The 112353-nt window shown below is 68.6% G+C and carries 106 protein-coding genes and 1 tRNA gene (1 of these 107 only partly in view); 47 read left to right on the plus strand and 60 right to left on the minus strand.

The genetic code is table 11. The features are described from left to right. The first annotated feature begins 70 nt into the window (after window positions 1-70). From ACQPYY_RS00005 to ACQPYY_RS00020, 4 genes are all read left to right on the plus strand, one after another. The gene (locus tag ACQPYY_RS00005) at window positions 71-178 is read left to right on the plus strand and encodes a DLW-39 family protein (protein ID WP_433592342.1); all 108 of its coding nucleotides are present in this window, start codon (window positions 71-73) and stop codon (window positions 176-178) included. Between the two features lie 71 nt (window positions 179-249). Beyond that, a complete protein-coding gene (locus ACQPYY_RS00010; RefSeq protein ID WP_379103003.1) occupies window positions 250-1275 on the plus strand; it encodes an adenylate/guanylate cyclase domain-containing protein in 1026 nt (341 codons plus the stop codon). A gap of 387 nt (window positions 1276-1662) precedes the next feature. After that, the gene (locus ACQPYY_RS00015; protein WP_433592343.1) at window positions 1663-2652 is read left to right on the plus strand and encodes an ATP-binding cassette domain-containing protein; all 990 of its coding nucleotides are present in this window, start codon (window positions 1663-1665) and stop codon (window positions 2650-2652) included. After that, entirely contained in the window at window positions 2649-3491 is an 843-nt protein-coding gene (locus tag ACQPYY_RS00020; protein WP_433592344.1) for an ABC transporter permease, read from the plus strand. Before ACQPYY_RS00015 ends, ACQPYY_RS00020 begins: the two co-directional genes overlap by 4 nt. 25 nt (window positions 3492-3516) lie before the next feature. Here ACQPYY_RS00020 and ACQPYY_RS00025 read toward each other — a convergent pair whose 3' ends face one another. Genes ACQPYY_RS00025 through ACQPYY_RS00035 form a run of 3 tightly spaced genes read right to left on the minus strand, consistent with a single transcriptional unit; the run spans window position 3517 to window position 5873 of the window. Then, window positions 3517-3696 (minus strand): hypothetical protein, encoded by a 180-nt coding sequence (locus tag ACQPYY_RS00025; RefSeq protein ID WP_357274929.1) that lies wholly within the window; start codon window positions 3694-3696, stop codon window positions 3517-3519. Between the two features lie 54 nt (window positions 3697-3750). Then, entirely contained in the window at window positions 3751-5589 is a 1839-nt protein-coding gene (glmS, locus tag ACQPYY_RS00030) for a glutamine--fructose-6-phosphate transaminase (isomerizing) (RefSeq protein ID WP_379103013.1), read from the minus strand. A gap of 14 nt (window positions 5590-5603) precedes the next feature. After that, window positions 5604-5873, minus strand: coding sequence for a hypothetical protein (locus tag ACQPYY_RS00035; RefSeq protein ID WP_246598244.1), 270 nt, complete (start codon window positions 5871-5873; stop codon window positions 5604-5606). Between the two features lie 141 nt (window positions 5874-6014). Here ACQPYY_RS00035 and ACQPYY_RS00040 point away from each other — a divergent pair, with 141 nt between their 5' ends. Together ACQPYY_RS00040 and ACQPYY_RS00045 are read left to right on the plus strand one after the other, a co-directional pair. Further along, entirely contained in the window at window positions 6015-6542 is a 528-nt protein-coding gene (locus ACQPYY_RS00040) for a peptidylprolyl isomerase (RefSeq protein WP_433592345.1), read from the plus strand. 38 nt (window positions 6543-6580) lie between these two features. After that, window positions 6581-7450 carry a rhomboid family intramembrane serine protease gene (locus ACQPYY_RS00045; protein ID WP_433592346.1) on the plus strand — a complete coding sequence of 290 codons (870 nt, stop codon included), beginning with the start codon at window positions 6581-6583 and terminating at the stop codon, window positions 7448-7450. Here the strand turns inward: ACQPYY_RS00045 and ACQPYY_RS00050 are convergent. Continuing rightward, entirely contained in the window at window positions 7447-7890 is a 444-nt protein-coding gene (locus tag ACQPYY_RS00050) for a PH domain-containing protein (protein WP_379103022.1), read from the minus strand. The two genes, ACQPYY_RS00045 and ACQPYY_RS00050, sit on opposite strands and share 4 nt — an antisense overlap. A 107-nt stretch (window positions 7891-7997) precedes the next feature. After that, the gene (gene crgA, locus ACQPYY_RS00055) at window positions 7998-8264 is read right to left on the minus strand and encodes a cell division protein CrgA (protein ID WP_357088463.1); all 267 of its coding nucleotides are present in this window, start codon (window positions 8262-8264) and stop codon (window positions 7998-8000) included. A 223-nt stretch (window positions 8265-8487) separates the two neighbouring features. Between crgA and ACQPYY_RS00060 the strand changes: the two genes are divergently transcribed. The 3 genes from ACQPYY_RS00060 to ACQPYY_RS00070 all read left to right on the plus strand — a co-directional run bounded on the left by ACQPYY_RS00060 (window position 8488) and on the right by ACQPYY_RS00070 (window position 10369). Further along, window positions 8488-9126, plus strand: coding sequence for an aminodeoxychorismate/anthranilate synthase component II (locus tag ACQPYY_RS00060; RefSeq protein WP_433592347.1), 639 nt, complete (start codon window positions 8488-8490; stop codon window positions 9124-9126). 108 nt (window positions 9127-9234) lie between these two features. Next, window positions 9235-9918, plus strand: a complete 684-nt coding sequence (locus ACQPYY_RS00065) for a RibD family protein (RefSeq protein WP_379103027.1) — start codon at window positions 9235-9237, stop codon at window positions 9916-9918. Beyond that, window positions 9908-10369: a dCMP deaminase gene (locus ACQPYY_RS00070; RefSeq protein WP_379103029.1), complete on the plus strand. Its 462-nt coding sequence runs from the start codon at window positions 9908-9910 to the stop codon at window positions 10367-10369. Before ACQPYY_RS00065 ends, ACQPYY_RS00070 begins: the two co-directional genes overlap by 11 nt. Window positions 10370-10454: 85 nt before the next feature. Here ACQPYY_RS00070 and pknB read toward each other — a convergent pair whose 3' ends face one another. The 7 genes from pknB to ACQPYY_RS00105 all read right to left on the minus strand — a co-directional run bounded on the left by pknB (window position 10455) and on the right by ACQPYY_RS00105 (window position 20631). Continuing rightward, window positions 10455-12359 carry a Stk1 family PASTA domain-containing Ser/Thr kinase gene (gene pknB / locus ACQPYY_RS00075; RefSeq protein ID WP_433592348.1) on the minus strand — a complete coding sequence of 635 codons (1905 nt, stop codon included), beginning with the start codon at window positions 12357-12359 and terminating at the stop codon, window positions 10455-10457. Beyond that, the gene (locus tag ACQPYY_RS00080) at window positions 12356-13966 is read right to left on the minus strand and encodes a protein kinase domain-containing protein (protein WP_379103033.1); all 1611 of its coding nucleotides are present in this window, start codon (window positions 13964-13966) and stop codon (window positions 12356-12358) included. The genes pknB and ACQPYY_RS00080 overlap by 4 nt, the downstream gene beginning before the upstream one ends. 127 nt (window positions 13967-14093) lie before the next feature. After that, entirely contained in the window at window positions 14094-15587 is a 1494-nt protein-coding gene (locus tag ACQPYY_RS00085; RefSeq protein WP_433592349.1) for a peptidoglycan D,D-transpeptidase FtsI family protein, read from the minus strand. Continuing rightward, window positions 15584-17050: an FtsW/RodA/SpoVE family cell cycle protein gene (locus tag ACQPYY_RS00090; RefSeq protein WP_357274952.1), complete on the minus strand. Its 1467-nt coding sequence runs from the start codon at window positions 17048-17050 to the stop codon at window positions 15584-15586. Before ACQPYY_RS00090 ends, ACQPYY_RS00085 begins: the two co-directional genes overlap by 4 nt. Then, entirely contained in the window at window positions 17050-18564 is a 1515-nt protein-coding gene (locus ACQPYY_RS00095; protein WP_379103038.1) for a protein phosphatase 2C domain-containing protein, read from the minus strand. Before ACQPYY_RS00095 ends, ACQPYY_RS00090 begins: the two co-directional genes overlap by 1 nt. Further along, window positions 18561-19028, minus strand: coding sequence for an FHA domain-containing protein FhaB/FipA (locus tag ACQPYY_RS00100; protein WP_213558686.1), 468 nt, complete (start codon window positions 19026-19028; stop codon window positions 18561-18563). The genes ACQPYY_RS00095 and ACQPYY_RS00100 overlap by 4 nt, the downstream gene beginning before the upstream one ends. A gap of 208 nt (window positions 19029-19236) precedes the next feature. Further along, window positions 19237-20631, minus strand: coding sequence for a DUF3662 and FHA domain-containing protein (locus ACQPYY_RS00105; protein WP_379103041.1), 1395 nt, complete (start codon window positions 20629-20631; stop codon window positions 19237-19239). 260 nt (window positions 20632-20891) lie between these two features. Here ACQPYY_RS00105 and ACQPYY_RS00110 point away from each other — a divergent pair. Beyond that, window positions 20892-20977: transfer RNA gene (locus ACQPYY_RS00110), tRNA-Leu, on the plus strand. Window positions 20978-21663: 686 nt separating this feature from the next. On the opposite strand, the gene ACQPYY_RS00115 is transcribed toward ACQPYY_RS00110, so the two are convergent. After that, window positions 21664-22725, minus strand: a complete 1062-nt coding sequence (locus tag ACQPYY_RS00115; RefSeq protein ID WP_433592350.1) for a stage II sporulation protein M — start codon at window positions 22723-22725, stop codon at window positions 21664-21666. A 42-nt stretch (window positions 22726-22767) separates the two neighbouring features. On the opposite strand from ACQPYY_RS00115, the gene ACQPYY_RS00120 reads away from it, so the two are divergent. After that, window positions 22768-23574, plus strand: coding sequence for an RDD family protein (locus tag ACQPYY_RS00120; protein WP_433592351.1), 807 nt, complete (start codon window positions 22768-22770; stop codon window positions 23572-23574). Here ACQPYY_RS00120 and ACQPYY_RS00125 read toward each other — a convergent pair. From ACQPYY_RS00125 to ACQPYY_RS00145, 5 genes are read right to left on the minus strand one after another with little or no spacing between them, the layout of a single operon-like run. Beyond that, entirely contained in the window at window positions 23552-24871 is a 1320-nt protein-coding gene (locus tag ACQPYY_RS00125; RefSeq protein ID WP_433592352.1) for a DUF58 domain-containing protein, read from the minus strand. The two genes, ACQPYY_RS00120 and ACQPYY_RS00125, sit on opposite strands and share 23 nt — an antisense overlap. 3 nt (window positions 24872-24874) lie before the next feature. Then, window positions 24875-25900, minus strand: coding sequence for an AAA family ATPase (locus ACQPYY_RS00130; protein WP_433592353.1), 1026 nt, complete (start codon window positions 25898-25900; stop codon window positions 24875-24877). After that, entirely contained in the window at window positions 25897-26943 is a 1047-nt protein-coding gene (locus ACQPYY_RS00135; RefSeq protein ID WP_433592354.1) for a DUF4129 domain-containing protein, read from the minus strand. The genes ACQPYY_RS00130 and ACQPYY_RS00135 overlap by 4 nt, the downstream gene beginning before the upstream one ends. After that, on the minus strand, window positions 26940-27815 hold the full coding sequence (locus ACQPYY_RS00140) for a hypothetical protein (RefSeq protein ID WP_433592355.1): 876 nt from the start codon (window positions 27813-27815) through the stop codon (window positions 26940-26942). The genes ACQPYY_RS00135 and ACQPYY_RS00140 overlap by 4 nt, the downstream gene beginning before the upstream one ends. Window positions 27816-27825: 10 nt before the next feature. Then, window positions 27826-28392 (minus strand): TetR/AcrR family transcriptional regulator, encoded by a 567-nt coding sequence (locus ACQPYY_RS00145; protein ID WP_379103054.1) that lies wholly within the window; start codon window positions 28390-28392, stop codon window positions 27826-27828. Between the two features lie 77 nt (window positions 28393-28469). Between ACQPYY_RS00145 and ACQPYY_RS00150 the strand changes: the two genes are divergently transcribed. Continuing rightward, a complete protein-coding gene (locus ACQPYY_RS00150; RefSeq protein ID WP_433592356.1) occupies window positions 28470-30041 on the plus strand; it encodes an MFS transporter in 1572 nt (523 codons plus the stop codon). A gap of 73 nt (window positions 30042-30114) precedes the next feature. On the opposite strand, the gene ACQPYY_RS00155 is transcribed toward ACQPYY_RS00150, so the two are convergent. Continuing rightward, window positions 30115-31974 carry a DUF4407 domain-containing protein gene (locus tag ACQPYY_RS00155; protein ID WP_433592357.1) on the minus strand — a complete coding sequence of 620 codons (1860 nt, stop codon included), beginning with the start codon at window positions 31972-31974 and terminating at the stop codon, window positions 30115-30117. Between the two features lie 884 nt (window positions 31975-32858). On the opposite strand from ACQPYY_RS00155, the gene gltB reads away from it, so the two are divergent. The 5 genes from gltB (at window position 32859) to ACQPYY_RS00180 (ending at window position 42255) form a co-directional block, all read left to right on the plus strand. Continuing rightward, window positions 32859-37508 carry a glutamate synthase large subunit gene (gene gltB, locus ACQPYY_RS00160; protein ID WP_433592358.1) on the plus strand — a complete coding sequence of 1550 codons (4650 nt, stop codon included), beginning with the start codon at window positions 32859-32861 and terminating at the stop codon, window positions 37506-37508. A gap of 71 nt (window positions 37509-37579) precedes the next feature. Continuing rightward, window positions 37580-39049, plus strand: a complete 1470-nt coding sequence (locus tag ACQPYY_RS00165; protein WP_433592359.1) for a glutamate synthase subunit beta — start codon at window positions 37580-37582, stop codon at window positions 39047-39049. 318 nt (window positions 39050-39367) lie between these two features. After that, window positions 39368-40027, plus strand: coding sequence for a hypothetical protein (locus ACQPYY_RS00170; RefSeq protein ID WP_357274979.1), 660 nt, complete (start codon window positions 39368-39370; stop codon window positions 40025-40027). A gap of 42 nt (window positions 40028-40069) precedes the next feature. After that, window positions 40070-41089, plus strand: a complete 1020-nt coding sequence (locus ACQPYY_RS00175) for an alpha/beta hydrolase (RefSeq protein ID WP_357274981.1) — start codon at window positions 40070-40072, stop codon at window positions 41087-41089. Window positions 41090-41409: 320 nt separating this feature from the next. Continuing rightward, on the plus strand, window positions 41410-42255 hold the full coding sequence (locus tag ACQPYY_RS00180) for a cutinase family protein (RefSeq protein WP_379103755.1): 846 nt from the start codon (window positions 41410-41412) through the stop codon (window positions 42253-42255). A 94-nt stretch (window positions 42256-42349) separates the two neighbouring features. Here ACQPYY_RS00180 and ACQPYY_RS00185 read toward each other — a convergent pair whose 3' ends face one another. From ACQPYY_RS00185 to lysX, 4 genes are all read right to left on the minus strand, one after another. Next, entirely contained in the window at window positions 42350-42673 is a 324-nt protein-coding gene (locus tag ACQPYY_RS00185) for a hypothetical protein (protein ID WP_433592360.1), read from the minus strand. Between the two features lie 124 nt (window positions 42674-42797). Further along, window positions 42798-43415 (minus strand): histidine phosphatase family protein, encoded by a 618-nt coding sequence (locus ACQPYY_RS00190; protein WP_433592361.1) that lies wholly within the window; start codon window positions 43413-43415, stop codon window positions 42798-42800. Window positions 43416-43466: 51 nt separating this feature from the next. Next, window positions 43467-43664 carry a hypothetical protein gene (locus tag ACQPYY_RS00195; protein WP_357274987.1) on the minus strand — a complete coding sequence of 66 codons (198 nt, stop codon included), beginning with the start codon at window positions 43662-43664 and terminating at the stop codon, window positions 43467-43469. Window positions 43665-43784: 120 nt separating this feature from the next. Continuing rightward, window positions 43785-47150: a bifunctional lysylphosphatidylglycerol synthetase/lysine--tRNA ligase LysX gene (gene lysX / locus ACQPYY_RS00200; protein ID WP_433592362.1), complete on the minus strand. Its 3366-nt coding sequence runs from the start codon at window positions 47148-47150 to the stop codon at window positions 43785-43787. Between the two features lie 193 nt (window positions 47151-47343). Between lysX and ACQPYY_RS00205 the strand changes: the two genes are divergently transcribed. Then, the gene (locus tag ACQPYY_RS00205; RefSeq protein ID WP_357088410.1) at window positions 47344-47565 is read left to right on the plus strand and encodes an RNA-binding S4 domain-containing protein; all 222 of its coding nucleotides are present in this window, start codon (window positions 47344-47346) and stop codon (window positions 47563-47565) included. A 66-nt stretch (window positions 47566-47631) separates the two neighbouring features. On the opposite strand, the gene rraA is transcribed toward ACQPYY_RS00205, so the two are convergent. Both rraA and ACQPYY_RS00215 read right to left on the minus strand, forming a co-directional pair. Continuing rightward, on the minus strand, window positions 47632-48123 hold the full coding sequence (rraA, locus tag ACQPYY_RS00210; RefSeq protein ID WP_433592363.1) for a ribonuclease E activity regulator RraA: 492 nt from the start codon (window positions 48121-48123) through the stop codon (window positions 47632-47634). A gap of 5 nt (window positions 48124-48128) precedes the next feature. Continuing rightward, window positions 48129-48635 carry a nitroreductase/quinone reductase family protein gene (locus tag ACQPYY_RS00215; protein WP_433592364.1) on the minus strand — a complete coding sequence of 169 codons (507 nt, stop codon included), beginning with the start codon at window positions 48633-48635 and terminating at the stop codon, window positions 48129-48131. A 176-nt stretch (window positions 48636-48811) separates the two neighbouring features. Here ACQPYY_RS00215 and ACQPYY_RS00220 point away from each other — a divergent pair, with 176 nt between their 5' ends. Further along, window positions 48812-51016, plus strand: a complete 2205-nt coding sequence (locus ACQPYY_RS00220) for a serine/threonine-protein kinase (RefSeq protein ID WP_433592365.1) — start codon at window positions 48812-48814, stop codon at window positions 51014-51016. On the opposite strand, the gene ACQPYY_RS00225 is transcribed toward ACQPYY_RS00220, so the two are convergent. The 8 genes from ACQPYY_RS00225 to ACQPYY_RS00260 all read right to left on the minus strand — a co-directional run bounded on the left by ACQPYY_RS00225 (window position 51009) and on the right by ACQPYY_RS00260 (window position 55895). Then, window positions 51009-51461, minus strand: a complete 453-nt coding sequence (locus tag ACQPYY_RS00225) for a DUF1707 and DUF4190 domain-containing protein (RefSeq protein WP_379103076.1) — start codon at window positions 51459-51461, stop codon at window positions 51009-51011. The two genes, ACQPYY_RS00220 and ACQPYY_RS00225, sit on opposite strands and share 8 nt — an antisense overlap. Window positions 51462-51556: 95 nt before the next feature. After that, the gene (locus tag ACQPYY_RS00230) at window positions 51557-51937 is read right to left on the minus strand and encodes a DUF5313 family protein (protein WP_357275002.1); all 381 of its coding nucleotides are present in this window, start codon (window positions 51935-51937) and stop codon (window positions 51557-51559) included. 75 nt (window positions 51938-52012) lie between these two features. Further along, window positions 52013-52495 carry an SRPBCC family protein gene (locus ACQPYY_RS00235; RefSeq protein WP_433592366.1) on the minus strand — a complete coding sequence of 161 codons (483 nt, stop codon included), beginning with the start codon at window positions 52493-52495 and terminating at the stop codon, window positions 52013-52015. Window positions 52496-52553: 58 nt separating this feature from the next. Then, window positions 52554-53522 carry a copper resistance D family protein gene (locus ACQPYY_RS00240; RefSeq protein ID WP_433592367.1) on the minus strand — a complete coding sequence of 323 codons (969 nt, stop codon included), beginning with the start codon at window positions 53520-53522 and terminating at the stop codon, window positions 52554-52556. Then, window positions 53519-54049, minus strand: coding sequence for a copper resistance CopC family protein (locus ACQPYY_RS00245; protein WP_379103082.1), 531 nt, complete (start codon window positions 54047-54049; stop codon window positions 53519-53521). The genes ACQPYY_RS00240 and ACQPYY_RS00245 overlap by 4 nt, the downstream gene beginning before the upstream one ends. Beyond that, window positions 54046-54699: a YcnI family copper-binding membrane protein gene (locus ACQPYY_RS00250; protein ID WP_379103084.1), complete on the minus strand. Its 654-nt coding sequence runs from the start codon at window positions 54697-54699 to the stop codon at window positions 54046-54048. Before ACQPYY_RS00250 ends, ACQPYY_RS00245 begins: the two co-directional genes overlap by 4 nt. A gap of 49 nt (window positions 54700-54748) precedes the next feature. Beyond that, complete coding sequence (locus tag ACQPYY_RS00255) at window positions 54749-55249, minus strand: hypothetical protein (RefSeq protein WP_379103086.1); 501 nt, start codon at window positions 55247-55249, stop codon at window positions 54749-54751. A gap of 7 nt (window positions 55250-55256) precedes the next feature. Beyond that, window positions 55257-55895 (minus strand): DUF6474 family protein, encoded by a 639-nt coding sequence (locus ACQPYY_RS00260; RefSeq protein WP_433592368.1) that lies wholly within the window; start codon window positions 55893-55895, stop codon window positions 55257-55259. A gap of 177 nt (window positions 55896-56072) precedes the next feature. Here ACQPYY_RS00260 and ACQPYY_RS00265 point away from each other — a divergent pair, with 177 nt between their 5' ends. The 3 genes from ACQPYY_RS00265 (at window position 56073) to ACQPYY_RS00275 (ending at window position 60192) form a co-directional block, all read left to right on the plus strand. Next, the gene (locus ACQPYY_RS00265) at window positions 56073-57722 is read left to right on the plus strand and encodes a TM0106 family RecB-like putative nuclease (RefSeq protein WP_433592370.1); all 1650 of its coding nucleotides are present in this window, start codon (window positions 56073-56075) and stop codon (window positions 57720-57722) included. Further along, the gene (htpG, locus tag ACQPYY_RS00270; protein WP_433592371.1) at window positions 57719-59674 is read left to right on the plus strand and encodes a molecular chaperone HtpG; all 1956 of its coding nucleotides are present in this window, start codon (window positions 57719-57721) and stop codon (window positions 59672-59674) included. Before ACQPYY_RS00265 ends, htpG begins: the two co-directional genes overlap by 4 nt. A 317-nt stretch (window positions 59675-59991) precedes the next feature. Beyond that, window positions 59992-60192 (plus strand): cold-shock protein, encoded by a 201-nt coding sequence (locus tag ACQPYY_RS00275; RefSeq protein ID WP_033085228.1) that lies wholly within the window; start codon window positions 59992-59994, stop codon window positions 60190-60192. A gap of 207 nt (window positions 60193-60399) precedes the next feature. Here ACQPYY_RS00275 and ACQPYY_RS00280 read toward each other — a convergent pair whose 3' ends face one another. After that, window positions 60400-61167, minus strand: a complete 768-nt coding sequence (locus ACQPYY_RS00280) for an SDR family NAD(P)-dependent oxidoreductase (protein ID WP_357275020.1) — start codon at window positions 61165-61167, stop codon at window positions 60400-60402. A gap of 244 nt (window positions 61168-61411) precedes the next feature. Between ACQPYY_RS00280 and ACQPYY_RS00285 the strand changes: the two genes are divergently transcribed. Both ACQPYY_RS00285 and ACQPYY_RS00290 read left to right on the plus strand, forming a co-directional pair. Next, window positions 61412-62320, plus strand: coding sequence for an SDR family NAD(P)-dependent oxidoreductase (locus ACQPYY_RS00285; RefSeq protein ID WP_379103095.1), 909 nt, complete (start codon window positions 61412-61414; stop codon window positions 62318-62320). A gap of 28 nt (window positions 62321-62348) precedes the next feature. After that, window positions 62349-62993: a TetR/AcrR family transcriptional regulator gene (locus ACQPYY_RS00290; protein WP_379103097.1), complete on the plus strand. Its 645-nt coding sequence runs from the start codon at window positions 62349-62351 to the stop codon at window positions 62991-62993. On the opposite strand, the gene ACQPYY_RS00295 is transcribed toward ACQPYY_RS00290, so the two are convergent. From ACQPYY_RS00295 to ACQPYY_RS00305, 3 genes are all read right to left on the minus strand, one after another. Further along, the gene (locus ACQPYY_RS00295) at window positions 62934-63677 is read right to left on the minus strand and encodes a TMEM165/GDT1 family protein (RefSeq protein WP_433592372.1); all 744 of its coding nucleotides are present in this window, start codon (window positions 63675-63677) and stop codon (window positions 62934-62936) included. The genes ACQPYY_RS00290 and ACQPYY_RS00295 overlap by 60 nt on opposite strands. Window positions 63678-63968: 291 nt before the next feature. Continuing rightward, window positions 63969-64490, minus strand: a complete 522-nt coding sequence (locus ACQPYY_RS00300) for a peptidase (RefSeq protein ID WP_357088368.1) — start codon at window positions 64488-64490, stop codon at window positions 63969-63971. 179 nt (window positions 64491-64669) lie between these two features. After that, on the minus strand, window positions 64670-65293 hold the full coding sequence (locus tag ACQPYY_RS00305) for a superoxide dismutase (RefSeq protein WP_357088365.1): 624 nt from the start codon (window positions 65291-65293) through the stop codon (window positions 64670-64672). Window positions 65294-65443: 150 nt separating this feature from the next. Between ACQPYY_RS00305 and msrA the strand changes: the two genes are divergently transcribed. Then, complete coding sequence (gene msrA / locus ACQPYY_RS00310) at window positions 65444-66109, plus strand: peptide-methionine (S)-S-oxide reductase MsrA (RefSeq protein ID WP_433592373.1); 666 nt, start codon at window positions 65444-65446, stop codon at window positions 66107-66109. On the opposite strand, the gene ACQPYY_RS00315 is transcribed toward msrA, so the two are convergent. Next, window positions 66106-66717 (minus strand): hypothetical protein, encoded by a 612-nt coding sequence (locus ACQPYY_RS00315; RefSeq protein ID WP_433592374.1) that lies wholly within the window; start codon window positions 66715-66717, stop codon window positions 66106-66108. The two genes, msrA and ACQPYY_RS00315, sit on opposite strands and share 4 nt — an antisense overlap. 310 nt (window positions 66718-67027) lie before the next feature. Here ACQPYY_RS00315 and ACQPYY_RS00320 point away from each other — a divergent pair, with 310 nt between their 5' ends. The 4 genes from ACQPYY_RS00320 (at window position 67028) to ACQPYY_RS00335 (ending at window position 70376) form a co-directional block, all read left to right on the plus strand. Next, window positions 67028-67399, plus strand: coding sequence for a rhodanese-like domain-containing protein (locus tag ACQPYY_RS00320; protein WP_379103107.1), 372 nt, complete (start codon window positions 67028-67030; stop codon window positions 67397-67399). An 18-nt stretch (window positions 67400-67417) separates the two neighbouring features. Further along, complete coding sequence (locus ACQPYY_RS00325) at window positions 67418-68509, plus strand: DUF4328 domain-containing protein (protein ID WP_433592375.1); 1092 nt, start codon at window positions 67418-67420, stop codon at window positions 68507-68509. Then, window positions 68506-69273 (plus strand): glycerophosphodiester phosphodiesterase, encoded by a 768-nt coding sequence (locus tag ACQPYY_RS00330; RefSeq protein ID WP_379103111.1) that lies wholly within the window; start codon window positions 68506-68508, stop codon window positions 69271-69273. Before ACQPYY_RS00325 ends, ACQPYY_RS00330 begins: the two co-directional genes overlap by 4 nt. Before the next feature lie 188 nt (window positions 69274-69461). Next, window positions 69462-70376: a DUF5926 family protein gene (locus ACQPYY_RS00335; protein ID WP_433592376.1), complete on the plus strand. Its 915-nt coding sequence runs from the start codon at window positions 69462-69464 to the stop codon at window positions 70374-70376. Window positions 70377-70505: 129 nt separating this feature from the next. On the opposite strand, the gene ACQPYY_RS00340 is transcribed toward ACQPYY_RS00335, so the two are convergent. The 4 genes from ACQPYY_RS00340 to ACQPYY_RS00355 all read right to left on the minus strand — a co-directional run bounded on the left by ACQPYY_RS00340 (window position 70506) and on the right by ACQPYY_RS00355 (window position 74259). Continuing rightward, window positions 70506-71054, minus strand: a complete 549-nt coding sequence (locus ACQPYY_RS00340; RefSeq protein ID WP_379103116.1) for a ferritin — start codon at window positions 71052-71054, stop codon at window positions 70506-70508. Between the two features lie 91 nt (window positions 71055-71145). Further along, the gene (locus ACQPYY_RS00345; RefSeq protein ID WP_433592377.1) at window positions 71146-72618 is read right to left on the minus strand and encodes an LCP family protein; all 1473 of its coding nucleotides are present in this window, start codon (window positions 72616-72618) and stop codon (window positions 71146-71148) included. A gap of 51 nt (window positions 72619-72669) precedes the next feature. Further along, the gene (locus tag ACQPYY_RS00350) at window positions 72670-73464 is read right to left on the minus strand and encodes a CPBP family intramembrane glutamic endopeptidase (RefSeq protein ID WP_379103120.1); all 795 of its coding nucleotides are present in this window, start codon (window positions 73462-73464) and stop codon (window positions 72670-72672) included. Window positions 73465-73488: 24 nt separating this feature from the next. Continuing rightward, on the minus strand, window positions 73489-74259 hold the full coding sequence (locus ACQPYY_RS00355) for a DUF2470 domain-containing protein (RefSeq protein ID WP_379103123.1): 771 nt from the start codon (window positions 74257-74259) through the stop codon (window positions 73489-73491). A gap of 150 nt (window positions 74260-74409) precedes the next feature. Between ACQPYY_RS00355 and ACQPYY_RS00360 the strand changes: the two genes are divergently transcribed. The 3 genes from ACQPYY_RS00360 to ACQPYY_RS00370 all read left to right on the plus strand — a co-directional run bounded on the left by ACQPYY_RS00360 (window position 74410) and on the right by ACQPYY_RS00370 (window position 76550). Further along, window positions 74410-74829: a hypothetical protein gene (locus ACQPYY_RS00360; RefSeq protein ID WP_433592378.1), complete on the plus strand. Its 420-nt coding sequence runs from the start codon at window positions 74410-74412 to the stop codon at window positions 74827-74829. Between the two features lie 144 nt (window positions 74830-74973). Beyond that, on the plus strand, window positions 74974-75891 hold the full coding sequence (gene pheA, locus ACQPYY_RS00365) for a prephenate dehydratase (RefSeq protein ID WP_433592379.1): 918 nt from the start codon (window positions 74974-74976) through the stop codon (window positions 75889-75891). After that, window positions 75888-76550, plus strand: a complete 663-nt coding sequence (locus tag ACQPYY_RS00370) for a histidine phosphatase family protein (RefSeq protein ID WP_379103129.1) — start codon at window positions 75888-75890, stop codon at window positions 76548-76550. The genes pheA and ACQPYY_RS00370 overlap by 4 nt, the downstream gene beginning before the upstream one ends. On the opposite strand, the gene ACQPYY_RS00375 is transcribed toward ACQPYY_RS00370, so the two are convergent. From ACQPYY_RS00375 to ACQPYY_RS00400, 6 genes are all read right to left on the minus strand, one after another. Beyond that, on the minus strand, window positions 76547-77380 hold the full coding sequence (locus ACQPYY_RS00375) for an ESX secretion-associated protein EspG (protein WP_433592380.1): 834 nt from the start codon (window positions 77378-77380) through the stop codon (window positions 76547-76549). The genes ACQPYY_RS00370 and ACQPYY_RS00375 overlap by 4 nt on opposite strands. Continuing rightward, on the minus strand, window positions 77377-78552 hold the full coding sequence (locus tag ACQPYY_RS00380) for a PPE domain-containing protein (protein WP_433592381.1): 1176 nt from the start codon (window positions 78550-78552) through the stop codon (window positions 77377-77379). The genes ACQPYY_RS00375 and ACQPYY_RS00380 overlap by 4 nt, the downstream gene beginning before the upstream one ends. Continuing rightward, window positions 78549-78878, minus strand: a complete 330-nt coding sequence (locus tag ACQPYY_RS00385) for a PE family protein (RefSeq protein WP_433592382.1) — start codon at window positions 78876-78878, stop codon at window positions 78549-78551. Before ACQPYY_RS00385 ends, ACQPYY_RS00380 begins: the two co-directional genes overlap by 4 nt. Window positions 78879-78953: 75 nt before the next feature. After that, complete coding sequence (locus tag ACQPYY_RS00390; RefSeq protein ID WP_379103137.1) at window positions 78954-79307, minus strand: metallopeptidase family protein; 354 nt, start codon at window positions 79305-79307, stop codon at window positions 78954-78956. A 20-nt stretch (window positions 79308-79327) separates the two neighbouring features. Then, window positions 79328-80488 carry a septum formation family protein gene (locus ACQPYY_RS00395; protein WP_433592383.1) on the minus strand — a complete coding sequence of 387 codons (1161 nt, stop codon included), beginning with the start codon at window positions 80486-80488 and terminating at the stop codon, window positions 79328-79330. Window positions 80489-80582: 94 nt separating this feature from the next. Beyond that, window positions 80583-82172, minus strand: a complete 1590-nt coding sequence (locus ACQPYY_RS00400) for a GMC family oxidoreductase (RefSeq protein ID WP_433592384.1) — start codon at window positions 82170-82172, stop codon at window positions 80583-80585. Window positions 82173-82326: 154 nt separating this feature from the next. On the opposite strand from ACQPYY_RS00400, the gene serS reads away from it, so the two are divergent. From serS to ACQPYY_RS00420, 4 genes are all read left to right on the plus strand, one after another. After that, complete coding sequence (gene serS, locus ACQPYY_RS00405) at window positions 82327-83586, plus strand: serine--tRNA ligase (RefSeq protein WP_379103143.1); 1260 nt, start codon at window positions 82327-82329, stop codon at window positions 83584-83586. Between the two features lie 150 nt (window positions 83587-83736). Then, complete coding sequence (locus ACQPYY_RS00410) at window positions 83737-85530, plus strand: putative bifunctional diguanylate cyclase/phosphodiesterase (RefSeq protein ID WP_433592385.1); 1794 nt, start codon at window positions 83737-83739, stop codon at window positions 85528-85530. 103 nt (window positions 85531-85633) lie between these two features. Beyond that, complete coding sequence (locus tag ACQPYY_RS00415; RefSeq protein WP_433594802.1) at window positions 85634-86914, plus strand: MFS transporter; 1281 nt, start codon at window positions 85634-85636, stop codon at window positions 86912-86914. A 120-nt stretch (window positions 86915-87034) separates the two neighbouring features. Then, window positions 87035-87292, plus strand: a complete 258-nt coding sequence (locus ACQPYY_RS00420) for a hypothetical protein (RefSeq protein ID WP_379103148.1) — start codon at window positions 87035-87037, stop codon at window positions 87290-87292. A gap of 203 nt (window positions 87293-87495) precedes the next feature. Here ACQPYY_RS00420 and ACQPYY_RS00425 read toward each other — a convergent pair whose 3' ends face one another. Both ACQPYY_RS00425 and ACQPYY_RS00430 read right to left on the minus strand, forming a co-directional pair. Next, a complete protein-coding gene (locus ACQPYY_RS00425) occupies window positions 87496-87702 on the minus strand; it encodes a DUF397 domain-containing protein (RefSeq protein ID WP_433592386.1) in 207 nt (68 codons plus the stop codon). Continuing rightward, window positions 87692-88588: a helix-turn-helix domain-containing protein gene (locus ACQPYY_RS00430; protein WP_433592387.1), complete on the minus strand. Its 897-nt coding sequence runs from the start codon at window positions 88586-88588 to the stop codon at window positions 87692-87694. Before ACQPYY_RS00430 ends, ACQPYY_RS00425 begins: the two co-directional genes overlap by 11 nt. Window positions 88589-89175: 587 nt before the next feature. Here ACQPYY_RS00430 and ACQPYY_RS00435 point away from each other — a divergent pair. Then, window positions 89176-89391, plus strand: a complete 216-nt coding sequence (locus ACQPYY_RS00435; RefSeq protein ID WP_433592388.1) for a hypothetical protein — start codon at window positions 89176-89178, stop codon at window positions 89389-89391. 15 nt (window positions 89392-89406) lie between these two features. Next, entirely contained in the window at window positions 89407-90363 is a 957-nt protein-coding gene (locus ACQPYY_RS00440) for a DMT family transporter (protein WP_433592389.1), read from the plus strand. A gap of 75 nt (window positions 90364-90438) precedes the next feature. Here the strand turns inward: ACQPYY_RS00440 and ACQPYY_RS00445 are convergent, their stop codons facing one another. Continuing rightward, the gene (locus tag ACQPYY_RS00445; protein WP_433594803.1) at window positions 90439-91983 is read right to left on the minus strand and encodes a Rieske 2Fe-2S domain-containing protein; all 1545 of its coding nucleotides are present in this window, start codon (window positions 91981-91983) and stop codon (window positions 90439-90441) included. A 221-nt stretch (window positions 91984-92204) separates the two neighbouring features. Between ACQPYY_RS00445 and ACQPYY_RS00450 the strand changes: the two genes are divergently transcribed. Further along, complete coding sequence (locus tag ACQPYY_RS00450) at window positions 92205-92957, plus strand: lysophospholipid acyltransferase family protein (RefSeq protein WP_379103158.1); 753 nt, start codon at window positions 92205-92207, stop codon at window positions 92955-92957. Here the strand turns inward: ACQPYY_RS00450 and ACQPYY_RS00455 are convergent. The 5 genes from ACQPYY_RS00455 to ACQPYY_RS00475 are packed head-to-tail and all read right to left on the minus strand — an operon-like array spanning window position 92954 to window position 99132. Next, window positions 92954-93562 carry a hypothetical protein gene (locus tag ACQPYY_RS00455; RefSeq protein WP_433592390.1) on the minus strand — a complete coding sequence of 203 codons (609 nt, stop codon included), beginning with the start codon at window positions 93560-93562 and terminating at the stop codon, window positions 92954-92956. The genes ACQPYY_RS00450 and ACQPYY_RS00455 overlap by 4 nt on opposite strands. 38 nt (window positions 93563-93600) lie before the next feature. Then, window positions 93601-95289, minus strand: coding sequence for an ABC transporter family substrate-binding protein (locus tag ACQPYY_RS00460; RefSeq protein ID WP_433592391.1), 1689 nt, complete (start codon window positions 95287-95289; stop codon window positions 93601-93603). 44 nt (window positions 95290-95333) lie between these two features. Next, window positions 95334-97211, minus strand: a complete 1878-nt coding sequence (locus ACQPYY_RS00465; protein WP_433592392.1) for an ABC transporter ATP-binding protein — start codon at window positions 97209-97211, stop codon at window positions 95334-95336. Next, the gene (locus tag ACQPYY_RS00470) at window positions 97208-98155 is read right to left on the minus strand and encodes an ABC transporter permease (RefSeq protein ID WP_433592393.1); all 948 of its coding nucleotides are present in this window, start codon (window positions 98153-98155) and stop codon (window positions 97208-97210) included. Before ACQPYY_RS00470 ends, ACQPYY_RS00465 begins: the two co-directional genes overlap by 4 nt. Next, window positions 98155-99132 (minus strand): ABC transporter permease, encoded by a 978-nt coding sequence (locus ACQPYY_RS00475; RefSeq protein ID WP_357275098.1) that lies wholly within the window; start codon window positions 99130-99132, stop codon window positions 98155-98157. The genes ACQPYY_RS00470 and ACQPYY_RS00475 overlap by 1 nt, the downstream gene beginning before the upstream one ends. Window positions 99133-99356: 224 nt before the next feature. Between ACQPYY_RS00475 and ACQPYY_RS00480 the strand changes: the two genes are divergently transcribed. After that, window positions 99357-100157 (plus strand): HAD family hydrolase, encoded by an 801-nt coding sequence (locus ACQPYY_RS00480; RefSeq protein ID WP_379103767.1) that lies wholly within the window; start codon window positions 99357-99359, stop codon window positions 100155-100157. A 1-nt stretch (window position 100158) separates the two neighbouring features. Here ACQPYY_RS00480 and ACQPYY_RS00485 read toward each other — a convergent pair whose 3' ends face one another. Further along, complete coding sequence (locus tag ACQPYY_RS00485; RefSeq protein WP_433592394.1) at window positions 100159-102156, minus strand: N-acetylmuramoyl-L-alanine amidase; 1998 nt, start codon at window positions 102154-102156, stop codon at window positions 100159-100161. 319 nt (window positions 102157-102475) lie between these two features. On the opposite strand from ACQPYY_RS00485, the gene ACQPYY_RS00490 reads away from it, so the two are divergent. Further along, entirely contained in the window at window positions 102476-103876 is a 1401-nt protein-coding gene (locus tag ACQPYY_RS00490) for a SpoIID/LytB domain-containing protein (protein WP_433592395.1), read from the plus strand. Between the two features lie 52 nt (window positions 103877-103928). Here the strand turns inward: ACQPYY_RS00490 and ACQPYY_RS00495 are convergent, their stop codons facing one another. Beyond that, window positions 103929-104429, minus strand: a complete 501-nt coding sequence (locus tag ACQPYY_RS00495; RefSeq protein WP_433592396.1) for a MarR family winged helix-turn-helix transcriptional regulator — start codon at window positions 104427-104429, stop codon at window positions 103929-103931. 110 nt (window positions 104430-104539) lie between these two features. Between ACQPYY_RS00495 and ACQPYY_RS00500 the strand changes: the two genes are divergently transcribed. Together ACQPYY_RS00500 and ACQPYY_RS00505 are read left to right on the plus strand one after the other, a co-directional pair. Beyond that, complete coding sequence (locus ACQPYY_RS00500; protein ID WP_433592397.1) at window positions 104540-105469, plus strand: EamA family transporter; 930 nt, start codon at window positions 104540-104542, stop codon at window positions 105467-105469. Window positions 105470-105499: 30 nt separating this feature from the next. Next, entirely contained in the window at window positions 105500-106138 is a 639-nt protein-coding gene (locus tag ACQPYY_RS00505) for an NAD(P)-dependent oxidoreductase (RefSeq protein WP_433592398.1), read from the plus strand. A 91-nt stretch (window positions 106139-106229) separates the two neighbouring features. Here the strand turns inward: ACQPYY_RS00505 and ACQPYY_RS00510 are convergent, their stop codons facing one another. Then, window positions 106230-106961 (minus strand): S1 family peptidase, encoded by a 732-nt coding sequence (locus ACQPYY_RS00510; protein ID WP_357088207.1) that lies wholly within the window; start codon window positions 106959-106961, stop codon window positions 106230-106232. A 269-nt stretch (window positions 106962-107230) separates the two neighbouring features. On the opposite strand from ACQPYY_RS00510, the gene ACQPYY_RS00515 reads away from it, so the two are divergent. After that, the gene (locus ACQPYY_RS00515) at window positions 107231-107683 is read left to right on the plus strand and encodes a DUF4189 domain-containing protein (protein WP_379103176.1); all 453 of its coding nucleotides are present in this window, start codon (window positions 107231-107233) and stop codon (window positions 107681-107683) included. 113 nt (window positions 107684-107796) lie between these two features. Further along, the gene (locus ACQPYY_RS00520) at window positions 107797-108552 is read left to right on the plus strand and encodes a MerR family transcriptional regulator (RefSeq protein ID WP_433592399.1); all 756 of its coding nucleotides are present in this window, start codon (window positions 107797-107799) and stop codon (window positions 108550-108552) included. A 117-nt stretch (window positions 108553-108669) separates the two neighbouring features. Here ACQPYY_RS00520 and ACQPYY_RS00525 read toward each other — a convergent pair whose 3' ends face one another. Then, window positions 108670-109893: a hypothetical protein gene (locus ACQPYY_RS00525; protein ID WP_433592400.1), complete on the minus strand. Its 1224-nt coding sequence runs from the start codon at window positions 109891-109893 to the stop codon at window positions 108670-108672. Between the two features lie 334 nt (window positions 109894-110227). Here ACQPYY_RS00525 and glf point away from each other — a divergent pair, with 334 nt between their 5' ends. Together glf and ACQPYY_RS00535 are read left to right on the plus strand one after the other, a co-directional pair. Next, window positions 110228-111424: a UDP-galactopyranose mutase gene (glf, locus tag ACQPYY_RS00530; RefSeq protein WP_433592401.1), complete on the plus strand. Its 1197-nt coding sequence runs from the start codon at window positions 110228-110230 to the stop codon at window positions 111422-111424. Then, window positions 111424-112353, plus strand: the start of a protein-coding gene (locus ACQPYY_RS00535; protein WP_433592402.1) for a glycosyltransferase. Its footprint extends 1026 nt past the window's final position; only the first 930 of its 1956 coding nucleotides appear in the window; it begins with the start codon at window positions 111424-111426; its stop codon lies off the right edge, out of view. The genes glf and ACQPYY_RS00535 overlap by 1 nt, the downstream gene beginning before the upstream one ends.

A 112353-nucleotide genomic window follows, 5' to 3' on the forward strand; every position in this document is an offset into this window, starting at 1 on the left:
TAGGCTCCACTCCCACAAGCCGCAGACCGCTTCGGTCTGCGGCTTCTGTCGTTGCAGTACTGTGGGATTCATGAAAATCGTGCTCACCATTGTGATCGCCGCCGCCGTCCTTTTCGGGATCAGCAAACTGCGTCAGCGCAATGACGCCGACCTGTGGCATGAGGTCACCACGCGCTGACCGCCTCGAATTTGGCTGTGACACGGAACAAGCGGCGGTTTTCCATCCGATTCACGCCGTAAGGTCGAGAGATGGCGTCCACTGAGATCTCCGAGCTGGTGCAGTCCGTGGTCGAGCCATATCTGTTGAGCGGCCCGCGCCGGTACAACCGGCATCAGGTCGCGGATCTGACCGGGTTGCCCAACAATGTCACCCGCCGCCTGTGGGTGGCGTTGGGCTTCCCGGCCGATCCGGACGACGAGGCCGTGGAATACAGCGACTCCGATATCGAGGCCGCCCAGACCTTCGCCAAGCTGCACGTGCTGGCCACCGCCGACACGCACCGCCAGACCACGGCCGCGCGCACGCTGGGACGGTCCATGGCGCGGCTGGCGGAGTGGCAGGTCGATCTGGTGACCGAGGAGATCCTGGACCGGATCACCACCATCACGCGCGAGCAGCCGGACATCGATCCGAAGGAAGCGGCGCGCATCGCCACCGACGAGGTGGTCACCGAATTCGAGACCTTGCAGCGCTACGCCTTCCGCAGGCACCTGGACGCCGCGCTGGCGCGGTCGCTGGACGGGGGAGCGGCGGCGGGGGACACGGTTCGCGTGCTGGCCGTCGGATTCGCCGACATGGTCGGTTACACCCGCCTGACCCGCCACCTGGAGGCCGATGAGCTGTCGGCGCTGCTGGAGGCCTTCGAGACGGCCACCAGCAACGCCATCGTCGCCAATGGCGGCTGGGTGATCAAGAACGTGGGCGACGAGGTCATGTTCGCGGCGGCGACGGCCACCGACGGGGCGCGGATCGCGCTCGCGGTGCAGGAGGCCGCCATCGCCTCGCACGGCGTCACCCAGGAGCTGCGGGTGGGTCTGGCCTACGGGGAGGTGTTGCAGCGCTTCGGCGACCTCTACGGGTCGACGGTGAACACGGCGGCGCGGCTCACCGGTGTGGCCCGGCCGGGCACGGTGCTGGTGGACGACGGCGCGGCCGCGGCCATCGAGGCGGATCTGGATTTCACGCTGCGGCATCTGGCCACGGTGCGGGTGAAGGGCATCAATCGGCTGTACGGGCATGTGCTGCGCCGCAATGAGATTCGACCGCTGGTCTGAGTGATCCCCGTCGAGGACGTGCTCCGGGAATGGGGGCGGGCCTCGGCGAAGGGGGGGAGTTAGCCGAGGCCCGCGTAAGGTCGGCCCGGGGGGGAGGGGCCGACGGGAACGATCCTACGCGACGAATTCGGATTGTGTGGCTATCGGGGCATCGCGTTCAAAGATTTTTTCGAGGAAAAAGCGCGGTTGTCGGCGGCGGGCTCGGCATCGTGACCGAAATGGGTCCTTCGCCGAATTACGTTCGAGTAGTTGACGACTCGCGATCCCGGACGCCGTCCGCGCCGACACTGGTGAAACTGGGATGACTCACTCTGCCTATCCGGGCATACTGGCCAGACGCCGACGATCGTGTTCGACCGCATCCGTGCAGTTCGGAACAGGAGAATCATGCCCGACGCCATAGTCGCCGAGGGGCTGGTCAAGAGGTACGGCCATCTGGTCGCCCTCGACGGCCTCGACCTCTCGGTCCCCGAAGGCACCGTGACCGCCCTGCTCGGCCCCAACGGCGCCGGCAAGACCACCACCGTGCGCGTGCTCACCACGCTGCTCCTCCCCGACGCGGGCCACGCCGTCGTCGCCGGGGTGGACGTCCTGAAGGACCCGCAGCTGCTGCGCTCCCGCATCGGCGCCTCCGGCCAGTACGCCGCGGTCGACGAATACCTCACCGGCTTCGAGAATCTCGAGATGGTGGGCCGTCTGTACCACATGGGGGTGCGGCGCAGTAAGGAGCGAGCGCGCGAGCTGCTGGACCGGTTCCGCCTCGCCGACGCCGCCGACCGTCCGGTCAAGGGCTACTCCGGCGGTATGCGCCGCCGCCTGGACCTGGCGGGCGCGCTGGTCGCGAATCCGCCCGTACTGTTCCTGGACGAACCCACCACCGGCCTGGATCCCCGTGCGCGCCTGGATCTCTGGGACGTCATCGAGGAACTGGTGGCGGGCGGCACCACGCTGCTGCTGACCACCCAGTACATGGAGGAGGCCGACCGGCTGGCCGACTCCATCGCCGTCATCGACCACGGCCGGGTGATCGCGGAGGGCACCTCCGACGAGCTCAAGGCGATGGTGGGCGGCGACCGGATCGAGCTGGTCGTCGATCACGCCGACAATCTCGCGGTGGCGCAGCAGGCGCTGGAAGGCTTGGCGCACGGCGAGATTCGGCTCGAGCCCGGGCTGCGGCGGATCATCGTGCCGGTCGAGGACGGCTCGCAGGCACTGGTCGACGCGATCGGGCAGCTGACCAAGTATGGGGTGAAGATCCACGACGTGGGGTTGCGCCGGCCCTCGCTCGACGATGTGTTCCTGTCCTTGACCGGACATCAGGCCGAGGAACTGATCAACGGCAATCGATCCGCCGAGGAGAAGGAGGGGGCCCGATGAGCGCCGCGCTCGCCGTCGCCGGAAAGCCTTCGCTCGCACAGCGACTGGCCATGGTGGTGACCGACAGCATCACCATCACCAAACGCAATGTGATCAAGATCCGCCGGGTGCCGGACGTGCTGATCTTCTCGACGCTGTCGCCGATCATGTTCGTGTTGCTGTTCGCCTACGTCTTCGGCTCGTCGATCCAGTTGCCGGGCACGTCCTATCGCGAGTTCCTGATCGCGGGCATCTTCGCCCAGACCGTGGTGTTCGGTGCGACGTTCACCGGTCTGAGCCTGGCCGAGGACATGCAGAAGGGCATCATCGACCGCTTCCGGTCACTGCCCATGGCCCCGTCGGCGGTGCTGATCGGCCGTACGCTCTCCGACGTGGTCATCAATGTGGTGAGCCTGGTGGTGATGTCGCTGACCGGTCTGCTGGTGGGCTGGCGGATTCGCGGCTCGTTCCTCGACGCGGTGCTGGCGTACGTGCTCTTGCTGCTGTTCGCGTACGCGGTGTCGTGGATCATGGCGGTGGTCGGTCTGCTGGTGCGCGCGCCGGAGGTCTACAACAACGCCAGCTTCATGGTGATCTTCCCGCTCACGTTCATCGCCAACACCTTCGTGCCGGCCGCGAACCTGCCGACGGTATTGCGCGTTGTGGCGGAATGGAATCCGGTGTCGGCGGTGACGCAGGCGACGCGCGATCTGTTCGGCAACACCTCGCCGATGGGGCCGAGCGCGGATGTCTGGCCCATGCGGCACCCGGTCGCGACGACCCTGATGTGGGTCGTCGTGATCCTGGCGGTCTTCGTGCCGCTCGCCCTGAAGCAGTACAAGCGCTCGGTGAGTCGCTGAGTAACTCGGCGACTCACCGCGGGCTTCAGTGGTTCACGAGGTCCGGCGAGGGCGCCGAACCGTTGCGCGAGTAGCCCAGGCGCGGCGGTTCGGCGGCCGGTGCCTCCGGTTGCGGACGCTTGTTCACGAAGAACGCGACGACACCTCCCGCGATAGCCACGAGGGCGGCCACGATGACCTTGTTACGAACGCTCCCCAGCTCCATCCGACCATGCTGGCACAGCAAGACAATTCGTGCACGGACGGGGCCGCCGATCGGTTACTCGACGGTAACGCTCTTGGCCAGGTTGCGCGGCTTGTCCACGTCCCGGCCCAGCGCCATGGCCGTGTGATAGGCGAGCAACTGCAACGGAATCGTGAGGATGATCGGGTCGAGTTCCGGGCACACCGCCGGAACCCGGATCACCGAATCCGCCAGCCCGTCCGGCAGATCGGTGTTGGTGACCGCGATGACCGGGCCGCCGCGCGCCTTGATCTGCTCGATGGTGGTGATGTTCTTCGCCAGCAGCTCGTCGCCGGGCACCAGCACGATGGACGGCATCTCCGGGTCGATCAGCGCCAGCGGCCCGTGCTTGAGTTCGGAACCCTGGTACGCCTCGGCGTGGATGTAGGAGATCTCCTTCAGCTTCTGCGCGCCCTCGCGCGCCACCGGCCAGGCACGCACCCGGCCGATGAAGAACATGCTGCGCGCCTTGGCGAATCGGGACGCGATATCGGCGACCGTCTCCTCCTCGGCCAGCACGGCGTCGATGGCGTCGGGCAGCGCGCGCAGCCCGGACACGATGCGCTCGCCCGCCGCGGCCGACAGGTCCCGCACCCGGCCCAGCAGCAGGCCCAGCATGGCGAAGGACACGGTCATATTGGTGAGCGCCTTGGTCGACGCCACCGAGACCTCCGGGCCCGCGTGCAGGAAGACGCCCGCACCGCACTCGCGCGCGATGGCGCTGCCGACCACGTTCACCGCGCCGATGACGCGGCCGCCCTTGCGCTGCAATTCCTGAACGGCGGCAAGGGTATCCAGGGTCTCGCCGGACTGGCTGATCGCCACGTACAGCGCGTCCGGGTCCACCACCGGATTGCGGTAGCGGAACTCCGAGGCGGGCTCGGCGACGGCCGGGATCCGGGCCAGCTCCTCGACCAGCTGCGCGCCCAGCTGGCCCGCGTAATAGGCGGAGCCGCAGCCCAGGAACACCACCTTGCTGATCCCGCGCAGCTCGCGCGCGTCCATATTCAGGCCGCCCAGGTGGGCGGTGGCGAAGCGCTCGTCGAGGCGGCCGCGCAGCGCCCGGCGGACGGCGTCGGGCTGTTCGGCCATCTCCTTGCGCATGAAGTCGGGATACCCTCCCAGCGCGTAGTCCTCGGCCGCCATATCGATGGTGGTGGGGATCTTGTCGGTGCGGCGGGCCTCGAGACCCAGTGTGCTGGTGCGGAATTCGTCGGCGCGCACGGTGGCCAGCTCGCCGTCGTCGAGGAACACCACGCGCTGGGTGTGGTGCACCAGGGCGGCCACGTCGGAGGCCACGAACATCTCGCCGTCGCCGACGCCGAGCACGATGGGGGAGCCGTTGCGGGCCACCACCAGTTCGTCGGGGCGGCGGGCGTCGAGCACCAGCAGGCCGTAGGTGCCCTCGACCCGGCGCATGGCGGTGCGGACCGCGTCCTCCAGGGTCTCGGACGCCTCCAGGGCGGCGGCGACCAGGTGCGCGATGGCCTCGGTATCGGTGTCGGAGACGAATTCCACGCCCTCGGCGGTCAGCGCGGCGCGCAGCACCTCGGCGTTCTCGACGATGCCGTTGTGCACGACCGCGATCCGGCCGGAGACGTCGGTGTGCGGGTGCGCGTTGGCGTCGGAGGGTTCGCCGTGGGTAGCCCAGCGGGTGTGGGCGATGCCCACATTGCCGCGCAGCCGGGCGGCTTCGGCATCGGCCTTGTTGCGCAGGTCCTGGACCCGGCCCTGGGTCTTGGTGACCCGCAGGCGGCCTCGGTGCGGCACGGCCAGACCCGCGGAGTCGTAACCCCGGTACTCGAGCCGGTGCAGGCCCTCCAGCAGGACCGGGACGGCTTCACGATGACCGATGTAACCGACGATTCCACACATTGCGGGACGGACTCCTACCCGTAGACGATGCGACGCAGCTGCCGTTCGGTGAAGTCGGGGGCGGCGACCCGGCGCTGCGCGAGCTCGGCCGCCAGGCGCTGCCAGATTTCGGCATTGCGGACCTGACGGCTCTGCAATTCGGCATGTCTGCGGCGCACGAACTGCTCGGCGGTCTCGTCGAAGTATCCGACGACATCGGCGACCACGCGGGCCGCGACGGCGGGCGGCAGGCCGGTGGAGGCCGCCACATGGCGGACCAGATCGACCGGATCCCCGTCATTCACTCGACCGAACATGCCATGCCGGGACCGTTTCCGCCACTTCTGTGCCCGAATCCGGGCAGGGAATCACATCTCGCGGTGGATTCGGGGGCTTCGTGTGTGCCGCTTCGGCCCGGCCGCGCGCCCTGCACCTATCCTGGCGGCGTGACCTCACCGAATCAGACCGCAGTGGCGACGTTGCACACGAACCACGGCGACATCAAGATCTCGCTCTTCGGTAACCACGCCCCCGCCACCGTCCGCAATTTCGTCGGCCTGGCCGACGGCTCCAAGGCGTACAGCACCAAGAACGCCGCGGGCACCGACTCCGGGCCGTTCTACGACGGCTCGATCTTCCACCGGGTGATCGACGGATTCATGATCCAGGGCGGGGATCCCACCGGCACCGGCCGCGGCGGCCCCGGCTACGAGTTCAAGGACGAGTTCCATCCGGAACTCCGTTTCGACCGCGGCTACCTGCTCGCGATGGCCAATGCCGGACCCGGCACCAACGGCTCCCAGTTCTTCATCACCGTGGGCGCGCAGCCGCACCTGAACCGCCGCCACACCATCTTCGGCGAGGTCCGGGACCCCGATTCCCGCAAGGTGGTCGACGCCATCGCCACCATCTCCACCGACCGCGGCGACCGCCCCAAGGACGACGTGGTGATCAACAGCATCACCATCGCCTGAGAAACGGCCCGCGCCACGGCCTTCGAAGAGGACTTCCCATGCAGCCCCAGCCGCCCGCCCCGGCCTGCTACCGCCACCCCGACCGGCCCACCGGTCTGGCCTGCACCCGGTGCGGGCGTCCGGCCTGCCCCGAATGCCTGACCGCGGCCGCGGTCGGGCAGCACTGCGTGGAGTGCGTCCAGCAGGGCCGCGACGATGTCCGGCCGGTCCGCAACGCGGCCGGAACGACGCTGTCGCGGATCTCGCAGCCGTACGTCACCTACACGCTGATCGCCGTCAATGTGATCGTCTTCGCGGCCACCGCGCTGCAGGCGCACAGCCTGATGGACAACCAGCGTTCCCGGCTGTTCTACGACTGGGTGCTGGTGCCGGGCTTCGTCGGCTACGACGGCGGCTGGGCGCGGGTGCTCGGCTCGGGCTTCCTGCACTACGGGCCGATCCACCTGCTGGCCAATATGTTCGCGCTCTACGTGCTGGGTCCGTACTGCGAGGTGGCATTGGGCCGGGCCCGCTTCGTGGCGGTCTACTTCACGTCCCTGCTGGGCGGTTCGGCCGCGGTCACGGCGCTGTCGGGTCCCCTGACCCCCACCGCGGGCGCCTCGGGCGCGATCTTCGGGATCTTCGGCACGGTCGCGGTGATCATGCTGCGCATCCGCCAGAACCTCACCCAGATCGCGGTGCTGCTGGGGATCAACCTGGTGATCACCTTCTCGGTGCCCGGCATCTCGGTGTGGGGGCACCTGGGCGGGCTGCTCGCGGGCACGCTCGCCACCACCGGAATCCTGTATCTGCCGCGCTGGATCGGGATCGGGGACGCCCGTAAGGCGCTCACCGTCGGCTGGGTGGCGGTCGCGGCGGTGGCGCTGGCCGCCGTGCTGGTCACCGTGCTGGCCGCGCCCACCCTCTAACGCGACAGATGCGCGCGCAGCACCTCGAGGACATCCTCGGGGCGCGTGCCCAGATCCCAGCGGCCGAAGATCAGCAGCCGTTCCTCACCGGAGTTGTCCACATCCATCTCCAGCATGGGCATACGACGGCCCAGTCGCCGGTAGTGCACAACCCGGACCCGCAGGATCTGCTCGGGTGTGTACCGCTGCGGCCCGGTCAGACCGCGCACCACGATATGCACAGGGTTGCCGGGTTCGACCGCGAGCCGCGGCCGCTGCCGCACGCCCAGGGCGGTCAGACCGAGCAGTCCCACCGCGGCCACGCCGATGAGCAGGCGGCCGGGGCCGTCCGTAGACACGATCGCGGCGACGGCCAGCACCAAGCCGCCGATGCCGCAGGCCACGAGGGCGGCCGGGGGTGTGGACCAGGACAGTTGGGAATCGGGGCCGGTGGCGGTCACTGTCCCCACTCTTTCCTCGAGTTGTCCACAGGCTCATCCACAGGTGTGCATGAATGACAATGGTGTAAGCCACATTCCCGGGGGAGCGGGCCACCCGTGCGGGGCATTCAGCGCCAGCGCATGGTCATGATCAGACCGACCACCATCAGGCCGAATCCGATCAGGAAGTTCCACGCGCCCAGGTCGCTCATCCAGTGGATCTGCTCGTTGGCCAGGTAGTAGACGAGCAGCCACACCAGACCGGCGAGCATGAAGCCCAGCATGATGGAGACGTACCAGACCGGCGACGGACCAGCCGTCTTCACCCGCACCGGGGTGCGGCTGGCCGGGTTGATCGTGTAATCGGTCTTCTTCCGGACCTTAGACTTCGGCATGACGTCCTCTGCTCCGCCTCTCCGTGACTTCAGCGCACGGCTGAGTGCCGTCGACATTCTCGCATGCGGCCCGGCGGTTGGGTGCCGACGCGATTCTGGGGGTACCCCAGGAGTTACCCCGACCGTGACGAAACCAGTTGTTACGTCCGCATACGCTCGCGGTGGTACCTCCATACTAGGTATTGCTCGCGACGGGCGAGTCACCAGCCACTACTCTCGAATCATGCGTGTACTGGTCGTCGACAACTACGACAGCTTCGTGTTCAACCTGGTTCAGTATCTCGGACAGCTGGGTGTGGACGCCGAGGTCTGGCGCAATGACGACCCGCAGCTCGCGGATGTGGACAAGGTTGTGCAGGACTTCGACGGCGTGCTGATCAGCCCCGGGCCCGGCACCCCCGACCGCGCCGGCGCCTCCATCCCGCTGGTGCACGCCGCCGCGAAGCACGCCACCCCGCTGCTCGGCGTGTGCCTGGGACACCAGGCCATCGGAGAAGCCTTCGGCGCCACCGTGACCCGCGCCCCCGAACTGCTGCACGGCAAGACCAGCAGCGTCTTCCACATCGGCGCCGGCGTGCTGGCCGGGCTCCCGGATCCGTTCACCGCCACCCGCTACCACTCCCTGACCGTCCTCGAGGAGACCATGCCGCCGGAGCTGGAGGTGCTGGGCCGCACCGAATCCGGCATCGTCATGGCCCTGCGGCATCGCGATCTGCCCATCCACGGTGTGCAGTTCCACCCCGAATCCGTGCTCACCCAGGGCGGGCACCGCATGCTCGCCAACTGGCTGGGCGTGTGCGGCGAGCGGCCGGCGGAGGGGCTGGTGCAGACCTTGGAGGCGGAGGTCGCGGCCCTGGCATGAGCGGTCAGGGGCCGGAGGAGCCACTCCTCCTCTCAGCGCTTGCCTGCGTAACCACGCAGGCTCCGCGCTCATGCCCTATGGAGACAGCGTCATGATGGGCGGCGCGGCGTGAGGCCGCGGGTCCTGCTGTCGGTGGCCGTCAGCATCGACGGCTACATCGACGACGCGAGCCCGGACCGCCTGTTGTTGTCCAACGCCGCCGATTTCGATCGGGTCGACGCGCTGCGCGCCGAATCCGACGCCATCCTGATCGGTGCGGAGACCCTGCGCCGCGACAACCCCCGGCTGCTCGTGAACAGTTCGGACCGCCGCCTGCAGCGGGTCGCCGCGGGCAAGCCCGATTATCCGGCGCGGGTGATCGTCTCCGCGCGCGGCGAACTCGACCCGGAGCTGCGGTTCTGGCACAGCGGCGGCGAAAGACTGGTCTACACCACCGATTCCGGGGCCGCCCGCCTCGGCGACCGGCTCGCGGGACTGGCCGAGGTGGTATCCCTGGGCGCGGCGATCGATTTCGCGGCTCTGCTCGATGACCTGGGGAAACGTGGTGTCGAGAGCCTGATGGTCGAGGGCGGCGGGTCCATCCATACCGCCTTCCTGTCGGCCGGATTGGTCGACGAGATCTGGATGGCCGTGGCGCCCTTGGTGGTCGGCGATCCGGCCGCCCCGCGCTTCCTGGGACCCGCGGCCTTCCCGGGCGGGCCCCAGCACCGCATGCAGCTGGCCGATGTGGCCCGGATCGGGGATATCGCCCTGCTGCACTACCTGCCGAAGGAGGATTCCGATGTCGGATGAGGCACGGCTGGATCGCGGCTGGATGCGGCACGCCATCGGTCTGGCGCGGTTGTGCCCGCACAGCGACACCGCCTTCGCGGTGGGTGCGGTGATCGTGGGCCCGGACGGGGTGGAGATCGAGCACGGGTGGTCGCGGGAGACCGACGACAAGGTGCACGCCGAGGAGTCGGCGCTGAACAAGCTGGCCTCGGACGATCCGCGGCTGCGGCACGCCACCCTCTACAGCACCCTCGAGCCCTGTTCGCAGCGCGCGAGTCAGGATCGGCTGCCCTGCACGGATCGGATTCTGCGGGCCGGGATCCGGCGTGTGGTGATCGCCTGGCGGGAGCCCGGCACCTTCGTGGACAACTGCGTCGGGGTGGAGCGGCTGCGCGAGCACGGCGTCGAGGTGGTCGAACTGCCCGATCTGGCCGACGAGGCCATGTCGATGAACCGGCATCTGCGGCTGTAGGTTTCGCCCGCGCAAGGTTTCACATGAAACAAAACAGGGGTTCGCGGACGATCCGCGAACCCCTGTTCTCACCATGGAATCCGAATCACGGCGGGCCGAGCGACAGCACTCCGGTCGTGATGGTCACCGTCTGGGACTTGCCCAGCGACGAGCCCGAGGTCGGCTGCTGGGCCAGGATGCGCCCGACCTCGCCCGCGTTCAGCGTGCTCATGGTGTTCTGGCTGACCTGCCCGTTCCAGCCGCTCTTGCGCAGCATGTCCACGGCCTGCGCCGGAGTGAGGCCGCGCAGGTCGGGCATGGTGATCTGATCGCCGCTCGACACCTGCACGGTCACCGTGGAGCCCTTGTCGGCCTGGGTGCCCGCGGACGGGTTGGTGGCGATGACCGTGCCCTTGGGCTGGTTGTTCGGCACTTCCTGGACCACGACCTTGAACAGCGCGGTGTCGCCCAGCGTGGACTGCGCGACCTCGATCGACTGCCCGACCACATTGGGGACGACCACCTTGTCCGGACCCGAACCGAGGGTGATGGTGACCTGTCCGTCGGAGTCGACCTTCTGGCCCGCGTCCGGGGTCGACGAGACGACCTTGTCCTTGTCGTCGGCGCTGGAAGCCTCCCGTTTCACGTCGGGATTCATCCGCAGCCCTTGCGAATTCAGGGTCTGCTCGGCCTGTTGCCGGGTGAGGCCGGCCAGCTTCGGCACCGTCACCTGCTGCGGTCCCGCGGACACCTGCAGGGTGATGGTGCTGCCCTTGCCGACCCGGGATCCGCCCAGCGGCTGGGTGGCGATGACATTGTTCAATGCCACCTTCGGGTCGTTCTTCTGCTGGATGGCGACCGTGAAACCGGCCTTCTCCAGATCCCGTTGCGCCAGTTGGTAGTTCTGGTTGGCGACGTCGGGCACGGTGACCTGATCGGCCCGCGACCCGGGGCCGACCAGCATCCACAGCAGGATCCCGACCACCGCGACCGCGGCCACCCCGAGGATGCCGATCAGCGCGGTGCGCCGGCGCGGATTGGCCTCGACGATCTCCTGTTCGGTGGTGTCGTCGCGGCGTTCGACGGTGCGGTAGCTGCGCGGCGGCGGCAGGTCGTCGTCGAGGAAACCGGTGCGGTCCTCGTCGGTCATGACCATGGGGGCGGTAGGCTTCTGCCCGCCCAGCACCCGGATCAGGTCGGCGCGCATCTCGGCCGCGGTCTGATACCGGTTGGCCGGGTTCTTGCTCATCGCCTTGAGGATCACCGAGTCGAGCTCGCGCGGCACCCCGGGATGCACCTGCGACGGCAGCCGCGGATCCTCCCGGACGTGCTGGTAGGCGACCGCGACCGGGGAATCGCCGGTGAAAGGCGGTTCGCCGGTGAGGATCTCGTAGAGCACGCAGCCCACCGAGTACACGTCCGACCGCGCGTCGACCTGCTCGCCGCGGGCCTGCTCGGGGGAGAGGTACTGGGCGGTGCCGATGACGGCGGCCGTCTGGGTCATGGGGTTGGAGCTGTCGGCGATGGCGCGGGCGATGCCGAAGTCCATCACCTTCACCGCGCCGGCCCGGTTGATCATGATGTTGGCGGGCTTCATGTCCCGGTGCACGATGCCGTTGCGGTGCGAGAAGTCCAGCGCCGCGCACACGTCGGCGATGACCTCCATGGCGCGCCGCGGCGGCAGCGGTCCCTTGCCGCGCACGATGTCGCGCAGGGTGTCACCGTCGACGTACTCCATCACGATGTAGGGCAGCGGCCCGCCGTCGATCTCGGCCTCGCCGGTGTCGTACACCGCGACGATGGCCGGATGGTTGAGGGCGGCCGCGTTCTGCGCCTCACGCTTGAAGCGCAGGTAGAACGTGGGGTCGCGGGCCAGGTCGGCGCGCAGCACCTTGATCGCCACATCCCGGCCCAGCCGCAGATCCCGGGCCTTGTGGACCTCGGACATGCCACCGAACCCGATGATCTCGCCCAGCTCGTAGCGGGAGGAGAGGTTCTTCGGGGTCGTCATGGCAATCCTTGCTGCGCGACTGAGGATGAATTGGGGTCCTGTGCGTACACCGGACTGCGGTTACTGCCGGGACTCACCGCTCCGCCGGAATTCACGCCGCCGCCGGAATTCGCGCCGGGAGTCACTGGCAATGATGGTAGGTCGCCCCCGCCCTGGCCCGGCCACGGCCACCGGTCGGGCTTGGTGGTCGTGGGTTTCGCCGGGGTGGTGGTGACCGGCGGGGTGGTCTTGGGCGGCGTCGTCGTGGTGACCGGCGGCGGGGTGGTGGTCGGCTCGACCGTGGTGGTCGGCGGCGGCTCGACCGTGGTCACCGGGGGTGGCGGCGGCACCGGCCGTTCCCGGGTGGTGGTGGTCGGCGGGACGGTGGTGGTCGGGGTGATCACCGGCGGCGCGATCACCGCGCTGGTGCGGGCGGGCGGCGTGGAGTCGTGCGAGGAGCTGCTCATCAGGATGATGGCGGCGGCCGCGCCGAGGATCAGCGCGCCCACACCCAGTCCGGCGACGACCTTCTGGCCATTGGTGAATCGACCCGAGCCGCCGTCCTCCACACCGGGGACCGTCATGGGTCCGACCGGGGTGCGGGGTCCGGACATGACGGTGGTCTGGGCGGCGGGCGGTTCCATGGGCCCGCGCATCGGCTGCTGCGTCGGCGGGGCGTAGCGGGCGGTGGCCTGGTCGGCCCGCGCGCCCGGGATGATCATGGTCGGTCCGGGCGGCAGCACCCGGGTGGCGCCGGTCATGGCCGCGGACGGCAGGCCGCCGGGCGGCGTGGGCCGGCGACCCGAACGCACCGCGGACACCGCGTCGGCGAACTCGCCGCCATTGGCATAGCGCTGGCCCGGCTCCTTGGCCATGGTGATCTCGATGAGCTCCCGCACGTTCGGCGGCAGGTCGGCGGGCAGCGGCGGCGGGGCCTCCCGCACATGCTTCATGGCGACGGTCAGCGCGCCGTCGCCGGTGAACGGCCGCGCGCCCGCGAGCGCCTCGTAGCCGACCACGCCCAGCGAGTACACGTCCGAGGCGGCGGTGGCGTCCTCACCGGTGGCCTGCTCCGGCGCGATGTACTGGGCGGTGCCCATCACCATGCCGGTCTTGGTGACCGGGGAGGCGTCGACGGCCTTGGCGATGCCGAAGTCGGTGATCTTCACCTGACCGGTCGGCGTCACGAGGATGTTGCCGGGCTTCACGTCCCGGTGCACGACACCCGCGAGGTGCGCCACCTGCAGCGCGCGCCCGGTCTGCTCGAGCATGTCGAGGCCCTGGGCCACCGAGAGCCGGTTCAGCCGGGACAGCACCGCGTTGAGCGGCTCGCCCTGCACGAATTCCATGACCAGATAGGCGATCTCGCCGCCGGACGGATCCTGCGTCTCGCCGTAGTCGTAAATGCTCGCGATGCCCGGGTGATTCAGCTGCGCGGTGGTCCGCGCCTCGGTACGGAAGCGCTGCCGGAAGGTGGGGTCGGTGGAGAACTCCGCCTTCAGCACCTTCACCGCGACCCGGCGGTCCAGCCGGGTGTCCAGCGCTTCCCAGACCTGGCCCATGCCGCCGGTGGCGATCAGCCGCTGCAGCCGGTACCGGTCCGCGATCATCGCACCGTTGTTCAGCATTCGTGACCCTGTCTGCTCCCATGCAGCATGAGTGAGGGCCCTGCGTGGTTACGCGGGCAAGCGCTGAGAGGAGGAGTGGCTCCTCCGGGCCATGACTCACTCATGCTGTCTTGCACTCTCATGTCTCTCAGCCCCCCAGCCCGGTGTCCAGCACGGCCCGCGCGATCGGTGCTGCCACCGAGCCGCCGGTCGCGGCCAGGGCCCGGTCGCCGCCGTTCTCGACGATTACCGCGATGGCGATCTTCGGGTTCTGTGCCGGTGCGAACGCCATGTACCAGGCGTGCGGCGGGGTGTTGCGCGGATCCGAGCCGTGCTCGGCCGTTCCGGTCTTCGACGCGATCTGATACGGGCGCGGCTGCGTCCCTCCCTGCGTGTTCTTCTCCGACTCGATCATCAGATTGGTGATCTGGGTGGCCACCTGGGGGGTGACCGCCTGGCCCACCGAGGTCGGTTTGGTGGTGCTCAGCGTGCTGAGGTCCGGCGCCTGCAACTGGTCGACCAGGTAGGGCTTCATCCGCACGCCGCCGTTGGCGATGGTGGCCGCGATGACCGCGTTGTCCAAGGGGGTCAGGGCCACATCGCGCTGTCCGATGCTGCTCTGGCCCAGCGCCGCGTTGTCGGGAATGTCGCCCACGGTGCTGTCGGTCCACGGGATCGGGATGCTGTTGTGCAGATCCTTGCCGATCCCGAACGCGCTCGCCTCGTCCTTGAGTTTCGCCGTCCCCACCTTGATACCGAGTTCCACGAAAGCCGTGTTACACGAGTACTTGAAAGCCTCTGTCAGCGAAGCGGTTTGGCTGTCGCCGGGACCGCAGTGGCTGCCGTTGTAGTTCTCCAGCGTGGTCTGGGTGCCGGGCAGGGTGATCCGCGGCGCGGCGGTGAACTGGTCCTCCGGTTTCGCGATGCCGTTGGACAACGCGGCCGCGGTGACCACCACCTTGAACGTCGAACCCGGCGGGTAGGTGGTGGACACGGCGCGATTGATCAGCGGCTTGCCGGTGTCCTTGTCCAGTTGCTTGTAGGTGTCCTCGACCCGGCCGGCGTCGTGCCCGGCGAGGGTGTTCGGATCGTAGGACGGGGTGGACACCATGGTCAGGATGCGCCCGGTGCTCGGCTCGATCGCCACCACCGAACCGGTCAGCTTCTTCGAGGTCAGCTGCTCGTAGGCGACCTTCTGCATGAGCGGGTTGATCGTTGTCACCACGTTGCCGCCGCGCGGATCCCGGCCCGAGATGAGGTCTATGAGCCGCCGCCCGAACAGCTGGTTGTCCGAACCGTTGAGCACCGAGTCCTCGGTGTGCTCGAGTCCGTTGTTGCCGTTCTGGAGCGAGTAGAAGCCGGTCACCGGCGCGTAGGCCATCGGATCGGTCGGGTAGGTGCGCAGGTACTTGTAGCGGTCGTCGGTGGCCACCGAACTCGCGAGCACCGTTCCGGCCGCGGAGATCTGGCCGCGCTGGCGGGCGTACTCGTCGAGCAGCACGCGATCGTTGCGCGGGTCGTTGCGCAGGCTGTCGGCCTTGCCGATCGGGCCGATCTGGACCTGCACGTAGGTGGCGTTGATCAGCAGCGCGACGATCATCGCCATCACCGCCAGCGCCACCCGGCGCAGAGGCGTGTTCACCCGGCACCCCCCTCGACCTTGCGCAGCATCTGCGTCGACGCGTCCGCGATCGGCTCGGCCCGCTTGCGGGCGGGCGCCGGGCGGCGGGCCGCGTCGGAAATCTTGATCAGCACTCCCAGCAGGACGTAGTTCGCCAGCAGCGACGAACCGCCGTACGACATGAACGGGGTGGTCAACCCGGTCAGCGGAATCAACTTGGTGACTCCGCCGACCACGACGAACACTTGAATGGCAATGGTGAAGGCCAGCCCCGACGCGAGCAACTTGCCGAAGCTGTCGCGGATGGCCAGCGCGGTGCGGATGCCGCGCACCGACAGGATGCAGAACAGCACGAGGATCACCGCCAGGCCGATCAGGCCGAGCTCCTCGCCGATGGCGGCGATGATGAAGTCGGTCTTCGCGAACGGCACCTTCGACGGATTCCCGCTGCCCAGACCGGTTCCCGCGAGACCGCCGGTGGCCAGGCCGAACAGCGACTGCGAGATCTGGTAGCCGGTGCTGGAGTAGTCGTCGAACGGGTGCAGCCAGGTCGAGACCCGGACCCGCACATGCCCGAACGCGTTGTAGGCGAATACGAATCCGACGGTCAGCAGCACGAGCCCGACCGCGACCCAGCCCACTCGCTCGGTCGCGACGTAGAGCATGCACAGCACGGTCGCGAAGATCAGCAGCGAGGTGCCCAGATCCTTCTCGACCACCAGCACGCCCACCGAGACCACCCACACCAGCAGGATCGGTCCCATGTCGCGCATGCGCGGCAACTCCATACCGAACACGTGCTTGCCCGCGCCGGTGAACAGGTCGCGCTTGGACACCAGCACTCCGGCGAAGAACACGATCAGCGCGATCTTGGCGAACTCACCGGGCTGAACGCTGAAGCCGGGCAGCCGGATCCAGATCTTCGCGCCGTTCACCATGGAGTACCGGTCCGGCAGCAGCGCGGGCAGCGCGAGCGCGACCAGCCCGAGCAGGCCGACCGTGTAGGAGTAGCGGGCCAGGCTGCGGTAGTCGCGCAGCGCGATCAACAACCCCATGAAGACCACCATCCCCAACCCCGTCCACAGCACCTGCTGGTTGGCGTCGGGGGAGGGGATGGGCAGGTTGGCGAAGGCGGCGTCCTGGGCCTGCGCTAGGTCCACTCGGTGAATCACCACCAGGCCCAACCCGTTCAGCAGTGCCGCGATCGGTAGTAGCAGCGGATCCGCGAACGCCGCGAACCGCCGCACCGCCAGATGCGCGACGCCGAACAGGGCCAGGTACGCGGCACCGAGTTTGGCGATCTCCCAGGTGATCGCCTGCTCCTGACTGGCCTCCACCAACACCAGGGACACGGTGGTGATGAGGGCCGCCAGCCCCAACAGCAGCAACTCGACATTGCGCCGGGTGGCGGGCGGCGGCGCAGGAGCGAATCCGCCGGGTGGACTGGGGAAGGCCCCAGTGAACGGCGGTGCCGGTGCGGACATCAGTCCGCCGTCCTGCAGTTCTGCCCCGGGTTCTGCGGTGCCGTGGTGGTGGGAACGGTGGTGGCCGGCGGGCTCGGCTGCTCGGACTTGTGCTCCAGCGGGTGGTTCTCGCCGGTCCGTTCGCCGCCGCTGAGGCCGCCGGGGACGGCGGTCGGTGCGGCGGGTGTGGGGGTGACCGAGGCGCCCGGCTGGTTCGGGTCGGCGGGCGGGGCCGGAGTCGTGGTCGGGGTGCTCGGGGCCTGCGCCTTGGTGTCGCAGGGCGGCAGCAGCTCGGTCGACACCAGCATGCGGATCTGCTTGATGGCGTCGTCGCGCGAGCCCGGCGGCAGACCCTTGTCGACCGAATCCCGGCCGCTGGGGCGCAGCGCCTCACGGGTCAGCGAGACACAACCGGCGGCGAACTTGTCGCCGGGAGCTGCCAGCGTCAATTCACCGGCGCGGGTGACACATCCGACCTGATCCACATCGCGGATCGAGTAGCCCAGCACCGAACCGGGCAGGCCGCGCAGCACGACCACCTTCTCGCCGTCCACGCCGACGTAGTAGTTGCTGCGAATCATGTTGTAGCCCACGGTGAGACCCGCGCCGACGGCCACCAGCAGGGCCAGCGACAGCGCCAGCCAGCGCAGCTTGTGGCTCTTCTTGGGCGGCTCGGGTTCGGGCTGCGCCACGGCGCGGCGCGGGGTGGCCCGCGGCGGGCGCATGGCGGCGGCCCGGCCGGCGGCGGTGTTCGGCGGGGGAGTGTCCTCGTCCTCGCCGGACGCCGCGCCCGCCACGATGGGGTGGCTCTGGCCGTAGTCCAGATCGATGACGTCGGCGACCACCACGGTCACGTTGTCGGGACCGCCACTGCGCAAGGCCAATTCGATGAGCCGGTCGGCCGCCTCGTCGGTGGTGCCCTCGCGCAGGGTGTTGGCGATGGTCTCGTCGCTGACCACGTCGGACAGGCCGTCCGAGCACAGCAGGTAGCGGTCTCCGGCACGGGCCTCGCGCACCACCAGGGTGGGGTCGATCTCGTTGCCGGTGAGCGCCCGCATGATCAGCGAGCGCTGGGGATGAGTGTGGGCCTGCTCCGGGGTGATTCGTCCCTCGTCCACCAGCGACTGCACGAAGGTGTCGTCGCGGGTGATCTGGGCCAGTTCACCGCCTCGGAGCAGATAGGCGCGGGAGTCGCCGATGTGGGCGAGGCCGAGTTTGCGGCCGGCGAACAGGATGGCGGTGAGCGTGGTGCCCATGCCGTCGAGTTCCGGCTCCTCCTCGACCTGGTCGGCGATGGACGCATTGCCTTCGTGCACGGCACGATTCAGCTTGCCGAGCAGATCGTCGCCGGGCTCGTCGTCGTCCAGATGCGCCAGGGCGGCGATCATCAGTTGCGAGGCGACCTCACCGGCGGCGTGGCCGCCCATGCCGTCCGCCAGCGCGAGCAGTCGCGCACCGGCGTAGACGGAGTCCTCGTTATTGGCTCGGACGAGACCACGGTCGCTGCGCGCTGCGTAGCGGAGAACAAGTGTCACGATCGCAGCTCGATCACTGTCTTGCCGACACGGACAGGGGTGCCGAGTGGGACTCGGACCGGAGTGGTGACCTTCGACCGGTCGAGGTAGGTCCCGTTGGTGGAACCGAGATCCTCGACGTACCAATCCTCACCGCGCGGAGACAGTCGCGCGTGGCGGGTGGAGGCGTAGTCGTCGGTGAGGACCAGTGTGGAGTCGTCCGCGCGCCCGATCAGCACCGGCTGCTGGCCGAGTGAGATGCGAGTGCCGGCGAGAGAACCCTGAGTCACCACGAGATATTTGGCGCCCTTCTGGCCCCGGCGAAAAGATGGGAGCACCGCGGAACCGCCTGCGGCCCGAGGCGCGACCCGAAGGCCGGAAGCCGCGTAGATATCGCTGCGCAGGGTCCGGAGCACCGCCCACACGAACAGCCACAACAGCAGCAGGAACCCCGCACGGGTCAATTGCAGGATCAGTCCCTGCACGGTGCTCCACCTCCTGTTCGACCGTGTCGTAGGTACGGGGCAGTTACGGAGGTATGGCTCCGTGACCCCCAACCGGTGTGTTGCGTGTCAGCGCGGCCAGAGTCCGCCGCGCGTAATGGCAGCATCATAGGGCCGTCGACCGGTTGCGATCACGATACGACCGAGGAATTCCTAGTCATATCGTGACCTGCACCGCGAGCTTACGGGATCAGACGATCCGGATCAGGATCTCGGAATGCCCGGCGCGGATGACATCCCCGTCGGCCAGCTGCCAATCCTGGACGGGAGACCCGTTGACCAGCGTGCCATTGGTCGAACCGAGGTCCGAGAGCATCGCGGTCTGGCCGTCCCAGCGAACCTCGATGTGCCGCCGGGAAACCCCGGTGTCCGGCAGCCGGAAGTGCGCGTCCTGCCCACGGCCGATGATGTTGCTGCCCTCGCGCAGCTGGTAGGTGCGGCCGGAGCCGTCGTCCAGCTGCAGCGTCGCCGAGTAGCCCGACGCGCCCCGCGCAGGAGCCGCGCCGTAGCCCGCCTGCTGCTGGTCGTAGCCCTGCTGGCCGTAGCCCTGCTGGTCGCCGTAACCCTGCTCGTAGCCCTGCTGCTGCCCGTAGCCCTGCTGATCGGCATAGCCCTGCTGCTGGCCGTAGCCCTGATCGGCGTACCCGCCCTGCTGCTGGCCGCCGTAGCCGCCGCCCTGCTCGTAGCCCTGCTGGCCATAGCCCTGCTGCTGGCCGTAGCCCGGGTCGGCGTAACCCTGCTGCTGGCCGTAGCCCTGCTGGTCGCCGTAGCCCTGCTCGTAGCCCTGCTGCTGCCCGTAGCCCTGCTGGTCGGCATAGCCCTGCTGCTGGCCGTAGGCCTGATCGGGCGCGCCGTACCCGCCCTGCTGGCCGTAGCCCTGCTCGGCGTACCCACCCTGCTGCTGGGCGCCGTAGCCGCCGCCCTGCTGCTGGTAGTCGTAGCCGTTCTGGTACTCGCCATAGCCCTGCTCGGACTGGCCGTAGCCGTACTCGCCGTACCCCTGCTGACCGGGGCGGCCCGCAGGCGGGGGCGCGTACCCGCGGTTCCGCGGATCGGACTCCGCGGGCTCACGGCTGGGGTCGTAGCCTGAGTTCTGCGTCATGGGGCCAGCTCCTGGTTGCGGGTTGGGTCGTTGTGGGCGTTCAGGTCCCGGTGACGGGCTGGCCCGCCTGCCCGCGTCCGGATCCACCCGGCCGCGCGTCCTGAACTGTCCGGTGTGCAGCGTAGGGGATGCCTCGAACTCCACGTGCACTTCGCCGTAGGTCTGCCACCCTTGCTCACGGATGTGGTCCTGCAGATGTTTGGCGAACGCACGCACGGTGAGCTGGTAATCCTCCGTGGCGACCTGCTGGTCCGGCTGGCCTTCACCGTGGACGAGTTGCCGGAGATCGGTCTCGTTGACGGTGATGACGTAGCTGTTGGGAGCCAGCAGATGCCCCCCGCCCAGATCCTGGACGTGGTCGCCGGCCTCACGCTGCAGTGCGGCCTCCACCTCCTGGGGAACCACACTGCCGCCGAACGCACGGGCGAAGACATCACCGACAGCACCCTGGAGGCGGCGCTCGAAGCGGGAAACGAACCCCATCGCCCCTCCTTCCCGGGTCGTGTCGTTTCTGACCTGCCAATAGTCGTGCGCGGAGCGTCCCGGAATGCAACACGCAGGCATGGCGTGTCGCCGGAGGGACACGGTCTTTGCATGATATCCACGATCGTCCACACCTGTAACTCTTGGCGGCGAGCCCAGGTTCCCGGGGCGTACCCACTGCGCCACGAAGCATGCGCACCCCCGATAACCAGGCGATTTCGTTTTGGTGCAAACCCCGTGATACGTTCTTCTCGTCGCTCGGGCGAGTGGCGGAATGGCAGACGCGCTGGCTTCAGGTGCCAGTGTCCGTAAGGACGTGGGGGTTCAAGTCCCCCTTCGCCCACCACGAGGAAGGCCCCCGATCCCACCGGATCGGGGGCCTTCTTCTTTGTCCGGACTCGGGTTCCTGTCCGGCTCATCCTGCTCATCCGCAAATCCATGGATGTGACGAAGGTCGCACACCCTGTCCGGGGTGGGTTTCGAGAGACGTTGCCAGGGGCCGTTTCTGGGCCTCGCGAGGGGTGAAAATCGTTTGCCGGAGGATGTCGCCTCGGGTATGCGCCCGATTACTGTCCAGCGTTGCCTGATGATCATTTAGCTAAAACCATTCGAAACAAACTTGAGGTTTGTTTGACCCCAAGCGACTGCTTGGCAATCACGCTGAGCTGGGACGAAACACCAGCTTAACGGGGGTTGAACCGGTGGTGAGCGGAGAATTCGCGAGTTTTTCGCAAACCGGATGACGGCGTTCGAAACCCATCGCGCGCAATGGGTTGAAACGGGTCCTGAAACGCAACCGCGAGGATAGTTTCGAGGCCCTCCGCAGACCGCCCGCAAAGGGTATGCCGAGAATTAGCGATGGTGCCGGGTTCCCCACGGGGAGGGCGCATTTCGCCTGGTCGCGTTATACGCCCGGTGGGCAAGTCGGAGGTTGCGTAGCCATAACGATTGTGTAGAGTCAACGGCAACGCTGGCCGCAGCTGAGCCGGACTCGCTGCGGCCAGTGGAACTCAATCCGAACGGTGCTCGCGACTAGGAAGTCGCCACTCTCACAACCGGTTCTGGATGGTTCCCGACCGAATTGCCCGTGATGTGCTCCGGGCCCGACTCCCGCGCCGCGTCGTCCAACGCTCGCGCTGTGTCGTCCATCTCTCGCACCGCCTGGCGACCACGCCCGAATACGTAGGCCAGGAAACCGAGTTCGGCCACCGCCCCGATCCCGACCCGCACCGCGGTGGGCCATCCGCTGGGCGTCACGAAGCCCTCCAGGAATCCCGACACCAGCAGCACCCCGGCCAGACCCAGCGCGATCACCGCCGTCGCGCGTCCCTGCCGGGCCAGGGCCTGCGGGCGGCTCTCCCGGCCCGGGTCGATCAACGTCCAGCCCAGCTTCAGGCCCGCCCCGCCGGCCACGAAAATGGCTGTGAGCTCGAGCATTCCGTGCGGCAGGATCCAGCCGAAGAACGGCTCCAGTCGTCCCGCCTCCGCCATCAGCCCGGCACTGACGCCGAGATTCAGCGCGTTCATGAACAACAGGTAGAGCGCGGGCAGCACGAGCACGCCCATGAACAGCGCCATGGCCGACACCCACGCGTTATTGGTCCACACCTTCGCCGCGAACGCGTCGTGCGAGTGCTCGTAGTAGTAGGTCTCGAATTCGCCGCCCGGCTTCGTCAAGGCGTCTGTATCCATGTTCAGCCCGAGACGCTTCCGTGCCGTCTCGGAATTGGCCACCGCCGCGCCGAGCGCCGCCGCGCCGAGCAGGAACACCGCCGCCACCGACAACCACCACGGCCAGGCCCGGTACACGGCGGCCGGAAAGCGGTGCGTGAAGAAGTACCCGATCTCATGGGGAGTATCGATGCGCGCGCTCAGGATCCGTCCCCGCGCCCGGGTCAGCACCGCGGACAGCCCGGCGATCAGCTCCGGATCGGCCTCCCGGGTCTGCAACCGCGCCAGCTGCTGTGAGGCCACCCGGTACAGCCGCACCAGCTCGTCGGCCTCCGCCCCACTGAGCCGCTTGCTCCGCGACGCCAGCCGATCCAGCCGATCCCAGGAAGGCCGGTGAACGAAGGTGTACGCGTCCAGATCCATGAGTTCCCCTCCCGCACTTCGGCTGACAAAATGCTAACCACCATGGCACTTTTCACCACCGGCGAGGCTGTAGCCGTCGAACTGCCCATCGCGCGGATTCCGACGCGTGCCGCGGCGTTCCTGCTCGACCTGATCGTGCAGTTCATGCTGGGTGTGACGCTGATCCTGCTGTTCCGGGCGCTGCTGGTGTGGATCGGCGCGGACGCCGCCTGGCTGGACGCGGCGCTGCTGGTGGCCCTGGTGTGCGCGGCCATCGGATATCCGGTGGTGTTCGAGACCCTCACCCGCGGGCGTTCGCTCGGGAAGATGGCGGTCGGGCTGCGGGTGGTGCGCGCCGACGGCGGGCCCGTCGACTTCAAGCACGCGGTGACCCGGGGCCTGGCCGGGATCGTCGACTTCTGGGTGCTGGGCACCGGCCTGATCGCCGTCGTGGTGTCGCTGTGCTCGCCGCAGGGCCGCCGGGTCGGGGACGCGCTGGCGGGCACCGTGGTGGTGCACGACCGCAGCCGCCTGCCGTTCGCGGCGCTGGCGGCGGCGCCGCCGTGGCTGGCGGGCTGGGCGCGGCAGCTGGACCTGTCGGGGCTCTCCGACGAGCAGGCGTTCGCGGTGCGGCAGTACCTGCTGCGGTTTCGCACCCTGACCCCCGAGGTGCAGGACCGGCTGGGCCGGGCGCTGGTGGTCTCGGTGTGCGCGAGCCTGCGTACCGCGCCCCTGAACGGCTATCCGCCGCTGCAGATCCTGGGCGCGGTGCTGGCCGAGCGGCAGCGGCGGCAGTTGCCGCCGCCGTCCTTTCCCCGGTGGCAGCCGGTCACCCCGCCCTCGCCGGTCACAGCGCTCCGGTCCGTTTGAGTTCGAGGTATTCGTCGGCCAGCGCCCCGGGCAGCAGGTCCGGCGGCGCGGTGATGACGCGGACGCCCGCGCGGCGCAGGGTCTCCCGGGCCACGGCCTCCTCCGCGATCACGTTCTCGGCGGCCGCGGCGGTGTAGAGGTCGGTCACCCCGGTGCGGTGGATGGCGGCGGCCGCCACCTCCGGGTCGGTCACCGACACCACCAGCACCCGGTGCCGTTCGGCCAGGACCGGCAGCACCGGCCGCAGGCCCTCCTGCACGGTGGCGGCGTCGAGGTGGGTGAACCAGACCACCAGGCTGCGGCGGCGGGCCCGTTGCAGGGTGGCGCGCAGCATGCCGCGGTAGTCGGTGTCGGCCAGTTCGGGGGTGAGTCCGGCGAGGGCGTGCATCAGCTTGAGCTGCAGGCGTTTTCCGCCGACGCCGCGCACCTCGGTGCGCAGCCGCCGGTCATAGGCCAGCAGGTCCACCGAGTCGCCCCCGGCGGCGGCCAGCCCGCCGAGCAGCAGGGCGGCTTCGATGGCGGCGTCGAGGCGGGTGCCGCCGCCACCGCGTGCACTGTCGGCGCAGCCGATGCGGCCCGCGCTCACCCGTCCGGTGTCGAGCAGCATCACCACGTGCCGGTTGCGTTCCGGCCGCCAGGTGCGGACCAGTACGTCGTTGGCGCGGGCGGTGGCCCGCCAGTCGATGGTGCGCACGTCGTCGCCCGCGACATATTCACGGAACGAATCGAATTCGGTGCCCTGGCCGCGAATCGTGGTGGTGTTGCGGCCTTCCAGCTGCTGCAACTGCTTGACCTTGGAGGCCAGCAGCGGTTCGCTGCGGAACGGCGGCAGCGCGCGCAACCGGGCGGGCACCTCGCGGCGTACCTGGCGTCCGGCGAGGCCGAGCGGCCCGAGCAGGCGCAGCGTCACCGGACCGGCCACCCGGTCGCCGTGATAGGCGGGGGTGAGTTCGGTGCGCAGCCGAATCCTGGTGTTGGGCGGCAGGTGCAACGGATGCGTGCGGTGCCGGGCGTGGGCGCTGGGCGGCCAGTCGTCCCACAGTGTCCCGCGCACCGGCCGGGCGCCGCCGTTGAGCACCGCCAGTTCCACGTCGATGCTGCGGCCCGTGCGCACGCTGGTGAGCGGCTCGCGCGAGAGTTCCAGCGCGCCCGGCGATCCCAGCAGCAGCAGATCGAGCCCGATGAGCGCGGCCAGCGCCAGCGTGGCGACCAGCACGCCGAGCCACGACGGCAGCATCAGCGTGACGAACAGGGCCGCGAGCACCGCGGCGGCGGCCAGGCGGCCGGTGACGACCACCGGCTACACCGGAACCGGGACGGACATCAGCAGCGAGGCCAGCACGCCCTCGGCGGTGACGCCCTCCACCTCGTGTTCGGGCCGCAGGTGCAGTCGATGCCGCAGCACCGGCGTCGCAACGGCTTTCACGTCGTCGGGGGTGACGTAGCCGCGGCCGTGCAACCAGGCGAAGGCCCGCGCGGCCGCCATCAGCGCGGTCGCGCCGCGGGTGGACGCGCCGTGCGCCACGGCGGGGGAGGTGCGGGTGGCCCGGCACAGGTCCACGGTGTAGGCGAGCACCTCGGGACTGATGGCAACCTGGGCGACCGCGGCGCGGGCAGCCGCGATGTGCGCGGGACCGGCCACCGGCCGCAGTCCGGCGGCGGCCAGGTCTCGGGGGTCGAAGCCGGCGGCATGCCGTTGCAGGATGCGGAATTCGTCGTCGCGCCCGGGCAATTGGACGTCGACCTTGAAGAGGAACCGGTCCAGCTGCGCTTCCGGCAGCGGATAGGTGCCCTCCTGCTCGATCGGGTTCTGGGTGGCGACCACCACGAACGGGTCCGGCAGCGGCTGCGGCACGCCGTCCACCGAAACCTGGCGCTCCTCCATCGATTCCAGCAGCGAGGACTGGGTCTTGGGCGGCGTGCGGTTGATCTCGTCGGCCAGCAGCAGGTTGGTGAACACCGGGCCGCGGCGGAAGGTGAACTCGGCCGAGTGCGGATCGTAGATCTGGGAGCCGGTGACGTCACCGGGCATCAGGTCCGGGGTGAACTGGATGCGGGCGTGCTCCAGGTCCAAGGCGGTGGCCAGGGCCCGCACCAGCAGCGTCTTGGCCACGCCCGGAACGCCTTCCAGCAGCACGTGGCCGCGGCACAGCAGCGCCAGCACCAGGAACATGACGGCGTGGTCGTTGCCGACCACGGCCTTGCCGATCTCGGCGCGCAGGGCCAGCAGCGCCTGCTGCGCGTCCTGCGTGGTCGGCGCCTGACCGTCGGTCGCCGGGGTGCCGTCGTGGTGGGCGTCCACCACGTCCTTGGACAGGTTGGTCACAAGACCTCCGCTTCGATCCATTCGAGTTGTGCCGCCACGAGTTCGAGGGTCTCCCGGTCGGTGACCGGGGCGTAAAGGGCGGCGCGGAGGACGGCCGGGTCCGCGCCGGTGCGGACGGCGATCGCCCCTACCACCAGTTCCGCCGGGGTGTCGGCGGTGACGCCGAGCACGGGGCGCAGCCGGCGCAGCGCCGCCGCCCGCAGTTTGGCGGCCACATGGTCGTGATCGCGGGATTTCCGGTACAGCCCGGCCTGTCCGGCCAGCAGCTCCTGGGCCGGGGCCTCGACCGGCAGCGGTTCGCGCACGATGGCGCCGCGCCTACGGCCGCGCCACCACAGCACCGCGACCCAGGCGATGAGGAACTGCAGACCGCCGAACGCCAGCCAGCCCGGCAGCCGTTCGAAGATGGAGTCCTCGCCGTCACCGAAGTTCGGCGGCGGCAGGTCCGGTTCCCGGCTCGGGGTCGGCGGATGCGTCGGCGGCGTGTCCGGATGGGGCGGCGGCGCGGGCGTGTGCCCGACATGGGTGACCACGTACACCAGTGCGACGACCGCCAGCAGCGCGGCGAGCGCCGCCCACAGTCGCCAATCCCGCAGCAGCTCCGGCAGTTCCGGGCGCTCCCGGGCGGGTTTGTCCTTGGCGGTCTTGGTCTTGCGTACCTTGCGTTTCTCGGTGAGCTCGACCGGCCCGTCCTTGGGCGGCGGCGCGCCGGAGAACCGGTCGGCCTGTTCGAGCTGCCGGTACTCCGACTCGGTGGCGTACCGGCCGCCGTAGACGACCTCGTCGAAACTGTGTGCCGCCGAGGGCAGTTCACCCGCGTCGCGCACGGCCGCGGTGGCGGCCCGCGCCGTCTCCCGCGCGGTGCGCGCCCGCTCCTCGTCGAGGATGCCGCGCTGTTCCAGACCTCGGGTGACGGCGCGATACCGTTCACGCAGCGCCACCCCGAAGTCGCCGCGCCGGGCGGCCTCCTCGGCCGCGGCCAGGTGCGCGGCGGCCGGGCCCAGCGCGGGTTCGGGCGGTGCGGCGTGCGGAATCTCGGTCATCGGGCCCCTCCCGTGGGTACCCGGATGTCCCACGCTTCGCGGCGGCAGCGCCGGTCCACATAGGTCACGACCTGGGTGGCGGATTCCACCAGCTCGCCGATCGCCACGATGAGCAGAGCCACGGAGACGATCAGCACCGTCACCGTCCCGCGGTGGGTGCCGGAGAAGTCGGTGATGAACCGCGGCAACGCCAGCAGCGGCACGATGAGTACCAGCAGCAATACGCGCAGGTACAGCCACAGCCCGACCAGCTGCCATTCCGCGCCGCCAGCAAGCAGTTTCGCCCGCCGGGCGGCCTCGCGGTAACCGATCGAGCCGTCGAAGACGCTGGGCGCCAGCGTGAATCGCCGTCCACGCAGCCAGGCCAGCCAGATCACCGCGAACGGCGCGGTGAACATCAGGGGAGCGCCCACGGCCAGCACGCCGACCCCGATCAGTGTGTACATCACGTGGTAGGTGAGCAGCGGTCCGGCTCCGGAGCGCAGCCGCCGCAGCACGCCACGCCAGGTCGAGGGCCTGCGGTACACGACATCCAGTCCGGCCGGCACGGTCACCCCGCGCACGAAAAACCGTAGGCCCCAAGCGCACAGCAGGCTGGTGAGCAGCGCACCCCAGAAGGTTCCGAGGTCGGAATCACCGGTGATCGCCGCGGCGGCCGCGGTACCCGCGACGGCCACCAGCACGGCGGCCACCCAGGCCACCCCGACCAGGGCCGCCAGGATCGTGATCCGGGCCTGGATCAGCGCGAACGGCAGGTCCAGCAGTTCCCGGAACTGCATCGGGCGAATCGGAACAACCGGCGGTTCGGTCGAAGTCGGTTCCCCCACCGAGCCGGTCGGCGAACCGACGGAGTCGGCGGCGGTCGGCAACACGGGCCCGAGTCTATCCGGACTCGGGCCCCAGCAGCCGGGCGACGACCTGGCGATACATGTCCGGTTCGATCGGCGGCATTCCCATCAGCGCGCGCAGGTAGACGCCGTCGCCGACCAGCCGCACGATCTCGGCCCGCACCGGGTCGTCGATCTCGTTGTCCAGGGCCGTCTTCCAGGAGGTCATCACCTCGGTGATGGCCCGGTCGGTCTCGGCCTGGGCACCGTCGGCCGGGGCGTCGACGGTCCGCATGGCGGCGAGCATGGAGCGGTACAGCGCGAGTTCGACGGCGTCGGATTCGTTGTCGGGGTGCGGCGCCTGCAGGTACCACTCGGCCACCGAGCGGCCCTGTTCGATCGCGGCGCGCACCTGCTGGTCGGCCCGTTCGGTGACGCGGCGCAGCAGTCCGGCGAGTAGCGCGTCCTTGCTCTTGAAGTGATAGAGGAGCCCGCCCTTGGAGACGCCCGCGGTGGCGGCGACGTTCTCCAGGGTCACCTGGGACAGGCCCTTGTCGAGCAGCAGGTTCTCGAGCGCGTCGAGGATCCGGTCGCGGGTGCCGGCGGGGTCGCGGGTGGTCACGGGGTTGACTGTACCGGCTGGACGGTTCAGGCTGTTACTGTACCGTCTGGACGGTTCAGAACCGAAAGAGAAAGCTGATGACCACCCACTCGACCGCGCGTTCCGGAACTCCTTCGACCCTCGACCGCCCCGTGACCCCGCACGCCGCGCCCAAGGCCCGGCCCCGGGACTGGGCCGGCCTCGCCGTGCTGGCCCTGGCGCTGCTGCTGATCGCCGTCGACGCCACCGTGCTCGACCTGGCGGTCCCCTCGATCACCGCGCACCTCGCGCCCACCACCCCGCAGCTGCTCTGGATCATCGACGTCTACTCGTTCGTGCTGGCCGGCCTGCTGGTCACCATGGGCACCCTCGGCGACCGCATCGGCCGCCGTCGCCTGCTGCTCATCGGCGCGGCCGGATTCGCGGCCGCCTCGGCGCTCGCCGCCTGGGCGATCAGCCCCGAAATGCTCATCGCCGCCCGCGTCCTGCAGGGTGTCGCCGGTGCGACCCTGATGCCCGCCACCCTGGGCCTGATCCGGTCCATGTTCGCCGACGCCCGCCAGCGCACCCTGGCCATCTCGGTCTGGGGCGCGATGGCCGCCTCCGGCGCGGCGTTCGGCCCGCTGCTCGGCGGCTGGATGCTCGAGCACTTCTGGTGGGGCTCGGTGTTCCTGGTGAACCTGCCCGTCATGGCGCTGCTGCTGGTCCTGGCACCGATCCTGGTACCGGAATCGCGGGACCCCAACCCGGGCCGTTTCGACCTGGTGAGCGCGGGACTGTCGATGCTGGCCCTGATCCCGGTGGTGTACGCGGTCAAGGAGTTCGCCGCCCACGGTCCGGGCCTGAACCTGCTGATCAGTGCCGGTGTCGGTGTGACGGCGGGCGTGCTGTTCGTGCGTCGTCAGCGCGGGCTGTCGGCTCCGCTCATCGACCTGGACCTGTTCCGGCTGCCCGCCTTCCGGGCCGCCGTGTTCACCAACCTGCTGTCGGTGTTCGCGCTGGCCGGTGTGCTGTTCTTCGGCTCGCAGTACCTGCAGCTGGTGCTGGGCAAGTCACCGCTGGAGGCCGGCCTGCTGCTGATCCCGGGCACGGTCGGTTCCATGCTTGGTGCGCTCGCCGCGGCCTGGCTGGTCCGGTACTGGCGTCCGGCGACCGTGCTCGCGGGCTCGCTGGCGACGGTCGCGCTCGGCGCGGGCCTGTACTGGCTGCTGCCCACCGATCCCTCGGGTTCGGTGACCCCGTTCATCGTCGGCTTCCTGCTGATCGGACTGGGTGAGGGTGTGGCCCTGACGGTGTCGGCCGACATGATCGTGAGCACCGCGCCGGAGGCGCGCGCGGGCAATGCCGCCGCCATCTCGGAGACCGCGATGGAGATGGGTATCGCCCTGGGTGTGGCGGTGCTGGGCAGTGCCGTGATGGCCGCCTTCCGCGGCGGTCTGGACCTGACGCACGTGCCGTCGGGTCAGGCGGACGCGGCGCGCGAGTCGCTGGGCGGCGCCATCGAAACCGCCCGGGCGCTACCGGAACCCGCGGCCGGGGAGCTGTTGCACTCGGCGCACACGGCGTTCGTCAGCGGCATCCACGTGGCTGCCACGTCGACGGCGGTCATCCTGCTGCTGACCGCGTTCGTCGCCTACCGCGCGGCAACTCGCAAGACCGCGGTGGCGTAGTCGAAAAAGGCTGTGGCCCGGATGTTTCCGTGTTCAACGTGAAACATTCCGGGCCACAGCGCGTTTCCGCGGGTTACTCCTGGCCCTTGCCCGGCGGCAGTTCGCGCGGGGCACGGTAGTCGAGTTCGGGGTGGCGGCGACTCGCCAGCGCGTCCTGCTGCGGGGCCGCGGGCAGCGGGTAGCCCGGGTCCACCACGTGCCCCTGGGGGAGCTGGGCGTATCCCGGGTAGGCGGCATAGGGCTGATCCACCACGGTGGAGGCCACCCGCTGCGCGTAGACCTGCTGGGGCGCGCCCTGCGGCAGGTATCCGTACTGCTGGGGCTGCGCGTACATCTGCTGCTGGTGCTGCTGCGGCTGCGCGGAATCCTCCGAGTCCACCGTGACCTTGCGCGTGCGGCGCAGGGTGAAGGTGATCTCCTCGGCCTCCTCGAAGGCCTGCCGCACCGTGCGCAGCGGATGCGTGGCGGTGTCGATGGCATTGGCCACGAAGGATGGGACCAGCGGCCGGATCCAGCGGGCGGCGGTGTCGGTGAACGGCACCGTGCCGATGATCGGCAGTTCCAGCCCGCCCCCCTTGGCGGGCTGCGGCGCCGGCGCGGCGGGCGCGAGCGCGCCGCCGGACGGCACGGGGGCCAGCGCACCCGAGGTGAGCTGGGCGGGCAGGTTCGGCGACTGTGTCACGATCCCCTCTTGGGACACGGTGCTGTCCTTTCGATCTCCGGCCGCGGTCCCGGCCGGAAGTTCCAGTCTGGTGGCGGAGTCGAATTCGGCCACGGCGCGCTGCGCGGGCTCGGTGATGCCGATCTCGAAATTGCCGATGGCGGCGATGATGCGGGTGCGCTGCCGTTCCCGGTCGATGGCGGTGTCGGCGTGCGCGGCCAGCCGCGCGGCGGTGAGTTGTTGTTCCGCGCGCAGGTTTTCGGTCTCCACCCGCACCTCGGCCTGTTTGACGGCGATGGCGGTGGCGGCGGCCTGGTCGATTCGGTCGGTCTCGGTGCTGACCGCGACGCTGCGGTCGAACGCCGTCTCGCCGCGCCACCAGCGCAGCAGCAGCGGCAGCTGGGCGAGGGTGATCAGGAGCAGGGCGACGGCGAGGCGCAGGACGAACGCCCCGAAATGCCCTGTGGTGTAGTCGTTCACGGCCACCCAGCGCGCCCCGAGTCCGCGGTCGCCGTCGGTATAGGCGGCCTTGCGGGCGTCGGTGAGGGCCTTGTCCTGCGCGGTGACCTTGTCGTCGAGCCCGGCCACCTTGTTCCGCTCGGCGGTGAGCTGGGCGCGCGCGTCGTCGAGCATCTGATTGGCGGTGCGCTCCTCGGGACCGCGTCCGGGGACGCCGGTCCGGGGGATTCCGTCGCAGTCCTGCGCCGGGTTGATCTCGCAGCGCGCGATCTTCAGTGCGGTCGCGACGTCTGTCTGTGCCTTGGTGATCTGCTGCTCGAGCGCGCCGCGCGCGGCTTTCGCCTGGTCCAGGTCGGCGCGGGCGGTGACCACGGCGGGCGCGGATTCCACCGCGCGCTGCGCGTTCTCGTCGAGCAGTCGGTGCACGGTGCCGGAGAACAAGAGGGTGCAGGCCAGTTCGGCCACCACCACCCCGGCCAGTACCGCGACGGCGATGCGCCCGGCGAATTCGGCGACGGCCCGCCGGTCCTCGCGCCGATCGGGCGTGGCCGCGGTGGCGAGAGCCCGGGACAGCGCCCCGACCAGGAAGGTGGCGATCAGCGCGATGGCCACGACACCGAGGGCGGGCCAGCCCGCGGCCCCGGTCGCGGCGGCGGTGATGCCTCCCGCGGTGACCGCGAACAGGGCCACCACCGCACCGGTGACGGTGTAGCCCGCACGCTCGGGACCGGCGGTGAGCTGCGGTTGCGCCCCACCCAGCCAGACCAGCAGGTCGCCGGGTCCGGCCGGGGAATGGACGTGGGGATCTGTCATGGGAGGCTCACATCCTCTACGTCCCAGGTGGTTCGGCAGAGCGAAACTGTCGCTGATTCGTTGTCTCAGCGTGACAGGCGTCCGGCGGTTACACCGACCGCGGCGGGTGTGATGTGGCCAGGCTCACATCGCCCCTTTTCGGGCCGCCGAGGTGGTGTTGATCACCTGCGTCCGGTCTCGGATATCGCCGAAAACCGAGTCGGGAGACAGATTTACGGTTTGCTGAGCGTGTGCTGAATCCCACATTCAGGAAAAATTCCGTACGGTCCGCACGTTGCGAGCCCATGTCTCCCGGGTGGTCGCCGGAGCGACGGAACTTGTCCGGAAAGTTAGCGGCCTAACGCCCGGTTTGCCGGATCCGCTTGTGGGGAAACCTGATTCATTGCAGGTGGGAGGCAGTCTGGAGCTGCGCTGGACCGTCCGGCCGTCGACCTCGCGCGGGTGCGTCACAGTGGTGAACTCAACTGAAACGCACGGGCACCCCTGCTTTACACTGGAGAACGCGCGTGTGTTGGAGGACCGGATGTAGAAGCCCAGCTAGAAGCTGGAATTAGCCTTACCTGAGTTGGTTGGGCTCCAGTCCTGACTTATCGTTTGCTCTTACGCCGAACTACACAATTCGGTGTATCTCCCCATACGGACAGAGGCCCGATCGGTGCTCAGCCTAGCGGGCGAGAACGGCACGGCGTGTAGCGAACGCGTAAGAGTTCCGTTACCACCGAGCACCCGACTAGGTAATCGAAGCGGGTGGACAACTGCAAAGTTGACTGCACGGAGTGACCATCAGCGCCGCTGGTCTCCGAAACGTCCGGACGCAGTCCAGACCGGAGGCGTTCGACGAAGGCCGCATTCTTCGAAGGCCTGTTTTTTGTGAAGGCAGAGGCATGACGCAACTTCCTGGCCACAGGTCCCCTGGACCCATCGGGCTCTATGACCCGGCGAATGAACACGACGCCTGTGGTGTCGCATTCGTCGTCGACATGCACGGCCGCCGCAGCCGCGACATCGTCGACAAGGCTATTACGGCATTGCTGAACCTGGAGCACCGTGGTGCGGCCGGCGCCGAACCCAACTCGGGTGACGGCGCGGGCATCCTGATCCAGCTCCCGGACAAGTTCTTCCGTGCCGTGGTCGACTTCGAGCTCCCCGCCGAAGGTTCCTACGCGACCGGCATCGGCTTCCTGCCGCAGGCACGCCGCGAGGCCGCTCGCGCCGGGTACGGCGTCGAGAAGATCGTGCGCGAGGAGGGCCTCGAGGTCCTCGGCTGGCGCGAGGTCCCGATCGACGAGTCGTCGCTGGGCGCGCTGTCGCGCGACGCCATGCCGACCTTCCGGCAGATCTTCATCGCCTCCCCCAAGGGCGGCGCCGAGCAGCTCTCCGGCATGGACCTGGAGCGCCGCGCCTACGTCATCCGCAAGCGCATCGAGCACGAGCTCGGCAAGTCGGGTGCCGGCGAGGGCGCGACCGGCAAGGAGTCGGTCTACTTCCCGAGCCTGTCCGGCGAGACCTTCGTCTACAAGGGCATGTTCACCACCCCGCAGCTGCGGGCGTTCTACCTGGACCTGCAGGACGACCGGGTCGAATCGGCGCTGGGCATCGTGCACTCGCGCTTCTCCACCAACACCTTCCCGTCGTGGCCGCTGGCGCACCCGTTCCGGCGCGTCGCCCACAACGGTGAGATCAACACCGTCTCCGGTAACGAGAACTGGATGCGGGCCCGTGAAGCGCTGCTGAACTCCGACGTGTTCGGCACCGACTCCGAGGGCAACAACCGCCTGGAGAAGATCTTCCCGGTCTGCACCCCGGGCGCTTCGGACACCGCGCGTTTCGACGAGGTGCTCGAGCTGCTGCATCTGGGCGGCCGCAGCCTGCCGCACGCCGTGCTCATGATGATTCCGGAGGCGTGGGAGCGCCACGAGTCCATGACCCCGGAGCAGCGCGCGTTCTACCGCTACCACTCCTTCCTCATGGAGCCCTGGGACGGCCCGGCCTCGGTGTGCTTCACCGACGGTTCGGTCGTCGGCGCGGTGCTGGACCGCAACGGTCTGCGCCCCGGCCGCATCTGGGTCACCGAGGACGGCCTGGTCGTGCTGGCCTCCGAGGTCGGCGTGCTCGACATCGACCCGGCCAAGATCGTCTACAAGAAGCGCCTGCAGCCCGGCCACATGTTCCTGGTCGACACCAAGCAGGGTCGCATCATCAGCGACGACGAGGTCAAGTCGACGCTGGCCGCCGAGTTCCCGTACCAGCAGTGGCTGGACGAGGGCCCGACCAAGCTGAGCGACCTGCCCGACCGCCCGCACGTGCACATGTCGCACGACCGCGTGCTGATCCGCCAGCAGATCTTCGGATACTCCACCGAGGAACTGAACATCCTGATCTCGCCGATGGCGCAGACCGGTGGCGAGGCGCTCGGCTCGATGGGCACCGACACCCCGATCGCGGTGCTGTCCTCGCGGCCGCGCCTGCTGTTCGACTACTTCTCGCAGCTCTTCGCGCAGGTCACCAACCCGCCGCTGGACGCCATCCGCGAAGAGGTCGTGACCTCGCTGCGCAGCATGGTGGGCCCGGAGGCCGACCTGCTGAACCCGGGTGCCGAGTCCTGTCGTCAGATCACCCTGACCCAGCCGATTCTGGACAACGACGAGCTGTCCAAGCTCGTCCACATCAATGACGACGGCTCCCGTCCCGACCTGCGTTCGGTCGTCGTGCACGGCCTGTACCCGGTGAAGAAGGGCGGCAAGGGGCTGCGCAAGGCCATCGAGGCCGTGCAGCGTCAGGTCTCGGCGGCCATCGACGGCGGCGCGCGCATCATCGTGCTGTCCGACCGCGAGTCCAACGAGAAGCTGGCCCCGATCCCGTCGCTGCTGCTGACCGCCGCGGTGCACCACCACCTGGTCCGGGAACGCACCCGCACCAAGGTCGGCCTGGTCATCGAGGCCGGTGACGCCCGCGAGGTGCACCACATGGCCATGCTCGTCGGCTTCGGCGCGGCGGCCATCAACCCCTACATGGCCTTCGAGTCCATCGAGGACATGCTGGAGCGTGGCGCGCTGCAGATGCCGGGCAGCATCGGCGATCACGCGGCCGACTTCAAGAAGGCCGTCTACAACTACAACAAGGCGGCCGGCAAGGGCGTGCTGAAGGTGATGTCCAAGATGGGCATCTCCACCATCGCCTCCTACCGTGGCGCGCAGCTGTTCCAGGTCGTCGGCCTGGCGCAGGAGCTCGTCGACGAGTACTTCACCGGTCTGCGTTCGCCGCTGGACGGCATCGGCCTCGACGACATCGCCGACGAGGTCGCGCAGCGGCACCGGATCGCGTTCCTGGAGAACCGCAACGAGCGCGCGCACCGCGAGCTCGAGATCGGCGGCGAGTACCAGTGGCGTCGTGAGGGCGAGTACCACCTGTTCAACCCGGACACGGTGTTCAAGCTGCAGCACGCCACCCGCTCGGGCCAGTACAAGGTCTTCAAGGAGTACACGAAGCTGGTCGACGACCAGTCGGAGCGTCTCGCCTCGCTGCGCGGTCTGTTCAAGTTCAAGAACGGGCACCGCAACCCGATCTCGATCGACGAGGTCGAGCCGGCGTCGGAGATCGTGAAGCGCTTCTCGACCGGTGCGATGAGCTACGGCTCCATCTCGGCCGAGGCCCACGAGACCCTGGCCATCGCCATGAACCGCCTGGGCGGTCGCTCGAACTCCGGTGAGGGCGGCGAGCACCCGGCGCGCTTCGAGCCGGAGGAGAACGGCGACTGGCGCCGGTCCGCGATCAAGCAGGTGGCCTCGGGCCGCTTCGGCGTGACCGCCCACTACCTGACCAACTGCACCGACATCCAGATCAAGATGGCGCAGGGCGCGAAGCCCGGTGAGGGCGGCCAGCTTCCGGCCCACAAGGTGTACCCGTGGGTCGCCGAGGTCCGGCACTCCACCCCGGGCGTCGGCCTGATCTCGCCGCCGCCGCACCACGACATCTACTCGATCGAGGATCTGGCGCAGCTGATCCACGACCTGAAGAACGCGAACCCGCAGGCGCGGATTCACGTGAAGCTGGTCGCGGAGCCGGGCGTCGGCACCGTCGCCGCGGGTGTCTCGAAGGCGCACGCCGACGTGGTGCTCATCTCCGGCCACGACGGTGGTACCGGTGCGTCGCCGCTGACCTCGCTGAAGCACGCGGGTGGCCCCTGGGAGCTCGGCCTGGCCGAGACCCAGCAGACCCTGCTGCTCAACGGTCTGCGCGACCGCATCGTGGTCCAGGTCGACGGTCAGATGAAGACCGGCCGCGACGTCATGATCGCCGCGCTGCTGGGCGCCGAGGAGTACGGTTTCGCGACCGCTCCGCTGGTCGTCTCGGGCTGCATCATGATGCGCGTCTGCCACCTCGACACCTGCCCGGTCGGCGTCGCGACCCAGAACCCTGTTCTGCGTGAGCGTTTCACCGGCAAGCCGGAGTTCGTCGAGAACTTCATGCTCTACGTCGCCGAGGAAGTCCGCGAGCTGCTGGCGTCGCTGGGTCTGCGGACCCTGGACGAGGCCGTCGGCCGGGTCGACCTGCTCGACACCACCGCCGCCAAGGCGCACTGGAAGGCCGCCAAGCTCGACCTGTCGCCGATCCTGGACGACGTCGAGACCGCGTTCATGTTCCAGGACCGCCGCCGCACCAAGGACCAGGACCACGGCCTGGACAAGGCGCTGGACAACGAGCTGATCGCGCGTTCGGCCGATGCCCTGGAGCGTGGCAAGCCGGTCAAGTTCGACTCCAAGATCACCAACGTGAACCGGACCGTCGGCACCATGCTCGGCCACGAGGTGACCAAGCTGTACGGCGGAGTCGGCCTGCCGGACAACACCATCGACATCACGTTCACCGGTTCCGCCGGTAACTCGTTCGGTGCGTTCGTCCCGGCCGGTATCACCCTGCGGGTGGTCGGCGACGCCAACGACTATGTCGGCAAGGGTCTTTCGGGTGGCCGCATCACGGTGCGCCCGTCCGACGACGCGCCGGCGTCCTACGTCGCGGAGCAGAACATCATCGCGGGCAACGTGATCCTGTTCGGCGCCACCAGCGGCCAGGCCTTCCTGCGCGGTGTGGCCGGCGAGCGCTTCGCCGTCCGCAACTCGGGCGCGACCGCGGTCGTCGAGGGTGTGGGCGACCACGCCTGTGAGTACATGACCGGTGGCCGCGTGGTCATCCTCGGTGAGACCGGCCGCAACTTCGGCGCGGGCATGTCGGGCGGTATCGCCTACGTGTACAACCCGAACGGCACCTTCGAGGCCAACCTCAACACCGAGCTGGTCGACCTGGAGCAGCTCTCGGCCGATGACGCGCAGATCGTGCACGACATCGTCGCGCAGCACCGCGACGAGACCGGTTCGGCTGTCGCCGAAGGCATCCTGGGCGACTGGTCGCAGCAGGTGACCAAGTTCGTGAAGGTCATGCCGCGCGACTACAAGAAGGTCCTGCTCGCCATCTCCGAGGCCGAGAAGGCCGGCCGGAACGTGGACGAAGCCATCATGGAGGCGGCTCGTGGCTGACCTCATCTCCGCGGTGCAACGCAGCACCATCGTTGTTCCGTGCGCGCAGCGCATTAGTCAGGAGTTCGTAAATGGGTGACGCACAAGGCTTCCTGAAGCACACTTCCCGGGAACTGCCCAAGCGCCGTCCGGTTCCGCTGCGACTGCTGGACTGGAAAGAGGTCTACGAGGAGAAGTTCTCCCACGAGACCCTGCAGAAGCAGGCCAGCCGCTGCATGGACTGCGGTATCCCCTTCTGTCACAACGGCTGTCCGCTCGGGAACCTGATTCCCGAGTGGAACGACCTGGTGTACAAGGGCGCGTGGAAGGAGTCGTTCGATCGGCTGCACGCGACCAACAACTTCCCGGAGTTCACCGGCCGCCTGTGCCCGGCTCCGTGTGAGGCGTCCTGCGTCCTGGGCATCAACCAGGATCCGGTGACCATCAAGCAGGTCGAGGTCGAGATCATCGAGAACGGTTTCGACGAGGGCTGGGTCACCCCGGTCTACCCGACCCGTCTCACCGGCAAGCGCATCGCGGTCGTCGGCTCCGGCCCCGCGGGCCTGGCCGCCGCCCAGCAGCTGACCCGGGCCGGTCACACCGTGACCGTGTTCGAGCGCGACGACCGCATCGGCGGCCTGCTGCGCTACGGCATCCCGGAATTCAAGATGGAGAAGCGCTTCATCGACCGCCGCGTCGCGCAGATGGAGGCCGAGGGCACCATCTTCAAGACCAGCGTGAACGTGGGCGTGGACATCACCGCCGACCAGCTGCGCAAGCAGTTCGACGCGGTCGTCCTGGCCGGTGGCGCCACCATCGCGCGTGACCTGCCGATCCCGGGTCGCGACCTGGACGGCATCCACCAGGCCATGGAGTTCCTGCCGCTCGCCAACCGCGTGCAGCTGGGCGACGAGATCACCGACGAGGACGGCCTGCCGCGCATCCACGCGCGTGGCAAGAAGGTCGTCATCATCGGTGGCGGTGACACCGGCGCGGACTGCCTGGGCACCTCGCACCGTCAGGGTGCGGAGTCGATCCACCAGTTCGAGATCATGCCGCGTCCGCCGGAGGAGCGGGCCGCCTCGACCCCGTGGCCGACCTACCCGCTGATGTACCGCGTCTCCTCGGCTCACGAGGAGGGCGGCGAGCGCGTGTTCTCCGTCAACACCGAGCGTTTCGTCGGTGCGGACGGCAAGGTCACCGGCCTGCAGGCGCACGAGGTGAAGATGGTCAACGGCCGCTTCGAGAAGGTCGACGGCACCGACTTCACCCTGGAGGCGGACCTGGTGCTGCTGGCCATGGGCTTCGTCGGCCCGCAGAAGAACGGCCTGCTCGAGGGTCTGGGCGTCGGTTACGACCAGCGCGGCAATGTCATGCGTGACAAGGACTGGGCCACCACGGTGCCCGGCGTCTTCGTCGCCGGCGACATGGGCCGCGGTCAGTCGCTGATCGTGTGGGCCATCGCCGAGGGCCGTGCCGCGGCCGCCGCGGTGGACAAGTACCTGGAGGGGGAGACGGCGCTGCCGTCCCCGATCACCCCGACCATGGTCGCCCAGCGCTGATCCGCAGCCACTGAGCGAACGCTCGAAGGTGCCCCCGGACTTCGGTTCGGGGGCACCTTTTGTCATGCCGGGACACTTTTGGTCATGCGATAAACGTATGTGAAATGTTTACTAGTCAGTAGCTTCGAGTAGTTTTCGCAAACCCTGGACAGGGGACCAGTTACACCTGTTTACTTACCCCTCGTGTGGAGTCCACCTCTCCGAGTCGTCCGCAGCGCTCGGTAAGTATGGATCGGTCCCGGAGGATCTCGGGACATCTTTGGAGGAAAAGTAATGTTCCGTAATCGCCGCGCGGCCGCAATCGCGACTTCTGGCGCAATGGTTTTCGCCGGTATGGGCATGGCCGTCATGGAAACCGGCGTCGCGTCCGCCGAAGGCACCTGCGCCATCAGCTCGCACGCCGAGAAGAAGGATGCCAGCACCGTCGGCATCACCATGACCTACGACAAGTCGGTCAACGGTGACTCGATCGGCGTCGGCACCACGGCGACCTACAAGATCGTCGTCGGCACCACCGGCATCGGCAACCCGTACGTCAACACCATCACCGACTACCCGCCGTCCGGCTTCGGCGCGCCGCTCGAGGCCAGCGTCACCGCCTACCACCTGGCCGGTGGCCAGCGCACCGAGGCGGTCACCCCCGAGCCCAACGGCGGCGGCTGGAAGGTCACCAACCCGGGCTGGTTCGTGAACTCCGGTAACCCGGTCACCTACACCATCACCTACCGGGTGCCCACCAACCTCTCCGGTGGTCAGCAGGTCACCAGCGGTGGCATCGGCGTCGCCGGCACCGTCGGCGTCAGCAACAGCCTGCCGAACCTGACCGCGTGCTTCACCGCCCGCCCGAACACCGTCGGCGAGTCCGCCCTCGGCAGCCTGAACAACAACGGCCTGGGTTCCTCGGACGGTCAGACCAGCTCGACCGGTTCGTTCTCCGACATCATCTCGGACGCGATCCGCAAGTACATCGGCAGCTGATTCCCGACCGGGCCGATTCGATCGATAGGAACACCCGTACCGATGCGCACCCGTAAGTCACCGGCACTCACCGCGATTGCGGGCCTGGCGTTCTCGCTGGCCCTCACGTTGTCGCCGGAGGCCATCGGTACGGCCACGGCCGATCCCGCGAATTCCGCGGAATCCCATCTCGTTTCGATCGATCGGCCCGGACAGCGGCAGGAAGAGTTCAAGGTCTATTCGGCCGCCATGGGTCGGGAGATCACGCTCCAGGTCCTCACCGCATTCGACAACAGCGTGCCCCGTCCGACGCTGTATCTGTTGAATGGCGCGGGCGGCGGCGAGGACGCTGCGACCTGGTATCGGCAAACCGATATTGTCAGTTTCTTCTCCGACAAGAACGTGAATGTGGTATCGCCGGTCGGCGGTAAATTCTCGTATTACACCGACTGGCAACAGGATGACCCGGCGATCGGCCGCCAGAAGTGGGAAACCTTCCTGACCGCCGAACTGCCGCCCATTATCGACAAGGCGCTCAACACCTCCGGCGCGAACGCCATCGCGGGCGTCTCCATGTCCGCGACCTCCGCGTTGAACATGGCCATCCTCGCGCCCGATCGCTACCGCGCGGTCGCCGCCTACAGCGGGTGCGCCTCCACCGCCGATGACAACAGCCGCAAGTACATTCAGATGGTCCTCGACCGCGGCGACGCCGACTCCCGCAATATGTGGGGTCCGCCCGGCGACCCGGACTGGGCCCGGCACGACGCGGTGATCAATGCCGAGAAGCTGCGCGGCAAGGCGCTGTTCATCTCCAACTCCACCGGGCTGCCCGGTCCGATGGACACCTTGGACTCGCCGTCGATCGGCGGCCGCCCGGCGACGCTGGCCAACCAGATCATCCTCGGCGGCCTGATCGAGGCCGCGACCAACGGGTGCACGCATCAGCTCGCCGACCGGCTGGGCGCGCTCGGTATCCCGGCGCAGATCGAATTCCGGCCCTCCGGAACGCATTCCTGGCGGTACTGGGAAGACGCGCTGCACCGCTCCTGGCCGATGCTCGAGGCCGCGCTTCAGGGCTGATCCGCCGGGTTGCCGGATGTTGCTGCGCCGGTGAAGGTTCGGCCGGAATCGGACGTCTTCGCCCGCTCGCCTGGCATTGCTGACTAGGCCCCTTTATGCTAGTCGGCGGTGTGTCGCTGATCTCGTCGACCAGTTTGTTTCGGTGAACTCATACGGGGCGGTTACGTGGGTTAACCCGGAGTGCACCGGAGTGTCATCCGGCGACCGCACCATGATCGGGAATACGGGACGCGTGAGATGTCCCGGCACAAGCGTGAACTGGAGCAAGGGTGCGGTTGAAGAATATTGTCGCGGCTGCGGGGGCAGCGGCGAGCGTGCTCATGTCGGGAATCGTCCTGGGCAGCGGTCCCGTTTCGGCGGACCCGGGGTGCCCGCGTCTCTACACGGTCGCCGTTCCCGGCACCTGGGAGACCGGCCACGACAAGGACCCCAAGCCCGGCATGCTGGCCACGGTGACCAATGGTCTACCCGGTGAGGTCGACTACGTGACCTACGCGGCGACCGCCTTCCCGTGGGAGGGCGACATCTACGCCGCCTCCAAGAAGGAAGCCGTCGACAACGCCCGCGGTCTGGTCCAGGCCGTGGCCGCGCGGTGCGCGGGCACCAAGATCGCCATCACCGGTTACAGCCAGGGCGCCGACGCCGCTGGCGATCTCGCCGCCGAGATCGGCACCGGCCACGGCGTAGTGCCGCCGGATCGCGTCGCCGCCGTCGCGCTGATCTCCGACCCGCGCCGTTCGCCCGCCGACGCCCAGATCGGTCCGTTCGCCCCCGGCGCGGGCGCGGGCGGGCCGCGCGCCGGCGGCTTCGGCTGGGTCAGCGACAAGGTGCGCACCGTGTGCGCCCTGGGCGACCTGTACTGCTCCACCGAGGAGACCGACTTCGTCACCCGCTTCGCGGGCTTCCTCGCCCAGGCGACCAACCCGAACAACTTCAACCCGTGGCAGACGCAGCTCGAGTTCGGGTCGATCCTCAATGACCTGATGGCCCAGGGCGGTTTCGGCACCCTGCAGGCGCAGCTGGCCGAGGGCGCCGACAGCGAGTACGCGCACCAGCTCGAGCAGTTCTACCGCAGCGGCAAGCACACCAGCTACGGCAGCTACGGCGTCGGCGGCGGCCAGACCGCGCTGACCTGGATGCACAACTGGATCGCGACCAACGCCTGATCCTCGGGTGAGAGGTCCTGCGCCCCAGGACCGCACCGCATCGAAAAGGCCGCTCCCATTCCGGGAGCGGCCTTTTCGGCTGTCTGCGGGTGATCTAGCCGAAGGAGCCGGTGGGCGGCAGCGCGGGCGCGGGGGCGGGGTCGTTGTTCCAGCCGTTGTTGTTCCAGTCGCCGTTGCGGTTCCAGTCACCGTCGTGATCGCGGTCGTGGTGATCCCGGTCGCGGTCGCGGTCCCGGTCGTGATCGTGGTCCCACGGCCCGTTGTCGTCGATCTGCTGGGCGACGACGGGGGCGGTGGTGTCGGCGGGGGTCGCCGCGTTCGCCGGGAGGGCGACGACGGCGAGCGGGATGGCGGCCAGGAACCCGGCCGCGGCCAGACGCAGGGCGAGACGACGGCGGGGCTTGTGGAGGGCGGACATCGTGGTGCCTTTCTGTCGGGATCGTGCGCCGCGGGGGGAGCGGCGCACGAGTCCCATCGAAAGGCCCGGCCCTCCGGGCTGTGTGAGATCGGGCTGGGAGTCGGCTGAGCGTCCGTCCGTCCGGTCAGGGCAGGGCGCGTTGCGCGCGCGGTAGCAGGTCCCAGACGTGCCCGTTCTCGTTGACCGTGGCGGCGGTGCGGCCGCCGGTGCGCGAGTACAGGATTCGGGTGATCGAGCAGTAGTCGATCGGGAAGGTGAGCGGCCGTGCGAGTCCCAGTACATCCTGCAGCAGCACGTTGATCACGCCGCCGTGCGCGAAGACGACCACGGTGTCGGCGGGCGCGGCGGCCGCCACGATGGCGGTGACGCTGTCACGCACCCGCGCGATGAAGGCGTCCCCGTCGATCTGCTCGGGCAGGTACCCGGCCTTGATGCGCGCGTAGGTCTCCTGGAAGTCCCGCTGCGCGTCCTCGATCGGGATGTACATCGGCAGGTCGCGATCGTATTCGGCGAGCCCGTCCACGATGTCGATGTCGAGCCCGAGCTTCTCCGCGGTGGGTCGCGCGGTCTCGCGGGCCCGCAACTGCGGGCTGCTGACCACCCGCGCGATCCGGTGCTGGGCGAGTGCGGCCGGAACCCGGCCCGCCTGTTCGATCCCGAGCGCGGTGAGATCCGGGTCGGCGTGGCCGGATTCGGCCTGGACGCGCTGCGGCTGGGCGTGGCGGACGAGGATCAACTGCACACCCCCACTCTGCCGCACCCGGCCCGCAGCGCACCCCGGGGGTGCCGGGGGTCAGCTCTTCTTGCGGCGCATCAGGTAGACGATGCCCAGGACGAGGATGACGATGCCGATGCAGCAGACGCCCAGGAAGCCCCAGAAGCTCATGCCGCGCTTGCTGCTGGAGCGGCGGGCGGCGGTGTTCTCGAGGGCGGCGTTCCAGGTATCGGGGTGCGTCCACACGTGGTGGTCCAGCAGTGTCGCCTGGGTCATGAGATCTAGGTAGTGCATGGATTCCCCAATCGGTGTGGCCGGTGGCCCTCCCGGGCCGAACTCCCAGATTAACCGGGGAGACGGCCGCGGGAATCAGGGTTTACCCGGGTCCTGCCGGGATCAGCTGCCCGCGCCGCGCGGTTTCACCAGCGGGAAGGGCAGGGTTTCGCGGATGCTGCGGCCGATCAGCAGCATGACCACCCGGTCCACGCCGACGCCGAGGCCACCGGTGGGCGGCATGGCGTGTTCGAGGGCCTGCAGGAAGTCCTCGTCGAGTTCCATGGCCTCCGGGTCGCCGCCGGCGGCGAGCATGGACTGTTCGGTGAGGCGGCGGCGCTGTTCCACCGGATCGGTCAATTCGCTGTAGGCGGTGGCCAATTCGACGCCCCAGGCGACCAGGTCCCAGCGTTCGGTGACACCGGCGATGTGCCGGTGCGCGCGGGTGAGCGGGGACACGGAGGTGGGGAAGTCGATGTAGAAGGTGGGGTTCTGGGTGGTGGACTCCACCAGGTGCTCGTACATCTCGAGTACGAGTTGACCGGCGTCCCAGCCCAATTGGAACGGGACGCCCGCCTTCTCGCACAGCAGCCGCAGCCGTTCGGCGTCGGTGTCGGGGGTGATGGTCTCGCCGAGCGCCTCGGACACGGCGCCGTGCACGGTCTTGACGGTCCAGTCGCCGGAGATGTCGACCTCGGTGAGCGCGCCGTCGGGTCCGGGCCGCAGCGCCACCATTCTGCCGTTGGCGGCGACCGCGGCGGCCTGGATGAGCTGACGGCAGGCGTGCATCATGCGTTCGTAATCGCTGTGCGCCTCATAGGCTTCCAGGATGGTGAACTCGGGGTTGTGGCTGTAGTCGACGCCCTCGTTGCGGAAGACGCGGCCCAGTTCGAACACCTTCTCCATGCCGCCCACGCACAGTCGCTTGAGGTACAGCTCGGGTGCGATGCGCAGGTACAGGTCCAGGTCGTAGGCGTTGATGTGGGTGGTGAAGGGCAGCGCGTTGGCGCCGCCGTGCACCTGCTGCAGTACCGGGGTCTCGACCTCGAGGAAGCCCCAGCCGTGCAGGCTGTCCCGCAGGGACCGCACCACCGCGCTGCGCTTGGCCATCACCTCGCGGATGTCGGTGTTGATGGCCATGTCGACGTAGCGCTGCCGCACCCGGGCTTCCGGATCGGAGAGGCCCTTCCACTTGTCGGGCAGCGGGTGCAGGCATTTGCCGATCATCCGCCAGTCCTGCGCGAGCAGGGACAGTTCGCCGCGGCGGCTGCGGCCCAGCTGGCCGCTCACCTCGATCAGGTCGCCCAGGTCGAAGAACTCGGTGAACGATTCGCTGCGGTCAGCGCCCACCCGGCCGCGGTCGATGAGCAGCTGGATGTCGCCGGACCAGTCGCGCAGCACGGCGAAGATGACGCCGCCGTAGTCGCGAATCCGCAAGAGCCGCCCGCAGACTCGCACCGTGGTGCCCTGCGGGCAGCCGCGGGCCGCGGCCACGGTGTGGGTGGGCGGATAGGCGACCGGGTAGGCCTCGATGCCGGAGTTCTGGAGCTTGGCCAGCTTGTCCATCCGCACCCGCACCTGTTCGGGGCGGCGCTGGCCGTTCTCCTCGAGTTCCTCGGGCGGCAGGTCGGGCGGGCTGCCGTCGGCGTGCAGGCCGGTGACCTCGTCGGGCACCGAGGGTCGCAGACCGGTGTGGGCGGAGGCGTCGTGTTCGCGGCCGAAGCGGGGCAGGAAGCCCTCGGCGAGCGCGCTGGCGGTGGCGACCCGCAGCAGGTGGCGGCGTTCCTCGAACATGGAGAACCGCGGCACCCATTCGGGCTGGTACTTCACATTGGAGCGGTAGAGCGCCTCGAGCTGGTACCAGCGCGAGAAGAACATGAGCACGCCGCGCCACAGCCGCAGCACCGGTCCGGCGCCGATCCGGCTGCCTTCCTCGAAGACCGCGCGGAAGACCGCGAAGTTCAGCGAGATCCGGGTGATGCCGTACTGGTCGGAGGTGAGGGCGAGCCGCGAGATCATCAGTTCCATCAGCCCGTTGGGGCCGGTGCGGTCGCGGCGCATGAGGTCGAGGGAGACACCGGTGCGGCCCCACGGCACGAACGACAGCATGCCGAGCACCTGCCCGTTCGGCGCGACCGCCTCGGCGAGCAGGCAGTCGCCGTCGAGCGGGTCGCCGAGCCGGTCCAGCGCCATGGAGAAGCCGCGTTCGGTCTCGGTGTCGCGCCATTCGTTGGCGCGTCGCATGACGTCCTGCATCTCCTCGGGGGAGATCTCCTTGTGGCGGCGCACCCGCACCGTGATGCCTTGTTTGGCGAGACGATTGGCGGCCTGCCGGACCGGCTTCATATCGGGTCCGGCCAGGGAGAAGGTGCGGGTCTCGAGGATGGCCTCGTCGCCCAGGCGCAGCGCGGACAGTCCGGCCCGCCGGTAGGCGGTGGCGCCGAGCTCGCTGGCGCCCATCACCGCGGGGGCCCAGCCGTACTGGTCGGCGAGCCGGAGCCAGGCGTCGATGGCGTGCGACCACGCCTCCTTCGGCCCGATCGGGTCGCCGGAGGCCAGGCAGACGCCGAGTTCCACGCGATAGGTGATGGCGGCCTTGCCACTGGGCGCGAACACCACGGCCTTGTCGCGGCGGGTGGCGAAGTAGCCGAGCGAGTCCTCGACGTCGGAGCGTTCGATGAGCCCGCGCAGCGCGGATTCGTCGAGTCCGGTGAGCGCGTTGGAGGAGCGCTGCGACCGGAACAGGGTGATCACCGCGGCCAGCAGCGCGATGGCGCCGAACAGGCCGAGCAGCAGGTTCACCGGATGCGGCGGATGCCCGTCGAAGTCCTCGTTGGAGACCAGGATGGTGGCGGTCACCCGCGACACCGCCCACAGCGCGCGCTCGGTGTGGTCGGGCAGGCTGCCGGGGAACAGTTCGACCAGGCCCCATCCGGCGAGGCTGCCCAGGGCCAGCCCGCCCGCGAGCACGCCCAGCGCCCGCCACACCGCGCCCTGCTGCACGTGGGTGTAGAACTCCGACCAGGACGCGATCAGGACGCCGATCACCGCGAGATGGATGATCAACGCCACCAGGGCGTTGATGTCGCCCTCGGAGGCGAAGTCGAGGGCGTTGGCGAGCGCGAAGGCCGCCATGTAGCCGACCAGCAGCCACCAGGCGATGCGTTTGCGGCTGGCGGTCGCGCCCGCCAGCAGGCCGATGACCAGGGCCCACACCAGCGAGGTGTCGGGCGCGTCGAAGTAGTAGGTGTCGACGAAGTGACGCAGGTGCGTGGTCAGGTAGCGCAGCCCGGGCGAGATGCTCCAGGCGAAGCAGAGGACCGAGAAGATGCCGAGCGCGGTGCCCGCGACGTGCGGCAGCTCCCGCAACCGGCCGTGTCCGCGGTGTGGCACCTCCGGGGACCGCGGCTCCGGTCTGTGGTCGGAGTCGGGGTGCGGCCGGTCCTGCGTGGAAGTCACCGCACCAGTGTGAATGTTGCCGGTACCCATGTGCACTCAGAACCCGGTTCGTGTCTCGTCGCCGCGGTGCGGCCGGTGGATACCGCCGCGGTGCGGCCGGTGGATACCGCCGCGGTGCGGCCGGTGGATACCGCCGCGTGGCGGCCGGTGGATACCGCCGCGTGGCGGCCGGTGGTGAGGGCGCCGTTTGGTCTCGCGGCGGCCGCGGGTGAGGATGTACCCCATGTCGGATCCATTCGATGTCCCGATCGAGGACGAGGTCATTCGACTCGGCCAGTTCCTGAAGCTGGCGAACCTCATCGATTCGGGTTCGGAAGCCAAGACGGTTATCGCCCAGGGCCTGGTACGTGTCAACGACGAGGTGGAGCTGCGCCGCGGGCGGCAGCTACACGCCGGGGATGTGGTGGCGTTGGCCGGGCACAAGGCTCGGGTCACCAGCGGCTGAAGGCACACGGGTTCCCATTGTCGGGGGTTCCGGGCTTCAGCCGCTGAGAGCTTCCCGAGAGTCGGCCTAGTCTTCGCTGCGAACCACGACGCCGTCATGATCGCTGTAGAGCATGTCGCCGGGGACGAAGCTGACGCCGCCGAATTCGACGGTGACGTCCTTCGCGGCGTTGCCCTCCTTCTGGGTGCTCTTGCGCGGGTTGGTGCCGAGCGCCTTGATGCCGATGGGCATGGTGCGCAGCACGGCGGAGTCCCGGACCGCGCCGTTGATGACGACGCCGGCCCAGCCGTTGTCCACGCCGCGGCCCGCGATGATGTCGCCGACCAGGGCGGTGTGGATGCTGCCGCCGCCGTCGACGACCAGCACGCGGCCTTCGCCGGGTTCGCCGAGGGTCTGCTTGACCAGCAGGTTGTCCTGGAAGGTCTTGATGGTCACGATGCGGCCGGCGAAGGTCTCGCGGCCACCGAACTGAATGAACTGGGTGTCGCAGCTTCGGATCTCGGGGCCGATCTCGTCGGCTAGGTCGGCGGTTGCCACTACGTTCGTTGATTCGGTCACGAGAACTATCTTGTCAGGGCGAATATCCGCAAGTCACGGGCGGTGCGATTGCGGTAGGCGGTGTACGCCTCGGTGGTCTCCTCGAAGCGTTCGAAGATCACTCGCCGGCGGTCCTCGTCGGTGACCAGGGCGGCGGTGACGGGCAGATGCTGCCCGGCGATCGCGACCTCGGCGGCCGGGTTGGCGAGCAGGTTCGCGGTCCAGGCGGGGTGGTGGGCCTGGCCGAAGTTGGAGCCGATCACGTACAGGGTGTCGCCGTCGTGCACGTAGAGCAGCGGGGTGGTGCGGGGTGCGCCGGATTTGCGGCCGACGGTGGTGAGCAGGATGACGGGCGCGCCGATCGGGCCCAGGACGGTGTATTTGCCGTCGCTGCGTTCGAGCACCCTGCGATCGAGCGGGGTCAGCTTGCGGATGACCAGTGATCCGAGCTTGGTGGCGGCGAACGGGCTGGCCAGCCGGGACAGCAGGTTGGTACGGGAACCCCAGATCCGTTCCGGGAACTGCTCACTCATACCGCGACAATAGTGCTCCGCGACCGGCCGTGCGGGGGCTCCGGTCGGCCGCCTCGGGACCGTGGTGATGCGCTCCGCGCTCGCTCGGCGATCTATCTACAGGAATGAATCAACCGCTCAGTCGGATTCTCGGGCGCATACTGGCGACAACCCGGTGAATCCAGGTCGGGGGAGGCATGAACGTGGAACCGGCGATCGACTCCGATGGCGTCGACGAGATCCGTTCTCTGCTGGCGTCTACCGTCGGCCGATTCCAGGCCGCCTGGGAGGCCGCCGGCGCCCCGCCGAACCTGGTCGAATTCCTGCCGCGCGCACCGCAACTGCGGCGCGTCGCGCTGATCGAACTGATCAAGGTGGACCTCGAATACCGCTGGATCCGCTACGACTTCCCCAAACGCCTGGCCGAATACCGCGGCGAGTTCGACGAATTGCGTTCCGGCCCACTGCCCCCGGACCTGGCCTACGAGGAGTTCCACGCGCTCGAGCGCTCCGGCATCGCCCTCGACATCAGCTGCTACCCGACCGAGGCCGCCCCCACCGAATGGGCCGAGCACGACTACCGCAGCACCCTGATCGCCCGCCCGCAGGCCCAGCACGCGCTGGAGGGCATCGAGGTCGGCGACCGGATCGATGATTTCGATCTGCTGGTGGAGTTGGGCGCGGGCGCCTTCGCCCGGGTGTTCCTGGCCCGGCAGCGATCCATGCAACGCCTGGTGGCGGTGAAGATCTCGCAGAATCACGGCACCGAGTCCGAGACCCTGGCCCAGCTCGACCACGAGCACATCGTGCGCGTCTTCGATCAGCGGCTGCTCGCCGACCGGGAACTGAAACTGCTGTACATGCAGTACCTTCCGGGCGGCACGCTGTCGAAGGTGCTGGCGCTGGTGCGTTCCCGGGAACCAGCCGAACGGAACGGCGGCATCCTGCTGGAGGCCGTCAACGCCGCCATGCGCGACAAGGGCGGCCTGGTGCCGGGCGAATCCGTCACGCGCGCCGAGCACGCGGCGCGGACCTGGCCGGAAACCGTTGCGTGGCTGGGCGCCCGGCTGGCCCGTGCGCTGGATTACTCGTCCGCCAACGGCGTTCTGCACCGGGACATCAAGCCCGCCAACGTGCTGCTCACCGCGGACGGCAGTCCGAAGCTGGCGGACTTCAACATCAGTTTCAGCACGCACGTGGCGGGCGCGAGTCCGCTGGCGTACTTCGGCGGCTCCCTCGCCTACATGTCCCCGGAACAGTTGGCCGCCTGCCATCCGCACCTGCCGGAGACGGCCGAGGCGCTCGACGGGCGCAGCGATGTCTACGCCCTCGGGGTGGTGTTGTGGGAACTGCTCACCGGCCACCGTCCCTTCGACGACGAGACCCGCGCGGGTGATTCGGAGTCCTCGCTCGAGCGCATGCTGCGGCTGCGCTCCCACGAGGTCGATCCGGTCCACCTCGAGGCGCTGCCGCCGGACTGCCCGGCGACCCTTCGCCGGGTGTTGTTGAAATGCCTGTCCCCCGACCGCGAGAACCGCTGGGCGGACGGCGCGGCCCTGGCCCAGCAGCTGGAGCTGTGCCTGGACGAGCGGGCCCGCGATCTGGTGGATCCGCCCGAGCACAGCTGGCGGGCCCGGGTAGGGCCGTGGTCGCTGCTGGCCTTGATCACGGTGGCCAGCCTGGTCGGCGACGTGCTCGGCATGGCGTACGCGAATCTGCACAACCATCCGCTGTGGGCGCTCTGGTTCACGCCCGAGGAGCGGGCGCGGTTGCAGGTGGTCGGCAACGGGCTGGTGTTGATCTCGACGCCCGCGGCCATCGCGGTCACCAACTATCTGTGCCGCCGGGCCTTCATCGTGTGGCGTGGTCTGCGCCGGGGCCGCACCTACGATTCCGCGGACCTGTCGCTGGCCCGCCGGGACACGTTGAAGAACGGTGACCGGGTGGCGTTGCTGGCCTTCGCGTGGTGGGTGCTGGCGGCCGTGGTGTCGGCGGTGTCGCTGGCCGTCCTCACCGACCTGTCGCCGGGCCGGATCGCGAATCTGGTGGCGACGCTGCTGGTTTCGGGTGCGATCGCGGTCGCCTACCCGTTCTTCGTGGTGACCTTCTTCATCGTGCGCTGCTTCTATCCGCGGCTGCTCACCCACGGCGAGACGGCCGAGGATCGGGACGCGCTGCGCGCGCTGGGCCGCCGCTGCACCCGCTATCTGGCGGTGGCCGTGGCGATTCCGCTGGTCGGGGTGATCGCCAGCCTGATGTTCCTCGACGCCGGGGAGGTGGCGCTGGTGCTGGTCCCGATCTACGGCCTCTGCGTGGCGGGCGTGCTCGGCTTCCTCGGCGACTACTGGCTGTTCCGCCAGACCGAGGCCGACCTGCTGGCCTTCGAGCGAGCGGTCAGCTGAAGTAGATCCACCCGAAGACCAGCATCCACATGGCGCCCACCGCGAGCCCCGCGATCGCGAACCCGCGGTCGTCGCGGCGTTCGGGTTCGACGGTGAGCGCGACCAGGCCCAGTACCACCGCCGGAACCGCGGTGAATCCGCACAGGAATCCGAACACCCCGAGCACGAACGCGGCGATCCCCATCCCCTTCGACCGCGCGGGCGGCGGCGTATAAGGCGCGTAATACGCGGGATACCGCATCGGCGTGACCGGCTGCCACGGTAATCCGCTCATCACCCGGTCGATTTCCCCGCAGGTCCGCGCATTGAGCGCGTGCCCGATGCGTTCGGACAATTCCTCGACCGTGATCCGCCCGGCCTGAAAACTCTGTTTCAGCGCCTCGATCGCGTGTTCCCGATCGGCATCACTCGCCAGGAATTGCGGTGCCGCCCATTGAGGTTCCATCTGGTTCTCCATCGAACCCGAAGCCGACTATCACTGCCTTCGAGCGTATTCCTCGCGGCCATCGGGGGGCTCGAATCGAGACCGGGGACACAGGGTCAGGCGCGGCCGTGGCGCTGCTCGTAGGCGTTGCGGTCGGCGGCCTCGCGGGCGCGGCGGTCGGCGTCGGCCAGGGCGGGGTCCAGGCCGTTCTTGATGAGCCGGTTGCGGCGGAAGACGTAGGTGAGGGCCGCGGTGAAGTAGATGAGCGGCAGGTACAGCAGGGCCATCATGGCCAGGCCCATCCACAGTGGGCCGGGGATGAGCAGGAACAGGCACAGCACCGGGATGATCGGGATCAGGATGCGCAGCAGGTAGCGGCGGGTGGCGCCGGGGCCGGTGAGGTCGCGCAGCACCCAGTCCCGCATGGACGGCGGGAGGGGCCGGCCGCAGATGTAGCCGAGGCGCTGCAGCGGGCTGGGGGTGGTGCGTTCGGGCATGCGCCCAGGATCCCTCAGCGGGCGCGTGGCGGACAACCGCGGGGGGTCGGCGGCTCTGACGACCCGTGGACTGGATCAGGCGTTGGTGCGGTCCGGCTCGGCGCCGGTGCGCTCGGCGTGGAAGGCCGAGACCTGGCTGACCAGATTGCCGGTGGAGCTCTTCACCGCGAGCTTCACGAAGGGCTCGATGGTCTTGCCGAGAATCTTGCCCGCCAGGCCGCCGGGGACCCGGTAGTCGACGATGGCGTCGATGGTGCAGGATTCGGCGCCCTTGTCGTGGAACAGGAAGGTGGATTCGATTTCGAAGCCCTTGATGGATTTCACCGCGATGGCGTAGCCGGGCTCATGCCGGACGATCTTGATGGTGGAGTGCAGCGCGATCGGCCCGAGCTGAATGGTGCCGTCGAAGGTGGCGTCCACGCCCTCGATCTGTTCGGTCAGCGGGGTGAAGGCGCTGATCTCATTGATGAATTTCGGCAGGTGCCGGTAATCGTTGACATAGGCGAAGGCGGATTCGGCCGAGGCAGCGCAATCCGCGACGATCTTGACTTCTGTCATGGGCGCAACTGTAACGTGTTCTAGTTTTCGTCGCAGAGGTTGTGATGCGTGCCATCTATCACGCGGTCACTGCCAGCGTCGCGGCCAACCCGAAGACTAGCGCCATCACCAGCACTTCCACAATCGCGCGCCGCAGCGACTGCTCGGCCGTCATCCGGTGATCGGCGGCCTTCGGCACCCAGCCGCGCCGCCACCACCAGCCCAGCCCGATCAGCACCGCCACCAGCAGCGTCTTCGCCAGCAGGATCCGCCCGTACCCGCTGGTCGCCAGGGGAGTCACGCCGCCGATCCGCACCAGTCCGTTCACCACTCCGGTGACGGCCACCGTGACCACCAACGGCAGCGCCCACGTCGAGTACTTCGGCAGCAGCGCCGCCCATTCGCCGCGGGTGCGCACGGTCAGCGCCAGCGCGAGCAGCAGCCCGAACCAGGCCGCCGCGGCCAGCGCGTGCACCGCCGCCAGCACCGACCCGAACGTCTGCTGCGACATGTGCCCGGTGATCGGCCGCAGCGCGAGCGTCACGGCGGTGAAGACCAGCACCAGATCGGCGGTGGCCCGATCCGGCCGCCGGAAACCGAAGGCGCTGTAGGCCGCCACCACCCCGGTCCCGATCAGCAACGCGATCCCGATCTGCCCGCCGCTCACATGTGCGAGATAGTCGCCGAACTCGGTACCGCTCAGCAGGCGCGCCCGAATCCCTTGCACCTCCGCGGCTTCCAGCACCAGCATGGCGAATTCCATGGCCGCCCACGCGGCGGCGGCCACGGTGAGCGCCCGCCAGTGCGGGGTCAACCGGTCCGAGAGCCGTGGCAGCGTCGCCAGCCCCAGCACGGTCGCTCCCGCGCAGTCCGCGAGCACCCGGACCGGGGCCTCGGCCTGCACCGGATCCTCGGCGGCCAGCGCCCAGGCCAGCCCGGTCCCGGCCAGGGCGGCCGGAATGACCAGCAGCAGTAGCCATCTCGGTGAGCTGCCACCGCCGGTCGTCCCGCGCTCCCGGCGACGATCGATGCGGCCGGGCCGGTTCACGAGCGCCGCTTGCCCCGTCCGCCGAACAGGGCGAAGGCCAGGCCGCCGCCGAACAGCGCCACCGCGCACACGATGAAGATCCACAGCGGCACGCCACCGTCGGAGCCGCCCGACTTGGCGCCCGAGTCCGACTTCGGGCCCGGAGTTCCGTTGCCCGCCTTGGTGAGCGTGAACGACCGGGTACCGCTGACCGGGTGGCCGTCGGCGGAGGTGACCCGGTAGGCGATCTTGTACTCGCCCACCGGACCCAGCTCGCCGACCTCGACGCTGAGCGTCGCGCCGTCCACCTTCGGCTGGCCCTTCGACCACAGATTGCCGTCCGGCCCGGTGACCGTCATGGACGGGTAGGCGGGCTGCAGGCTCTCGTTGAAGGTGACGCTGACCGTCGCGGGGGAGGTGTCGATCTGCGCGCCGTTCTCCGGGGTGGAACCCACCACGGCCGAATGCGCGCCCGCCACACCACCGCCGAGCAGCGCGAACAGGGCGACCAGGAGACCGGTGATCAGACCGGCGACCTTGCGGCTCATGACCGCCGTCCCCGGATGACGCTGCCCAGGCCGAGCGCCGCGCCCAGCGCGCCGAGCGCGAGACCGACGCCGCCGAGCCAGCGGGCGGTGTCGTCGGTGGCCTTCTCACCCTTGTCCGAGTCGGCCGCGGCGGGCGCGTCGTCGTCGTGGCCGGTGCTCTTGGCGAGCGTGAGGGTGGGGGCCGGGTGCTCGGGCTCGGTGCCGTCGGCGTTCGCGGGCTGGTTCCAGTCCACGACCTTGCCGTCGCTGTAGGTCTGGCTCGCGTTGAAGCTGACCTTCGCCTGCTCGGGCAGCGGCCCGAGGGAGACCGCGAAGCGCTGGAACTGGCCCGGCGCCACACCCGGATTGCCGGGGTCCGCGGTCCAGGTGACGGACACGGCCTGACCCTGCGCGTTCTTCTCGACCTTGGAGGTCCAGCCGGCGATCGGTTCGGTGCGCGCACTCTTCAGATTCGGCAGCGTCACCGAAACCTTGGTGGTGGAAGCGGTATCGGACTCGGTCGGCACCCGGAAGGTCGCGACCGTGTAGCCCTTCTGGGTAGCGCCGGGAGCGTCGACCACCACGTGCGCGGCGGCGATGCCCGCGCCGGACAGCAGCAGCCCCGCGGCGGCCGCCGACGTGATCAAGGCACGCGAAAGAGAGGAGTTCATGAGTGTATTGCCTTCTCTGACAATGGTTACGGGAAGTTAGGGAGCGGGGTTACACCGTGACCGGGGGCGCGCGCGGTCCGGCCGCGCCCAGTGCGAGAAGAGCTTTCGAAGCAGGGGAGTGGTGCGCCGGGCGCAGCCGGGCGACCCGAGCGGGCCGGCCGGACGGGCGGGTGAGCGCGATCCGCACGGCCCGCGAGATCACCTCGTAGAGCCGCTCGGCGACCAGGATCCCGAACGCGCAGACCAGGCCCGCGACCGCGTGCGCGAACACCATCGGCCCGTGCGCGGTGAATTCCATTGCCCGCGCGGCGTGCCCGTGCTGCACCAGGCCGCTCAGCGCGACGTGGCAGACGGGCTGGCCCGCCAGCATGAGCAGCGGCAGCGCGGCGGGCGGGCGCAGCACGGCGGCGATCGCGCCGAGCGCGGCCGCCGCCAGCATCAGCAGCATCAGCCCGGAGGTGCCGGGGTAGCCGCCGCCCGCGAACCCGTGCGCGCCGACCGCCAGGGCGGCCATGGCCACCCCGGCCGATCCGCCGCGCACCGAGCTCATGGGTGACTCAGCGCACGCCGAGCCGGGTGAGCACGTCGGCCTCGATGCCGGAGAGCTCGTTGGAGATCGAGGCGTGCACCGCGCGGCGCCGCGGCACCGGCATCTGGGCGGCGGTGCGCACGGCCGCGGACAGGCTGTCGAGCCGGTCGCGGCTGGCGGCCACGAACTTCTTGGTCTCGGTGTCGGTGTGCTTGGCCTCGATCTCGGCCAGCGTCGACTCCACGCCCGCGATCCGGGCCTGCAGCTTGGCGCCCGGCCCGGCGAACTCGCCGAGCTGGTCCAGGCCGACGCCGAGCTGCTGGGCGCGGCGGGTGTCGAGTTGCGCGCGCACGAAGGTGGCGCCGCGGTAGGCGAGCGGCGCCAGCACCGGCACCAGGATCCGGGCCACGCCCAGGTACTTGCGGATCGAGGCCGCGCTGAACGGGTCCCGCTCGGCGCGGGCGGCCACCTTCTCGGCGGCCTTCTCCTCGGCCTGCAGCTTCGCGATCTCGGCCTTGGCGACCTGCTGCTGCGTGCGCGCCTCGGCACGGTTGCGCTTGCGCTCGTTGCGCGCCCCGAGCTTGGCCTCCATGCCGGCCTTGTGCTTGAGGGCTTTCGCCTCGGCTCGGCGGCTGACCCGCTTCTTGCGCTTGGTGAACAACCCCATTGATGGCCTCCGTCATGCTGGTTCGCCATGGCAGTACAGGGCCGGGGGAAATGCCTGTCCGCCCATGAAACGCAGTGTGCGAATCACCCTAACGGGTGGGTTCCCGCCGCAGCGAGCGCCTGGCGGAAACAGGGCGGCCCGCCGACCCTGTCGGGGGATGAGGCCATACTGACTGGCGTGTATTCGGGCATCGGTGACCATGGCGAGCGGGCGGCGTTCGTCGACGCGCGCGCGCTGATCGGGTGCCGGCACCGGCTTTTCCTGGACGCCACCCATCCGGGCGTGTTGACCGGAGTCGCCGAGGACGCCGGCGTGCAGCAGCGACGAGAAGCGGCGGCCGCGCACAGATCTCAGGTGCGCGACACCCTGGTCGCCGCGGCGCCCGAGAGCTGGACGGTGATCGATCCCAAACAGCCCGCGACCGCGCGGGCCGCCGCCACCATGGCCGCCATGGCCGCGGGCGTCGACCGCATCTGGGGCGGGCTGCTGCCGCAGGAGGTCGACACCGGCCGTCGCGGCGGCTGCGAAATCCTGTGGCGCGACAGCGATCGCGGCGGATACCGGCCGGTCATCGTGGTGAACCACAAGGTGACCGACCCCCGCCAGCCCGGCCCGGCCGATCACCACCCGCTGACCAGCGGCCTGTACGAGTGGAATCCCCAGGAGGACAGGCACGTCCGCACCCGGCCGCAGCCGCGCGACCTCCAGCGTCTCGCGCACCTGTACCGCATGCTGCAGCGGCACGGCCTGGCCAGCCCGTCCCTGACCGGCGGCGCCATCGGCTACCACTTCGACCGCATCCTGGTGCACGACCTGGCCCTGCTGCTGGACGACTACGACATCCGCTATGCCGACCGCATCGCGGTGGTGCGCGGCGAACTCCCCACCGTCCCTTCGAAAGTCCCCGAATGCCGCCAGTGCCCCTGGTGGAGCCGGGCCCCCGAGGAGGGCGGCCGCAGCTGTGAGCAGTGGCTGGCCGACCACCGCGACGTGAGCCTGGTGGCCCCGGGTTCGCGCGCGGAGGTGCTGCGCCGCCACGGCGTCGAGACCATCGACGAGCTGGCCGCCTGGAGCGGCGACGATCCGGACGACTGGCAGTACGAGCCGTTCACCGAGGCCGTGGTCACCGCCCGCGCCTGGGCGACGGGCGCGCCGCTGGTCCGCCGGGTGGACCGGGTGCGGGTGACCCGCGCCGACGTCGAGGTGGACGTGGATCTGGAGAGCTTCCAGGAGCACGGCGCCTACCTGTGGGGCACCCTGCTCGACGGCGTGTACCGCCCGTTCGTCACCTGGGATCCGCTGCCCACCGAGGACGAGGGCCGCTCCTTCGCGGAGTTCTGGACCTGGCTGATGGGCGTGCGCGCGCAGGCCGCCGCCGACGGTAAATCCTTTGCCGCCTACTGCTATTCGCGCACCGCCGAGGACAAGTGGCTCTACGAGTCGGCGCGCCGGTTCGCGGGCCGCCCCGGCATCCCCACCGAGCGGGAGGTGCAGCGGTTCGTGGACGGGCCGCAGTGGGTGGACATGTTCCAGGCGGTGTCGGAGCAGTTCATCTGCCCGAACGGCAAGGGCCTCAAGAAGATCGCGCCGGTCGCGGGCTTCCACTGGCGGGACGCGGAGGCCGGCGGCGAGGCGTCGATGGCCTGGTACCGCCTGGCCGTCGCCTACGACGGCGGCGAACCGGACCTGTCGCAGCGCACCCGCATCTTCGAGTACAACGAGGACGACTGCCGGGCGACCCAGGTGCTGCGGGACTGGATGACCGACCGCGCCGACGCCGAGGTTCCCGCCATCGCCGACTTCGACCGTCGTAATATCGCGTCGTGACCGAACACGTCGAACACCTGGAGTTTCAGGCCGAGACCCATCAGCTGCTGGAGCTGATGATCCACTCGGTGTATTCGAACAAGGACACCTTCCTGCGGGAGTTGGTCTCCAATGCCTCCGATGCGCTGGACAAGCTGCGCCTGGAGACCTTCCGCGACAAGGACCTGCACGCCGACACCTCGGATCTGCACATCGAGCTCGAGGTCGACCGCGACAACCGCGTGCTCACCGTGCGCGACAATGGCATCGGCATGTCCCGTGCCGAGGTGGTGGACCTGATCGGCACCCTCGCCAAGTCGGGCACCGCCGCGCTGCGTCAGCAGCTGCTGGAGGCCAAGGCCGGGGATCAGCAGGCCGAGGAGCTGATCGGCCAGTTCGGCATCGGCTTCTACTCGACCTTCATGGTGGCCGACAAGGTCACGCTGACCACCCGCAAGGCGGGCGAAACCACCGGTACCCGTTGGGAATCGGAGGCCGGCAGCCCCACCTACACGATCGAGGAACTCGACACCGCCCCGCAGGGCACCTCGGTGTCGCTGCACCTGATGGCGGCCGACGAGGACGATCACCTCTTCGACTACACGCAGGAGTGGAAGCTCCGCGAAATCGTCAAGAAGTACTCGGATTTCATCGCCTGGCCGGTCCGGATGGACGTCGAGCGCACCGTCATGGAGGGCGAGGGTGAGGACAAGGTCGAGAAGACCATCGTCGAGACCCAGACCCTGAACTCCCAGAAGGCGTTGTGGACCCGCCCGCGCAGCGAGGTCACCGACGAGGAGTACACGGAGTTCTACAAGCACGTCGCGCACGCCTGGGACGATCCGCTCGAGATCATCCCGATGAAGGCCGAGGGCACCTTCGAATACCAAGCGCTGCTGTTCATTCCCTCGCACGCGCCGTTCGACCTGTTCACCCGCGAGCACAAGCGCGGCGTGCAGCTCTACGTGCGTCGGGTGTTCATCATGGACAACTGCGAAGAGCTGATGCCGGAGTATCTGCGCTTCGTCAAGGGCGTGGTCGACGCGCAGGACCTGTCGCTCAATGTGTCCCGCGAGATCCTGCAGCAGGACCGCCAGATCCAGATGATCCGCAAGCGCCTGGTGAAGAAGGTGCTGTCCACGGTCAAGGATCTGAAGAACGCCGAGGATCAGGCCAAATACCAGGAGTTCTGGCGTGAGTTCGGCCGGGTGCTCAAGGAGGGCCTGCTCTCCGACGCCGACAATCGCGAGACCATCCTGGGCGTCTCGTCGTTCGCGTCCACGCACTCCGAGAGCGAGCTGACCACGCTGGCCGGGTACGTCGAGCGCATGCCCGAGACCCAGTCGGCGATCTACTACATGACCGGCGAGACCCGGCAGCAGATCGAGAACTCGCCGCACATGGAGGCGCTGCGGGCCAAGGGCCTCGAGGTGCTGGTGCTGACCGACCCGGTCGACGAGATGTGGGTCGGCTCGGTCACCGAGTTCGAGGGCAAGCCGATCGTCTCCATCGCCAAGGGCGAGGTCGACCTGGAGACCGAGGACGAGAAGAAGGCCTCCGAGCAGCTGCGCGAACAGCAGGAGAAGGACTTCTCCGGCGTGCTCGGCTGGCTCCAGCGGACCCTGGACGCGGACGTCAAGGAGGTGCGCCTGACCAACCGGCTCACCACCTCCCCGGCCTGCATCGTCGGCGATGTGTTCGATTTCACTCCGATGCTGGAACGCATGTACCGCGCCTCCGGCCAGGAGCTGCCGCACAGCAAGCGCATCCTGGAATTGAACCCGGACCACGCTCTGGTGACGGGTCTGCGCGACGCGTACGCGAAGGTGTCCGGCGACGAGGACAAGCCGCTCGCCCTCACCGAGACGGCCGAATTGCTCTACGGCACGGCGGTTCTCGCCGAGGGCGGGGAGCTCAAGGACCCGGCGCACTTCGCCCGGATCCTGGCCGATCGCCTCACCCGCACGCTCTGACCTGGCGCGTCGGATCGGGTCGTGCCGGCGCCGCCGGCACGTTCCCGATCCATAGCGAGCGGGAATCGGTCATGCTCAGCCGGTCTCCGGTGTGACGGTGCGCATGTCTCGGTGATTTTCGGGAACTAGCGGCGGGGGCGTACGTTGTATGTCTTGGTCGTAAGTTTTTCGTGTTCGTGTTTCAACATGCTCGCGCGGAACAGTGTGCGGGCGTTGCTTCACCTTGCCAGTCAAGTTGCAAGCCGCCTTCTGATCGACCCGGGTGCCGCAGCCGCGGCGCCCACGCAATAAAAGAAACACCTCGTCAGGAGAAGGTAATGGTTCAGGGCACCGTCAAGTGGTTCAACGCGGAGAAGGGCTACGGCTTCATCGCCCGCGAGGACGGCCCCGACGTTTTCGTCCACTACTCGGAGATCGAGGGCAACGGCTACCGTCAGCTCGAAGAGGGCCAGGCGGTCTCGTTCGAGATCACCGAGGGCAAGAAGGGCCCCCAGGCGGCCGCTGTTCGCCCGCACTAAGGGAGGCTCCCCCGCCTCCCCGAGACTTTAGCGCCCGGCTGAAAGCCGTGGGCCGCACTGCATGCGGGCTGGCGGTTGGGTGCCGAGCCGATTTTGGGGGTACCCCCGGAGTTACCCGGAACCTTCCGAGATCAGTTCTCGCGGACTCGATAACAAGATTCAAGGCCCCGCACTGAATTCAGTGCGGGGCCTTGGTCTTTCGCACAATTAGCGCGGAGCCATGCGCAGGGCGCCGTCCATGCGGATGGTCTCGCCGTTCAGGTAGTCGTGCTCGGTGATGTACTGCGCGAGCTGCGCGTACTCGTCCGGGCGACCCAGGCGGGACGGGAACGGAACGCCGGACTCGAGGCCCTTGCGGTACTCCTCGGTGACACCGGCGAGCATCGGGGTGTCGATGATGCCGGGCGCGATGGTGTTCACGCGGATGCCGAACTGCGCGAGGTCACGCGCGGCCGGGATGGTCATGCCGGCGACGCCGCCCTTGGAGGCGGAGTACGCGATCTGCCCGATCTGGCCCTCGAAGGCCGCGACCGAGGCGGTGTTGATGATGACGCCGCGCGAGCCGTACTCGTCGACCGGCTCGGTCTTGGCGATGGCGTCGGCGGCCAGGCGCATGACGTTGAAGGAGCCGAGCAGGTTCACGGTGATGACCGTGCGGAACAGCTCGAGGTCGTGCGGGCCGTTCTTGGACAGGATGCGTCCCGCCCAGCCCACACCGGCGCAGTTGACGACAATGCGCAGCGGCACACCGGATTCCACGACCTTGGCGACCGCGGCCGCCACCTCGTCACCGCTGGTGACGTCGGTCGGGATGAGGGTGACGCCGGCCGGCACGCTGTCACCCGCACGCTCGATGGACTGAGCCAGATCCAGGCCGAACACGGTCGCGCCCGCATCGGCGAAACGCTTGGCGGTGGCCGCACCCAGACCGGACGCACCTCCGGTGACAATGGCGGCGGAGCCCGAAATCTCCACGGTTTGGTCCTCTCGACAAGGGACGGCCCTCTCGCTGGCCATCCGTCAATATCTAATTTGCCCTACGCTCCGCTCCGGGCAAGCCGCGGGGTGGAGAGAGGCGGTCGCGGCCCCCGAAGTCTCGATTCTTCCCTCCTCCGCTCCTCCGCTTCGCTCCCCCGCTCCGTCGGTCCAGAATCGAGACGGGCCGCGAACCCTCAGTTTTACGAACATGGGTGTTCGTCTAAGTGGTAGCTTCGCATATATGAACGCCAGCACGGTCGGTCATCGCCGTGGTTTCCGCCGCCGGATCCCGCGTGTGGCCGGCAAACGCATCCTGATCACGGGCGCGGCCCGCGGCATCGGGGCCGCTCTCGCCCGTCAGTTGCACGCGCACGGGGCGCACGTCGCACTGCTCGGCATCGAGGAGACGCTGCTGGCCCAGGTCGCGAGCGAATGCGGCGACGCGCCCTGGCGATACTGCGACATCGGCGACCCGGCCCAGGTGGAACGGGTGGTGAACTCGCTGACCGCCGAACTGGGCGGCCTGGACGCGGTGGTGTGCAACGCGGGCATCGCCCGGCAACTGTCCTTGCTCGGCGGCGACCCGACCGTGCTCGAGGAGACCCTCGCCGTCAATGTGCTGGGCGTCTACTACACGATGCGCGCGGCCGGACCGCACATCGCGCACCCGGGCGGCTACATCCTGATCGTCTCCTCGCTGGCCGCCGCCATCCATCTACCCCTGGCGGGGGCGTACAGCGCCTCCAAGGCCGCGGTCGAGGCGCTCGGCGACACCCTGCGCATCGAATTGCGGCACACCGGGGCCAAGGTGGGCATGGCCTATTTCGCCGAACTCGACACCGAGATGACCAGCCGCGGCTTCGGCACCGAGGCCGCCCACAGCATTCTGGGCCGGTCCACCGTCTCCGGCGTGGCCCCGCTGGGCCCGGCCATCGACGCCTGTGAGCGGGCGCTGGCCCGCCGTTCCCGCCACATCGTCTCGCCGTATTGGGTGAGCATGGCGCTGTGGTGCCGTCCGCTCACCCAGCACCTGATCGACTTCTCACTGCGCCGGGGTGTAGCGAGTGGACTGGCCATCGCCGATACGGAGCCAACGGGGTTCACCACCGAGCAACCGGCCCGGCCCCGCAGAATGAGAAAGCTCGCCTGAACGACCGAGGCCACCTGGAGTCCCGCGTATGACCGAATCGGCAACCCGCCAACTTCCCCGCGGCCGGCACGGCCTGCCCCGGGAGCAGGTGGTGGCCGCCCAACGCGACCGCATCCTGGCCGCCATGGCCGAGGCGATGGCCGAGAACGGTTATGTCGGAACACCGGTGGCCGCGGTCATCAAGCGCGCGGGGGTTTCCCGTGAAACCTTCTACGAGCAATTCCGTTCCAAGGAGGACTGTTTCGAGGCCGCCTACGAGCGGGCCACGGAGCTCATGCTGACCGGCATCCTGGCGGCCACCGGCGCCGAGTTCGACGGGGAGACCCGCACCGAGCGGATGGAACGGCTGCTCGGCGCGTACCTGGAGGCGCTGGCCGCCCAACCGGCTTACGCCCGGGTTTTCCTCGTCGAGGTGTACGCCGCGGGCCCGGACGCCATCGCGCGGCGCACCCACCTGCAGGAAACCTTCGTGGCCATGGTCGCCGACGTGCTGGGCGCCGAGACCGAGTCGCAGCGTTTCGCCTGTCAGACCCTGGTCGCGGCGCTGAGCTCGATGGTCACCGCGCGCATCGCGGTCGGCGACCCGGATGGGCTGCGCGAATTGCGCGCGCCGCTACTGGACCTCGTGCGGCGCAGCGGGGACCTGTTCGGCGACAACGTGCTCGGCGACTGAACCGGCCGGGGTCCCGGCGCGGCGGCGCAGCACCAGCAGCACGCCGCCGGCGAGGGCGGGCAGCGCCAGCGACAGCAGTGCGGCCAGCGGGGTGCCCAGCCCGTGCGCGAAGGCCTCGAGCAGGGTGAGCGCACCGAAGTACAGGAACAGCAGGCCCGAGCAGACCGCGATGATCCGCTCCGGGATGTGCTTGCCGACGGTCACGCCGATCACGATGGCCAGCGCGCCCGCGGCCACCATGCCCGCGACCGAACCGATCCACACGGCGACCCAGTTGTTGTTGGTGGCCAGTGCCATGGTGGCGAACATGGTGCGGTCGCCGAGTTCGGCGAGCAGGAAGGCCGACAGCACGACCAGGAACGCGGACCGGGACCTGATCTGCGGCGCGACCTCGTCATCGGAGGCGTCCGAGGAATTCGACAGGGTCTCGCGCAGGGTCCAGAGACCGACGCCGATCAGGGTGGCGGCGGCGAACAGCGAGATGACGCCGGTCGGCAGGGCCGCACCGAGGAAGTGGCCGACGCCGACCGCGATCAGGTTCACCAGCACGCTGGCGACGGTGATGCCGGACAGCACGGTCCACCAGTGGTAGCGCAGCGCGAACGTCAGCGCCATGAGTTGCGATTTATCGCCCAGTTCGGCGAGGAACAGCACGCCGAAACTCAGCAAAATCGTGGCGATCATGAAGTCAGCTCCCAGGTCTCCGGCCTGTCGGCTGAATGCGGGGGCGCTTCAGCCGACACCGCACCGGTAAATCGGTTTGGTTCTTGTCGGCCGAAGGTCTCGCCCACCGGAAGTTTCCGGTTCACGCGCCGGATCCCGGGGGATCAGTATGTCGACGACGTGATTGGGGGCTACTCCCCTTCGCTCGGGGGAGACTTTACTCCGGCAAACCGGGCGCGTGCAAACCGCTGTCGTCCAAATCGCAATGCGCACAATAAGTTTGGCGATGCTGCCGAAAGGTTTCGGGTTCCCTTACGCGGCCAGCAGCATAGCCAGAACCGCGGTGTCGGGATCACTGATCGGATCCACCCCGACCCGCGAAACCATCGAGGTCACCGCACCGTCGGAATCGGTTTCCACCCAGGCCGCGCGGTGTTCCAGCCCCAGATGCGGCAGGCCCGGCAGCAGCAGGCAGCCCGAGGCCGCGCCGGAGCACTCGGGTAGCGAGGGTCGCGTTTCGCGCGGCGGATGCAACATGATCAAGGCCGGTGGCACATGTCCGGCAAACCTGCCGGGCTGCAACGCTTCGTCCCCGAGCACGGGCCCTTCCGCGATCACCAGCCCCACCATGGCCGGATCCGGGTCGTCCGGCAGCTCTTCGCGCGCCCCGAAGACCGTCGACGTGGGCAACAGGCCCGGGAGTCCGGCCACCCGCACGGCCAGGACCAGCAGTTGCGCCCATTCCTTGGTGGAGTCGGGCCAGCGTCCGGAGATCACGAATCCTTGCAGCGAACCATGGGCCTGGAAGGGCATGACGCCGATCTGACCACTCATGATGTGCCTCCCGAACTTCCCAGGGGGCGGCTGTGCCCGGTGTTGCCAGTGGGAACACCAGGTTGTACCCGAAGCTAACTGGCACACAAGTACCAAAGAGTGCTAGCACCCGGCCCCTTGAAATGCCGAAAGGCCCGCGAACCGACCGGTTCGCGGGCCTCCGCAAGCACGAGGGGGCGTCAGCCGAAGATCAGGCCCTTGCCCTGGGAAACCGCCTTGGAGTAGCGGTCCTGGATCTCCGCCCAGTTGACGACGTTCCAGAACGCCTTCACGTAGTCGGCCTTGACGTTCTTGTACTGCAGGTAGAAGGCGTGCTCCCACATGTCCAGGCCGAGCAGCGGGATGATGCCGAGCGGCACGTTGCCCTGCTGGTCGGTGAGCTGGAAGGTGAGCAGCTTGTTGCCCAGGGTGTCGTAGCCCAGCCAGGCCCAGCCGGAGCCCTGCAGGCCGTTGGCCGCGGCGGAGAACTGCGCGACGAACTTGTCGAAGGAGCCGAACTCCTCGTCGATGGCCGAGGCCAGGTCGCCGACCGGCTTGTCGCCGCCGTCCTTCGACAGGCTCTTCCACCAGATGGAGTGGTTCACGTGGCCACCGAGGTGGAACGCGAGGTTCTTCTCGTTGAGGAAGATGGCGGCGTGGTCGTCCTTGGCGCGCGCCTCTTCCAGCTTCTCGAGGGCAGCGTTGACGCCCGCGACGTAGGCGGCGTGGTGCTTGGTGTGGTGGATCTCGTTGATCTGCCCGGAGATGAAGGGCTCCAGGGCGCTGTAGTCGTAATCGAGTTCTGGCAACGTGTAAACAGCCACGATGTCCCTTTCCGTGTCGGGGCCGCGTGCCCTCGGCATGATCCGAGGCGCACCCAACCATCATTCGTACACCCGCTGGTTCGCAACCGGGCTGCGTGCCCCCGCATTCCGGCCCAGATATATATCCCACACGTCCCGTAGCCTGGAGTCATGTCGTGGTACGACGAGTTCGTCGGTCGCTTGCGACTGCCGGAGCCGACCATGGTGACTCCCGGGCAAGCCCTGCCCGGGCGTGCCGAACCGCTGGTCGTGCCCGGCAAGCACTATGTCAGCGGTCATTCGTTCAAACCCCCTTTCCCGGCGGGCACGCAACTCGCGGTGCTGGCCATGGGCTGTTTCTGGGGCGCTGAGCAGGGGTTCTGGGAATTGGAGGGCGTGTACTGCACGGCCGTGGGCTACGCGGGCGGCTTTACCCCGAACCCGACCTACGAGGAAACCTGTTCGGGCCGTACCGGTCACACCGAATCGGTGCTGGTGGTCTTCGATCCGCAGGTGATCGACTACGCCGCGATCCTGCGGCGGTTCTGGGAGCACCACGATCCGACTCAGACCATGCGGCAGGGCAATGATCGCGGGACCCAATACCGTTCGGCCGTCTTCACCTTCGACGACGAGCAGGCGCGGACGGCCGCGGTGTCGCGGGCCGAATACCAGGAACGCTTGTCGGCGGCCGGGTTCGGGGAGATCACCACCGAGATCGCCCCGCTCCCGGACCTTTCCGCGTTCTTCTACGCCGAGGGCTATCACCAGCAGTACCTGGCGAAGAACCCCGGCGGTTACTGCCCTGATCACGCGACCGGGGTGACCGCCGCCTAGAGCGCCGGGACCACGTCCGGCCGCTGGGTGCGCGGGTCACCCGCGTCGTGGGCCTGCCACCAGCGCACGCCGCCGGCGATGAACTCCGGCAACGGGATCGGGTTGCCGTGCTTGTCGGTGACCTCGGCGGCGTCGAACCACACGCGGATGTCGAGTTCGCGCGGGTCGACGCCCTCTTCCTGGCAGAACTCCATCAGGTGGGCGCCGGGTTCGTCGCGCAGCACGGTGTCGAAGCTGAGCAGCTTGCGCCACTGGCTCCAGGAGCTGTCGCTGAGGTCGAGGAAGTCCCACCCGTGCAGCGCGCCGCCGCCGAAGCTGTTCACGGCGTCGTGCAGGCCGTCGACGGTGAGCGGGAGCACAACCGGCTCGAGGTCGTCCCAGCGCTGGCGGCGCAGGGAGGCGGCGATCCGGCTGACGCCGCGGAGGTTGAGGTAGATGTCGCAGTCGGCCGGTGGCGGGCCGTCCGCGGGGAGGGTCAAGACGTCCAATTCCAGCCTCAGCGTGGCCGCCGCCGGATCGACGTCGATGCCGAGGCAGGTCGCCTCCGACAGCGCGAGGTTCAGTCCCTTGATATCCAGGCCGTCGAGTAGCCCCCTGCTCACAGTCATAGCGCCAGGCTACCGATCTTGCCTGGCTGGACCGAGGATTTCCGGTTTTCTCTAGTTATGTCGTTTTTTTCCGGTGCGAATGGAACCGTGGGCCGACCTGCGGCGTCAGACTGGATGAGGCCTTCTGAGACAGGCCTTCGTGTCGGCCGCTCCGGAACGGGGAGGGGACTTCCGGATCGGCCGACCCGGACGAATCAGTCGTCTATCAACCTGTGGATCAGGTTGTGGATTATGTGGATAACTCCCGAAACCAACCCTGTGCAGGTACGGAACTCCACAGCCCCCGCGCGCGCGTGGCAGGATCGAAACCGTGACGAACCCCCACGTGCCCTCGGTGCCCATCGATGAGGTGCCCGCGGAATTCGACGCCGCGGACGGCTGGGGCTCCGCCGCGCCCGCACCGGCCCAGCTCCTCGACGTCCGCGAGGACGACGAGTGGCAGCTCGGCCGCGCGCCCGGCGCCATCCACATCCCCATGACCGACGTCCCCGCCCGGCTCGACGACCTGGACATCGACGCCGAGATCTACGTGATCTGCCGGCAGGGCGGCCGGTCCATCGCGGTGGTGGAGTTCCTGAACCAGATCGGTTACGAGGCGATCAATGTCTCCGGTGGCATGGTGGCCTGGCAGAAGACCGGCCGTCCGCTCGCCGGCGACGGTCCCGAGGCGAAGATCTACTAGGCGCGGAGAGGTGGAGCGATGAACGGGGGACAGGTGGGCCGATCGCGATCCGCCGTCGTACAGCCGTGCGCCCGCTGCGGCGCCCGCTGGGCGGTCCAGGGCAAGCCGCTGCACTGGTGCCCGCGCTGCCACGGCGTGCTGCTGTCGCCGGCCCCGGTGGACGCGCCCGCCGACCGCCGCAACTACCGCTGGGTGGCCCGCCCGCCGGGCCGCAAATCACCTGCTGCCCAGCCCGTCCGGCGCTCGGGTTCGACGGAGACGCCGCGCTATCAGCAGATTCCACGCTGGGGATTACACGACCGGCCCGCGACCGAAGCTCCCGAGCCGCACCGCCCGCTGGCCGCCTGGACCGACCGGTTGGACCGGTTGCTCATCGCGACCGCGGCCGTCTTCGTGATCGCGGCACTGGCCGAACTGGGTCGCTACGGGATCCTGTTGCGCAATCGCACCCGCCTCATCCAGCCCTGGCTGCTGTGGATCTCCGATGCGGCCGTGACCGTGTCGGCGATTCTGGCGCTGGCGCTGGCCCTGCTGTCGGCGGTGGCGCTGGTCGGCTGGCTCGCCGAGACCCGCCGCGCCGCGTACGCGAATGTGGGTGAGGCGGATTCGCGGTCGCTGCTGTCGCTGGTGCTCGGCTGTGTGGTGCCGGTCGCGAACCTGATCTGGCCGGGCATCTTCCTGACCGAGGCGGCCCGGCGCACCGGCGACGGTGATCCGCGGCTGCTGCGCGCGGTCCGGATCTGGTGGGCCGCTTGGCTGTCGAACGCGGTGCTGGTGCTGGTGGCGCTGGGCTACCGATTGGCGAATTCGCTGCAGGTGCAGGCCGACGGCGTGCTGGTGGCGATGTGGACGGATCTGGTCGCGGCCGGTGTCGCGGTGGCCTCGCTGGGCCTGGTGCGCGCGTTCGCGGGCCTGGATCTGCAGGGTCGTCCGAAGACGCCGCACCGCTGGCTGATCGCGACCGGCCCGGCGCGCCCGGTGATCGAGCCCGTGCGGCGCGCGCCCGCGGCTCCGGTCGGGGATGATGCTGTGGTCGGGGATGAGGCCGCCGCCGGGGACGCTGCGCAGGCAGCTCCGGACGCGGAGCAACAGGAGGTAGTGGCGAAGTGAGCCGGGCCAGTCGCGCGCCGTTCGTGGTGGCGCACCGGGGGGCGTCCGCGGCGCGACCCGAACACACCCTCGCCGCCTACGATCTCGCCCTGCAGGAGGGCGCCGACGGCGTCGAATGCGATATCCGTCTGACCCGCGACGGACACCTGGTCTGTGTGCACGACCGCACGGTGGACCGCACCTCGACCGGGATCGGCGCGGTCAGCGAGATGACGCTCGAGGAACTGAAGGCCCTGAACTTCGGCACCGCCGCGGAACCGGAGGGCGTGCTCACCCTGCGCGAGCTCATCGAGCTGGTGCTGGACTGGAAGAGCCGCCCCACCAAGCTGTTCATCGAGACCAAGCACCCGGTCCGGTACGGCGCGCTGGTCGAGACCACCCTGCTGAACGAGCTGAACCACTACGGCATCGGCGCGCCCGCCTCCGCGGATCACTCACGGGCCGTGGTCATGTCGTTCGCCGCGACCGCGGTCTGGCGCATCCGCCGCGCGGCCCCGCTGTTGCCGACGGTGCTGCTGGGCGAGTCCTCGCTGTACCTGTCCGGCGGTGCGGCGCACACGGTCGGCGCGACCGCTATCGGCCCGTCGGTCCGCACCCTGCGCGAGCACCCCGATCTGGTCGACAAGGCCGCCGCCGCGGGCCGCGCCACCTACGTCTGGACCTGCGACGACCCCGAGGACATCCAGCTCTGCGCCGACCTCGGCGTGGACTGGGTGGCCACCAACCACCCCGCCCGCACCAAGGCCGTGCTCACCACCGCATAACCCTCGCCCTTGCAAGGCGCATTACCCAAGGTTCGCGGCCGTCCCGATTCTGGACTGCGGCTTGATAGACCTCCGCCTTGGAGCGGGGGAGCGAAGCGGAGGAGCGGAGAGGGAAGAATCGGGACCAGGGGCCGCGAACCCTGCCCGGAGCGGAGCGTAGGGCCAAAGACACAGTAGGTTTGCCAACCATGGGTAAGAGCAAGCGCAACAGTCCCAAGCCGGACTCCAATCGGGCGCAGAAGCTGGCCGCCCGCCGTGCCGAACAGGAGGCGGCGGCGTCGGCGGTGACGCGGCCCTTCGCGGGCTTGGCCGCGGAATGCGATCTGGTCGCGCTACGGGAGTTCGTGCCGTCGGCGACCGCGACCTTGAAGCTGGCGCCGAGCGTCGGCGCGGAGCGTGAGGTCACCCTCGCCACCGTGCTGCCGGGTGCGGTCGCCGCGCTGGTGCGGGCCGGTGACGAGCCGGTCGGTTTCGTTGGCACGCAGGTGCAGTTCCAGTCCGCCGATCCCGCCGCGGATCTGGCCGCCGCCATCCTGTGGACCCAGTCCGCCACCCCCGGCGACTCGCTCGCCGCCGCCAGCGTCGGCGGCGCCGCGCTGACCGAGGTGCTGGATTCCGGTGCGGCCCTGGACCTCACGGTGCACCAGGACTTCAACTGGTGGGTGCCCGCGGGCGTCACCCCGGACCCGCAGGTGGCCGCCACCATCGAACAGGCCAACCGGGCCATCATGCCGTCGGCTCGCCTGGAGCTGGGCGCGGACGCGACCGGCGCGGCCTGGTGGGTCGACGCCGGCGAGAAGGCGCACATCCGCTGGGTGCGCCCCGAGGACGAGGACCAGCTGATGCTGGCCCTGGCCCGCCTGCACGCCGCCGGTGATCTGCACCTGGGCGAGGGTTCGCGATTCGCGGGCTCGTTCCGCACCCACGGCCTGCTGGTGCCGGTCTTCGACCTGGACCGCGAGCGTCACGCGAGCGAATGGGAAGCTCCCGCACGCGAATTCGGCGCGAAGCTGGCGGCCGCGCTGAAGTCGGACGCCCCGCTGACCTCCGACGAGCGTCGTTCCCGCGACGGCCTGCGTTCGCGTCAGGTCACCTTGCGCTGACCGTCCGCGGATTTCCGCGCGATACGGCAACAGGCCCGGTCCGAAGTGTCGGACCGGGCCTGTGTCGTCTATCCACCGGACGGAGCCGAATCGTGTTCGGCCCCACGGGTTATTGCCGTGATTCGCCGGCTACAGCGAGCCGCCCGCGGCGTGCGGCGCGCCGGACGCGTCCTTCGGGCTGCTCATTTCGCGCTGCACGAAGTTCTCCAGGTCGAACAGATTCGCGCTGGCCCGCTCGGCGACGGTGAGCAGGGTCTTCATGGTGGCGACTTCCTCGACCTGCTCCTTGAGGAACCACTGCATGAACTGCTCGCCCTGGTAGTCGCCCTCTTCGCGGGCGGTCTTGGCGAGCTGGATGATCTGGTCGGTGACCGACTGCTCCTGCGCGACGGCGAGCGCGATCGGCTCCTTGGCGTTCGCGAAATGCGAAGTGGCGGAATCGACCCCGGGCATCTCGACACTGATGTCCTGGTCGATCAGGTACTGCGCGATCATCATCGCGTGATTGCGCTCTTCCACGGCCTGCTTGTAGAAATACTTGGCCAGGACCGGAAGATCGGCATTGTCGAACCACAATGCCACCGCGATGTACTGGTGCTCGGCATTGAATTCGTTGCGGATCTGATCCTGCAGCAGGGCCTGGAACTTGCTGCGCTTGGTCTGGGTTCGGGTGGACATGCGGAAGACATTAATCCTGGTAAAACAGCGTGTCATCCAAGTGCAGCCTTATTGAGCACAGCCTTATTGAGGCAAGTATTGCCTAATTCGACTAACTGCCGACCGTGGTGATCAGGTCCGCCGGGATCTGCTGATCCTTGGCCAGCGCGTCGAAGAACGCACTCGCCTTGGTCTTGTCCCAGAGCAGCACATTGCCGCTGCCGGAGACATTCTCGAAGCCGCCGACCGGGACCGTTGTGGTGATCGGATCGTTGCTCAGCGCCTTGCCCAGGCCCGCCAGATTCCACACGTGCGCGCCGTCGTCGACTTTCAACGCCGAGGTGAGATCCCTTACCAGCGGCCAGGATCGGAACGGATTGGCCAGCGTGGCCGGGCTGGACGCCTTCTTCAACAGCGCGCTGAGGAATTTGCGCTGATTCAGCATGCGATCCAGATCGGCGCGCGGCGTGGCGCGGGAACGCACGAAACCCAGTGCGTTCGGGCCGCTCAGGGTCTGACAGCCCGCCGGCAGATCGATACCCGCCAAGGGGTCTTTCATCGGCTCGTCCAGGCACATGTCGATGCCGCCGACCGCGTCCACGATATTGGCGAAACCGCCGAATCCGATCTGCACGTAGTGGTCGATGTGCACACCGGTCGCGCCTTCCACGGTGCGGGCCAGCAGTTTCGCGCCGCCCACCGAGAAAGCGGCGTTGAGCTTGTCCTTGCCGACGCCCGGGATGTTCACGTACGAGTCGCGCGGCAGGCTGACGAGGGTGGGCCGCCCGGATTTGGGGATGTGGACCAGGATCACGGTGTCGGTGCGTTCGCCCTCCACATCGGACCCTGTGGACAACTCGTCTTCCTGCGACTGGGAGAGCCCCGCGCGGCTGTCGGATCCGACCAGAAGCCAATTCGTCCCGGGCGTGTCGCCGACCCGTCCGGAATAGTCCGCGAGCGCGTCGATCCGGGTCAGGTGGGTGTCGACATAGATGGCCGCGGCGATGGGCAGCACGAGCAGCACCACCAGCAGCGACAGGATCCAGCGGAACCAGTGCCGTTTGCGGCGCGGCCGGGCCCCGCGCGGGGGACGCCCGTCTTCGCCGCGGCGCTTGCCGGGCAGCGGCGGCGGGGGAGTGCGGGGCGGGTCCTCGTGGAAGGGGACCGGCTGCTGGGTGGGCGCGTGTCCCATGGGCGTCGCGGTCCGGGCGGGCATCCGATCACCTTGCGGCGGAACCCGATTCCCCGGGGGTGGCACGCGATTGCCCGGCGGCGGCATCCGGTTCCCGGGGGGTCGCTGTCGCGGGTCCGGGTTCCGGGGCGGCGGCACCTGCGAATACGCCAGGGACTGACCGGATTCATCGCGTCGGATCACCTGGGTTGGTTCTACCCGCGGCCCGCCGTCGTTAACGGGCGGGTCGTAGTTCCGCGCCCGATCGGGCATGGGCTGCCGTGGAGCCGAGGGCCGCTGTGGTTGCCCGGGATTCGCCATCGGGCGCTGCGGGTGTGCCGGGCGCTCCCCCGGGCGTCCCGGCGGCGGCTCCCGGCGCATCCGTGCAAAGTGCTGGGGGTCGTCGCCGTTCATTACTGGAAACAGTACCGACCGCGCCCGCGCCGCGCCGCGTTCCGAGCGGATTCACGGCAGCCAGGAGACATGTCCGCGCAGGAAGGCGTACCCGAGGTAGGCGATGGTGTCGATGAGGGCGTGTGCGAGCAGCAGCGGCCACAGCCGGTGGGTGCGCTGCCAGTAGCGCCCGAAGATCAATCCCATCACCAGGTTTCCGAGCCCGCCGCCGAGACCCTGGTACAGGTGGTAGCTGCCGCGCAGTAGCGCCGACGCCAGCAGGGACCGGTTCTCGCTCCAGCCGAGTGCCCGCAGCCGGGTGATGAGATAGGCCACAACGAGCACTTCCTCGGCCGCGGAATTGGCCCAGGCGGCCAGCACCAGCATGGGTAGTCGCCACCAGTGTTCGAGTGAACTGGGGACGATGGTCACACTCACGCCGAGGGCGTGTGCCGCCAGATACAGCCCCAGTCCGGGTATTCCGATCACCGCGGTGAGCAGCAGTCCGGGCAGCACGTCCGCGCGCCAGCGCAGTGACCGCGCCAGTCCGATGGCCCGCGGCGCGATCCCGCTGCGCCACAACAGGTATATCCCCAGGGCCGCCCACCCGAGCAGCCGCGCCACGCTCAACAGCTGGAACAGCAGGTCGATGGCCGATTGGGTGGCGCGCGAGGGATTGAGCGCCACCGTCTGCCCGCCGACCCCGCCGGGGGAGAGGGCGCTCTCCAGCAGTGACAGTGCCGCGTTGGCCCCGCTCAGCCCGAAGGTGACGACCAGCACCACCGTGATCTCGAGTGTGATCGCCCGGCGCCCCCGCTCGGACGACTCGGGCGCGGGCCAGACGGGCGCGGGATCAGCCGAAACCATGCCGCCAATCTAGGCGCGGCGGCGTCAGATCCGGTGCATCCCGCCGTGGAAGGGGTTGCCCGCCAAGGCGTGTACCGCGCGGCTGAGCGATTCGATGTCGTCGGCGGGGGCCTCGAAGGGGATGCGGACGTCGTGGTCGGCCTCGATGGCCTCGACGCGCAGGGTGACGCCGTACCGGTCGATGGCCAGCGGGTGGATGAGCGCGCCGCGGCGCAGGGCGTGCGGGAGGCGGCGGGCCAGCCGGTCCACCACGTCGGGGTGGTCGGCCTGAAGGTGTTGCAGCCAACCGGCTTCCAGCGCGCAGAACGGGTCGGGCCGGGCGTCGCGGAGTTGTTCGCGGTCGACGGAGGCGGCCCCGGAGGTGTCGGCCACCACGGCGGAGTCGATGACCAGCCGCAGCAGGGTGGCGGTGTGGCCGATGTCGAGCAGGTCGGGGTGCGGGTGGTCGGTGGCGATGGCTCCGGCGAGGGCGCGTTGGGAGTGCGCGGGCACCGCGTGGGCCCAGCCGCGCAGCCAGACCAGGGCGCGGACGCGTTCGCGCAGCGCGAGTGGCGCCTGGTCGGTGAGTTCGAGCACCGCGGGGGAGCCGTTCACGCCGCAGCCGTGCACGAGTCCGGCGGCGGTGGAGTTCATCGGCACCGCCATCACCATGTCCCCGCACTGCCGTAGCAGGTGCACGGAGGTGGGCACGGGGTCGAGGCCGGGGAGGGCCAGGACCGCGTGTTCGGCGTGCGCGCAGGCGCTGTGCACGCGTTCGGCGGTTGTGGGCGCGACGACCTGGGCCGCGTGCGTCATGGACACCTCCGGGTTGAATTAGGTAAACCTAAGCTAAGTGACGCAAGTCGCTCGCGCAAGACGTTCCCCCGCCGGCCGGGACCGCGCCGCCCCGCCGCACACCCTCGGGGTCGAGGTCAGGGGACCTGCCGGGGCCATTACCGTGGGAGCGTGCCGCACGATTCATCGCACGCGCCCGAACCGGTCGCGCTGAGCCTGTCCGTCCCGCCGCGCCCGGCGCGCGGGCTCACCGAGGACCTGGTCCGCCCGATCACCGCCGACCCGGGCGTCGAGGTCCTGGACCTCACCCTCGACGATGAGGCGGTCTCGGAATTCCTGGTGCGAATCGTGCACGGCGACAGCGGTTTCGTGGCCCGCACCGATTCCGGCGAGCGGGCCCTGGCCGCTGTCGCCGCGACCGTGGCCGCTCTCTGCGGCGAGGACATCCGCACCGCGCTGACCACCCCCGACACCGCGTTCCTGACCGGTCTGCGGCCGCCCGCCGTCGAGGCCTTCCGTGACGTCCTGCTCGCCATCGAGACCGCGGACGCGGTTGCCGTGCGAACCGGATTGGCGGTTCTGGGCGGCTGAATTCGCCCCGCCGCCGGTCCCCGCAGGGCCCTCCTGGCGTCCGGGCCTGCGGTTTTTATGGCGACACCGAGGATTTCGCCGAAAGTTACCCGGGAGTCGGGCAAAGCGGGGGGTGACCGCGCGCACGCAAGTAATGTCGTAACCGTGCCGCGTATCGCCTACTTCGGGCCGTCGGGAACCTTCACCGAGATGGCCCTCGCCAAACTCGAGTCCACCGGAGCCTTCGATGGACCGGTCGAGCGTGTCCCCGCCCCGAGCCAGGGCGCTGCCGTCGAACTGGTGCGCGCCGGTCAGGCGGCGGGCGCGGTGGTGCCGATCGAGAGCTCGGTGGAGGGTTCGATCGCACCCACGCTGGACGCGCTGGCCGTCGGTCCGCGATTGCAGATCGTCGCGGAGACCGATCTGGATGTGGCGTTCACGATCGTGGGCCGCCCGGGCATCGCGCTCGACCAGGTTCGCCGCATCGCCGCCTATCCGGTCGCGGCCGCGCAGGTGCGCATGTGGCTGGCCGTGAACATGCCGCTGGCCGAGATGTACACCTCGGCATCGAATGCCGCGGCCGCCGAGGACGTGGTGGCCGGGCACGCCGAGGCCGCGGTCTCCACCGCGCTGGCGGGCGAGCGCCTGGGACTGACCACCCTCGCCGACGGGGTCGCCGACGTGGAACGCGCCGTCACCCGCTTCGTGCTGGTCGCGCCGCCGCGACCGGCCCCGCGACGGACGGGTGTGGATCGCACCTCGATCGTGCTGGAGCTGGCCAACGAACCGGGTTCGCTGATGCGGGCGTTCGCCGAGTTCGCCACCCGCGGTATCGATCTCACCCGCATCGAGTCCCGGCCGACGCGCACCGGCATGGGGACCTATCGCTTCTACCTGGACTGTGTCGGACACATCGACGACACCGCTGTCGCCGAGGCCCTGAAGGCATTGCACCGCACCGCCGCCCGGATCCGGTTCCTCGGTTCCTGGCCCGCCACCGCGGCCACCGGCACCCCGCCGCCACCGGACGCGCCCGCCGCGGCCTGGCTGGCCGATCTGAAGAAGGGGGTGGCCGACCTGTGAGCGGCAAACTCATCCTGGTCCGCCACGGCGAGACCGAAGGCAATGTGGGCAAGGTCCTCGACACCCGGCTGCCCGGGCTGCCGCTCACCGAACGCGGTGTGGCCCAGGCCAAGGACTTCGGCGCGAACCTGATCGCGCCGCCGCAACAGCTGTTCTCGTCGCAGGCGCTGCGGGCCCGCCAGACCGGCGGCTACATCGAGTCCGCCACCGGCGTCGCGCTCACCGTGCTCGACGACCTGCAGGAAGTGCAGCTCGGCGATCTGGAGGGCCAGACCAGCCGGGACGCGCACCTGGAGTTCCAGAAGGTCTATCACGCCTGGCATTTCGGTGATCTGAGCGTGCGGATCCCGGGCGGCGAATCCGGCGAGGACGTGCTCGCCCGCTACCTGCCCGCACTGCGGCGACTACGCGACGACTACCTGACCCGGCCCGGCGCCGGCGATGTCATCGTGGTCAGCCACGGCGCCGCCATGCGCCTGGTGTCGCGTGAACTCACCGGGGTGCCACGGCTTTTCGCCGCCAACAACCATCTCGACAACACCGAGACCATCGAGCTGCGGCCGTTCGAGGACGACCGCTGGGAGTGCACCCGCTGGGGCCGCCATCCCGCGCCGTTCACCGGCGCGTTCGCCGCCACCGGCGACGACCCGATGGGCTAGGAACCGAATTCGGCACGCGGCGGCAGGGATTCGACGAGATCCCGCAACACCGTGCGCAGCCGGGCGGGGGTGCCGCTCGCGAAGGACGTCCACTTGGTCCCGTCCTCGGCGGTGGTGGTGATGGCGAGGAACCGGCCGTGACGGGTGTCGTACACGGCGAGGTGGTTCCCGGCGACCTCGCGCACGGCGTCGCCGTAGCGCACTCCGACGATCTCCGCGTGCGAATACACCCGCACCAGCGCCGATGCGACGGCCTGCGCGTCCCGCGCCGGATCGCACACCGTGCTCAGGCGGGCCGCCGTGGTGGCGGAGTCGCCCGCGTCGTCGAAGATCGGCACCAGATCCTTGGTGGGCGCGTGCATTCCGGACACTTCCAGCGGATCGGCCGGGCCGAGCGCGGCCAGCACGGTGCCGGGGAGATCGTGGCTCGCCTCGTCGACGACATAGGATCCGGGGCCGCGCAGCGCGACCACGTCGATATCGTCGCCCCTGGCGATACACAGCCGATTGACCTGGCCCTCGACGTACCAGCGCAACGCCAGCACCCAGTGCGGCCGGTGGAGCACCCGCAGCCGTTCGGCCAATTCCGGATGGACCCGATGGTTCTCGGCGGCCGGATCACCCTCGAGCAGTTCGCGTTCGGTGAGTGTGTCCGCCGCGGCGGCCATGGCGGCATCGTGGTCGGCGGCAGTGTCGTAGCGCCCCAGGGCATTCAGCACCACGGGCAGCTCGTCGATACCCGATGTCTCCTGGAGATACTGCATTTCGTCGAGGGACAGTGTGACCGAGCCCAGCAGCGACGGCCCGCGGCCCGCGCCGAGGACGGTCACCGCTTCGCCCGGGCAGCGGCATCCGCGTGGACGGCCGCATGCGCGACTGCCGTGTCCCCGCCGCAGACCGCATCGCCGCCGATGACCGCGGGCGCGACCACCCGCCCGTCCGTGAACACCTCGATCGAGCGGCCGTAGTCATGGCCGCGGTGCGTCTCGTTGTCGTCGCCGCTCTGCTGCCCGAGCACTGAGCCGGTACCGGTGGAACGGACCAGTGCGGTCGACGCGGGTGTCCCGCCCACCCCCGTCGGCTCGGCGGCCGGTGTTGTTGCACCACTGAGGTTTCCGAGGCCACCGGGTCCGCCGAAGCCCGGTCCCCAGCCCTCGGGCAGGCGCAGGGTACCCGCCCCGTTGCCGATACTCACCGATCCGCCGCCGGTGTAGGACACCGCCTGCGTGGACAGCGCCGCCCCGCCGACTCCGGTGGTCGCGACCCCTGTGGCCGCCGTCTCCGCGGTCGCCGGCGTCCCGTATCCCGGCTGCGTCAGGGCGTCGGCCGCGGCCGTGATCGCCGTGCTCGCAACGTTTCCCGCACTCGTGACACCGCTGGTGGCGACGGTCGCCGCGACCTGCGCGGCCTGGGACAGCGCACTGGTGACCGCCGGATTCTGGGCCCCGGTCGAGCCCGCGCCCATCGCGATGGGCGGCGGCATCAGGAATTGGCCGGGTGTGGCGACCATCGAACTCGTTGCCGCCTCATAGGTTTCCATGACCAGCGCGGCCCGGATGTCGAGCGCCAGCTTGGCGGCCTCGGCGGCTTCGGCCGTGCCGTTGAGCGCGCCGCCGGTCGAGTACGCGGCCACCCGCGCGGTTTCCACCAGTGCGATCTCCGGCAGGCTCGGCATGGCGAGGGAGGCCACCGTGTAGGCGGTGGCATGGGCGCCGGCCTTGCCCGCCATCACGCCCGCCAGGACGGCCTGCTGTTCGGCCCAGACGGTGAACCCGCCGAGCCGGGCCAGCACCGCGAGTCCGTTGACGCCCTCGAGCCCGATCCCGATCTCGGCCATCACCCGCGCCACCGTGGTGGCGGCGTCCACCCAGGCGGCGGTGAGGCCGCCCCAGGCGCCGCCCGCGGCCGCGATCGGAATCGCGTGCGCCCCGGTGTTGAGCGAGAGGGAGTTGATCTCGGCCATGCGGGGCAGCCAGAACACCCCGGTGATTCCCACGGTCATGCGCTGCTTCCCCCGGATACCTGGATCGCCGCGAGAGCGGCCGCCCGCATCGCGTCGTGGGCCAGGTACTGGGCCAGCTGGCCGCGCAGGGTGGCGGCGGCGTGGTGCAGTTCGAGAATGCCCTGGGCGACGGACCGGTCGTGGGTCAGCGCGGCGGTATTGAAATGCGCGGCGGCCAGGAAGGACACCTCTTCGGCGCCGGAGGGGAGCACGTGGGTCGCCGGCGCCGTCGCGCTCGCGGCGGAGGCCAGGCGTTCGGCGAGCAGATCGAGTTCCAGGGCGGCCGCGAGGATCACCTCGGGCTGCACGACGACGTGGCCAACCATGATCGGACCCCTCTCTGCGTTCTATCCCCGGTTATGAGGATTGGACGCGGAGGTTCCCAGATCGGTTCCCCCGGATCAGCCCCATCCCAGCTGATGGAGGCGCTCGTCGTCGATCCCGAAATAGTGCGCTATCTCGTGAATCACCGTGATCGCCACCTCTTCGACCACCTCGTCTTCGCTGCCGCACATCTCGAGGATGGCGTCGCGATAGATGGTGATGGTGTCCGGCAGGGCGCCCCCGTAGTGGCTGAAGTCCCGATCGGTGAGGGCGATGCCGTGGTAGAGACCGAGCAGGTGAGGGTCCTCGTCGCTGCGCGCTTCGATGAGAACCACCACGTTGTCGATCGCCCGGGCCAGTTCCGGCGGAATCAGGTCGAGCGCGTCGCCGACCAGCTCCTCGAAGCGGTCGTCGGACATCGAGACGGGCATGTCTGCGTTGTCCCCCGGAATTAGCGCGGCTGGGGGATGACCGGCGGCACCGCGCCGGGCAGCGGCGGCGGGGTGTAGCGGCCGTTGTTGGGCGGCGGCACCGGGGCCTGACCGTCGATCTGGATGTCGCCCTTGGCCGATCCGGTGATGGCCGCGAAGCCCTCCTGGTCCGCGCCCTTGCCGACCAGGCAGTTGAGGCTGCGGCTGCCGGCCACCCAGCTGCGGGTGTCGAGCGCGTCCCAGAACAGGGTGAGGGTCTTGTTGCGCAGCGCGTCGGGGGAGCCGAGGTAGTCGGTGGCGTCCTTGGCGCACTGGTCTTCCATGTACTTGTCCTGCTCGTCCTTCGACGGCGGGCCGCCGTTGAAGTGGGTGGCCAGGTCCACGGTGGAGACGATCTCGAAGGCGTGCGGCTGGGTGCAGTCGACCGGGTCGGTGGGCAGGTTCGACTTGATGCCGATGCAGGTGCCCACGTCGTAGACCTTGGACTGGTTGATGTCGCGCACGCTGCCGGTGATGGGCTTGGTGGCCAGGCCCTGGCTGCCGGAGACCTGCAGGCCGCAGCGCAGCGTGCGCTCGCCCGCCTTCCAGCCCGCCTCACCCGGATTGATCAGGCCGACAACGAATTTGCCGCGCGGGTCGAGCCGCCCGCCGAGGTACTCCTGGGCGGCGGACACGCAGTGCTCGTCGCGCAGTTCGGAGAAGCGCAGCGAGTCCGGGAAGCGGGAGCCGGGCCCGAACTCCTTGCCCGGGTACTTGCTCAGGTCGATGTCGGCGGTCACCTCGAACAGGTGCTTGCTCCCGCACTCCACCTTGGACAGGTCGCTGGCATTGGACTTGGTCCAGGTCAGGCAGTCGCCCTCCTTGGCGGTGCCGAAGGCCGCGCCCGCGACCGCGCCGGTGGGCTGCGCGGCCCCCGGCGCGTGCGCCTTCACCCGGCTGGAGTCGAAGCCGTGCGAGACGAACATGGTGATGAGCACGGCGAGCGTGACGCCGACCGCCATGGCCAGCAGCCCCCACCGCACGGTGGACGCCGAGAGCGGACCGTTCTCGTCCAGCTTGGCTTCCACCGCGCGGAAGGGCGTCAGCAGTCGATCCGCCGCCGTCGGCTTGCGACGGGACGGCGACCCGGGGCGCTGCGAGGACGGCGCGGACCACTGCGAAGGCGTCTTGTGCTCAGGCATCGCAGCCGAGCTTAATTGCCTCCGCTCCGCTCCGGCTGGTTCGCGGCCCCGTGGTCTCGATTCTTCCCTCCTCCGCTCCTCCAAGGCGGGACCGTTACGACAAGATCAGGTCAGCCGCCTTCTCGCCGATCATGACGGCCGGGGCGTGGGTGTGGCCGCGGGTGATCACCGGCATCACCGAGGTGTCGGCGACGCGCAAGCCCTCGATGCCGCGCACCCGCAGTTCCGGGTCCACCACGCTGGATTCGTCGCGGCTCATCGCGCAGGTGCCGACCGGGTGGTAGAGCGTGTGGGAGTGGTCCTCGAGGCAGCGGCGCAGCACCTCGTCCAGCGCGGTGTCGGACGGAACGGCGGGTTGCATGAGTTCGCCGATGTGTTCCTTCAATGCGGGCTGGCTGGCGATCTCGACGCAGGTGCGCAGGCCCGCGAGCAGGGCGGCGCGGTCGGCCGGTTCGGCGCAGTAGCGCGGGTTGATGCGCGGCGCGACGAACGGATCCGGCGAGGTGATGGAGACGCTGCCGATGGATTCCGGCTTCAGCAGCACCGCGGCGAAGGTGAGCGCGTGCCCGTCGGGTTCGCCCAGGCCCTCGCCGATGTAGGGGGCGGGCGCGAAGATGAGTTCCAGGTCGGGCAGGTCGAGTTCCTCGCGGCTGCGGGTGAACCCGTATGCCTCACCGATGTTGGACGTGAGCTGCCCGCGCCGCAGCACGAAGTAGTTGGCGAGTTCGAGCAGGTTCTTGTCGGCGCCGTAGAGGCTGCCGCCGGTGGTGCGGTAGACGATGGGGGCGGCCAGGTGGTCGCGCAGGCCGCGCCCGACCTCGGGCAGGTGCCGCACCACGGGGATGCCGAGTTCCTGTAGCCGGTCGCCGTCGCCGATGCCCGACAGCTCGAGCAGCTGCGGGCTGTTGATCGCGCCGCCGGACAGGATGACCTCGCGTTTCGCGCTGATCTGCTTGGTCTCGCCGCCGATCCGGAATTCCACGCCGATGGCGCGGGTGCCCTCGAACAGCACCCGGGTGGCGTGCGCGTCGGTGACGACGGTGAGGTTGCGTCCCTGCTGGCGGGCGGGCCGCAGGTAGGCGTCGGCGGTGCTCCAGCGGGCGCCGCGCTTCTGCGTCACCATGGTCTGCGAGAACCCTTGCGGCCGATCGCTGTTGGCGCGTTCGACCGGGTATCCGGCTTCGGCGGCGGCCTGCAGGTAGGTGTGGGTGAGGGGGCGGGGGCTGCGCTGGCGGGAGATGTGCAGCGGTCCCTTGCGGCCTTCGCCGGGCTCGCTGGCCTCTTCCACGGATTCGATCCGCTGGAAGTAGGGCAGCACGTTGTCGAAGGACCATTCGGGTCCGGCGTAGCGGGCCCATTCGTCGTAGTCGGCGGCGAAGCCGCGCACCCACATCATGGCGTTCATGGAGGAGGATCCGCCGAGCATCTTGCCGCGCGGCCAGTAGACGCGCCGGTTGCTGAGTTCGGGCTGGGTCTCGGTCCGGTAGTTCCAGTCGTTGTCGCCCTGGAACAGCTGGTTGAACGCCGCGGGGATGTGCGCGAACTTGTCGTTGTCCTCACCGCCGGCCTCCAGGACCACGACGCTGACGCCGGGTCGCTCACTCAGTTTCGCGGCCAGTGCGGCCCCCGCCGATCCGGCACCGACTACGACGAAATCGGCGGTGTGCGGGGTGTATTGGGGCATGGTGACTCCTCGGAAAGACCACGGCGGAGCCCGTCCCGGGCCCCTGCCGTCCCATCGGGGTAACCCTATGGCGGAAATCACCTGGTTGTGAGGTGGATGAATTGATCGGACCTACACGAAAACCGGTGGCGCCTTCCCACTAGGCTGAATACCTATGATCGACCTTCGATTCCTGCGGGAAAACCCCGACGTGGTCCGTGCTTCGCAGCGTGCTCGCGGTGAGGACCCGTCCCTGGTGGATGCCCTGCTCGAGGCGGATGCCGCCCGTCGCGCGGCGGTCGCGACGGCCGACAATCTGCGCGCCGAGCAGAAGGCCCTGGGTAAGAAGGTCGGCAAGGCTTCCAAGGAGGAGCGCCCGGCGCTGCTGCAGGTGGGCCAGGAGCTGTCGGCGAAGGTGAAGGAGGCCGAAGCGGCGGAGAACGCCGCGGACGCCGACCTCGACGCCGCCCAGCGCGCGCTGTCGAACGTGGTACAGGAGGGCGCGCCCGCCGGCGGCGAGGACGACTACATCGTGCTCGACACGGTCGGCACGCCGCGCGAGTTCGATTTCGAGCCGAAGGACCACCTGGATCTGGGTGAGTCGCTGGGCCTGATCGACATGGAGCGCGGCGCGAAGGTGTCGGGTTCGCGGTTCTACTTCCTGACCGGCTACGGCGCGCTGCTGCAGCTGGGCCTGTTGCAGCTGGCCGCGCAGAAGGCGACGGCGAACGGTTTCACCATGATGATCCCGCCGGTGCTGGTGCGCCCGGAGATCATGCAGGGCACCGGCTTCCTGGGCCAGCATTCGGCCGAGGTCTACCACCTCGAGGACGACGACCTGTACCTGGTCGGCACCTCGGAGGTGCCGCTGGCGGGGTATCACTCGGGCGAGATCCTGGATCTGAGCGGCGGTCCGAAGCGCTACGCCGGCTGGTCGTCGTGCTTCCGCCGGGAGGCGGGCAGCTACGGCAAGGACACCCGCGGCATCATCCGCGTGCACCAGTTCGACAAGGTGGAGATGTTCGTCTACACCACCCCGGAGCAGGCCGACGAGGAACATCGGCGGCTGCTGGCCTGGGAGCGGGAGATGCTGGCCGCCATCGAGGTGCCCTACCGGGTGATCGATGTGGCGGCGGGCGATCTGGGCAGCTCGGCGGCCCGCAAATTCGATTGCGAGGCTTGGGTTCCCACCCAGCAGACCTACCGCGAACTCACCTCGACCTCGAATTGCACGACGTTCCAGGCCCGTCGCCTGAATGTCCGGTACCGGGACGAGAACGGCAAGCCGCAGATCGCCGCCACGCTGAATGGCACATTGGCGACAACGCGCTGGATTGTCGCGCTGCTGGAGAACCATCAGCAAGCGGACGGTTCGGTGCGAGTGCCCGCTGCGCTGGTGCCTTTCGTCGGCGCCGAGGTTTTGGAGCCGCGCTGAGTATTCGCTACTCGGCGTGGCTTATTCCGCCGGATGTGTCTACCGCTGGCTGGGCTTGTGGCTAGGCTGAGCAGCGTGCGAGGAATCGGGTCTCGCGGCGATGCCCGAACCCGGGTCCGGGCGGCATCGGCGCTGGCGACGGCAATGGTCATGGCTCGGACCACCGGGGCGTTCTACGTCATGGGTGGCTTTCTGGGTCTTGCCCTGACCGCCGTCGCTCCGGGTGATGAGGGCAATCGGCCCCTGGTGGGCGTGGCGGCGTTCGTGGCGCTGCTGCTGGGCATCAGCCTGCTCATCTGGGGTCCGAGGCTGCCGCATTCGGTGCATCACGCCTATGTGGCGACGGCGACGGTGCTGGTGACCGTTGCGGTGCATTGGTTTCCGAACACGGTCGGCGCGATCAGCCTGGCCGCGTTCTATGTGTTCGTGGCCTGTGACGCCGCGATCTTCTTCTCGTGGCGCTGGCTGGGCGGGCATCTGGCGTTCGCCATAGCCTGCTGTCTGTGGGTGGTGCCGTCGCGCGGGTTGCCGTGGTGGTCGGGCATCATTCCGGCGGGTATCACCTTCGGAATCGGCATCGTGGTCGGCATTTTGACGCGCATGGCGTCCGACGCCGATATCGATGTGCTGACCGGTCTGCTGAATCGCCGCGGTTTCGATCGCGCGTTGAGCAATGCCATCGCGCACGCCACCCGTACCGGTCAGGGGCTGGCCCTGGTGCTGGTGGACCTGGACCGCTTCCAGAAGATCAACGACCATCTGGGTCACCGGGCGGGTGACGCCGTGTTGCAGCGGGTGGCCGACACCTGGTCGAAACTGCTTGCGCCGGATCAGCGCCTGGCCCGCTACGGCGGTGACGCGTTCGCGCTGTTGCTGCCCGGCACCACCGAGCAGGCCGCGATCCTGTTGACCGAGGAGCTGCGGGCCGCTGTCACCACCGGTTGTTCGGCGGGTGTGACGTCGTGGCAGCCGGGTGAATCCGGTTCGCTGCTGGTGTCGCGCGCGGATGTGGGTCTGTACCGGGCCAAGCAGGCGGGTCGTAATCGCACGGTGCTGGAGTCGTCGCGGCAGCTGCCGCTGGCGGTGGAGCTGCGCGAGGCCATCGACCGCGGCACCCTGGATGTGCAGTACCAGCCGATCGTGAGTCTCACCGACGGCGATACCCGCGCGGTCGGCGTGGAAGCCTTGCTGCGCTGGTCTTCTCACGCGCAGCCGGAGGTCACCACGGAGGGCCTGATCCGGGTCGCCGAGGAATACGACCTCATCTCCGATCTGGACGAGCTGGTGTTGCGCCGCGCCTGCGCCGACGCCGCCCGCCTGCAGGAGACGTTCGCTCAGCTGGACCTGACCCTGAACGTCAATGTGAGCGGCCTGGAGTTGGCCGAGTCCGAGTACGCCGCCCGGGTTTCCGGCATTCTCGAGGAAACCGGCTGGCCCGCCGAGCAACTGGTGCTCGAGGTGACCGAGAGCGAGCTGGCCGCCGAGTCCGAGACCGCGATCGCGAACCTGCACAAGCTGCGTGAGTTCGGCGTTCGGATCGCCATCGACGATTTCGGCACCGGCTACTCCTCGCTGAGCCGCCTGGCCACCCTGCCCTCGGACATCCTCAAGGTGGATCAGTCCTTCGTGGCGTCGATCCGCTCCGATTCCCCCGCCCCGCCGCTGCTGGGCGTGATCGCGGCGTTGAGCAAGTCCCTGGACCTGCAGGTGATCGCCGAGGGCGTGGAGACCGAATACCAGGCCGCAGTCCTCACCGAGCTCGGTTTCGCCTTGGCGCAGGGCTACCACTACAGCGACGAGCACCCGGTCACCGAGCTCATCAACGACCTCAACGAACGCCCCGGCCTGGTCGGCGCGTCGGTGTCGGAGGGAGAGCCGTCCAGCAACGGCTGGATCCCCATCGATAATCCGCTTGACGGTGGTACCCCCGGCGCGCAGAGTTGATCGCATGCGGATGCTGATCTACGCCTGTTGATTCGTTCTTCGTAGTGCTCTGCCCCGCACCGAGCGTGCGGGTTCGACGCACGCACTCACCTGCCGTGCGGTCCTGTTCGCGTTCACCGCGGATCTGATCCCGCTCTACGCGATCTACGCCCTGCTGTTCGCCGATCACGGCCTGAACGCCGCGCAGATCTCGTCGCTGTTCGCGATCTGGTCGGCCACCGCGTTCCTGCTGGAGATCCCGTCCGGAGCCTGGGCCGACACCGTGTCGCGACGCGGCCTCCTCGTGCTGTCCGGCGCGCTCCTGGCGGCAGGCTTCGCGGTCTGGACCCTGTACCCGTCCTATCTGGGTTTCGCCGCCGGCTTCGTGCTCTGGGGTACGTCCGGCGCCCTCCGATCGGGCACGTTCGAGGCGCTGATCTACGACGACCTGCACGCCCGCGCGGCGACCGCCGAATACCCGCGCCTGATGGGTTACGTCCGCGCCGCCACCGAAGCGGCCGCCCTCGCAGGCATTCTCGCGGCCGCCCCGCTCTACGCCTGGGGCGGTTACGCCCTGGTCGCCTGGTCCAGCGTCGTGATCGCCGCCGTCCATACCCTGACCGCGGCCCTGCTGCCCAGTGCACCGAAGTCGATATCCGCCGCGACTGTCGAGGATCTCGAGGACGTTGACGATGACGATCCGGATGCCGCCGTGGAGCCTAGCCTGTCACGAGCGCCGGAAGCCGCGGAACCCGTTGGCTACCTGGCGATGCTGCGCGCCGGATTGCGAGAAGCGCTGCACGTCAGGCTGATTCGCCGAGGCGTCATCCTGGTCGCGCTGCTGAACGGCATCACCGCCTTCGACGAGTATTTCTCGCTGCTCGCCGATCACGCCGGCGCCGGACCGTCCCTGGCCGCGGTGCTGGTCGGCGTCACGGTCGCCGGTTCCCTGGCGGGCGCGATGCTGGCGGGCCGTACCGAGCGGATGTCGGCCCGAGTCATGGCATCGGCCCTGGCGGTCGCGGGCGTCCTGTTCATCGCCGGCGCACTGCTGGCGGGCTCGGCCGCCGCCCACCCGACCTCTCTGTATGTCCTGACCGCCGTGGGCTTTTCAGCGGTGGGCATCGCCTACGGCATCGACTACAACGCCGACGTCATCGCCTCGGCCCGCCTGCAGGACGCCATCACCGGCCCGGCCCGAGCCACGGTCACCTCGGTCGCGGGCTTCACCACCGAGGTGATCGCCCTGCTGGTCTTCGGTTTCGCGGCCGTCGCCACCACCTGGCTCCCCTTGCCGTTCATGGTCGCCGCGCTGGGTATCACTCTCCTCCTGGCCGCCGCCCTGACCCCGACCTGGCTCCCACGCCAGTCTCACACCAGATCTCTTGCAGCCGAGCACGACTAGCCCATGAAACTCGGGGCCCGCGAGGGTGCGGATTCCAGGGTCATTTTGAAATGTAAGCGATTAACTATTTGGGCGGTGGTCGAGAGGTCCGGCCGCACGCTCGATCGAAGGGTTTCACGCATGCGCACTCTCATTGCGGCGGTAGGCATTGCCACGGCACTGACTGTCGGAGCCGGTCAGGCGGGGGCCGCGCCGCTCCCGCTCGTCGACGCTCCGGCCGCGGCCCCGGTTGCGGGGTCCGGCTCGTCCACAGGCTCGGCCTTCCCGATCACGACCGGTTCGGTAGGGGTGGACGCGGCCCTCAATATCGCCGGCACCATCGTGTGCGCGATCATGATCCCCGACTGCTTCCACCGGGAGACGAACGACGTGAGCTAGTCCCGTGGGAACGTCGGTGGGACGGGCGTTTCGCGGGCCCGTCGGTACTCGGCGCTCCCCGGAGGCGAACGTACTCATCGCGCCGCTTCGATAGATCCCCGCCTTGCTACATCCGGCAGTCGGCCACTCTGTCGGTGGCCGCCCCCCGACACCTCATGAGGCGGTTCATCCGGCGCCGTTATGCACTTGGTTGCCGATTACCGCTAGGGACAGTCGAAGTCACCGTTGCGGACGCCATCGGCGAACGCATCCCATTCGCCGGGGGCGAAGACGAAGGCGGGACCGGTGCGGTCCTTGCTGTCGCGGACGGCCACGCGCCCGCCTTCGATAAAGGCGACCTCGACACACTCCCCGCCGCCCTGGCTGTAGGTGCTGGTAAACCAGTTCGCTTCGGCAAGATCATCTTTCACGGTTCTCATACTCTCTCGCTAGCAGCATCAGGAGCTTGGCGGCGTCGGCGTCGGACAGACTGGCTTGTTCGAGCAGCCGGTATTTCCGAGTGTAGAAGTCGACGTCGTCCTGGTCCTCGAGGTACATACCGCCCACGGTGACCTCCAGGAACACCAGAGGTGGTTCCGTTGGCTCTCCTGTCGCTTCGGTCGCGAAATTCAAGACGACGAAAGCGGGCATCGATACGCCGCCGGGAAATCCGGCCTCGAACGGCAGGATGCGCAGGTGAATGTTCGGATGTAGTGCTGGGAGTTCGATCAGTCGTCGCAGTTGGCGCGCCATCGTGGCGGGAGATCCAACCATGTGGCGCAAGGCAGCTTCGCCGATGACCACGTCCAAGGTGGTTGGTTCGAGCTTGCGCAAGATCATGTTCTGCCGATGGGCTTTGATTCGTCCACGGCTGATCCACTCGTCCACCGGTGCGTCCGGCCAGATCTGTTGGACCAGGGCCCGGTCGTAGTCCTCCGTCTGCAGTAGGCCGGGTATCAAGTTCGGCTGGTACGAGATAATCCGGCGCGCAAAGGCTTCGAGACTCATGTACACGTCGAAGTCCTTGGGGATGACGTCGCCGTAGGCGTGCCACCAGTTGGTGCCGGTCGCGGCCTGCTTGGCCAGGCCGACCATCCCCTCTCGGATGTCAGGCGGAACACCGTATAGTTCGCAAGCCTTTTCGACGAAGTATGACTTGATGCGACTGTTGCCGCCCTTCTCGGCGCGATGCAGCGTGGTCGATCCCACCTCGAGGACCTTGGCGGCTTCCTCGAGACTCATCGACGATCGAATCCGCCAGTCGCGCAGGTACCGACCGAGCTGGCGCAGCGGCAGTGTCAAACCCATGTCCGGCATGACAGTCCTCCCGTTTCGGATGGCTGCTTCTTCCCGATTCGGAACAAGCATGGCACCCATCTCGGAAGGCATGCTGGACTTTTGGAAATTGCGTCTCGGAAATCCCGAATCTGGCTGACGCCCTGCGGATTGCAGGCGTCTCATGGGAACGCGTCCGGTTGAGGGTGCACTCCACTTCGACACCCTCGCCGGACGCGTCTATTCGCACCGATTGAGAGGTTTGCGATGAATCTGCTTGATTGCGAATCGGATCCGGGGCCGTTGACGAGGTTCGATGCTCGGCTGGCGTGGCAGATGCACCGGTACTGCGATCGGGATGCGTGCCGGGTGCGGCGGCGGGCGCGGGCCGTGCTGGAGGGATTCGTCAGTGCGGCAGGGGGTTTCGAGAGGGGTGCGAATGGCCGCGGGTGAGGGTGGGGCGCGGGTGGAGGATCACTGCGCCAATGGGCGGATCGTTCCGATTTCCCGGGAGCGGGCCGAGGGGATTCTCGCCATTCACGCCGGCTGTGATTCGGCCTGCGCGCGGAAGGCGAGTGCGGCCGCGTATCTGCGCGGTCGGACGGCGGAACCGAGCGAAAGGCACTCCGATGCTGGTTGAACTGTTCTGCGCGGCGGCGACGGTGATCCTGTGCGCGCTGGCGGCGGTACGCATGACTCATGACGCGCCGGTGTCGGCGGCCCGGCACGCGCGGGATCGCTACTCGGTCGCCGCTATCCGGGCGCGCATCGAGGCCGAGAATCGGGCCGAGAGCCGGGCCGCCGCGCTCACGATCCGGCCGGTCGGTCGCGGAAGCCGCCGGTGAGGGGAGAATCGGGCGGTGGAGATTCGGCGGTGGGTTGGGCTGGGGTTCGGAGGTTCCATCGGCGCGGCCGTGGCCGTTCAGGCGCGGATCAATGGGGAGCTGGGGGAGCGGTTGGGGGATGGGATCGCGGCGGCGGCGATCAGTTTCGGTAGTGGGCTGGTGATCCTGGGGGTGGTGTTCGCGGTCAGCGGGCGGCTGCGTGCGGGTGTCGGGCAGGTGCGGGCGGCGCTGGACAGCGGCGAGTTGCGCTGGTGGCAATTGCTGGGCGGCTTGTCCGGCGCGTATTTCGTTGCGTGTCAGGGTCTTACGGTCGCGACGATCGGGGTGACGGCGTTCACGGTGGCCACCGTGGCCGGGCAGCTGGCGAGCAGTCTGGTGGTGGATCGGCTGGGCTGGGGTCCGAGTGGACCTACGCCCGTGACGGCTCTGCGGGTCGGCGCCGCGGTGCTCGGTCTGGTCGCGGTCCTGCTCGCGGTGGTCGGCCGGAGCGGCACCGGTACCGGCTCGCACTCCGCCGCCTCGGTGCTGCTGGTGGTCCTGCCCCTGATCGCGGGCGTGCTGGTGGCGTGGCAGCAGGCGGTGAACGGCCGGGTGGGTGCGGTCGGCGGACCCTTGTCGGCGACGCTGGCGAACTTCGCGACCGGTACCGCGGCGCTGCTGGTCGTCGAAGCGGTGGTGCTGGTCCGGCGCGGCGGTCTCCACAGTCCGCCGACCGAGCCCTGGCTGTATCTCGGCGGCCTGATCGGGATTTCGTTCGTGGCGCTGGCCGTGGCCGTCGTGCGCTGGATCGGCGTGCTGCTGCTGGGCCTGGCCTCGGTGGCGGGTCAGCTGCTGGCGTCGGTGGTGCTGGATGTGGTCGCGCCGACCGGGGCCGGTGTGTCCGCGCTGGCGGTCACGGGTTGCGCATTGACCTTCGTGGCGGTGGCGGTGGCCGCGAGATCCCGTGCGGGATTGCCGGCGGAGCCCGCGTGAGAGACGCCGGACCCGCGGTGTGACAAGGGTTTCCGGTTCGCGGCCGATACCCCGGTACCGGCCGCGATCACCGGGTCAGACCAGTTTCTTCGAGCGCAGCTCGTGGCCCTTGGACGTCTTGCAACGCCCCGATTCCAGGTCCCACTGCCACCCGTGCAGGTTGCAGGTCAGCGTATTGCCTTCCACCACACCGAATTTCGACAGGTCGGCCTTGAGGTGCGGGCAGCGGCGCTGCACTTCCCAGCCGTCGAGTTCGGTGGAGGCGGTGTCGTCGTGCGCCTCGGAGAACCAGCCGTCGGCGTAGGCGATGCGCTCGTCGGTGAGGCACTTGAAGAAGGTGTAGAGGAATTCGTTGTATCCGCCGATGCGCCAGGTGGTGAAGCGCGTGGACAGGAAGATGGTGTTGACCCAGTCGGGTTCGTCGTCGCGCAGCACGGTGCGGACCAGCTGCGGCGCGATGCGGAATCCGTAGCGGTACTTGCCTTCTCCCTCGATGGGTTCGCGCACTTCGCGCTTGGGGAAGTCCAGCACCACGGTCTCGTCGCCCATGACCAGGCCGACGGGGTAGCCGATGCCGTCGCAGATGAGGTCGCTCTGCTTCATGATCGGCTCGAACTTGGCCTTCAGCGCGGGCAGCAGCGGTTCGCCCTCGGCGGGCGCCCAGGTCGCCTTCTCGGCGGCCAGCACGGGCGCCAGGCGCTGGGCCATGTCCTCGATGTAGGCGGCCTTGTCGCCGTAGATGGTGTCGGGGTCGACGGGGTGGGTGAGCGAGAGCAGTTCCTTGCCACGCAGATCCGCGGTCGAGCCGGGGATCAGCAGCAGCCCGCCCTCGTTGCCGTGGATCTTCATCTGATCCAGGAAGGTGATCTGGTCGGGGAAGATGTTGCCTTCGTCGCCGCGGTCGTCGTTGAGGTAGCGCAGCTCGTCGTCGAGGAATACCGGCGGACCGGCGGACGGCACCACCCAGGTGGCCCCGACCTGCTCGATGTAGGAGCGGGCGCGGTCCATGCCGCGCTGCCGCTTCTGCTTGCCGAAGTTGGCCTTGGTCTTGGTCGGAATGTCGTAGACCATCGGGTACCAGATGGCGCCCGAGTACTGGAGCAGGTGGATGTCCACGTGCCCGAAGTTGTCGTGCAGCACGTCCATGTCGACGGGTCGCGCGTCGTTCATGTTGAAGCAGACGGTTTCCCCGTCGGCGACGACGAGCGCGGAGTCGCCGATCGGTCCGTCGGCGGGCGCGCGCAGCGCGATGATCATGATGTCGAGGTCGCCGCCGGGTCCGGTGACAGTGGTCTTGACGGAATCCTCGGTCTCCACGAACGTGGTGAACCCGAGCGCCTCGAGCTCCCGCTTCAGGTCCGGCACCGGGTAGTCGGGGAGCAGGACGGTGGTGTCCTTATTGATCTTGTCCGCGAGCAGCTTGGCGTCCCAGTGATCGCGGTGCAGGTGCGACACGTAGAGGAAGTCGCAGTTGCCGAGCTCGTCCCAGTCCAGCTGGGTGTTGTCGGGGAACGGGAACCATGACCCGAAATAGGCCGGATTGACCCATGGATCGCAGAGGATCGTTCCGGCCGCGGTTCGGATGTGGAATCCGGCGTGTCCGACGCTGGTGATCTGCACGAGCTTCATTCCTCCCTGACCGTTACCAGCCACCCAGACTACTGGCTGGCCGGAGACGTCACCGATGCAGTAACCCCTCGGTGCCCGACTTCGAGATGTATATCTATTTCGTCTGACTACCCGCACCGGACCTGTTTCAGTGTCACCGCGTCACATCAAAACGGGGTGCTGTTACCCGGATCACTGGATGCCGCGCGGGCAGCGACTACGCTAGCGGAACTGTGGAACCCGTCTACTACCCGATCATCGGGCTGGCCCGCACCGTTTTCGCGCTGCAGGGCCTGAAGTTCGCCATCAAGGGCGACGACAATATTCCGTCGACCGGTGGTGCGGTGATCGCGATCAACCACACCGGGTACATGGACTTCACCTACGCGGGCCTGCCCGCCCGCACCACGAAGCGCTACATCCGCTTCATGGCGAAGAAGGAAGTCTTCGACAATGCCGTCACCGGCCCGGTCATGCGTGCGCTGAAGCACATTCCGGTGGACCGGTCGGCGGGCGCGGATTCCTATCACGAGGCCGTGGCCCGGCTGAAGGCCGGCGAACTGGTCGGCGTCTACCCCGAGGCCACCATCAGCCGCAGCTTCGAGCTGAAGGACTTCAAGTCCGGCGCGGCCCGCATGGCCATCGAGGCCGGCGTCCCGATCATCCCGATCGTCATCTGGGGCGCGCAGCGGGTCTGGACCAAGGGCCACCCGAAGCGCCTGGGCCGTACCAACACCCCGGTCTCCATCGCGGTCGGCAAGCCGATCCAGCCCTTCGAACCCGCCTGGGCCCTGACCGAACAGCTCAAGGGCACCATGCAGGAAATGCTGCTGGACCTGCAGAAGGACTACATCCACGAGCCCGGCGCCTACTGGGTTCCGTCCCGTCTGGGCGGCGGCGCCCCCACCCTCGAGGAGGCCAACGAGATGGACCGCCGCGAAGCCGAGGAGAAGGCCGCCCGCCGCACCCAGCGGTCCGCCGACTAACTCGGATCCGACCCGCTGACGGCAGACAGCCATGTGGCCGTGGCCGCCCCCACCATGGTGGCGGCCACGAAAGCCCCCACCCCGCCGCCCGCCACGTACACCCACAGCAACCCGGCGAACGGCCCCGCCACCGCGGACTGCGCATCCAACAGCACCCGCCGCCCCACCCCGGTCCGCCCGATCGCCTCGGGATCCACCCGCTCCGGATTGTCGACGAGCCGCCCCACCGGCTCCGAATCCCGCACTCGCCCCGACGGATACATCCGCCGCCCGTCGACGGACACCTTGCGCCCGCCGATCTCGGCCGTCCGAGGCGTGAGCGTCACCAGCCCCGGTTCGAAATACACAGGCAGCCACCGATTCCGGCCCTCGACGCTGAACTCCAGCCACGACCGGCTCACCAACCGATGCTGCTGCCGCACCCGCCGCACCGCCAGTTCCTTCGCCCCACCGCGCAACCCTGCGGGCAGATACCCGAACGCGACCGCGAACCGAAACCCGGCGTACCCCAGAATGACCACCGCCACGGCGATCAACATCGCACCCTGCTCCGGATCAGCGAACGGGACCCAGGCGATGGTGATCGCCAGGGTCCCGATCGTCACGAGCGCCGGATAGGCCAGGGGGTGGCCCATCCGGGAATTCACTTCAGGAAGCCGATTTTGGTGTAGTCGAGGCTGGCCAGACCGGCCGCGCCGTAGTTGGCGAGGTTGCCCCGAACGGCCACGTTGCCGGCCGACTGCATGAGCGGCAGGGAGTGGCCTTCCGCGAAGATCTGCTTGTCGACCTGGTTGGCCAGTTCGATGGCCTTGTCGGGGTCGAGCTCGGAGACGGTCTTCTCGATCAGGTCGTTGAGTTCGGGAGAACCGATGCGGCCGTAGTTGCCCTGCAGGTCATTGGTTTCGGGGTGGTAGCCCCAGATCTGGTCGATGCTGCCGAGCGGGAACAGGTCGCCGACCCAACTCCAGTGCGCCATGTCGAAGTCACCGGGCTGGATCACCTTGGTGAAGTAGTCCTGGCCGGGCTTCGTCACGATATTGAGCTTCACGCCGATCGAGGCCAGATTCTGCTGCATGACCTGTGCCATCTGCACCCAGGTGTCGGCGTTGTACATCACATCGCGGAACTCGAGCTTCTTCCCGTCCTTCTCTCGGATGCCGCCACCGGCGGGCACCTTCCAGCCGAGGTCGTCGAGTTCCTTGGCGGCCTCGTTCGGGTCGAAGGCCGGAGCGTTGTCCTGATAGCCCTTCTGTCCCGCCATGTAGATGTGGTTGTTGAGCGGCTTGGGATCGACGACCAGGCCGGTCTGGATGGCGGTGGCGATACCCTGCCGGTCGATGGCCTTGCCGACGGCCACGCGCAGCTTGGGGTCGGCGAAGATCGATCCGGGCGCGCCGTTGAAGGTGATGTGCGACCACGAGTTACCGGGCGCGTGGCGAATGACCACGCCCGGCGTGTTCTCGGCGGTCTTGCGATCGTCGCGTGAGCCGATGCCGACCACGTCGATCTCGTTGTTCTGCAGGGCCGGCATGGTTGCCTGGTCGTTGAGCACGCTGAAGGTGATGGTGTCGAGCTTGGGGGTGTCACCCCACCACTTCGGGTTGTGCCCCAACACGATCCGGCCTTGCCCCCGATCGGTGGACTGAACCATGAACGGTCCCGAGGTCAGCCCGATGGCGTCCACGTATCCCTTGTTGAAGGATTCCGGTGTGCTGGTCACGGACTTCGGGTAGAGGAAGGAGTTGCCGGCGAACTGGCCCTTCCACTCCGAGAAGTGCTTGTTGAAGGTGAGGACGGCCTGCCGGTCGTCGGTCCCGCGCTCGATCTTCTCGACCCGGTCCCAACCCTGGTTGTTGGCGAGCAGGAAGTCCTTGTTGCGCCCGCTGAGCGCGTTGCCCTGGGCGGCGATGTCCTCCCAGGTGATCGGCGATCCATCGGACCAGACGGCCTTGGGGTTGATCGTGTAGGTGACCTGCTGCGGATTCGTGTTCGTCAGCTGGATATCGGTGAAGTAGTTCGTGTCGATCGAGAGATTGCCCGACGCATCGGACTTGAAGGCGCGCGGCATCATCGACCGTTCGACGCCCATGATCTCGGCGTCATTGCCGTCGATGTTCAGCGTGTTCCAGTTCGCCGGGAACGCCGACATGGCCAGCCGCAGATTGCCGCCGTCCTTCAGATCGGCGACATCGTGCGGATTGATATCACTGGTGGTGCCGAGCTCGGCTTTGCCCTGCGGCGCGGTACCGTCGTCGCCCCCGCATCCGGTCGCCACCATTGTCACGGCGACCAGTGGGACCGCGAGCTTCGTTCCGATCGAGCGAATCCTCACCGGTTGCTCCTTCCGTTGGAGTTCTGCTGGAACACTCTCCGCTCCTATCCCGAAACGACCGGGACGGGAACGGCGTCGATGAGGGCGCGGGTGTACTCGTGCCGCGGATCGTTGAAGACCTGTTCGGCCGCACCATATTCGACGATCTGACCGCGGTACATGACGGCAATGTCGTGGGCAAGATTGCGTACGACCGACAGGTCATGGGAGACGAACAGGTACGACAGCCCGCGTTCGGCCTGCAAGTCGCGCAGCAGATTCAGCACTCCGGCCTGGATCGACACGTCCAGCGAGGACACCGGCTCGTCGAGGACCAGGATCTCCGGATCCAAGGCGAGCGCCCGCGCGATATTGATGCGCTGCTTCTGGCCGCCGGAGAAGTCGGCCGGATACCGGTCAGCATGCTCGGGACGAAGGCCCACGAGCTCCAGCAATTCCTTGACCCGGCGTTGGATTTCGTCCTTCGGGCGGCCGTTGATGCGCAGCGGCTCGCCGAGCGCATCGGAGATCGGAAGACGCGGGTCGAGCGACGAGGCGGGATCCTGGAACACGATCTGCATCTTGCGCCGGATTTCCCGCCGCCGGGCCTTGGTGAGGGTGGTGACATCACTGCCCAATACCTCGATGCTGCCGCTCTCCGGCGCGACGAGGTCCATGATCTGGGTCAGCGTCGTCGATTTCCCGGAACCGGATTCCCCGACCAGCGCCAGCGTGCGGCCCGACTTGATCTCGAAGCTGACGCCGTCGACCGCCTTCACCTCACCGGTCCGGCGTTTGAAGACCACTCCGGAGGTGAGCGGGAAGGTCTTCTGCAGGTCCGAAACCCGCAGCACCACACGCTCATCGGTGGGTATCGGCGTTTCGGTGGGCGGCACCTCGCGGCGGTAGGCCGCGAAAAGGTCCGCGGTCCCGACTTCGGCGACGCGGATGCAGGCGGCCCGATGCCCGGGCTCGGTGTCCCGCAGGGGAGGTTCCGCCGCTCGGCAGTCCTCCACCGCGACCGGGCAGCGTGGTGCGAACGGGCAGCCCGGAGGCAGTGCGTGCATGGCCGGCGGTGCGCCGACGATGGGCACCAGCGGCATTCGCGCCGGACCGTCCAGTCGCGGAATGGAACCCAGCAGGCCCACCGTGTACGGCATCCGCGGTGCGTTGAAAAGATCTGCGGTGCGGGCGGTTTCGATGATCCGGCCCGCGTACATGACCGCCACCCGATCGGCCAGCGTGGCCGCGATCCCCATGTCGTGGGTGATGAAGACGACGCCCGCGCCGGTGATGTCACGGGCCTTGCGCAGCAGGTTCAGGATTTGCTTCTGCACGGTGACGTCGAGCGCGGTGGTCGGCTCGTCGCAGATGATGAGCTCGGGATCGTTGGCGATGGCGATGGCGATCACCACGCGCTGGCGCATACCGCCGGAGAACTCGTGCGGGAACGCCTTGGCGCGCAGAGCGGCATCCGGAATGCCGACCAGATCCAGTAGTTCCACCGCCTTGTCGGCGGCTTCCTGCTTGCTCATCTTGCCGTGCGCCAGTAGGGCTTCGGCGATCTGGTCGCCGACGCGGTATACCGGTGTCAAGGCCGAGAGCGGGTCCTGGAAGACCATGGAGATCTTGCTGCCGCGCAGCGTGGACAGCTGCCGGTCACCCATGCCGAGCAGTTCCTGGCCTCGGAGGCGGATGGATCCCTGCACCCGGGCCTGATCGGGGAGCAGCCCCATGATCGCCAGCGAGGACACCGATTTTCCGGAACCGGATTCACCGACGATGGCCAGGACCTCGCCGTCCTGCACGGTGTAGTTCACACCGCGCACCGCCTCGACGCGGCCCTCTTCGCTCGGGAAGCTCACCCGCAGATCGGACACCTCGAGCAGCGGCGCGGTCGTGGCGCGGATTCCATTGTCGGACATGGTCGTGTTGTCGGTCATGCCGCGGCCTTTCCGGCGGGAGCCGCCGCCCGGTCCTTGCGGCGTGAGCGCGCACGCTGAGAGCTGGGGTCGAAAGCGTCGCGCAACCCGTCGCCGACCAGGTTCGTGCACAACACGGTCAGGATCAGGAACCCACCCGCGAACAGGAACAGCCACGGGTAGGTGAGCGCCGACTTGGTGCCCGAGGCGATCAGTGTGCCCAGTGAGACATCCGGCGGCTGGACACCGAATCCCAGGTAGCTCAGACCGGTTTCGCCCATGATCGCCGCGCCCACCGCGAGCGCGGTGTCGATGATCAGGAACGACGCGACGTTCGGGATGATGTGGGTGGTGATGACGGTCCAGGTCGACGCGCCCATATAACGTGCGGCCCTGACGAATTCACGCTCACGCAGGCTCAAGGTGAGTCCGCGCACGATGCGGGCGCTGATCATCCAGCCGAAGCCACCGAGCAACAGGATGAGCAGCACGATGCTGCCGCTGCCCTTCGCCCGCGGCGCGAACAACGCGACGATGATGAAACTGGGGATGACCAGCAGCAGGTCCACCAGCCACATGATCGCCAGATCGGTCCAGCCGCCGAGCAATCCGGCCACCGATCCGGTGAACGCCGCGATCAGGGCGGCCATGAAAGCCACCGCGAAGCCGATGAGCAAGGACTTCTGCAGGCCGCGCAGGGTTTGCGCGAGGACGTCCTGACCGATCTGGTTGGTGCCGAAGGGATGCCGGGAGCTGGGCGGCTTGAGCAGCGCTGTGTAGTCGAGCTGCTGGTAGTCGTACTTCAGGAAGGGCGGCAATGCGAAGGCGAGCACCACCATGAGGATCAGGATCGTTAGTCCGATGACGGCCGGCTTGTTGCGCAGGAAGCGCCGTACGACCAGCTTGCGCCGGCCCGCGGCCATCGGCTCGGGAGCGCCTTGGACGATGAGTTCGGTTTCGGACATCACGCACGCACCCTGGGGTCGAGAATCGCTGTGACGATGTCGGACAACAATCCGGACAACAGGATCACCAGCGCGACGAATCCGGTGACCGTCACCACGGGGTACAGGTCCTGGGCGTTGATCGAGTCGACCAGCCATTCACCGACGCCGTGCCAGCCGAAGATCTTCTCGACGAAGGCCGCGCCGGTGATGAGCCCGCCGAAGCTGTACGCGAACAGCGTCGCCATCGGGATGAGCGCGGTGCGCAGGCCGTGTTTGTACAGCGCCCGGGAACGGGTGAGGCCCTTCGCGCGTGCCGTCCGGATGAAGTCGTTCTGGAGGACGTCGAGCATGGCGGCGCGCTGATAGCGGCTGTATCCGGCAGCGGCGGTGAGGATCAGGGCCGCCGTGGGAACGATCATGTGCTGTAGGCGGTCCACGAACTGATTCCAGGTGCCGTGCACCGCGTTCGCCGATGTCTCGCCGGTGTAGTAGAAGATCTGCTGCCCCGTGGCCGTATTGATGCCGTACGCACCGTATTTCAGCAATGTCGCGAGCAGGAACACCGGCGTGCTGATGATCAACAGCGAAATCACCGTGGTCAGGTAGTCGCTGAACTTGTACTGCCGGATCGCCCCGGCCGCGCCGATCAGCACACCGAGAATCGTGCCGATGATCGAGCCGACCAGGACCAGCCGGAGGCTGACCCCGATGCGGCGCGGCAGTTCCTGGTTCACCGGCTGCCCCGCCAGCGTCTTGCCGAAGTCTCCGTGCGTGACGATCCCGCCGACCCACTCCGCGTAGCGCTGCGGGATCGGCATGTCCAGCTTCAGCTCTTCGCGCTTGGCGTCGATCACCGACTGCGGCGGCCGCGGGTTGCGATGTTCGAGACTGTCGAGCGGGCGAAACGTGAGGGACGCGAGCCCGAACGCCAGGAACGACGCCAGTACCAACAGCACGACATAGTTCAGCGCACGTCGCAGCAGAAAACCGGCCATCATTCCCTTTCGGGGTCGAGTTCTGCACCAGATCATAGGGAGTGGAGTGGGGAAACGCGGGGTACGGACCGGGGACGCCCCGGCAATCCGTGTGTTACCCGGCGCGTGAGGGTGGCGCCGGAAAGGTCTCGTTTGTACGGCAGCGTCCGTAATCCACGGGCGCACGGGTCGCGGCTCGAGGCAGGATGGAGTAGGTGACGCTCTTTCACCTGCCCAAACCCAAGATGGTCGCCTCCGACGTGGACGGCACGCTCATCGACCACCGTGAGCAGGTGAGCGCCCGGACCAAGGCCGCTGTCGACGCCCTGATCGCGGACGGGGTGCCGTTCGTGCTGGCGACCGGACGGCCGCCGCGCTGGATCGATCCGGTGGTCGAGGGGCTGGGGTACGCGCCGCTGTGTGTGTGCGGCAACGGTGCGGTCATCTACGACAGCGCCTCGGACCGAGTGCTGGACAGCCGGACCCTCGATGTCGAAACCCTCACCTGGCTCGCCGATCTGGCCGAGGGCCTGCTCCCCGGTTGTGGCCTGGCCGCCGAACGAGTCGGCGCCACCGCGCACGACGCAGCCACTCCGCAGTTCGTCAGCTCCCCCGAATACGAGCACGCCTGGCTCAACCCCGATGACACCCAGGTCTCTCGCGCCGAGGTCATCGCCTCCCCCGCCATCAAGATGCTGATCCGGCTGCCCGGAACCTCCAGCGCCATCATGCGCAGCACCCTGGAACCGCACCTGGAGGGTCGCGCGGATCTCACCTATTCGACCGACAACGGCTTGATCGAATTGTCCGCGCCGGGCGTCACCAAGGCGACGGGTCTGGCGGCGGTGGCGCAGCGGCTGGGCGTGCAGCATTCCTCGCTGATCGCCTTCGGTGACATGCCGAACGATGTGCCGATGCTGCTCATGGCGGGTCACGGCGTCGCCATGGCGAACGCCCACCCGGAGGCCATCGCCGCCGCCGACGAGGTGGCTCCCTCGAATGTCGACGACGGCGTGGCCCGCACCCTGGAACGCTGGTGGTCCTGACCTAGTTGGGCGCCACCGCGGGAATGGGTTTGATGGGATCCTGGACCGCGCCGTAGTTCTTCAGCACGGTGGTGACGATTCCGGTCATCCGGTCGAAAATCAGTGCGCCGTTCTGGAAGTCGGTGCGGACGCCGTTCGAGACCGGATATTCATTCGAGGTCGGCAGGCCGAGAATGCCTGTGTCCGCGCCCATTTGCAGGAATCGTTCCAGGATCTTCCCGACCACCGAAACGATCCGTCCGGCGGAATTGGCGTACACGAATCCATTCGTGAATTGCCCGTACTGCCCGCCATCCGCCAGGGCCACCGGCTCTGCTTTCGGTTGTCCCAGTGGGCCTTCCGCGCCACCCTGCTCGTTCCAGTAGCGGGCGACGGCACTGCGGTCGAGCATGCCCAGGATCCGCTGTGTGAGGTCGGCGAGGGCGGCCAGGTCCGCTTCGCTGGAACTGGGGGCGGGCGGTTCCGGGGCTGCCTGGACCTGCGGGTTCGCGCCCGCGTTCTGGCCGGGCCGGTCCCGGTTCGGGCTGGTCGGTTCGACGGCGCCGCCCGCGGCATCGGCGGCGATCTGCCGGATCTTGTCCATCAGGGCGTAGGCGGCATCACCGGGGCAGGTGGTGTTGCCGACGTCGCGGTGGGCGAAGATGTTCGGCAGCTTCACCGCCTGTCCGAGCTCGTATTTCGTGTAGTCGCTGCCCTCGGAGTACATGGTGGTGGAGCCCTGCGGGTCGAAGCCCGCCAGCTTGGCCCGCCAGCCGATGAACTTGCCGAGCGCCTGGATGGAGACGTCGGTCGGATCGTCCTCCTCGTAGTCGCCCATCAGCGCGACACCCGCGGTATCGATATTGAAGCCGCCCGCGTGCGCGCCCTCGACCGGGCGGTCCAGGCCGCCGTAGCGTCCTTCGAAGATCTGCCCGTACTTGTCGACGAGGGCGTTGTACCCGATGTCGCACCAGCCCAGCGTTTTCGCGTGATACGAGTAGATGGCGCGCACGATGCCCGCGGACTCGGCCTTGGTGTAGTCATTGCGGCCGGCGGTGTGGTGCACGGTGATCGCGGAGACGCCGTCGTCGTAGGTGGGTTCCTCGCAGCGCAGCGACTCGTCCGCGCCCCACTGCGCCCGGGAGATCACCTTCGGCCCGCCGCCGGGCAGCGGCGCGGCGACCGAGGTGAGGTTCTCGTCGATGCTGCCGCGGCCCGGATCGATCAGCACCGCGGCCAGTTTCTCCAGGTTGATCTGCGCGGGATCGGCTTTGCTGTCGTCCAGCGGAGTGGGTTCGGCGGGCGCGGAGACGGCTTTCGCCTTCGGCGTCACCAGCATCTGCACGGTCTTGGTGTTGCCCACGTAGATGGGCTCGGTGCCTTTGCGCTTACCCGGCTGGGACTTGTCGCTGCCGGATTCGGATTCGGCGTCGTACCACGGTCCCCAGGTGCCGTCGGGGCGCTGGGCGCGAATCTTGGTGGTGGCGTTCAGAACGTCGGTCGCGGTGAGCGCGACCATGCTGAACGGGGTGTCGCGGGTGATTTCCTTGACCTGCGCGCCGACCTTGTCGACCAGGTCGGTGGGGACCGCGCCGGGGGAGAGGGCGGGGGCGCGCAGATCGCCGGTGAGACCGGGGACCGGGTGTGGCCCCGGGGCCGCCGGGATCTCCGGCCCCGGTTCGGCGATGAATCCGGGTGCGCCCGCGGGGGCAGCCGGTTTCGCGGAGCCGGGGACCACCGGTGTGGCGTTGGGGAGGGAGCCCGGCACGGTGGGCCGGACGGCGTGTGGCGCCGGAATCGGGGCGGGCCCGACGGGCTGCGGCTGGGAATTGTTGAGTCTGGGCAGCGGGATCTCGGTCGGCAGGGGCACGCCGGGGATCAGGTTCTGGGGGATCTGAATCGAGCTGGGCAGCGGCAACATCCGCAGATCGGACAGTCGGAGGTCGGGCAGGTCCAGCCCGGTCAGCTCGCGCAGCGGCAGCACGATGTCGGGCACCGAGGACAGGGCGACTTCAGCCATTTGTGCAGGTATAGCTGCCAAATTGCTTTCATCCGCGTTCCGGACATCCCGGGCGTCACTCAGTGCGAGGACACCGGCGGGCACGATCAGCGCGAGGGCGGTGACAACCGGGAGCGTGTAGGCATGTTTCGGTCTGCGATACGGCACAAGCATCTCCCATTCAGGTAAATCGGTCTAACCGCGCCCCCGAGCACAAGCTTGCTACTTGGCGCATCAACGATCACACTAGTCTCTACTGTCACATTCCCTGAACGTATGGTTGAGGCTTAGCTTTGGGTAACTCGAATGTAGCTTCGGCCCTCGAAAGAACGGGTATGACATGCCGAACGGGTACCTAGCCGAGCGCCGTAGACGGCGCGGTCTGCTCACCCTGTCCCTCGCAGTCGCCGCCACCACCGGCGGCACCGCCGTCCTCGTGTGGGCCTGGCCCGGGAACGCCCTCCACCTGACGGTCGGCGCCGGTCACGGCCGCGGTCTGAGCCAGCACGGTGCGTTCGAGAAGGCCGCGGAAGGCTGGACCGCCGACCGCATTCTCGCGAACTACTACTCCGGAGCCGACCTCGCCGGCATCGGCGCGACCTCCGTTCGAGTACGCCTCATGGAGCAGGACGACAAAACCCTCGACGTCGTCTCCGACTCCGTCTTCTACGTCGCCGGCCGCCGTGTCATCCCCGGCCAGGCCGCCCACCTCACCCCCACCGCCTCCGGCGCGGACGTCACCATCACCCAGGACTGCGACGGCAACACGTTGTGGGAGGGCTCGACCGACGATCCGTGGGCCTACCCCGTCACCGAAGGCACCGCCCGCCCCGCCGAGGAACAACTGGAAATCTGCGGCGGCAACGCCTTCCGCGGCGTCCTCGGCGTAGCCCTGGACGGCGACGCCTTCCGCACCGTCAACGAGGTGGACCTCGACGACTACCTCAAGGGCGTGGTCCCCGCCGAAATGATCCCCGGCTGGGCCGACCAAGGCGGCGCCGAAGCCCTCAAAGCCCAAGCCATCGCCGCCCGCTCCTACGCCCTGGCCGAAGACCGCTACACCTACGCCCAAACCTGCGACACCACCGACTGCCAGATGTACCTCGGCACCGACAAAGAGGACCCCCGCACCACCGAAGCCGTCGACTCCACCTCCGGCCGAGTCCTGGTCCGCGACAACCACATCCTCCGCGCCGAATACTCCGCCGCCCCCGACGGCGGCCCCCTGACCCCGGCCTCGGCCATGGAGATCGGCCCCGCCCTCACCGACTTCCCGGCAGTCCAACCCCAGGGCCTCCTCCCCAGCCTCCTTACCCCGCAATCCCCCCAAACTGGAACTACCCCAACGGAAGTCGATCCGGAAACCGGCGCCGCCCCGGAAGCCACCGCCCCCGGCGCCGACACCCCGGCCCTCACGGATCCGTCCCACACCCCGCAAACCCTCCCCGGTGCCGAAAACCCCGCAACCCCCGGCGATGTCACGCCGGACACCCCGGCTCGCCCCAGCCCGGGCAACCGGACCCGAGGCACCCTCCCCATCCCCGGCAGCGCCGACCCGAACTCCCTGCACTCCGACACCCGCGGGGTCCCCGATCAAACACCCCCGCAGCCGCTGGCGGTCCCCACCGTCACCCCGGCTCCCCGAACCGTAACCACCCCAGCTCAACCCACCCCCACCCGTCCGGCCTACACCCCGGCGCAGCCGACCACTCCGAGCGCAACCCCCTACCCAGCCGAGTAACCCATGCACAGGGCGGCACCTTCGAAAAGAGGGTGCCGCCCTGGTGTGTGTTTCAGTCCAGGGAAAGGTCGCCGAGGGATTCGGAGAACTTGCGGAGGAGGGGGATCAAGGCCTCTCGGTCGGCGGGGGTGAGGTCTGCCAGGAGGCGTTGTTCGTTGTCCATGTGCAGGGGGAGGACGTTGTCGACGAGGGTGCGGCCGGTGTCGGTGAGGCGGACTCGGATGGCGCGGCGGTCGACCGGGTCGGGCACGCGTTCGACCAAGTCCTTGGCGACCAGGCGGTCGATGCGGTTGGTGATGGCGCCGGAGGTGCGCATGGCGGCCTTGTTGAGGGCGCCCGCGGTGAGGCCGGATTCGTTGCCGGAGCGGCGGAGGGTGGCGAGGACGTCGAACTCCCAGAACTCCAGGCCCTGCGTGCGGAAGAACTCGGTGAGTTCGCGCTCGATGATGTGGGCCAGGCGGGAGATGCGGCCGAAGATCTCCATGGGGGAGCTGTCGACGTCGGGGCGCTGCTGACGCCAGGCGGCGGTGATCTGGTCGACTGCGTCGGGCATGTGACCTGCTCCTTTCGGTCCCCGAAATAATCTCAACGTTGAGATACTTGACGCTGAGGTATCTGGGATGGTGTTATCTCAACGTTGAGATTATCAATGAGGAGCTATCGATGACCACCACACGCGCTGGAGCCGCAGGACTCGCGGGAACCCTCGCCGTAACCGCCCTCGCCCCGCTGGTCTTCGGATCGACGTACGCGATCACCACCACGTTCCTGCCGCCGGACCGGCCCATGTTCACCGCGCTCATGCGCGCGCTGCCCGCCGGACTGCTGCTGTTGGCCATCACCCGCAAGCTGCCGCACGGGCAGTGGATCGGCCGCGCGGCCGTGCTCGGCGCGCTGAACATCGGCATCTTCATGCCGCTGCTGTTCCTGGCCGCTTACCGCCTGCCGGGCGGCGTCGCCGCCGTACTCGGCGCGGCCGCACCGCTTTTCGCGCTGGGCATCGCGACCGTGGCGCTCAACGAGCGGCTCACCGTCCGCAAGGTACTGGCGGGCGTGATCGGACTCTTCGGTGTCGCCCTCGTAGTCCTCAGGGCCACAGCGGTTCTCGACACCGTCGGCGTGATCGCCGGTCTGCTGGGCGCGGCCTCCATGGCGGGCGGCACCGTGATGACCAAGCGTTGGGGACGCCCCGAAGGTGTCAGCCCGCTCGCCATGACCGGCTGGCAGCTGACCGCCGGTGGCCTCATGCTGCTGCCGCTGGCCGCGATCATCGAGGGCGCGCCGCCCGCGCTGGACGCCCGCAATATCGGCGGCTACCTCTACCTCGGACTGATCGGCACCGCCGCCGCCTACGCGCTGTGGTTCCGCGGCATCGCCAAGGCCCCCGCCACCTCGGTCTCGTTCCTCGGCCTGCTCAGCCCGCTGTCGGCGGCCGTCATCGGCTGGGCCGCGCTCGGCCAGGCGCTGGCCCCGCTGCAGATCCTGGGGATGGCGATCGCGCTGGGCGGCACCCTGCTCGGCCAGACCGGCACCGCGCCCAAGGCGCCCGAACCCGTCACCGACACGCCCGCACCGGCCCGCACCGCGGCCTGATCCGGAACCCTTGCGAAGGAGCGAAACATCATGCAGATCACAGTGTTCGGAGCCAGCGGAGACACCGGGAGCCGGGTCGTGGCCGAGGCGCTGAGCCGGGGCCACCGGGTGCGCGCCGTCGCCCGCCATGAGGACCGGCTGCGGCACCTGCCCGAACAGGTCGAGGTGTGGGCGGGTAATGCCGCCGATGCCGCCGCCGTCGAGAAGGCCAGCGCCGGCAGCGATGTCGTGGTCAGCGCGACCCGCCCCACCCCGGGCAGCGAGCACGAGCTGGCCGAGGTCGCCGCGGCCCTGCTGGAAGGACTGGCGGACAGTGGAATCCGGCTGCTGGTGGTCGGCGGCGCGGGCACCCTGACCGTCGCCGGAACCGGCAGGACACTGGCCGAGCAGCCGGAGTTCCCGGCCGAACTGGGCCCGATCGCCGAGGGCGGCCGCCGTCAGCTCGAGGTGTTCCGGACCACCGCGCACCCGGTGAACTGGACCTACGTCAGCCCGCCCGCGCTGTTCGAGCCCGGTGAACGGACCGGCGTCTTCCGCCTCGGCCGCGACGAGATGATCGCCGACGAGCAGGGCAATTCCGCGATCTCCATGGAGGACATGGCCATCGCGCTGCTCGACGAGATCGAGAATCCCCGCCACCACCGAGTCCGATTCACCGTCGGCTACTGAAAGCCGCTACCGCACAACGAAAACACCGCGGGGCGTGACCGATGATCAGGTCACGCCCCGCGGTGTTCGCCGATTACCGGGCTCGAAGTGCTTACGCCACGCGGAAACCCGCGCCCGCCCCGCCGTGGCGGTCGATGTCGGCCAGCACCGTGGTGATGTTGGTGGCCAGCTCCGGCTCGTGGATCAGGTTGCCGCCACCGGTGCACAGCGGCAGTTCGATGGTGATCGGCCCGGCCCGGAAGTCGGTGCCCGCCACCACCATGCCGACCAGTTGGTCGCCGCGCAGCACGGGCGCGCCCGAGTCACCGTGGTTGGCACACACCTGGCTACGGAAGTAGGTGGACTTGGTCTCCCACACCGGACCACAGGTGAAACCGGTGGTGCGGCCGTTCTTGCAGACGTTCTCGCCGATCTGCGGCGGCGCGCCGACCGAGTTGATGACCGACTGCGCGACCTGACGGGTCGGAATCACCCGGTCGGCGTTGAAGACGATGATGGCCCAGTCCATCTCCTCGTCCTTCTCGGCGATGACGCCGATACCGCCGGAGCGGGTGTACTCGGCCGCGATCCGCGCGCCGACCTCACCGCAGTGGCCCGCGGTCAGTCCGACCAGCTGGTTCTTGTTGTCGTAGCCCATCGCGGTGATGGTGCACTCGCTGACCGAGGTGGCGTCCTGGAGGTCTTCGACGTAGACGCCGGAGCCACCGCCGAGCGTCACCACCGGGGCGGCGTCCGCGGAGCCGGCGAACAGGAGGGTGGAGCTCACCGCAGTGACGGCCGCGGCCGCCCAGTGCAGAACTCGGGCGCGGCCCGCAGACTTCATCAGGTTTTCCCCATCCCACGAAAAACGATTCCAGCGCGCCGAATTCGGGAGACCGGGGGCGCGCGCGTGGAGCATGTCACGCCCGCAAGTGATTGGCAAGTCCCCACTTCCGGAGCTATTCGGAAAAGCTATGCCCGGCAGCCGGTTCCGGCGGAAACTGACTTGGTCGTGTCGGTGGCCCGTGATAGAAATCCGGCAGTGGTGATCGCACCACCGAGAGCAGTAGCGGCCCATGCGCAGCGGCCGCTGCGAAATTGGGGAGAATTCGAATGGCTTTCTCGGGCAAGCTCGCCTTGACCATGTTCGTTTCCGCGGCTGCCGTGCTGGTGACGTCGCTGGGGGCCGGTACCGCCAATGCCGAGCGGGGACCGGATGGATCGCTCTACGGCACGCTCGCGCTGAGCACCGACGGCGGCACTTTCTACGGCGCCGCGTGGAACTACCCGAGCTGGGGCGCTTCCGACGCGGCCGCGCTGAACAAGTGCGCCCACCGCGGCTGCAAGGTGATGGTGCAGTTCGCCAACGGCTGCGGCGCCATCGCCGAGAGCGCCGACCACTCCTACTACTACGGCGGTTCGGGCCGCAACCGTGCCGAGGCCGAGCGCGACGCCATGGACCGGCTCACCAACTGGATGCCGTCCCCGCCGGCCATGTTCGGCAGCTCGGCCCCGCCGAAGCAGTCCGTGCACGTGCGCTACAGCGAGTGCACCGCCGGCGCGTAAGCCCCTCGAGCAAGCCCCGACCGGCGCATACTGGTCGGGGCTTGACCTTGACGCTGCGTCAACTTGCATCCTGAATTCGTCGAGGAGAACGAGAGGATACGAAAGGCCGGAACGTGGCAACCGAATGGTCCATCCAGCAATTGGCCGCAGTCGCCCGAACCACCAGCCGCACCCTGCGGCATTACGGTGAGCTCGGGTTATTGCCGCCGAGCCGGATCGGGTCGAACGGTTACCGCTATTACGACCAGGAATCCCTCGTCCGGTTGCAGCGCATCCTTTTACTCCGCGAGCTCGGTCTCGGCCTGCCGGCCATCGCCGAAGTGCTCGCCGGGCAAAAGGACACCGCCGCCGCCCTGCGCACCCATCTGGAATTGCTGAAAAACGAGCAGGACCGGATCGCGCGCCAGATCGCCTCGGTGCACACAACATTGCGCAAGACGGAAGCAGGTGAAGAACTGATGGCAGACGAGGTATTCGACGGATTCGACCACGCCCAGTACAAGGACGAGGTCATCGAACGCTGGGGTAAGAACGCCTGGGACAGCGGCAACAAGTGGTGGAACGCCATGAGCGAGGCGGAGCAGAAGGCCCACCTCCAGGCCCACCTCGATATCGCCGCCGACTACGGCCGCGCCCACGCCGCGGGCCTCCCGGCGGACAGCGACGAGGCGCAGGCGATCGTGCAGCGCCACTACGACTGGCTCGGTGCTTCCCCGACCGGCGGTCCCGTGACCGCCCAGTACTTCAACGGTCTCGGCGACATGTACGTCGCCGACCCGCGCTTCGCGAAGAACTACGACAAGCACGGCGACGGCACCGCCGCGTACGTCCGTGACGCGATGCGGGTGTACTCCGCCGCCCGGCTGTAGTCCTCGGGCAGTGAGCTCCGGCCGCGGCGAGTGGGCCGAGAAGTGAACAGCCGCCCGGTCTTTCGACCGGGCGGCTGTTTCAGGTCAGTGCTCGATCAAGAGCATTTCCCTAGGCGGTCAGGCCGCGCACATCGACTGCAGGACACCGCGCAGGATCGGCGCGCCGTAGGTGGTGGGCGCGAAGGCGATGGTCTGGGCCATGCTCAGCGGGGTCGTGACGGCCGAGGCCACCCCGGTGAATCCGGCGATCGTCGTACCCGCGGTGAGCAGCAGGCTGGTGGTGTCGAGGGCGAAGGTGATGAGCGAGAAGAGGTTCTCCACCTTCACATCCGCCAATGCGACGGTGTTGAGGGCGCGGCCCTCGTAGATGTCGAAGCCCAGGTTGGCCAGGAAGGTCAGCGGCCCGTAGTCCATCGCGTCCACGATCGGGCCGAGCTGCTCGGTGCGGCGCAGCATCATGATGTCGGCGACCCGGTTCTCGTGCAGGAAGCCTTGCAGCGCATCGGCATTGGCGTTCACCGACGCCGGATCGACGGGCAGCCCGGCGGCGGTGGTGAGGAACGTGCGGGTGCGCTCGACCAGATCGCCGGTCTTCAGTTCGGCCAGCGTGGTGCAGGTGCCGTCGGCCTTGGTGAGCTGGTTGGCCAGGTCGATGAGCGGCTGCGGCACGTCCACGCGCTCGTCGGGCAGCTCCAGCCGCAGCTTCTGATACGCGCCTTGGGCAGTGCAGCCCAGCGACAGCTGCGACTGCACCGACCGCGCCAGCGACTTCACGCCGTTGAACAGCGCGCCCACCACCGGCTTGAGCACGAAGCCGACGGTCGGCACCAGGCTGGCCGCGAACTGGGCGGGGATCTTCACGATGCGGGTGGCGAGAATGAACACCTCGACCACGTCGCGCACCTTCAGCTGCGAGAGCGCGATGGTCTTGTGCAGGTTGCCGGTCTTGACGGCGTCCAGGTTGTTGACGATGTAGGTGACGATCGGGTCGTCGAGGAACTGGGTGCGGTCATTGACCTCGTCCGGCCCCAGCGGCAGCCCGTTGCGATGCACGTGGATCGACGCGACGTTCTGCCGGAAATCCTCGACCGAGCGGTCGTAGGCGGTCTGCTGCTCGGCCGGAACCACCGTGCGAATGGCCGTGGCGGCCGCGGTGATGACGTCGTCGAAAGTTGCCGCAGGCTTGCCGCAGACCTCGCCGGCGTCGGCGATCTGGGTTGCCGCGAGCGCGTCGCCCTCGTCGGCGCGCGCGGGCGCCGCACCCGGGACGAGGGCGGCGGTGCCGAGGATGGCGGTGATGGACAGGGCCCCGATGAGCGGGGCGAATCGAGCGAGGCGCATGTAGATGGTCTTTCGAGGGATCGCGCAATCACGCGGCAACAAACTGGTCGGTGTTACAAATCGAGTCGATATGTAATACAGCCCGCATGGCGCGACAGTCAGCGTTTCATGAACGCTGAGCGAAAACCTCGCAACTTGTGAGGCGCAATACTCGCAGTTCGCGGCCCGCCTCGTTCTGGACTGCGGCTTGATCGACCTCCGCCTGGGAGCGGAGGAGCGAAGCGGAGGAGGGAAGAACGAGGTAACAGGGCCGCGAACCCGCCCGGAGCGAAGCGGAGGGCAATAGAACACAGCCCACGCGCGTCCTGCGGGAGTGCCGGTAGTCTGGGCGACCGTGACCGTCGCATCCCCCTTCGATCTGATCGTTGTCGGCTCCGGCTTCTTCGGGCTGACCATCGCGGAACGCACCGCCAACCTGCTCGGCAAGCGAGTCCTGGTGGTCGAACGCCGCTACCACCTGGGCGGTAACGCCTACTCGGAGGCGGACCCCGAAACCGGCATCGAGATCCACAAGTACGGTGCCCACCTCTTCCACACCTCCAACAAGCGGGTGTGGGACTACGTGAACCAGTTCACCGAGTTCACGAACTACCAGCATCGCGTCTTCGGCCTGCACAAGGGCCAGGCGTACCCGCTGCCCATGGGGCTGGGCATGATCTCCCAGTTCTTCGGCCGCTACTACACCCCGGACGAGGCGCGTGCGCTGATCGCCGAACAGTCGGCGGAGGTCGCCGGCGACGAGGTGACCAATCTCGAGGAGAAGGGCATCTCGCTGATCGGCCGCCCGCTCTACGAGGCGTTCATCCGCGACTACACGGCCAAGCAGTGGCAGACCGATCCCAAGGAGCTGCCGGCGAACATCATCACCCGGCTGCCGGTCCGCTACACCTTCGACAGCCGCTACTTCAACGACACCTACGAGGGTCTGCCCAAGGACGGCTACACCGCGTGGCTGACGAAGATGGCCGAGAACCCGAACATCGAGGTGCGCCTGGACACCGACTGGTTCGACGTGCGCGACGAGGTCCGCGCCCAGAGCCCGGACGCCCCGGTCGTCTACACCGGCCCGCTGGACCACTACTTCGACTACAGCGAGGGCGAACTCGGCTGGCGCACCATCGATTTCGAGACCGAGGTGCTGGAAACCGGTGACTTCCAGGGCATCCCGGTGATGAACTACAACGATGCGGACGTCCCCTTCACCCGCATCATCGAGCCGCGCCACTTCCACCCCGAGCGCGACAACTACCCGGCCGACAAGACGGTCATCATGCGCGAGTTCTCGCGCTTCGCCCAGACCGGCGACGAACCGTACTACCCCATCAACACCCCCGAAGACCGCGCCAAGGTGCTCGCCTACCGCGAGCGCGCCAAGGCCGAAACCGTTTCGGCCAAGGTGCTGTTCGGTGGCCGCCTGGGCACCTACCAGTACCTGGACATGCACATGGCCATCGGCGCCGCGCTCAGCATGTTCGACAACGTGCTGCGCCCGCACCTGGAATCCGGTGCGCCGCTGGTGGATGAGGCCTGATGACCGCCCAACTCACGCGGGAAGACATGAGCACCGAGACTCGCGCCGTATCCCTGCTCCAGCGCATCATCCTGCCCCGGCCGGGTGAGCCGCTGGACGTCCGCAAGCTGTACCTCGAGGAATCCGACACCAATTCCCGTCGCGCGCACGCCATCACGCGCACCGCGCTGGCCATCGGCGCGGAGTCGGAGGTGTCGTTCTGCACCTACTTCAACGCGGTCCCGGCCAGCTACTGGCGGCGCTGGAGCGTGCTGAAGTCGGTGGTGCTGCGGCTGGAACTGTCCGGCCACGGCCGCGTCGACGTCTACCGCTCCAAAGCCGACGGCTCCCGAATCCACGTGCAGGGCAACGAGTTCAGCACGCCGGGCGAGGGCGCGGCCGCCGCGGACTTCGTCGAGTTCGAAGTGGATCTGGGCCCGTTCGAGGACGGCGGCTGGATCTGGTTCGACATCACCACCGACAGCCACGTCGAAATGCGCAGCGGCGGCTGGTACGCGCCCATCGAGGCGCCGGGTGAGGGCAGCATCGCCGTCGGCATGCCGACCTTCAACCGCCCCACCGACGCGGTCAAGACGCTGACCGCGCTGGGCTCCGACCCGCTGGTGCTGGAGAAGATCCAGGCCGTCATCATCCCCGACCAGGGCACCAAGAAGGTCGTGGACGAGCCCGGCTTCAGCGAGGCCGCGGCCCGCCTGGCCGGTCGCCTGGCCATTCACGACCAGCCCAATCTCGGCGGCTCCGGCGGCTACAGCCGGGTCATGTACGAGGCGCTCAAGACCACCGACGCCGAGTACATCGTCTACATGGACGACGACATCGAGATCGAGCCGGACTGCATCCTGCGCGCGCTGGCCTTCTCGCGTTTCGCCAAGTCGCCCATCCTGACCGGCGGCCAGATGCTCAACCTGCAGGAGCGCTCGCACCTGCAC

It is taken from the genome of Nocardia sp. CA-145437 (genome assembly GCF_050956485.1).
Taxonomy (GTDB): domain Bacteria; phylum Actinomycetota; class Actinomycetes; order Mycobacteriales; family Mycobacteriaceae; genus Nocardia.

What these genes read in the sequence shown, in the direction of transcription:
- ACQPYY_RS00005 (WP_433592342.1), top strand. Translation starts at nt 71, where the DNA reads ATGAAAATCGTGCTCACCATTGTGATCGCCGCCGCCGTCCTTTTCGGG.
- ACQPYY_RS00010 (WP_379103003.1), top strand. Translation starts at nt 250, where the DNA reads ATGGCGTCCACTGAGATCTCCGAGCTGGTGCAGTCCGTGGTCGAGCCA.
- ACQPYY_RS00015 (WP_433592343.1), top strand. Translation starts at nt 1,663, where the DNA reads ATGCCCGACGCCATAGTCGCCGAGGGGCTGGTCAAGAGGTACGGCCAT.
- ACQPYY_RS00020 (WP_433592344.1), top strand. Translation starts at nt 2,649, where the DNA reads ATGAGCGCCGCGCTCGCCGTCGCCGGAAAGCCTTCGCTCGCACAGCGA.
- ACQPYY_RS00025 (WP_357274929.1), bottom strand. Translation starts at nt 3,696, where the DNA reads ATGGAGCTGGGGAGCGTTCGTAACAAGGTCATCGTGGCCGCCCTCGTG.
- glmS (WP_379103013.1), bottom strand. Translation starts at nt 5,589, where the DNA reads ATGTGTGGAATCGTCGGTTACATCGGTCATCGTGAAGCCGTCCCGGTC.
- ACQPYY_RS00045 (WP_433592346.1), top strand. Translation starts at nt 6,581, where the DNA reads ATGCAGCCCCAGCCGCCCGCCCCGGCCTGCTACCGCCACCCCGACCGG.
- crgA (WP_357088463.1), bottom strand. Translation starts at nt 8,264, where the DNA reads ATGCCGAAGTCTAAGGTCCGGAAGAAGACCGATTACACGATCAACCCG.
- ACQPYY_RS00060 (WP_433592347.1), top strand. Translation starts at nt 8,488, where the DNA reads ATGCGTGTACTGGTCGTCGACAACTACGACAGCTTCGTGTTCAACCTG.
- ACQPYY_RS00070 (WP_379103029.1), top strand. Translation starts at nt 9,908, where the DNA reads ATGTCGGATGAGGCACGGCTGGATCGCGGCTGGATGCGGCACGCCATC.
- pknB (WP_433592348.1), bottom strand. Translation starts at nt 12,359, where the DNA reads ATGACGACCCCGAAGAACCTCTCCTCCCGCTACGAGCTGGGCGAGATC.
- ACQPYY_RS00080 (WP_379103033.1), bottom strand. Translation starts at nt 13,966, where the DNA reads ATGCTGAACAACGGTGCGATGATCGCGGACCGGTACCGGCTGCAGCGG.
- ACQPYY_RS00090 (WP_357274952.1), bottom strand. Translation starts at nt 17,050, where the DNA reads ATGTCCGCACCGGCACCGCCGTTCACTGGGGCCTTCCCCAGTCCACCC.
- ACQPYY_RS00105 (WP_379103041.1), bottom strand. Translation starts at nt 20,631, where the DNA reads ATGGGGTTCGTTTCCCGCTTCGAGCGCCGCCTCCAGGGTGCTGTCGGT.
- ACQPYY_RS00115 (WP_433592350.1), bottom strand. Translation starts at nt 22,725, where the DNA reads ATGGATCTGGACGCGTACACCTTCGTTCACCGGCCTTCCTGGGATCGG.
- ACQPYY_RS00120 (WP_433592351.1), top strand. Translation starts at nt 22,768, where the DNA reads ATGGCACTTTTCACCACCGGCGAGGCTGTAGCCGTCGAACTGCCCATC.
- ACQPYY_RS00135 (WP_433592354.1), bottom strand. Translation starts at nt 26,943, where the DNA reads ATGACCGAGATTCCGCACGCCGCACCGCCCGAACCCGCGCTGGGCCCG.
- ACQPYY_RS00150 (WP_433592356.1), top strand. Translation starts at nt 28,470, where the DNA reads ATGACCACCCACTCGACCGCGCGTTCCGGAACTCCTTCGACCCTCGAC.
- ACQPYY_RS00155 (WP_433592357.1), bottom strand. Translation starts at nt 31,974, where the DNA reads ATGACAGATCCCCACGTCCATTCCCCGGCCGGACCCGGCGACCTGCTG.
- gltB (WP_433592358.1), top strand. Translation starts at nt 32,859, where the DNA reads ATGACGCAACTTCCTGGCCACAGGTCCCCTGGACCCATCGGGCTCTAT.
- ACQPYY_RS00165 (WP_433592359.1), top strand. Translation starts at nt 37,580, where the DNA reads ATGGGTGACGCACAAGGCTTCCTGAAGCACACTTCCCGGGAACTGCCC.
- ACQPYY_RS00170 (WP_357274979.1), top strand. Translation starts at nt 39,368, where the DNA reads ATGGTTTTCGCCGGTATGGGCATGGCCGTCATGGAAACCGGCGTCGCG.
- ACQPYY_RS00175 (WP_357274981.1), top strand. Translation starts at nt 40,070, where the DNA reads ATGCGCACCCGTAAGTCACCGGCACTCACCGCGATTGCGGGCCTGGCG.
- ACQPYY_RS00180 (WP_379103755.1), top strand. Translation starts at nt 41,410, where the DNA reads ATGTCGGGAATCGTCCTGGGCAGCGGTCCCGTTTCGGCGGACCCGGGG.
- ACQPYY_RS00185 (WP_433592360.1), bottom strand. Translation starts at nt 42,673, where the DNA reads ATGTCCGCCCTCCACAAGCCCCGCCGTCGTCTCGCCCTGCGTCTGGCC.
- ACQPYY_RS00195 (WP_357274987.1), bottom strand. Translation starts at nt 43,664, where the DNA reads ATGACCCAGGCGACACTGCTGGACCACCACGTGTGGACGCACCCCGAT.
- lysX (WP_433592362.1), bottom strand. Translation starts at nt 47,150, where the DNA reads ATGGGTACCGGCAACATTCACACTGGTGCGGTGACTTCCACGCAGGAC.
- ACQPYY_RS00205 (WP_357088410.1), top strand. Translation starts at nt 47,344, where the DNA reads ATGTCGGATCCATTCGATGTCCCGATCGAGGACGAGGTCATTCGACTC.
- ACQPYY_RS00215 (WP_433592364.1), bottom strand. Translation starts at nt 48,635, where the DNA reads ATGAGTGAGCAGTTCCCGGAACGGATCTGGGGTTCCCGTACCAACCTG.
- ACQPYY_RS00220 (WP_433592365.1), top strand. Translation starts at nt 48,812, where the DNA reads ATGAACGTGGAACCGGCGATCGACTCCGATGGCGTCGACGAGATCCGT.
- ACQPYY_RS00225 (WP_379103076.1), bottom strand. Translation starts at nt 51,461, where the DNA reads ATGGAACCTCAATGGGCGGCACCGCAATTCCTGGCGAGTGATGCCGAT.
- ACQPYY_RS00230 (WP_357275002.1), bottom strand. Translation starts at nt 51,937, where the DNA reads ATGCCCGAACGCACCACCCCCAGCCCGCTGCAGCGCCTCGGCTACATC.
- ACQPYY_RS00235 (WP_433592366.1), bottom strand. Translation starts at nt 52,495, where the DNA reads ATGACAGAAGTCAAGATCGTCGCGGATTGCGCTGCCTCGGCCGAATCC.
- ACQPYY_RS00245 (WP_379103082.1), bottom strand. Translation starts at nt 54,049, where the DNA reads ATGAGCCGCAAGGTCGCCGGTCTGATCACCGGTCTCCTGGTCGCCCTG.
- ACQPYY_RS00250 (WP_379103084.1), bottom strand. Translation starts at nt 54,699, where the DNA reads ATGAACTCCTCTCTTTCGCGTGCCTTGATCACGTCGGCGGCCGCCGCG.
- ACQPYY_RS00255 (WP_379103086.1), bottom strand. Translation starts at nt 55,249, where the DNA reads ATGAGCTCGGTGCGCGGCGGATCGGCCGGGGTGGCCATGGCCGCCCTG.
- ACQPYY_RS00260 (WP_433592368.1), bottom strand. Translation starts at nt 55,895, where the DNA reads ATGGGGTTGTTCACCAAGCGCAAGAAGCGGGTCAGCCGCCGAGCCGAG.
- ACQPYY_RS00275 (WP_033085228.1), top strand. Translation starts at nt 59,992, where the DNA reads ATGGTTCAGGGCACCGTCAAGTGGTTCAACGCGGAGAAGGGCTACGGC.
- ACQPYY_RS00285 (WP_379103095.1), top strand. Translation starts at nt 61,412, where the DNA reads ATGAACGCCAGCACGGTCGGTCATCGCCGTGGTTTCCGCCGCCGGATC.
- ACQPYY_RS00290 (WP_379103097.1), top strand. Translation starts at nt 62,349, where the DNA reads ATGACCGAATCGGCAACCCGCCAACTTCCCCGCGGCCGGCACGGCCTG.
- ACQPYY_RS00295 (WP_433592372.1), bottom strand. Translation starts at nt 63,677, where the DNA reads ATGATCGCCACGATTTTGCTGAGTTTCGGCGTGCTGTTCCTCGCCGAA.
- ACQPYY_RS00300 (WP_357088368.1), bottom strand. Translation starts at nt 64,490, where the DNA reads ATGAGTGGTCAGATCGGCGTCATGCCCTTCCAGGCCCATGGTTCGCTG.
- msrA (WP_433592373.1), top strand. Translation starts at nt 65,444, where the DNA reads ATGTCGTGGTACGACGAGTTCGTCGGTCGCTTGCGACTGCCGGAGCCG.
- ACQPYY_RS00315 (WP_433592374.1), bottom strand. Translation starts at nt 66,717, where the DNA reads ATGACTGTGAGCAGGGGGCTACTCGACGGCCTGGATATCAAGGGACTG.
- ACQPYY_RS00325 (WP_433592375.1), top strand. Translation starts at nt 67,418, where the DNA reads ATGAACGGGGGACAGGTGGGCCGATCGCGATCCGCCGTCGTACAGCCG.
- ACQPYY_RS00335 (WP_433592376.1), top strand. Translation starts at nt 69,462, where the DNA reads ATGGGTAAGAGCAAGCGCAACAGTCCCAAGCCGGACTCCAATCGGGCG.
- ACQPYY_RS00340 (WP_379103116.1), bottom strand. Translation starts at nt 71,054, where the DNA reads ATGTCCACCCGAACCCAGACCAAGCGCAGCAAGTTCCAGGCCCTGCTG.
- ACQPYY_RS00345 (WP_433592377.1), bottom strand. Translation starts at nt 72,618, where the DNA reads ATGAACGGCGACGACCCCCAGCACTTTGCACGGATGCGCCGGGAGCCG.
- ACQPYY_RS00350 (WP_379103120.1), bottom strand. Translation starts at nt 73,464, where the DNA reads ATGGTTTCGGCTGATCCCGCGCCCGTCTGGCCCGCGCCCGAGTCGTCC.
- ACQPYY_RS00355 (WP_379103123.1), bottom strand. Translation starts at nt 74,259, where the DNA reads ATGACGCACGCGGCCCAGGTCGTCGCGCCCACAACCGCCGAACGCGTG.
- ACQPYY_RS00380 (WP_433592381.1), bottom strand. Translation starts at nt 78,552, where the DNA reads ATGACCGTGGGAATCACCGGGGTGTTCTGGCTGCCCCGCATGGCCGAG.
- ACQPYY_RS00385 (WP_433592382.1), bottom strand. Translation starts at nt 78,878, where the DNA reads ATGGTTGGCCACGTCGTCGTGCAGCCCGAGGTGATCCTCGCGGCCGCC.
- ACQPYY_RS00390 (WP_379103137.1), bottom strand. Translation starts at nt 79,307, where the DNA reads ATGCCCGTCTCGATGTCCGACGACCGCTTCGAGGAGCTGGTCGGCGAC.
- ACQPYY_RS00395 (WP_433592383.1), bottom strand. Translation starts at nt 80,488, where the DNA reads ATGCCTGAGCACAAGACGCCTTCGCAGTGGTCCGCGCCGTCCTCGCAG.
- ACQPYY_RS00400 (WP_433592384.1), bottom strand. Translation starts at nt 82,172, where the DNA reads ATGCCCCAATACACCCCGCACACCGCCGATTTCGTCGTAGTCGGTGCC.
- serS (WP_379103143.1), top strand. Translation starts at nt 82,327, where the DNA reads ATGATCGACCTTCGATTCCTGCGGGAAAACCCCGACGTGGTCCGTGCT.
- ACQPYY_RS00410 (WP_433592385.1), top strand. Translation starts at nt 83,737, where the DNA reads ATGGCTCGGACCACCGGGGCGTTCTACGTCATGGGTGGCTTTCTGGGT.
- ACQPYY_RS00420 (WP_379103148.1), top strand. Translation starts at nt 87,035, where the DNA reads ATGCGCACTCTCATTGCGGCGGTAGGCATTGCCACGGCACTGACTGTC.
- ACQPYY_RS00430 (WP_433592387.1), bottom strand. Translation starts at nt 88,588, where the DNA reads ATGCCGGACATGGGTTTGACACTGCCGCTGCGCCAGCTCGGTCGGTAC.
- ACQPYY_RS00435 (WP_433592388.1), top strand. Translation starts at nt 89,176, where the DNA reads ATGCTGGTTGAACTGTTCTGCGCGGCGGCGACGGTGATCCTGTGCGCG.
- ACQPYY_RS00465 (WP_433592392.1), bottom strand. Translation starts at nt 97,211, where the DNA reads ATGACCGACAACACGACCATGTCCGACAATGGAATCCGCGCCACGACC.
- ACQPYY_RS00470 (WP_433592393.1), bottom strand. Translation starts at nt 98,155, where the DNA reads ATGTCCGAAACCGAACTCATCGTCCAAGGCGCTCCCGAGCCGATGGCC.
- ACQPYY_RS00475 (WP_357275098.1), bottom strand. Translation starts at nt 99,132, where the DNA reads ATGGCCGGTTTTCTGCTGCGACGTGCGCTGAACTATGTCGTGCTGTTG.
- ACQPYY_RS00480 (WP_379103767.1), top strand. Translation starts at nt 99,357, where the DNA reads ATGGTCGCCTCCGACGTGGACGGCACGCTCATCGACCACCGTGAGCAG.
- ACQPYY_RS00485 (WP_433592394.1), bottom strand. Translation starts at nt 102,156, where the DNA reads ATGGCTGAAGTCGCCCTGTCCTCGGTGCCCGACATCGTGCTGCCGCTG.
- ACQPYY_RS00490 (WP_433592395.1), top strand. Translation starts at nt 102,476, where the DNA reads ATGCCGAACGGGTACCTAGCCGAGCGCCGTAGACGGCGCGGTCTGCTC.
- ACQPYY_RS00495 (WP_433592396.1), bottom strand. Translation starts at nt 104,429, where the DNA reads ATGCCCGACGCAGTCGACCAGATCACCGCCGCCTGGCGTCAGCAGCGC.
- ACQPYY_RS00500 (WP_433592397.1), top strand. Translation starts at nt 104,540, where the DNA reads ATGACCACCACACGCGCTGGAGCCGCAGGACTCGCGGGAACCCTCGCC.
- ACQPYY_RS00505 (WP_433592398.1), top strand. Translation starts at nt 105,500, where the DNA reads ATGCAGATCACAGTGTTCGGAGCCAGCGGAGACACCGGGAGCCGGGTC.
- ACQPYY_RS00510 (WP_357088207.1), bottom strand. Translation starts at nt 106,961, where the DNA reads ATGAAGTCTGCGGGCCGCGCCCGAGTTCTGCACTGGGCGGCCGCGGCC.
- ACQPYY_RS00515 (WP_379103176.1), top strand. Translation starts at nt 107,231, where the DNA reads ATGGCTTTCTCGGGCAAGCTCGCCTTGACCATGTTCGTTTCCGCGGCT.
- ACQPYY_RS00525 (WP_433592400.1), bottom strand. Translation starts at nt 109,893, where the DNA reads ATGCGCCTCGCTCGATTCGCCCCGCTCATCGGGGCCCTGTCCATCACC.